The organism is Fodinibius sp. GM21, assembly GCF_058386955.1.
In genome coordinates, this window is record NZ_JBYEIQ010000004.1 from 403700 (window position 1) to 519042 (window position 115343).

General features: G+C 41.7%; 89 protein-coding genes and 6 tRNA genes (2 of these 95 running past the window's edge). 72 read left to right on the plus strand and 23 right to left on the minus strand.

The window, feature by feature from the left end:
• From ACT3IB_RS12110 to ACT3IB_RS12235, 26 genes are all read left to right on the plus strand, one after another.
• A protein-coding gene (locus ACT3IB_RS12110; protein WP_491539448.1) for a UDP-glucuronic acid decarboxylase family protein crosses the window boundary here: on the plus strand, positions 1 to 243 show its 3' portion. Its footprint begins 705 nt before the window's first position; only the last 243 of its 948 coding nucleotides appear in the window; the start codon falls outside the window, past its left edge; the stop codon is at positions 241 to 243.
• Positions 244 to 2448: 2205 nt separating this feature from the next.
• Positions 2449 to 3576, plus strand: a complete 1128-nt coding sequence (locus ACT3IB_RS12115) for a Wzz/FepE/Etk N-terminal domain-containing protein (RefSeq protein WP_491539282.1) — start codon at positions 2449 to 2451, stop codon at positions 3574 to 3576.
• Between the two features lie 18 nt (positions 3577 to 3594).
• Positions 3595 to 4623, plus strand: coding sequence for a UDP-N-acetylglucosamine 4,6-dehydratase (inverting) (gene pseB / locus ACT3IB_RS12120; protein WP_491539283.1), 1029 nt, complete (start codon positions 3595 to 3597; stop codon positions 4621 to 4623).
• A gap of 6 nt (positions 4624 to 4629) precedes the next feature.
• Complete coding sequence (pseC, locus tag ACT3IB_RS12125) at positions 4630 to 5808, plus strand: UDP-4-amino-4,6-dideoxy-N-acetyl-beta-L-altrosamine transaminase (RefSeq protein WP_491539284.1); 1179 nt, start codon at positions 4630 to 4632, stop codon at positions 5806 to 5808.
• On the plus strand, positions 5805 to 6485 hold the full coding sequence (gene pseF, locus ACT3IB_RS12130) for a pseudaminic acid cytidylyltransferase (protein WP_491539285.1): 681 nt from the start codon (positions 5805 to 5807) through the stop codon (positions 6483 to 6485). Before pseC ends, pseF begins: the two co-directional genes overlap by 4 nt.
• Positions 6482 to 7489 (plus strand): UDP-2,4-diacetamido-2,4,6-trideoxy-beta-L-altropyranose hydrolase, encoded by a 1008-nt coding sequence (gene pseG / locus ACT3IB_RS12135; RefSeq protein WP_491539286.1) that lies wholly within the window; start codon positions 6482 to 6484, stop codon positions 7487 to 7489. The genes pseF and pseG overlap by 4 nt, the downstream gene beginning before the upstream one ends.
• Complete coding sequence (locus tag ACT3IB_RS12140) at positions 7486 to 8361, plus strand: methionyl-tRNA formyltransferase (RefSeq protein WP_491539287.1); 876 nt, start codon at positions 7486 to 7488, stop codon at positions 8359 to 8361. The genes pseG and ACT3IB_RS12140 overlap by 4 nt, the downstream gene beginning before the upstream one ends.
• Positions 8358 to 9398, plus strand: coding sequence for a pseudaminic acid synthase (gene pseI, locus ACT3IB_RS12145; protein WP_491539288.1), 1041 nt, complete (start codon positions 8358 to 8360; stop codon positions 9396 to 9398). The genes ACT3IB_RS12140 and pseI overlap by 4 nt, the downstream gene beginning before the upstream one ends.
• A gap of 58 nt (positions 9399 to 9456) precedes the next feature.
• Positions 9457 to 10710 (plus strand): hypothetical protein, encoded by a 1254-nt coding sequence (locus ACT3IB_RS12150; RefSeq protein ID WP_491539289.1) that lies wholly within the window; start codon positions 9457 to 9459, stop codon positions 10708 to 10710.
• Positions 10682 to 12235, plus strand: a complete 1554-nt coding sequence (locus ACT3IB_RS12155) for an oligosaccharide flippase family protein (RefSeq protein WP_491539290.1) — start codon at positions 10682 to 10684, stop codon at positions 12233 to 12235. The genes ACT3IB_RS12150 and ACT3IB_RS12155 overlap by 29 nt, the downstream gene beginning before the upstream one ends.
• Before the next feature lie 62 nt (positions 12236 to 12297).
• A complete protein-coding gene (locus ACT3IB_RS12160) occupies positions 12298 to 13632 on the plus strand; it encodes a capsular polysaccharide export protein, LipB/KpsS family (protein WP_491539291.1) in 1335 nt (444 codons plus the stop codon).
• A 22-nt stretch (positions 13633 to 13654) separates the two neighbouring features.
• On the plus strand, positions 13655 to 14197 hold the full coding sequence (locus ACT3IB_RS12165) for a serine O-acetyltransferase (RefSeq protein WP_491539292.1): 543 nt from the start codon (positions 13655 to 13657) through the stop codon (positions 14195 to 14197).
• A gap of 70 nt (positions 14198 to 14267) precedes the next feature.
• On the plus strand, positions 14268 to 15491 hold the full coding sequence (locus tag ACT3IB_RS12170; RefSeq protein ID WP_491539293.1) for a glycosyltransferase family 4 protein: 1224 nt from the start codon (positions 14268 to 14270) through the stop codon (positions 15489 to 15491).
• Positions 15492 to 15613: 122 nt separating this feature from the next.
• Positions 15614 to 16816: a DUF6418 domain-containing protein gene (locus tag ACT3IB_RS12175; protein ID WP_491539294.1), complete on the plus strand. Its 1203-nt coding sequence runs from the start codon at positions 15614 to 15616 to the stop codon at positions 16814 to 16816.
• A complete protein-coding gene (locus tag ACT3IB_RS12180; RefSeq protein WP_491539295.1) occupies positions 16813 to 17943 on the plus strand; it encodes a glycosyltransferase in 1131 nt (376 codons plus the stop codon). The genes ACT3IB_RS12175 and ACT3IB_RS12180 overlap by 4 nt, the downstream gene beginning before the upstream one ends.
• A gap of 8 nt (positions 17944 to 17951) precedes the next feature.
• Positions 17952 to 18956 carry an NAD-dependent epimerase/dehydratase family protein gene (locus ACT3IB_RS12185; protein WP_491539296.1) on the plus strand — a complete coding sequence of 335 codons (1005 nt, stop codon included), beginning with the start codon at positions 17952 to 17954 and terminating at the stop codon, positions 18954 to 18956.
• 108 nt (positions 18957 to 19064) lie between these two features.
• Positions 19065 to 19838 (plus strand): sugar transferase, encoded by a 774-nt coding sequence (locus tag ACT3IB_RS12190; protein ID WP_491539297.1) that lies wholly within the window; start codon positions 19065 to 19067, stop codon positions 19836 to 19838.
• 1358 nt (positions 19839 to 21196) lie between these two features.
• Entirely contained in the window at positions 21197 to 23665 is a 2469-nt protein-coding gene (locus tag ACT3IB_RS12195) for an SLBB domain-containing protein (protein WP_491539298.1), read from the plus strand.
• Positions 23666 to 24037: 372 nt separating this feature from the next.
• The gene (locus tag ACT3IB_RS12200; protein ID WP_491539299.1) at positions 24038 to 26428 is read left to right on the plus strand and encodes a GumC family protein; all 2391 of its coding nucleotides are present in this window, start codon (positions 24038 to 24040) and stop codon (positions 26426 to 26428) included.
• A gap of 174 nt (positions 26429 to 26602) precedes the next feature.
• Entirely contained in the window at positions 26603 to 27409 is an 807-nt protein-coding gene (locus ACT3IB_RS12205; protein WP_491539300.1) for a glycosyltransferase family 2 protein, read from the plus strand.
• A gap of 93 nt (positions 27410 to 27502) precedes the next feature.
• Entirely contained in the window at positions 27503 to 28033 is a 531-nt protein-coding gene (xrtX, locus tag ACT3IB_RS12210) for an exosortase X (protein ID WP_491539301.1), read from the plus strand.
• 5 nt (positions 28034 to 28038) lie between these two features.
• Positions 28039 to 28554 carry a hypothetical protein gene (locus ACT3IB_RS12215; RefSeq protein WP_491539302.1) on the plus strand — a complete coding sequence of 172 codons (516 nt, stop codon included), beginning with the start codon at positions 28039 to 28041 and terminating at the stop codon, positions 28552 to 28554.
• Positions 28555 to 28623: 69 nt separating this feature from the next.
• Positions 28624 to 29964, plus strand: a complete 1341-nt coding sequence (locus tag ACT3IB_RS12220) for a glycerate kinase type-2 family protein (RefSeq protein WP_491539303.1) — start codon at positions 28624 to 28626, stop codon at positions 29962 to 29964.
• Between the two features lie 146 nt (positions 29965 to 30110).
• The gene (locus ACT3IB_RS12225) at positions 30111 to 31151 is read left to right on the plus strand and encodes a VWA domain-containing protein (RefSeq protein ID WP_491539304.1); all 1041 of its coding nucleotides are present in this window, start codon (positions 30111 to 30113) and stop codon (positions 31149 to 31151) included.
• 81 nt (positions 31152 to 31232) lie between these two features.
• Positions 31233 to 31511 carry a four helix bundle protein gene (locus ACT3IB_RS12230; protein WP_491539305.1) on the plus strand — a complete coding sequence of 93 codons (279 nt, stop codon included), beginning with the start codon at positions 31233 to 31235 and terminating at the stop codon, positions 31509 to 31511.
• A 133-nt stretch (positions 31512 to 31644) separates the two neighbouring features.
• Positions 31645 to 32403 carry an HAD hydrolase family protein gene (locus ACT3IB_RS12235; protein ID WP_491539306.1) on the plus strand — a complete coding sequence of 253 codons (759 nt, stop codon included), beginning with the start codon at positions 31645 to 31647 and terminating at the stop codon, positions 32401 to 32403.
• 192 nt (positions 32404 to 32595) lie between these two features.
• Here the strand turns inward: ACT3IB_RS12235 and ACT3IB_RS12240 are convergent, their stop codons facing one another.
• The 3 genes from ACT3IB_RS12240 to ACT3IB_RS12250 form a co-directional block, all read right to left on the minus strand.
• Positions 32596 to 35952 carry a coiled-coil domain-containing protein gene (locus tag ACT3IB_RS12240; protein ID WP_491539307.1) on the minus strand — a complete coding sequence of 1119 codons (3357 nt, stop codon included), beginning with the start codon at positions 35950 to 35952 and terminating at the stop codon, positions 32596 to 32598.
• 144 nt (positions 35953 to 36096) lie between these two features.
• Positions 36097 to 36978: an MBL fold metallo-hydrolase gene (locus tag ACT3IB_RS12245; protein ID WP_491539308.1), complete on the minus strand. Its 882-nt coding sequence runs from the start codon at positions 36976 to 36978 to the stop codon at positions 36097 to 36099.
• A 59-nt stretch (positions 36979 to 37037) separates the two neighbouring features.
• The gene (locus ACT3IB_RS12250) at positions 37038 to 37358 is read right to left on the minus strand and encodes a MerR family transcriptional regulator (protein ID WP_491539309.1); all 321 of its coding nucleotides are present in this window, start codon (positions 37356 to 37358) and stop codon (positions 37038 to 37040) included.
• Between the two features lie 88 nt (positions 37359 to 37446).
• Here ACT3IB_RS12250 and ACT3IB_RS12255 point away from each other — a divergent pair, with 88 nt between their 5' ends.
• Entirely contained in the window at positions 37447 to 38403 is a 957-nt protein-coding gene (locus ACT3IB_RS12255; protein ID WP_491539310.1) for a glycosyltransferase family 2 protein, read from the plus strand.
• 68 nt (positions 38404 to 38471) lie between these two features.
• Entirely contained in the window at positions 38472 to 39293 is an 822-nt protein-coding gene (locus ACT3IB_RS12260; protein ID WP_491539311.1) for a class I SAM-dependent methyltransferase, read from the plus strand.
• Between the two features lie 20 nt (positions 39294 to 39313).
• On the opposite strand, the gene ACT3IB_RS12265 is transcribed toward ACT3IB_RS12260, so the two are convergent.
• Positions 39314 to 40198 carry a universal stress protein gene (locus tag ACT3IB_RS12265; protein WP_491539312.1) on the minus strand — a complete coding sequence of 295 codons (885 nt, stop codon included), beginning with the start codon at positions 40196 to 40198 and terminating at the stop codon, positions 39314 to 39316.
• A 275-nt stretch (positions 40199 to 40473) separates the two neighbouring features.
• Here ACT3IB_RS12265 and ACT3IB_RS12270 point away from each other — a divergent pair, with 275 nt between their 5' ends.
• On the plus strand, positions 40474 to 41748 hold the full coding sequence (locus tag ACT3IB_RS12270) for an NAD(P)/FAD-dependent oxidoreductase (protein ID WP_491539313.1): 1275 nt from the start codon (positions 40474 to 40476) through the stop codon (positions 41746 to 41748).
• 18 nt (positions 41749 to 41766) lie between these two features.
• A complete protein-coding gene (locus ACT3IB_RS12275; RefSeq protein WP_491539314.1) occupies positions 41767 to 42219 on the plus strand; it encodes a MamS/MamX family magnetosome protein in 453 nt (150 codons plus the stop codon).
• Between the two features lie 27 nt (positions 42220 to 42246).
• On the opposite strand, the gene ACT3IB_RS12280 is transcribed toward ACT3IB_RS12275, so the two are convergent.
• From ACT3IB_RS12280 to ACT3IB_RS12315, 8 genes are all read right to left on the minus strand, one after another.
• Positions 42247 to 43518, minus strand: coding sequence for an MgtC/SapB family protein (locus ACT3IB_RS12280; RefSeq protein ID WP_491539315.1), 1272 nt, complete (start codon positions 43516 to 43518; stop codon positions 42247 to 42249).
• Positions 43519 to 43641: 123 nt separating this feature from the next.
• Positions 43642 to 43717, minus strand: a tRNA-Glu gene (locus tag ACT3IB_RS12285).
• A 109-nt stretch (positions 43718 to 43826) separates the two neighbouring features.
• Positions 43827 to 43900, minus strand: a tRNA-His gene (locus ACT3IB_RS12290).
• A 77-nt stretch (positions 43901 to 43977) separates the two neighbouring features.
• Positions 43978 to 44050 (minus strand) — tRNA-Glu (locus tag ACT3IB_RS12295).
• Positions 44051 to 44076: 26 nt separating this feature from the next.
• Positions 44077 to 44147 (minus strand) — tRNA-Cys (locus tag ACT3IB_RS12300).
• Positions 44148 to 44162: 15 nt separating this feature from the next.
• Positions 44163 to 44237, minus strand: a tRNA-Arg gene (locus ACT3IB_RS12305).
• A gap of 85 nt (positions 44238 to 44322) precedes the next feature.
• Positions 44323 to 44396, minus strand: a tRNA-Pro gene (locus ACT3IB_RS12310).
• A 63-nt stretch (positions 44397 to 44459) separates the two neighbouring features.
• A complete protein-coding gene (locus ACT3IB_RS12315; protein ID WP_491539316.1) occupies positions 44460 to 45419 on the minus strand; it encodes a glycosyltransferase family 2 protein in 960 nt (319 codons plus the stop codon).
• Between the two features lie 131 nt (positions 45420 to 45550).
• Between ACT3IB_RS12315 and ACT3IB_RS12320 the strand changes: the two genes are divergently transcribed.
• Positions 45551 to 46669 (plus strand): hypothetical protein, encoded by a 1119-nt coding sequence (locus tag ACT3IB_RS12320; protein ID WP_491539317.1) that lies wholly within the window; start codon positions 45551 to 45553, stop codon positions 46667 to 46669.
• A 103-nt stretch (positions 46670 to 46772) separates the two neighbouring features.
• Here ACT3IB_RS12320 and ACT3IB_RS12325 read toward each other — a convergent pair whose 3' ends face one another.
• The 3 genes from ACT3IB_RS12325 to rpsT all read right to left on the minus strand — a co-directional run bounded on the left by ACT3IB_RS12325 (position 46773) and on the right by rpsT (position 51546).
• Positions 46773 to 49400 (minus strand): ATP-dependent Clp protease ATP-binding subunit, encoded by a 2628-nt coding sequence (locus ACT3IB_RS12325; RefSeq protein ID WP_491539318.1) that lies wholly within the window; start codon positions 49398 to 49400, stop codon positions 46773 to 46775.
• A gap of 359 nt (positions 49401 to 49759) precedes the next feature.
• Entirely contained in the window at positions 49760 to 51280 is a 1521-nt protein-coding gene (gene gpmI, locus ACT3IB_RS12330; RefSeq protein ID WP_491539319.1) for a 2,3-bisphosphoglycerate-independent phosphoglycerate mutase, read from the minus strand.
• A gap of 14 nt (positions 51281 to 51294) precedes the next feature.
• Positions 51295 to 51546, minus strand: a complete 252-nt coding sequence (rpsT, locus tag ACT3IB_RS12335; protein WP_491539320.1) for a 30S ribosomal protein S20 — start codon at positions 51544 to 51546, stop codon at positions 51295 to 51297.
• A gap of 150 nt (positions 51547 to 51696) precedes the next feature.
• Here rpsT and cmk point away from each other — a divergent pair, with 150 nt between their 5' ends.
• Complete coding sequence (gene cmk / locus ACT3IB_RS12340) at positions 51697 to 52359, plus strand: (d)CMP kinase (RefSeq protein WP_491539321.1); 663 nt, start codon at positions 51697 to 51699, stop codon at positions 52357 to 52359.
• A 74-nt stretch (positions 52360 to 52433) separates the two neighbouring features.
• Positions 52434 to 54416 carry a 30S ribosomal protein S1 gene (rpsA, locus tag ACT3IB_RS12345; protein WP_491539322.1) on the plus strand — a complete coding sequence of 661 codons (1983 nt, stop codon included), beginning with the start codon at positions 52434 to 52436 and terminating at the stop codon, positions 54414 to 54416.
• A 108-nt stretch (positions 54417 to 54524) separates the two neighbouring features.
• Here the strand turns inward: rpsA and ACT3IB_RS12350 are convergent, their stop codons facing one another.
• Together ACT3IB_RS12350 and ACT3IB_RS12355 are read right to left on the minus strand one after the other, a co-directional pair.
• Positions 54525 to 54779, minus strand: coding sequence for a hypothetical protein (locus ACT3IB_RS12350; protein WP_491539323.1), 255 nt, complete (start codon positions 54777 to 54779; stop codon positions 54525 to 54527).
• A 73-nt stretch (positions 54780 to 54852) separates the two neighbouring features.
• On the minus strand, positions 54853 to 55869 hold the full coding sequence (locus ACT3IB_RS12355; RefSeq protein ID WP_491539324.1) for an AAA family ATPase: 1017 nt from the start codon (positions 55867 to 55869) through the stop codon (positions 54853 to 54855).
• A gap of 265 nt (positions 55870 to 56134) precedes the next feature.
• On the opposite strand from ACT3IB_RS12355, the gene ACT3IB_RS12360 reads away from it, so the two are divergent.
• The 24 genes from ACT3IB_RS12360 (at position 56135) to folE2 (ending at position 81124) form a co-directional block, all read left to right on the plus strand.
• Positions 56135 to 56656: an NADH-quinone oxidoreductase subunit J family protein gene (locus ACT3IB_RS12360; protein ID WP_491539325.1), complete on the plus strand. Its 522-nt coding sequence runs from the start codon at positions 56135 to 56137 to the stop codon at positions 56654 to 56656.
• Complete coding sequence (nuoK, locus tag ACT3IB_RS12365) at positions 56649 to 56951, plus strand: NADH-quinone oxidoreductase subunit NuoK (RefSeq protein ID WP_445666164.1); 303 nt, start codon at positions 56649 to 56651, stop codon at positions 56949 to 56951. The genes ACT3IB_RS12360 and nuoK overlap by 8 nt, the downstream gene beginning before the upstream one ends.
• A 212-nt stretch (positions 56952 to 57163) precedes the next feature.
• Positions 57164 to 59185: an NADH-quinone oxidoreductase subunit L gene (gene nuoL, locus ACT3IB_RS12370; RefSeq protein ID WP_491539326.1), complete on the plus strand. Its 2022-nt coding sequence runs from the start codon at positions 57164 to 57166 to the stop codon at positions 59183 to 59185.
• A 13-nt stretch (positions 59186 to 59198) separates the two neighbouring features.
• Entirely contained in the window at positions 59199 to 60806 is a 1608-nt protein-coding gene (locus ACT3IB_RS12375) for a complex I subunit 4 family protein (protein WP_491539327.1), read from the plus strand.
• 4 nt (positions 60807 to 60810) lie between these two features.
• Complete coding sequence (locus ACT3IB_RS12380) at positions 60811 to 61101, plus strand: 4a-hydroxytetrahydrobiopterin dehydratase (RefSeq protein ID WP_491539328.1); 291 nt, start codon at positions 60811 to 60813, stop codon at positions 61099 to 61101.
• Positions 61102 to 61106: 5 nt separating this feature from the next.
• Positions 61107 to 62558 (plus strand): NADH-quinone oxidoreductase subunit N, encoded by a 1452-nt coding sequence (locus tag ACT3IB_RS12385; RefSeq protein WP_491539329.1) that lies wholly within the window; start codon positions 61107 to 61109, stop codon positions 62556 to 62558.
• A gap of 175 nt (positions 62559 to 62733) precedes the next feature.
• The gene (gene rpsF / locus ACT3IB_RS12390; RefSeq protein WP_491539330.1) at positions 62734 to 63117 is read left to right on the plus strand and encodes a 30S ribosomal protein S6; all 384 of its coding nucleotides are present in this window, start codon (positions 62734 to 62736) and stop codon (positions 63115 to 63117) included.
• A 31-nt stretch (positions 63118 to 63148) separates the two neighbouring features.
• A complete protein-coding gene (gene rpsR / locus ACT3IB_RS12395) occupies positions 63149 to 63400 on the plus strand; it encodes a 30S ribosomal protein S18 (RefSeq protein ID WP_440999349.1) in 252 nt (83 codons plus the stop codon).
• A 17-nt stretch (positions 63401 to 63417) separates the two neighbouring features.
• Positions 63418 to 63876: a 50S ribosomal protein L9 gene (gene rplI, locus ACT3IB_RS12400; RefSeq protein ID WP_491539331.1), complete on the plus strand. Its 459-nt coding sequence runs from the start codon at positions 63418 to 63420 to the stop codon at positions 63874 to 63876.
• Positions 63877 to 63908: 32 nt separating this feature from the next.
• Positions 63909 to 65915, plus strand: a complete 2007-nt coding sequence (locus ACT3IB_RS12405; RefSeq protein ID WP_491539332.1) for a protein-disulfide reductase DsbD family protein — start codon at positions 63909 to 63911, stop codon at positions 65913 to 65915.
• A 153-nt stretch (positions 65916 to 66068) separates the two neighbouring features.
• Positions 66069 to 66782 (plus strand): MotA/TolQ/ExbB proton channel family protein, encoded by a 714-nt coding sequence (locus ACT3IB_RS12410; RefSeq protein ID WP_440999352.1) that lies wholly within the window; start codon positions 66069 to 66071, stop codon positions 66780 to 66782.
• Positions 66783 to 66833: 51 nt separating this feature from the next.
• Entirely contained in the window at positions 66834 to 67103 is a 270-nt protein-coding gene (locus tag ACT3IB_RS12415) for a hypothetical protein (RefSeq protein ID WP_491539333.1), read from the plus strand.
• 21 nt (positions 67104 to 67124) lie between these two features.
• Positions 67125 to 67667 (plus strand): biopolymer transporter ExbD, encoded by a 543-nt coding sequence (locus tag ACT3IB_RS12420; RefSeq protein ID WP_491539334.1) that lies wholly within the window; start codon positions 67125 to 67127, stop codon positions 67665 to 67667.
• 13 nt (positions 67668 to 67680) lie between these two features.
• Positions 67681 to 68127, plus strand: coding sequence for an ExbD/TolR family protein (locus ACT3IB_RS12425; protein WP_491539335.1), 447 nt, complete (start codon positions 67681 to 67683; stop codon positions 68125 to 68127).
• 74 nt (positions 68128 to 68201) lie between these two features.
• Positions 68202 to 69242, plus strand: a complete 1041-nt coding sequence (thiL, locus tag ACT3IB_RS12430; protein ID WP_491539336.1) for a thiamine-phosphate kinase — start codon at positions 68202 to 68204, stop codon at positions 69240 to 69242.
• 161 nt (positions 69243 to 69403) lie between these two features.
• Complete coding sequence (gene ftsH, locus ACT3IB_RS12435; protein WP_491539337.1) at positions 69404 to 71458, plus strand: ATP-dependent zinc metalloprotease FtsH; 2055 nt, start codon at positions 69404 to 69406, stop codon at positions 71456 to 71458.
• 405 nt (positions 71459 to 71863) lie between these two features.
• Positions 71864 to 73399 (plus strand): beta-helix domain-containing protein, encoded by a 1536-nt coding sequence (locus tag ACT3IB_RS12440; RefSeq protein WP_491539338.1) that lies wholly within the window; start codon positions 71864 to 71866, stop codon positions 73397 to 73399.
• A 102-nt stretch (positions 73400 to 73501) separates the two neighbouring features.
• Positions 73502 to 76402, plus strand: a complete 2901-nt coding sequence (locus ACT3IB_RS12445) for a TonB-dependent receptor (protein WP_491539339.1) — start codon at positions 73502 to 73504, stop codon at positions 76400 to 76402.
• Between the two features lie 163 nt (positions 76403 to 76565).
• Positions 76566 to 76901: an ArsR/SmtB family transcription factor gene (locus ACT3IB_RS12450; RefSeq protein ID WP_491539340.1), complete on the plus strand. Its 336-nt coding sequence runs from the start codon at positions 76566 to 76568 to the stop codon at positions 76899 to 76901.
• 1 nt (position 76902) lies between these two features.
• Positions 76903 to 77808: an arsenite methyltransferase gene (locus tag ACT3IB_RS12455; RefSeq protein WP_491539341.1), complete on the plus strand. Its 906-nt coding sequence runs from the start codon at positions 76903 to 76905 to the stop codon at positions 77806 to 77808.
• 54 nt (positions 77809 to 77862) lie between these two features.
• On the plus strand, positions 77863 to 78474 hold the full coding sequence (locus tag ACT3IB_RS12460; protein WP_491539342.1) for an arsenate reductase/protein-tyrosine-phosphatase family protein: 612 nt from the start codon (positions 77863 to 77865) through the stop codon (positions 78472 to 78474).
• A gap of 49 nt (positions 78475 to 78523) precedes the next feature.
• Entirely contained in the window at positions 78524 to 79597 is a 1074-nt protein-coding gene (gene arsB / locus ACT3IB_RS12465; protein ID WP_491539343.1) for an ACR3 family arsenite efflux transporter, read from the plus strand.
• Positions 79598 to 79748: 151 nt separating this feature from the next.
• Complete coding sequence (locus tag ACT3IB_RS12470) at positions 79749 to 80201, plus strand: 6-pyruvoyl trahydropterin synthase family protein (protein ID WP_491539344.1); 453 nt, start codon at positions 79749 to 79751, stop codon at positions 80199 to 80201.
• A 23-nt stretch (positions 80202 to 80224) separates the two neighbouring features.
• Positions 80225 to 81124, plus strand: a complete 900-nt coding sequence (folE2, locus tag ACT3IB_RS12475; protein ID WP_491539345.1) for a GTP cyclohydrolase FolE2 — start codon at positions 80225 to 80227, stop codon at positions 81122 to 81124.
• A gap of 89 nt (positions 81125 to 81213) precedes the next feature.
• Here folE2 and ACT3IB_RS12480 read toward each other — a convergent pair whose 3' ends face one another.
• Positions 81214 to 83571 (minus strand): glycoside hydrolase family 3 N-terminal domain-containing protein, encoded by a 2358-nt coding sequence (locus ACT3IB_RS12480; RefSeq protein WP_491539346.1) that lies wholly within the window; start codon positions 83569 to 83571, stop codon positions 81214 to 81216.
• Between the two features lie 381 nt (positions 83572 to 83952).
• Here ACT3IB_RS12480 and ACT3IB_RS12485 point away from each other — a divergent pair, with 381 nt between their 5' ends.
• The 7 genes from ACT3IB_RS12485 to ACT3IB_RS12515 all read left to right on the plus strand — a co-directional run bounded on the left by ACT3IB_RS12485 (position 83953) and on the right by ACT3IB_RS12515 (position 94496).
• Positions 83953 to 84525 carry an RNA polymerase sigma factor gene (locus ACT3IB_RS12485; protein ID WP_491539347.1) on the plus strand — a complete coding sequence of 191 codons (573 nt, stop codon included), beginning with the start codon at positions 83953 to 83955 and terminating at the stop codon, positions 84523 to 84525.
• 164 nt (positions 84526 to 84689) lie between these two features.
• Positions 84690 to 85754 carry a FecR family protein gene (locus ACT3IB_RS12490; protein WP_491539348.1) on the plus strand — a complete coding sequence of 355 codons (1065 nt, stop codon included), beginning with the start codon at positions 84690 to 84692 and terminating at the stop codon, positions 85752 to 85754.
• A 44-nt stretch (positions 85755 to 85798) separates the two neighbouring features.
• Positions 85799 to 89194 carry a SusC/RagA family TonB-linked outer membrane protein gene (locus tag ACT3IB_RS12495; protein WP_491539349.1) on the plus strand — a complete coding sequence of 1132 codons (3396 nt, stop codon included), beginning with the start codon at positions 85799 to 85801 and terminating at the stop codon, positions 89192 to 89194.
• A gap of 36 nt (positions 89195 to 89230) precedes the next feature.
• Positions 89231 to 90751 carry a RagB/SusD family nutrient uptake outer membrane protein gene (locus ACT3IB_RS12500; protein ID WP_491539350.1) on the plus strand — a complete coding sequence of 507 codons (1521 nt, stop codon included), beginning with the start codon at positions 89231 to 89233 and terminating at the stop codon, positions 90749 to 90751.
• A gap of 150 nt (positions 90752 to 90901) precedes the next feature.
• On the plus strand, positions 90902 to 91792 hold the full coding sequence (locus ACT3IB_RS12505; RefSeq protein WP_491539351.1) for a PKD domain-containing protein: 891 nt from the start codon (positions 90902 to 90904) through the stop codon (positions 91790 to 91792).
• Positions 91793 to 92155: 363 nt separating this feature from the next.
• Complete coding sequence (locus ACT3IB_RS12510) at positions 92156 to 93016, plus strand: glycoside hydrolase family 16 protein (RefSeq protein WP_491539352.1); 861 nt, start codon at positions 92156 to 92158, stop codon at positions 93014 to 93016.
• Positions 93017 to 93053: 37 nt separating this feature from the next.
• Complete coding sequence (locus tag ACT3IB_RS12515; RefSeq protein ID WP_491539353.1) at positions 93054 to 94496, plus strand: sugar porter family MFS transporter; 1443 nt, start codon at positions 93054 to 93056, stop codon at positions 94494 to 94496.
• A 265-nt stretch (positions 94497 to 94761) separates the two neighbouring features.
• On the opposite strand, the gene ACT3IB_RS12520 is transcribed toward ACT3IB_RS12515, so the two are convergent.
• A complete protein-coding gene (locus ACT3IB_RS12520) occupies positions 94762 to 98421 on the minus strand; it encodes a multifunctional oxoglutarate decarboxylase/oxoglutarate dehydrogenase thiamine pyrophosphate-binding subunit/dihydrolipoyllysine-residue succinyltransferase subunit (RefSeq protein WP_491539354.1) in 3660 nt (1219 codons plus the stop codon).
• A 220-nt stretch (positions 98422 to 98641) separates the two neighbouring features.
• Between ACT3IB_RS12520 and ACT3IB_RS12525 the strand changes: the two genes are divergently transcribed.
• The 8 genes from ACT3IB_RS12525 (at position 98642) to ACT3IB_RS12560 (ending at position 110794) form a co-directional block, all read left to right on the plus strand.
• Positions 98642 to 100438: a M3 family oligoendopeptidase gene (locus ACT3IB_RS12525; protein WP_491539355.1), complete on the plus strand. Its 1797-nt coding sequence runs from the start codon at positions 98642 to 98644 to the stop codon at positions 100436 to 100438.
• A 6-nt stretch (positions 100439 to 100444) separates the two neighbouring features.
• Positions 100445 to 101956: a GAF domain-containing protein gene (locus ACT3IB_RS12530; protein WP_491539356.1), complete on the plus strand. Its 1512-nt coding sequence runs from the start codon at positions 100445 to 100447 to the stop codon at positions 101954 to 101956.
• 5 nt (positions 101957 to 101961) lie between these two features.
• Complete coding sequence (locus ACT3IB_RS12535; RefSeq protein WP_491539357.1) at positions 101962 to 103131, plus strand: phosphopentomutase; 1170 nt, start codon at positions 101962 to 101964, stop codon at positions 103129 to 103131.
• A gap of 184 nt (positions 103132 to 103315) precedes the next feature.
• On the plus strand, positions 103316 to 104170 hold the full coding sequence (locus tag ACT3IB_RS12540; protein WP_095607284.1) for a sigma-70 family RNA polymerase sigma factor: 855 nt from the start codon (positions 103316 to 103318) through the stop codon (positions 104168 to 104170).
• A 125-nt stretch (positions 104171 to 104295) separates the two neighbouring features.
• Positions 104296 to 107157, plus strand: coding sequence for a ligand-binding sensor domain-containing protein (locus ACT3IB_RS12545; protein ID WP_491539358.1), 2862 nt, complete (start codon positions 104296 to 104298; stop codon positions 107155 to 107157).
• Positions 107158 to 107196: 39 nt separating this feature from the next.
• Entirely contained in the window at positions 107197 to 107832 is a 636-nt protein-coding gene (locus ACT3IB_RS12550) for a response regulator (protein ID WP_491539359.1), read from the plus strand.
• A gap of 119 nt (positions 107833 to 107951) precedes the next feature.
• Positions 107952 to 109256: a hypothetical protein gene (locus tag ACT3IB_RS12555; RefSeq protein ID WP_491539360.1), complete on the plus strand. Its 1305-nt coding sequence runs from the start codon at positions 107952 to 107954 to the stop codon at positions 109254 to 109256.
• A 62-nt stretch (positions 109257 to 109318) separates the two neighbouring features.
• On the plus strand, positions 109319 to 110794 hold the full coding sequence (locus ACT3IB_RS12560) for an OmpP1/FadL family transporter (protein WP_491539361.1): 1476 nt from the start codon (positions 109319 to 109321) through the stop codon (positions 110792 to 110794).
• Between the two features lie 3 nt (positions 110795 to 110797).
• On the opposite strand, the gene ACT3IB_RS12565 is transcribed toward ACT3IB_RS12560, so the two are convergent.
• The 4 genes from ACT3IB_RS12565 to ACT3IB_RS12580 form a co-directional block, all read right to left on the minus strand.
• Positions 110798 to 111823 carry an endonuclease/exonuclease/phosphatase family protein gene (locus ACT3IB_RS12565; protein ID WP_491539362.1) on the minus strand — a complete coding sequence of 342 codons (1026 nt, stop codon included), beginning with the start codon at positions 111821 to 111823 and terminating at the stop codon, positions 110798 to 110800.
• A 7-nt stretch (positions 111824 to 111830) separates the two neighbouring features.
• Entirely contained in the window at positions 111831 to 112712 is an 882-nt protein-coding gene (locus tag ACT3IB_RS12570; protein ID WP_491539363.1) for a universal stress protein, read from the minus strand.
• 54 nt (positions 112713 to 112766) lie between these two features.
• Entirely contained in the window at positions 112767 to 113888 is a 1122-nt protein-coding gene (gene corA, locus ACT3IB_RS12575; RefSeq protein WP_491539364.1) for a magnesium/cobalt transporter CorA, read from the minus strand.
• A 266-nt stretch (positions 113889 to 114154) separates the two neighbouring features.
• Positions 114155 to 115343 carry the final stretch of an ABC transporter permease gene (locus ACT3IB_RS12580; protein WP_491539365.1) on the minus strand. It continues 1358 nt past the right edge of the window, so 1189 of the gene's 2547 nt are visible here — the last part of the coding sequence; its start codon lies beyond the right edge, outside the window; its stop codon occupies positions 114155 to 114157.

The following is a 115343-nucleotide window of genomic DNA, read 5'->3' on the forward strand; positions in this document are numbered from 1 at the left end:
GATCCGGTGAATATTGGCAATCCGCAGGAAGTAAGTATCCTGGAATTTGCCAAAGAGATTATTGAGCTGACAGATTCCGATAGTGAAATTACGTTTGAAAAACTACCCAATGATGATCCCCAGGTACGACAGCCGGATATCAGCCGGGCTAAAGAAGTGCTGGATTGGGAGCCGAGGTATGATCGCAAAGAAGGACTAAAGAAGACACTGGACTATTTTGAGGAAGCAGTGAATGGGGATTAGATAATTGGGTTACAAACTAAGTCACAAAGTGACAAAGTATCAAAGTAACAAAGCAGTAACGTGTAGATAGCTATTAATAAATGTTAGAGGTTCGGTGTTGATTTGTTTTATCTGTGTTGATGAAAGACGGAAGACCGACGACTATGCTGTTATTTCGAACGCAACTATAACCGTAGTGAAAAATCTTTGTTTTCGGTTTCGGATTACGGGTTGAAAAGCGTGAAGCAGGTAGAAAAAAGTTTCCCTTAGAAGGGGTTAGGGGATGCCCAAAACAATTCAACGTTTTATACAAAAGAGTGGGATACCCTAGAAAAAGATCTCATATCGTTGTGAGGGAGTTTTGCTTATGAACAACGTTTGGGTAAAGAATCTGTTTTCTTTTTTGGTCTTAAAAAATAGGACCTAAGAATTGTGAGCGAAGGCCTGAAAATACAAATACTTATTACTACTTCACGGTTTTAGACACTGGGGGGTGGAATCGCGGGAAATTTGAACTTTGAATTGACTAATGATTTAGAGCGGTCCCCGTGATCCTGCTTAAACCAGAGCAAAATTTACGATTCCCTCCAAGACTTTTTTGAATCGTTTTTTGGTCACAAAAAATGAATATACATCACCTCATTGGATCAAGGCCTCGAATTTTCGGGGCGTAGCAACCTGAACACTACAGTGCTTCGGTTACAAAAAAGGAATTACGCATTTTGCATCGTTCCAAAATGGAACATGCCCTTGTGGTTATAAAAGTTATTTTTGTCCGCCTTTTGGCTTGCCCTTGTGGAATCCTCCGAAATTCGGAGGGCCATTTCATGGCATTCCACAGGGCTTGATCCAAAAGGCTTGTGAAAGATCTATAGAAATGTAACTCCTCGGTGCTGATATCATTCATCAACGTTGATTCCGTTTTTGGGCAGCTCCTCGTCAGACAGAATTTCCATGGTTGATCTTGTTGCTTACAAAAGTGTAGAAAAGGAAACTCTGAACTTTTTTAATTCATATTTACGGTTTTTCTACCGTGGGTTAGGGGGGGCATCGCAACGTGTGTTGTTACTGTTTTTCATCGACGAAAAAAGTAACCAAAAAAGTCGCCCTACTACGCTTAAGCTCCGAAAGGGCAGGCCGTCTGAGAATTGCGAACCGTTCCGAACCTCAGGCTGGATAATTTCGATGGTCTATCACATTTATTATTTACTTCTACGTGAAGACCCAGTACGAAATTATCTTTTACGCCCTTGGTTCTCCACCGGCAATTCGTTAGGGCGGGGATAAAAAAGCGGAAAAGTAGAAAACAAATGGTTAAATATTGGTCATTCGGCAGGTTGGATGAGAAACGATAGAAAAGGTCTTGCTGTCCCTTTTTTCTTGATAAAAAAGGGACTAAAAAATCAAGGCGAAGAATTCTGATGCAGCTCCAACCTTTGGGTAAGAGCAATTCAATGGTCCTTTAACTATCGTGCCTGTTACAACATAAGCACCGGTATGAATTGCTCACCTTGCCCGGCAGGTTACCGCTTCAGAATTCTTATGCCCAGATATCCTCCCTCCCAAATGGTGTAAACTTTACGGTTTTTAAACAACCGGCATAATGAATTTTGTGGAATCGACCAAGGCAAGTGATTGTGTTTTTTGTACCGGTTTTTTACTTATTGACTTGCAGACAAAGAACAAGGACCATCAAAAAACACGCCTGCTGCCGGGAGATGACGATTGTAAAATTCTAAGTCTTGATTTTTTGGTTCATTTTGGATCAAGCCCCGTGGAATGCCACGTAATGGCCCTCCGAATTTCGGAGGATTCCACCAGGGCAAGCCAAAATGAACACTACAAACCTTTGTTTACAAAAAATAGATCGTATATTTTCCATCATTAAAAAATCGAATATAGTCTTATGCTGATGAAATTGGAACTTTCAAATCTTGGATCATCATTCATATAACGAGTATAGCAAAAGGTAGAAAAGTACAATATCTATTTTAAAAACAATCCAAATTCTATCTTTTTACAATGTTCACAAATCCTTATACTTAGCTACCTTAAAATCGAGCAGGGATTTATAGACGATTCCACACCTATATTTTCTATAGCTATTTTTAATTTTTAATTGAAAACGCGCTGAGCAACGACGACACACATAACGATAACCCATCCGGATCGGGTAAAAAGCCCCAAAAACGATCCGAAGACTTTCCCCTCCAGGAATACCGCCTCGTGCCCGTAGAAGAATGGGACGAGCGCCAGACTGAAGAAAACAAAATTGATTATCTAGAGCTGGTTAAACAAATCTGGGATAATCGTTTTTTCGTTGCTAAGGTAACAAGTGTTTTTGTTATCATAGGGTTGATGGTAGCATTATTAGCCCCAAAAGAATACCAGACCGGTGCTACCCTATTACCTGAAACACAAAGTACGCAAAGCGGTGCGGCCGGACTGTTAGAGCAATACGGCGGAATGCTTGGAATGAGTGGAGCCGGTTTAAATATAGATCAACAGGGCATGATTCCGCCCACCTTATATCCTCAGATTGTACAGAGTCTGCCCTTTCAGCTGGAATTACTCAATAAAGAAGTGGAATTTGCTGAATTTGATACTACCGCTACGGTTTATACCTTTTTTGATGAAGTGTATACGCCGTCCGTTTTCTCTTATGCCAAAGAATATACTCTAGGATTGCCCGGTAAAATCATAGGATTATTTAAAGGGGAAGAAGAATTTAAGCGTCCGTTGCCCCGTGGCTTCGAGACTGATTCAGTAGTGTCTGTGACCAAGGGACAGATGAGCGTCATTGAAAACATGCAAAAGCGTGTAACGGTGTCACTGAACGAGGAGAACGGGGTAATTAACCTAACGGTAAAAATGCCTGATCCTAATGCCGCGGCGCAGGTGGGAAAAATGAGTATCTCTCTTCTTAGAGAATACATGACGAACTATCGCACTAGAAAGGCCCAGGAAAATCTGAAGTATGCCCGACAGCAACTTCAGGATGTTCGGCAGCGTTTTGAGGAGGCTCAAAATCAACTGGCCGAGTTTCGTGATAGTAATCAGAATTTAGCAACGGCCAAGGCCCAGACCCGCGAAGAGCGCCTGCAGTCGGAATATGACCTAGCGTTTAATGTCTATAATTCTGTGGCACAGCGGGTAGAACAGGCCAAGATGAAGGTGCAAGAGCAGACGCCTATGGTAAGTATTTTGCAGCCAATTCAAGTGCCATTGAAAGATCAGATAAGCGGCCTAAATATTTTGATAGCTTTTATTCTTCTTGGGATCGTAGGTAGTTGTGTTTATGTGCTCTTAAAAGAACCCATGCTTTTAATTTTAAAATTGATAACCGAAAATTAAAGTTTAAATAATTAGCTTATGTTAAATGGGAATGATGTTCTTATAACTGGAGGAACTGGTTCTTTCGGTAAAAAGTTTACAGAAACAATTTTAGAGCGCTATCCGGATGTAAGCCGTTTGGTGATTTATTCACGGGGGGAGATGAAGCAGTTCCGAATGAAGCAACAATTTTCTAAAGATAAGTATCCATCAATGCGATATTTTATTGGAGATGTCAGAGATGGAGAGCGGTTGAAGCGTGCCTGTGAAGGAATTGATGTCATTATTCATGCCGCAGCTATTAAACAGGTTCCTGTTGCGGAGTATAATCCCATGGAAGCGATAAAGACGAATGTTATTGGTGCAGAAAATGTCATTGATGCCGCAATGGACTGTGGTGTAAATAAAGTTGTAGCTCTATCAACAGATAAGGCAGCTGCTCCTATTAATCTTTATGGTGCAACAAAGCTTTGCTCTGATAAACTGTTTATTGCGGCCAATAATATGAAAGGCAAGCGTGATTTATCCTTTAATGTTGTACGATACGGAAATGTGATGGGGTCACGTGGATCGGTAATGCCGTTTTTTATTAAAAAGCGTGAAGAAGGAAGGTTGCCTATTACGGATAAACGAATGACTCGCTTTAATATATCTTTGCAGGACGGCGTTGATTTGGTAATGTATGCAATTAAGAACGGCTGGGGAGGAGAACTATTTGTACCAAAAATTCCCTCATACAAAATTACCGATTTAGCTGAAGCAATAGGACCAAATTGTGATCACCCGGAAGTTGGAATACGACCCGGGGAGAAGATTCATGAAGAGATGATTACGGCCTCGGACTCATTTAATACCGTTGATTTAGGCAAATACTATGCCATTCTACCGCAACAACCTGTTTGGGATAAGGAAGAATACTTGGAGCAGTTTGATGCGGAATATGTGGAGCCGGGCTTCACCTATAATTCCGGCGAAAATGATGAGTGGGAGACGGTGGAATCGCTGCGTAAGAAAATTAAACAATATGTCGACTCTTCTTTTTCTGTACAAGAACAGGTTAGCCAATAAAGCATAATGGGAGAACAAACAATGGGGCCAATACCGTATGGCACCCAACATATTACAGAAGAAGATATTGAAGCCGTTACCACAACATTGACGGCTGATTACCTGACGCAAGGTCCAAAGGTTTCCGAGTTTGAAGAAGCATTTGCTGGTTACATAGGCAGTGACCATGCCGTGGCGGTGTCCAATGGAACGGCGGCCCTGCACTTAGGGGTACTCGCACTGGGCGTCGAGCCCGGTCAGAAAGTGATTACAACTCCCATTACGTTTTCGGCCTCAGCGAACTGCGTGAAATATGCGGGTGGAGAAGTCGATTTTGTAGATATTGATCCGAATACATTTCTGATGGATCTTGATTTGGTTGAAGAAAAGTTAATTAATAGCAATCCGGATGAATATGCGGGCATCATCCCAGTTGACTTTACCGGATTGGCGGTAGATACCGAACGACTAAGAAAGATAGCTGATAAGTATAACCTGTGGATACTTGAAGATGCCTGCCACGCACCCGGCGGAAGTTTTGAAAATAGTAACGGGGAGCGAGTTTTTTGTGGGGATTGCCGCTACGCCGATGCCGCCATTTTTTCGTTCCACCCGGTCAAGCACATTGCGGCCGGTGAGGGGGGGATGATCACCACCAATGATCAAGCTCTCAAAAAAGAGTTAGATACCCTTCGGACCCACGGAATAACCAAGGACCCTGAAGACCTTCAGGAAAATCACGGCGGGTGGTACTATGAAATGCACCAGCTTGGATATAATTATAGGTTGACAGACATCCAGTCGTCGCTTGGATTGTCGCAGCTTCGAAGAGCTGATGAAGGGCTTCAGAGGCGAAGAGAAATTGCTAAGGTTTACGATGAGGCATTTGGCGACGTTACCAGCATCACCCGGCAAAAGGTTTCTCCCGAACAGCGCGACAATCACCATGGATATCATCTCTATGTGATTCAGGTCGAAAACCGAAAAGAGCTGTACGATTATCTGCGCGAACATCAAATCTATAGTCAAATTCACTATATCCCTGTACACACCCTGCCTTATTACCGGCAGTTTGGGTGGGAGAAAGGAGATTTCCCCCATGCGGAAGCGTATTACGAGCAATGCATAAGCCTGCCCATGTACCCGACTCTTACTGAGGAGCAGCAAGACTTTGTGATCACGAAAGTATTAGATGTCGTAGGATGAAGAACCTTGCCATTATACCGGCCCGGGGCGGGAGTAAGCGTATTCCCCGCAAGAATATCAAAGACTTTTTGGGTAGGCCGATTATAGCCTACTCCATTGAAATAGCTTTAGAAAGTGGGCTCTTTGACGAGGTAATGGTGTCAACGGATGATGAGGAAATTGCAGAAGTCGCCAAGAACTATGGGGCCGAAGTACCGTTTATGCGCTCAGAGGAAAACGCGGATGACTATGCGACAACCGTGGAGGTGCTGTTGGAAGTGCTGAAAGAATATGGCAAACGAAATTTGGATTTTGATCAGGTCTGTTGCTTGTACCCGACGGCTCCCTTTGTAACAAAAAAGGATTTACAAAAAGGGTTTGAACTATTGAAAGAGGCCACCTCGTCGTTACCAGTAGTAGCATTTGAATTTCCAGTGCAACGAGCCTTAAAAAAGAATAATGACCAGACCATTCAATATGTGTGGCCGGAGCATGAGCGAACCCGCTCTCAGGATTTAGAGACGTTTTACCATGATGCCGGCCAGTGGTACTGGATTAAAATGGATGAGTTAGTAAAACAGGAAACCCTTGTTACGTCGAACTGTAAAGCTATTGAAAAAAGCAGCATGGCCGTGCAAGATATTGATACGCCCGAAGATTGGCGGATGGCCGAAATGAAATACCAACTAGCTAAATGAATACCCCCGCAGCGTGCTTTCGAGTTGATGGCAGTGACCAAATTGGGCTTGGCCATATATACCGGTGCTTGGCTTTGGCGCAGATGATTGATGATCAGTTTAGAGTTAAGTTTTACGTGAAAGAAATTCCGCCGGCCCTCGGAAAACGAATAGAAACAACGTTTGGCTACGAACTGATCGAACTAGCAAGCGAGGATAACTTTTTGTCAGACATTAAAAACCAATCCGCGCCGCTTGTTGGGGTGTTAGATGGATACGATTTTGACGAGAGCTACCAGCGAACAGTAAAAGAGGCGGGCACTAAAGTGGTATCGGTAGATGATATACACCGGGGCCATTTTGCAAGCGACGCGGTCATTAATCACGCGCCGGGGATACCTCCCGATGCGTATTCGACCGAGCCGTATACGACCCTTTATCTTGGTCCGGATTATGCCCTTTTGCGGGAGGAGTATCTTAAGCTAACGACGGACTTTGAGCCTTGTGAACAATTAGAAACTGCTTTTGTATGTATGGGGGGATCAGATCCACAACATATTACTGAAGATGTGATGGAAGTGCTCGGCCTACAAAAGTCGGTGGCAAAAATTATTGTTGTGACGGGTGCAGGGTATGACAGGCCTGAAAAAATTGCTGAAAATAATGTAAACGATCAGCTTATTATTGAACACCATCATGATATAGCGGATGCGAAAATGGATAAGCTCATGAAAAGTGCGGATTTTGCTATCGTACCGTCCAGTACTATTTTGTATGAGGTTATGGCCGCACGACTGCCGGCGATTACCGGATATTACGTGGAGAACCAAACGAAAATTTATAAAGGGTTTAAGGCCACCGGGGCGGTCATGGGGGTAGGACACCTGTCTAAAGAACACATAAGTAAAGGGCTTTCCGAGCTTACGGTAAGGAAGGCGCGACATATACAGGCAAAGCAGCAAGATGTGATTGATGGGAAGTCCCCAAAACGAATTCGACGAATCTTTAATCAACTAATCGCATGAATATTGTATTGCTGGCATCGGGCGGATTAGGAAGTGATGTGGTCTCGGAGCTGATTGATGAGCTGACAGTGGTTGGTATGGCTACGGATTCGTCCTCAACACAGCTCCGGTCGATGGCTGAAAAACGAGATATCCCCGTATTTAAAGGAAATCCCCGTGGTGGGAAACTCCACGAGTTTCTTGAGGAGTTAGCCGAGCCGGTGGAGCTTATTCTGTCGATAAACTACCTGTACTTACTTGAAAAGGATGTGATTGAGTACCCGCGGCGGTGTTGCTTAAATATACATGGGAGCCTGTTACCCAAATACCGGGGGCGGACCCCGCATGTTTGGGCCATTATTAATAATGAGTCACAGGCCGGCATTACCGTGCACGTGATTGATCAAGGGTGTGACACCGGGCCTATCGTGGCTCAGGAAACAATTACAATATCACCGGAGATGACGGGCGGAGAACTGCTGGAACAATACCGCCATCACTACCCCGACCTTATTCGCGGGGCGTTCCAAAAAATGAGCCGGGGCCCCCTTACGCCCACGCCCCAGGATGAGTCGAAGGCCACGTATTTTGGCAAACGCAGGCCTGCGGATGGGGAAATTAACTGGGCGTGGCAGCGCGAGCGAATACGAAACTGGGTGCGCGCCCAAGCGGACCCATACCCCGGGGCGTTTACGTTTGTGGGCGACCAAAAAGTGATTGTTGACAAGGTCCGCTATTCGACCCAGGGATTCGATTGGGAGACCCCCAATGGCACGGTGCTGGCGGTCTCACCGGAAGTGACCGTCAAAACACCCAATGGGGCCTTGGCGCTCACGGATATTCGCACCGATATTACCGCTGATCAATTTAAAGGAAAACTGTTAGGACCATGAAGATAGCTGATTACAACATAGACGAAGATTCGGATGTATTTGTGATTGCCGAGCTGTCGGCCAATCACAACCAAGAGCTTGACATCGCCAAAGAAACCATTAAGGCTGCGAAACAGGCCGGGGCCGATGCGATTAAGCTGCAGACCTACCGGCCGGACACCATTACCATTGATTGTGAAAACGAACATTTTACCATTAACGATGGGACCCTGTGGGATGGGAAAACACTCTATGAACTGTACGAAGAAGCTTATACCCCGTGGGAATGGCATGAGGAACTATTCGACATAGCACGAGCAGAAGGACTCATATGTTTTTCCTCCCCGTTTGACCACAGTGCGGTAGACCTGCTGGAAGAACTGGATACGCCCGCTTATAAAATCGCCTCTTTTGAAATACAAGATATACCCCTTATTGAATATGCGGCATCGAAGGGGAAGCCGATAATCATGAGTACGGGTATAGCTGAAAAGGAAGATATTGAGTTGGCCGTGCAAACGTGCCGCGAGGCTGGGAATGACCAAATTATACTTCTAAAATGCACCTCCTCATATCCGGCTCCTATTGAATTGGCCAATTTACGAACGATGGTTGATATGAAACAACGATTTGATGTGCAGGTAGGCCTATCAGATCATACTATCGGTAATACGGTACCCATTGTAGCTACCAGCTTGGGAGCAAAGGTGATTGAAAAGCACTTTATTTTGGATAAATCGCTTGGCGGGCCGGACGCGGATTTCTCGTTGGATCCCGAAGAATTTAAGCAGATGGTTGATTCGGTGCGAAAAGCTGAGAAAGCCTTGGGTGAGGTAACCTACGAGATTGATGAACAGGTCAAACCTAATCGCCGATTTGCTCGTTCATTATTTACAGTAAAGGATATTGAGAAAGGAGAAAAGTTAACGAAAAATAACGTCCGATCCATTCGGCCTGGATATGGAATGCATCCTAAGTATTTAGATTCAATTTTAGGAAGAAAAGCAAAAGTTGATATTGAAATGGGTACTCCTATTCGCAATAAATTAATTCAATAAACAAAAAGTGTAAATTAAATAACTAAGTATTATTAGCTTTTATCTAAAAACAGGTAAAATGAATTTAATTGCATTAATGAAAAAATATTACCGTCGTTTTAAATCCTTCTACTACCGCAGAAGAATTCCAAAAGTTGGCGACGGTCCACAAAAGATTTTAGTCATCAATCATTTTTTTGATCAAGATATTGAAGCATTAATTAGAGCTAATGATGGTCGATTCACGTTTTATATTGTTGATCCTGAAAAGTTATTTGCTCCGATAGTTTGGTTATTTCCAGAAAAGATAAGAAAAGCTAGAATACCTTATAATTCTAGCAAAATTCATAAATATCGGAAAAGGTCACGGAAGTGGTCTGAAAAATTATTCGAGTTTTTAAGGGATCAATATGAATTTAAAGCTATTGTCACTCCATCAGATTTATTCTACTGGTTAAGGGAATTTATTAATGTAGTACAAGACAATGATATACCGACCATAGTTATTGATAAAGAAGGAACCATATCACCTTATTATTTTGATAATCATGCAGAGGATATAAAAAGATTATTTCCTTTTATATCGGATCATTTAATTGTATGGTCTAAAAGACAAAAAAAATTTTGGATCAATGCGGGGGTTGATAAATCAAAGATATCAATTCTAGGGCAAGCCAGATCAGATCTATTACACTATTTAGAACCAAAGGAACTTAATCTTTTTAAAAATAGCAGTGCCCCACTCATTTTATTTTTCACTTATGAATTGGATGCATACATACCGAACAGATTTTTTGTGGATGGTAAGTTGAGCTGGGAGGTATTAAGGGAATATTCCCATACGATAATTAAGAAAACTGCGAATAACAACAGAAATATCAATTTTATTGTAAAATGCCATCCTCAACAGTCGGATGTAGAAAATGTTAAACGAGAATTTGCGGGTTATGAAAATGTCAAGGTATTAACCGGTGCCGCATCGTCAAACCAATTACTTAAAAATGCCGATCTAGTGATTGGGTTTCAGACTACGGCATTAATAGAGGCTGTATCTATTGATAAACCAGTGGTTTATACCTTCTTCACTGAAGATGTTGAACAGTTTAAGAATGGAATTCTACCTTTTCATCGATATGATATATTTCACAAGGTTGAGAGCCCGAAAGAGCTTGAGTCTACCATTGAAAAATTTATTAAGTCAGATTTTAATCATGAAATTGATATCGACTCCAAGAATCGCCTACTGGAAGAATATTTGTTAAATCCAGATGGTTCTGTCTCGGAGCGTATTTTGAGATTTCTGGATGATTATATCTCCGGATATGATGAGTGATACTGACCATTCGAAAGAGAAAATTGCACGCAACACATTTATTAATGGTGCCGATTTATTTGTCTCCATACTGGTTAGTTTCTTGGTATTACCCATACTTGTAAGTCGCCTGGGAGACGAGGTATTCGGTATATACAGTTTGCTACTCGTGTTTTCTGTAAATGGATTTCTCTCTTTTCTTGATTTCGGCTTTGAAGGAGCTCTTGTAAAATATTTAGCAGAATGGGATACAAAGAAAAACTATTCAAAATTTGGAGAGTACTTTTGGAATGGGATACTATTTTATAGCACCATTGGATTGATTATAATGGTTTTAATTATTTTGGGTATAAATCTATTGGACCGGCTACCATTTGAAGTGTCGAAAGGACTCCAAGACCTTACTAAAGCTGTTTTCTTTGCTTACTCATTTCAAATGCCGTTACAATTTATGTCACTGGGACTTGGATCCACCTTGAAGTCAGTTCAAAGGTTCGGGGTTCTAAAAGGAATAAATGTTGGGTACCTGGTGGTTAACTTTTTCCTTATTGTTTTTTTCCTGTATGAAAAACAGGATTTATATAATTTCATTTGGTTACAAAATGTATTGTATTTATTCCGATGTGGAATTGAGTTTTACTTTTCGTCTAAGTTATTACCAAGAAATCGGAGATTCACTTTTAAAATAAATTTACAGATTGTGTATGAGATATTTGGCTATGCCAAATATCTTTTTATCAGCAAAATTATCGGTTTCGTATATAATCAAACTGACAAACTGCTTATCAGCTTTTTTCTTCCTGTTGCACAGTTGACTTATTACAGTATTGCTATAAAGGTGCCAAATCTGATGAGTGCTTTGAGTTCCGTGATCAATTCTACTATTACACCCGCAGCCTCAAGCTTCAAGGCCTCCAACAATAAATATCATTTGAAGCAACTTTTTATGAAAGGCACGAGATTTGGTTTTTTGTTGATTCTTCCCTGTGTTATTATTGGAATATTTCTAATTAAACCATTTTTAGGTTTGTGGGTGGGGGATAAATACACACATCTTTATTTTCTGAGTATTATTTTGTTTGGACAGTTTTTCTTTACTCAATTGATTTCAGTGGGTTCAACTATGATTGTGGGTTCGGGAGACGTTAAGCAGTTTATTCCATATTCACTTTTTGGGGCAGTGTCTAATCTGATTATCAGTGTAGTTCTGATGTCTAGTTATGGAATTTTGGGATTGGTTATTGGTACAACCACTTCTTATATGTTATTTTCAATCCCTTATTTGGTGAAACTTCTAAGATTATATGAAATAGATTTAACTAATTTTCTAATAAAGTTAAGAAATCCCACTTATGCTCTGATCTTGCTGGCAGTAGGTTGTTACCTAGTGACACAATTTTTTAACATCCAATCAATTATAGCCTTTGTAACTACTGGCAGTATTATACTTAGTCTGTATTTATCAGCCATCTATTTTATGGTCTTAGAGAAGAAAGAAAAAAAGCTGATTCAAAACTTAATTCTTAATTTAAACCATAAAAGATGATAAATACTCTTTTTATATCCATTTTTGATCATACCAAATTATTTTATTCTATTTTCCAGTCGATGGATAAGGAGAAATTTCGTGATTACTGGATGACTACCAATGAATATTGGAGTAAGTATTTGTTGGACTCTGGCGTTACAGGACAAGATATTTTGGAACTAGTTTATACAGAAGATGATTTCCTCGGTCAGGCAGAGAAGCAAAAAATAAAACAGGAAATTTTAGCGCTTGAGGAGCAAGTCGATCTGAATGTATTCCAAGTTCTGATGATGGATCAGTTTTTAAGACAAAACAAACGGGAAAATATTATTGAATATGTGTTCCTTTTTTATGCTAATATCAAGAAGTTCCTTGTTTCGAAGAATATTGATATAGTTATTGCCGAACCAACCAATTTCAACGAATTATTAACCGCTATGATATGTGAGCAGTTGGATATTCCATTTATTGCTCCAAGAAACATGCGCTACCCTCATAATCGGTTCATTTTTACAGAAGGTTATTTATCTGAAAAAATTGTATCTAAGGGAGGAAAAGAAACACACGATGGTGAGGCAGTACTTGAAAAATTTAAGGAAAAGCAGCAAGCTCCCACCTATTTTGATATCAACAATAAAAAAGAACTTTTAAGTTTTAAAAAGATTAGTAAACATCTTAAAAATAGACTGGAGTTAACTAGAAAGACCAGTAAAGATCATTTGACTCACCATCCGATTGGAAATCGGATCAAACACAATTTAAGAAAAATTGTCAATGTCCAAATTTTAAATAATTTTTTCAGATATGAGAACTTAGATGATGTCAACGGTCGAGTTGCTTATTATCCATTACATGTCCAACCAGAGGCTTCAATTGATGTATTAGGTTCCTATTTTAGTGATCAGCTAAAACTCATAAAGGATATACGAAGGGCACTACCGTTCGACTTTACATTAGTTGTCAAAGAGCATCCAAATGAACTTGGCGTTAAGAAACTTGACTTTTTTAAAGAAATAAAAAAGCTATATGGGGTTAAACTACTCAAGCATTCGGTTTCTTCTTTTTCAATTTTTGACCGTGTTGATTTGGTCTTAACGGTTTCTGGGACATCGGCCTATGAAGCCGGAATGATTGGTATACCTGCAATAACGTTTTCTCCGGTTTACTTTGGAGAATTATCTTCAATTAGAGTATGTAGGGATATTCGAAAATTGAAGGGAATAATCTTATCATTAACTTCCGATTTTAAACGAAATAAAAAGCAAGACGCCGCCTTCATTGAAAATATGCTGAGTAAGTCTTATCCGGCATATTGGATTGATCCCTTTACTGACCAAGGTGTATTAGATAATGCTAATGTAGCTGTGTTGGCATCCGCTTTTGAGCAAACGGTGTTTAACTTGGTTAAAAAATGAAGTGGAATAATCACAAATCATTATGAAAACGATTAAGGACTTTTGGAATACGATTAAACAGGATTATTCAAAGAATAGAGGCCATGTAAAAATAATTTTCATCCTGATTTTCTTCCGATTTGTTCATTTTTTTGCAAAAGAAAAGGGCAGTCTTAAGTGGTATTTAGGGACTCCCTTCATGGCCCTTTACAGATTTATCGTTGAATATGTTCTCTGTGTTGAGCTAAGAGCAGGAACACAAATTGGACCAGGATTAAAAATTGAGCATGGTTATGCTCTAGTCATAAATGATAATTCTGTTATTGGTAGAAATGTTCATCTAAGGCATTGCACTACAATTGGATGTAAAAAAAAGGATGATGGATCGCAAGGGCCAAGTCCTGTAATTGAAGATAATGTTGAAGTTGGAGCAAATACGGTCATATTAGGTGGAATTACAGTAGGAAAAAATTCAAAAATTGGTATAGGAAGTGTAGTTGTAGATGATGTGCCACCTAATAGTGTCGTAGTGGGGAATCCTGCAAAGGTCATTAAAAAAAATCACCTGGAAGCAACTAATACATAATTGAATTTTAAACTGCTACAATTAATGTCTATTCCCAAAAGAGTATTTTAAAATCCATATTTGATTTTTTATGAGCAAAAATAGATCAATTGTCATTATTAATGATTTTGCATACGTCAATGGCGGTGCCGGTGAAGTGGCTATATCTAGTGCTAAAGAGTTAGCATCTAGGGGGTATGATGTGATACTTTTTGCAGCAGTTGGCCCAGTAGATGAGACATTAAGGGAGAGTTCCGTTAATGTAATATGCTTAAATCAAGAAAATATTGTAGAAGATCCAAATCCTCTAAAAGCAGCATTTCGTGGAATTTGGAATAAAAAAGCATTTTTAGAGTTAAAAGACTTATTGAAGTCACTCAATAGTGAACAAACAATAGTACATCTTCACGCTTGGACTAAAGGGTTATCGGCTTCGATTGGTAAGGCTATACAACAAATGGATGTAAAAGCAGTGGTATCACTGCATGAATATTTTCTAGCTTGTCCGAACGGCAGTTTTTTTAACTATCAACAAAACAAAATTTGTAAACTTACTCCGATGTCAAAAGCGTGCGTTAGTTGTCATTGTGATAAACGGAGTTACTTTCACAAAATGTGGCGGGTAGTCAGGCATAAGGTACAATCGGAATATGGGGGGATGCCCTCATTCCTTAATCATTTCATTAAGATTTCTGATTTTAGTTATAACATATTAAAACCATATCTCCCTAATGATGCGACCATCCACAAGGTAAATAACCCCATAAATGTGCCTATGAGAAAATCAATAGATCCGGCTTTAAATGAGAAATTTACACAAGTCGGGAGAATAGATTTTCAGAAGGGGCCCCATTTGTTAGCAAAAGCCGCAGATCAATTAAATGTACCGGCCCAGTTTGTTGGTAATGGCCAGCTAAGAAATATGATTGAGAATCAATTTACAAATGTTCATACAACAGGGTGGGTATCTAAGGATAAGGTTATAGATTACCTTAAAGAGAGCAGGGCTTTGGTATTTCCGTCCCTTTGGTATGAAACACAAGGCTTAGTTGTTTTAGAAGCCGCTTCGGTTGGAGTTCCATCTATTGTACCAGATACAAGTGCGGCAAGTGATATGGTTGATGATGGTGAAACGGGACTTGTTTTTGAAAACGGTAATGTAGACGATTTAATTCGTAAGATTAATTTATTCCAGAATGATCAGTTAGTAGCAGAAATGGGTAATGTTGCATACGAAAGATATTGGAAGGATCCTTTTACTATCGACCGCCATGTTAATGAGCTCGAAGAAGTCTATAATGCTATAGTTCAGTAGTGATTACTGTTATAATAAATACCTTATTCCTTTTCGTTTTTATTGCATATTCGATCTTCTTTTTTCAAAGACTAAGATTTCAGGTTATACCAATATTTTATTTGTATGTGATTCAATTTTGGATGGTATTATCTGTTTATACTTTAGATTTTGGAGGATTTTATATTTATGAATTAAAAATCACCTCGAGTCGAACTTTAGCTACTTCATTCTTGATTGTTGGGAATATAGTTTTTTTTGAAAGTATCCGAAGAGTTCTTGAAAAAAGGGGCTACATAAAAAATATTCTGCCTAGCAGACAGGTAAAAAAGGTAAATTACCGTAAAATTCAGGTGATGAATCTTGTAATTTCAGCAGTAATTATTGCCTATTATTCAGCATTTTTAGTAAGTGGTGTGCCGCTTTTGATTGGTATGGACCGAGCAAGTTTCTCAGAAATTTTAAGTTCTATTCCCATTGTAGGTTTTTTATGGAGAAATTATCTTTTAGTATGTTTTTTTATTGGGTATTCATATTCTTTTCAAAAAATCAGAAATAGTGGGCATTTATTACCTCTTGTCCAAATTACTTTAATTGTTCTTTTTTTGATTATGGGAGGTAATCGGTTTTCAGCTATTTTTAGTGCTCTTACCGCATTCCTGATCAGTCCAGTATTATTTGGATTGTTTAAGGTTAAATCGTTTGATTTAAAGAAAACTATCCGCTGGGGGGCAATGGTTGTCATTTTCTTTTTGGGAACTACCATATTACAGAGTTCTACCTATTCCTATTCTGCTAATATTTTTGGTGACGGGAAACTTCTGGCATACCTTTTTGAAAGAATTTTTATACTACAAGGAGAGATTTGGTGGAAAACCTATCATTCTATAGTAACAGAAGGAGGATATTTAGCTTCTCACTTATGGACTGAAGTAAAAAATCTGTTTGGTTTACCTGTTGAAGGATATACAGGACTAAAATACCTTATGGTAGAAGCTGCCAACGGTAGTTTTATCTATGAAATACTTGAAGGTAATTATATGTATACAGGAGCATTTCCGGCTATTATTCTTGCTACATTTAATTGGTCTTTCTTTTTCTTTGTAATGATTGGCTTGGGAAAAATATTCGGGCATATATTAGTTAAATTTAAAAATTATCTTTTTTCAGATAATCTACTAAAAATATATTTGATATATATTCTTTACTCCACCTATAATTCAATGATCTTAGGGGGGGCATTTGATAATTTTATAATGTCTAGTAATGTCCTACGTGTACTGATGCTTATAGGAATCGCACTCTTGATTTTTCATGAAGAATATAAAAATAAAAAAGACGGATGAGCACAAAAATACTAATGGTTTCTGAGCCAGGAAGTGCTGGTGTAAAAAGGCATGTTTTAGATTTGTTATTCAACTTGGATAGGACTGTATTTGTACCACACTATGTTTATAGTATGGACCGCGCAGATGAATCCTATCAAAAGGAGATAAAAAGGTTGGAAAATGAAAAAAAAATAGATTGTACACAGGTTCCGATGGTTAGAGGTGTGAATCCAGCTTCAGATTACAAATCTATAAAACTTATAAATAATATCGTTAAGAATTTTAATCCTGATATTATTCATGCACACAGTTCAAAAGCTGGTTTTTTAATAAGAATCATGAGAATGTTGGGGCTTATTAAAAATGAAATCAAAGTAATTTTTACTCCAAATGTTTTGTCTGTTTTCAATTCAAAGTTGTTTTTTCCTATTGAAAAATTACTGGGGTATTATACTGACATATTGGTAGCCTCATCGCAAAGTGAGAAAAAACAGCTCAAAAATATGAATTTAGTAGATCAAAAATCTCTTATTTATATATATCTTGCATGTAGAAAAGAGGAAGAATATCCCACACTAAGACCTAGGACTAAGGCCTCATTTACAATATCTGCTTGTGGTCGTATCTGTAAACAAAAAAGAGCTTTACTTTTTTTTCAGGTGGCTGAAAAAGTGGCTAATAAAAGGCATGACGTGCATTTCCAGTGGATCGGAGATTATGGATCTTCTCCAGATAAAGAGGCCAAGAAAGTTCAAAACTTTATTAAAAATCACAACCTAGAAAATACTGAAATTACAGGTTGGGTAACTGACCCAGATCGTGAAATTGCAAAATCCGATTTATTTTGTATGTTTTCACGATATGAGTCTTTTGGATACGTTACAGTAGATTCTATGATGATGGAGGTACCTGTCCTCGCATTACCAGCCATGGGCACTGAAGACCATATTATTGAAGGTAGAACTGGATGGTTTTGTCAGGAGGATCCAGTTTTAATAGCAGATAAAATCATTGAGCTTATGAAAAAGCCAAAAGTTAGGTTAAAAGTAGCTAATGAAGCTAAGAAATTTGTTAAAAATAGATATAATCTCCCTAAAATTATTACAGAACATGAGAATTTGTATCATGAATTGGCAAAACAATAAATATTCCAATGACTTGTATTATGAGTGGTGGTTCTGGTTATGTGGGCTCACATCTTATCGATCATTTAGTATCAGAAGCTGCATATGATTCTATTATCATTTTAGATTTTGTAGAACCTGCCAGAGATTATTCAAATGCATCAACAAAAGTTGAATTCATAGAAAGCGACGTCCGTAACGCCATAGATCCAGAACCATTTAAAGAATTGGGATGTGGCGTAGATACGGTTATTTATAACTTGGCGGCTATTTGCCGTATCCCGGGCTTTCCTAATATCGATTATTTTAGAACAAATATTCGTGGCGCAGAAACGGTTTGTCAACTGGCCGAAGAGCTGAGGTGTAAAAAGATGGTCTTCACCAGTTCAGTATCTCCCTATGGCAAATCAGAAGAACTAAAGACCGAAGAATCGGTACCGCAACCCGAAGATCCGTATGGTAGTTCAAAACTGGTAGCCGAACATATCCACAAGGGTTGGCAGGAAAAAGATCCTGAAAATAGGATGCTTTCTATACTGCGTCCGGGGATTATTTTTGGGAAAGGGGAACAGGCCAATTTTACTCGTTTATACGAATCTCAAAAAAAAGGATTTTTTGTATATCCCGGTCGTAAAGATACGAAAAAAGCATGTGTATATGTAAAGGATGTGGCTCGTGCTTGTTATTATTTTAGTAAAAAAGAAGCAGGACTGCATCTGTACAATCTGGTCTATGAAGAAGCACCTACCATTCAGGAGATTTGTGAAACAGTAGCAGAAGAAACGGATGCCAGAAAACCGCTGCTATTGATCCCTGCTCCAATACTGGTTTTTGTTGCTTATTGTATCATGGTATTAGGGAAAATAATTGGCAAAGACTTTACGGGTATACATCCGGATAGAGTTAAAAAGGTGATGCTTTCTACAAATGTTTCAGGGGAAAAACTAGCTAGGAGCAATTTTAACCTAGCCTATTCATTAGAAGATGGAGTTATAGACTGGTATGATGACTGCAATAGTGAAGGATTAAAGTAACTCGCTCGATATATTAAAAAAAATTAATATATTAACCGAGATTAATTTCAATCGTTATTATTTCTCCCTATATTCTAACCTCAAATTAAATCAAGATAGAATCTATAGATGAAACCGTTACTAACCAAAATTGGTGTTATGGGAAAAAATGCACAGGCAGAAGTGCTGGATGAGGCACTTACTGTTCGAGACAGTATTATCTACGAGAAAGAGACCACAACTTATCAAGAGCAGACGTATACCACAACAGATCGCATCAACTTTGAGCGATTGCAACAGAAAGAATACACCGGCAAGCGGGCTATCGATCTGGTATTATCGTTTATTGGTTGTGTGATATTTGCTTTGGTCTATCCCTTATTTGCACTGGGTATCAAGCTCTCTTCCAAAGGTCCGGTTATATTTAAGCAACAACGCACCGGTCAGAATGGAGAAGAGTTTACCTGCTTTAAGTTTCGTACTATGCACCAACTTAACTTGCGTCGTATTGACGGTAAGCCGGTGGTAACAGAAGAGGGAGATAAGCGCATCTTCTGGTTTGGAAGTATGCTGCGTAAGACCAACCTGGATGAGCTGCCCCAAATTATTAATGTCTTAAAGGGAGATATGAGTCTTATTGGTCCCCGTCCGTACCCGGTGGATGAATGTAAGCACTGGAATAACACCTTTGATGATTTTTACTGCCGTTACGCGGTTAAACCGGGAATCTCTGGGTATGCCCAGGTTGAAGGATTTCGCGGTGGTACGCTGGATGAGGAGCATATGCGTAATAGGCTTGATAAAGATCTGGTGTATGTTGAGAAACAGTCGCTTTGGCTTGATATGGTGATTATTGGGCATACGGTGTTGCAAATGTTGAAACTGGAGACGAATGCGCATTGAGAAAGGCTGAGTATTAAGTAGAAAGTGTTAAGTTTTGTATTAGGCATTTTCGTGAGGCACGCTCTACGAAGCTTTATACGTAGTAGAGAGGTGCCTCTTTTTTTGTGATGAGGTGACTCAGTGTCTAAGGGACAGAGTGACAAAGTTGCAGAGTAACAGAGTTGCAAAGTCTCAAAGTGATTGGTTTGGGAAGTGTTCAATGTTGAATGAAATTCTAAATTCTTATTTCGAACGGAACATAGTGAAGTAAAAAATCTGTGTGTTTTGACGGGCGACAAAGGACTGATAACAGGGAGAGCGGTGATTCGATCCCTGTGGAATCTTCCGAGGATCGCATGATCACTACGTGGTATTCCACGGGTTTGGATCCAAAAGGGCACGAAAAGATCAAGGGCCTACTTCGCCGAAGTATCGGAACTAAGTAGTTTGTGATTAGTTATTGCCCATCGGAAATAAAGTGTCACTATCAAATCCTTTAGTGGTTCAAAAAAAAGGGGGTTTGGGGCGAATCGCGGGAAAATCGAACAAAAAAGCAGTAAATGATCTAAAGCAATTGGCGTTCTAAGAACTATAAAAAGAACAAAATCTACGATTCCCCCGGTGAGCTTTTTGGTACTTTTTTGCTCATTCAAATAAGTAAGTCCACTCTTAGCTTACAAAATAAGGACACCATTCTGCATCAAGCCCCAATTATGCGGAATCTTTTCAAAAGATATTATTAAACATTTTTTTAGTCAGGAAAAAACGTACCAAAAAAGTGACCAGCTGGAAATTCTGGAACTGCTTCGACCTTTGGGTGGGATAACTCTGATGATTCTTTGGGCATAGAATCTATTTTAAAGAATAGTATCGATATAGAATTATCCTGTTCACCCTTTGGCCACCACACAGAATTCGCTATTCCGGAAGGATTGATCAGCAAAGCGGGCATCGAGTAATTCCGGTCCTATGAGGGAAAGAGGCGGGGTGGGTTTGATTCAGTGGTGATTAGGTGATTAAGGGAGTAAGTTGCTGAGTGACAAGGTTACAAAGAAGCTGAGTGACGGAGGTCGACTGACTGATGACTGTGAATCAAGTTTGTCATTTCTGCCGGAGGGGGGCTGGAGTGGAGAAATCTTTGTTTTGTTGGAATGTCGACGGATGACGGTTTGAAATGTTAAATGTTGAATTTAGAATGATGAATCAGAAATTTCTTGCTCGGATTGTTCGGTCAAGTTGAAGGGCTGTCTAATCACCGAATCACATAATTATCTAATCACTCAGTCACTTAATTACCCGATAACCTAATCACCTAAAAAGAGGTGTATCTTTAGGCGGATATTTCTTACTTTTTGACTCATTTATTTCGGGATTATCAAATGTCAATAAACGAACAGATGGTCATTAAGAAACAGCTACAGCGTACAGCAACCGTATTATTTGTATTTTTATTTATTGTTATTGCCGGTGCAGCCGCACAAGATATTGGGTCTATTGATTTTGAAAACCTCAGATCCAGTGATCTTTCGGACCAACAGGTGCAGCGGCTGTGGGAACGCGCCCAAAGTCAGGGATATACCCTCTCACAGGTGGAACAGATGGCCATGGCCCGGGGCATGTCGCCGTCAGAGGTGAGTAAACTGGTGCGCAGGGTGCGAAATTTGCGCATGCAGAATGGTGGGCAGCAGGGGCAGCGTCAGGCCAATCAGCTACGGTCGGTAACGACTGATACCACCTTTCAGATGCGACCGGATAGCCTCCGCAAAGATACCCTGCGAAACAGAATATTTGGATCTGATCTCTTTCGCAGAGATAAAGTAACGTTCACGCCCTCATTAAATGTCCCCACGCCTGAAAATTACCAGTTGGGACCCGGAGACCAGCTTATTATTGATATCTGGGGGGCGGCTGAGCAGACCTATGAACTGACGGTATCCCCGGAGGGCACCATAACCATTGCGAATTTAGGGCCTATTTATGTAAATGGGTTATCAATTGAAAAGGCCCGGGATCGCATAAAAAGTTCCTTGTCGAAAATATACTCCGGATTAAAAGCGGCCGATGATAAACCGACGGATACGCAGGCCCGTATATCACTGGGAAATGTCCGCAGTATCAATGTGACGGTACTGGGTGAGAGTCGTTTTCCCGGAACCTATACACTGCCGTCCCTTGCTACGGTATTTAATGCACTGTACTCGGCAGGCGGACCTGATTCTACAGGTACGTTTAGGGAGATTGAAGTCATTCGCGGCGATACTATAGCGGCCACCCTTGATATTTACGATTTCCTGGTGTATGGGAACCAGAAAGATAATATCAGGTTGCGCGATCAGGATATCATCAAGATTGATCCCTATATATCACGGGTAGAACTAAACGGCAAGACAAAGCGTACGGGTATTTTTGAGCTTCAGAAAGGGGAGACCATTCAGGATCTGATTACCTATGCCGGTGGATTTGCGTCTAATGCCTATACCAAGCGGCTGAAAATTATTGGGAATACCGGCTCCCAGAAACGAATCGATGATATTAATTATCCGCAGCAAAGTGATTTTGAGCTGCAGGATGGGGACAGTGTCTATGTGGAAAAGGTGTTAGACCGCTTTGCCAACAGGGTGGAGATACAGGGGGCAGTGTTCAGAGAAGGAGATTACGAGCTCAAAGATTCTACGACGGTATATTCACTGATTCAGCGGGCCGAAGGGATTCGGGAAGATGCCTTTATGAATCGCGGTCTTATCTACCGAGAGCAGGATGATCTTTCTACGGAGGTTGTTTCTTTTAACGTCAGAGAGTTGCTGAATAATCCCGAAGAAAATGATATAAAGTTGGAGCGAAACGATATTGTACGCATTTCGTCCATTTTTGATCTTCGCGAAGATTATACCATATCGGTTGTGGGGGCTGTTCAGGAACCGGGGACTTTTCCCTTTGTGGAAAATATGACGCTCGAAGATGTTATTCTACAAGCTGATGGATTTAAGGAGTCGGCGGCCCCATACCGCATTGAGGTATCACGAAGAATCGACAGCGGTGATTCGATGTATGTGGCCAGGGAGATCGCAGAAATTCATCGGTTCAGGGTGAATGAAAATCTGCAGCTCGATGATAAAACAGCTGATTTTACGATTAAACCGTTTGACAAGATATTTGTACGTAATGCGCCCAATTACTATGAGCAGCGGCAGGTTACCATTAAGGGTGAAGTGTTATTCCCCGGCAAGTATACCCTGGACGAACAGGATATGCGCATTTCTGATCTGATTCAGAGAGCCGGCGGGTTGACCCAATATGCGTATGCCCCCGGTGGAAATCTTACCCGGGATATTGAACAGAAAGTAGATACTACTTTCCTGAATATACCCGATACGCTTGAACAGGGAGCGAGACTGCAGCAACAAAGGACAAAGGTGGGGATAGAGCTCGATAAAATAATTCAAAATCCAGGCTCAAAAGAAGATCTTATCCTGCGGGAAGGAGATGTGCTTGAGATTCCCAAGGAATTGCAAACGGTACAGATTGCCGGAGAAGTGCTTTATCCGGTCAGTGTCCGATATGAGGATAATTTGTCGCTCAAAGATTACTTGAGGGCCGCAGGCGGAGCCTCAGATCGCGGAAAGCCCAAGGATGCCTATATTGTGTATGCCAATGGAGAGGTAGACCGTGCCAGCAAGTTCCTGTTCTTCCGTAATTATCCGGATGTCCGCCCCGGGGCCACTATCTATGTACCCCGTAAAGAGCAGAAGCGCGATCTTACTACGCAGGAACGCATTGGTATTCTGTCCGCAATAGTATCGATGGCTGCCATTGTAAGTAATACGATTTTCCAGATTCGTCGCAACTAACAATGATTGTACGATTGAGTGGTTAGGATTAAACTAACTGACGTACAGAGCTGAAAAGTTATAGAGTTGCGAAGTGTTGAAGGTTTAATGTTGAAGTTAAATCTGTTGCTGGTTTTGTTTGTAATCAGCAGAACAGTACTTCAATGCCGGGAAATTTTGGGTATGTAGCAATAACGCACAGAGAGCATTGAATATAAATATTGATCTAACAGAGATTAGGTAGCGCAGCCGCTTATCCAATATTGCATCACGATTTGTTGATAAAAATATTTTAAAATCCCACGAGTGTTAAATAATTTAGTTGCTTATTAAAAAATCGGTACCTTTGCATTGAGGATTTTCTAAACAGATTTCATTTCATTAATAGTATAAATGGCTTCGAACAACGACAATTTTCCCGGATCTGATAACACCTCCAATAATGGTTCCTATCGGGGAGAGCCCCAAGGGCTAAGTTCTCCCGGAAATAAAGGTCGGGATCCGGATGAGATAGATCTTAAGCGGTTATTTTTTACGCTTTGGAATCACAAGTGGATTATTGTATCAACGGTTGCGCTATTTACCATTTTGGCGGGGATTGTCGCCTATACCTCAACACCTATCTATCAAAGTGAGGCTTCGTTGCTTATTAGCCAGCAGCAAAACCGATACTCCTATGCCGGTAGTGACTTGGCAAATTTGCTGACCAGCACATACGGCATTGGAACGGGAAGCACTATCTCCAATGAGCTTCAGGTATTGCGATCGCGAAAGCTTTCGTTAGAAATGGCGGACAGCCTGATGAAGCGAAGACTCATGGACAATGGGAAACAGTATCCGGCCCTTTTTAAAAGTTATCCCAAGGATTCATCGCTGGCTGCTCGAGATACGGTTGCTCTTCGAATCAGAAATAACATATCTTTTTCCCAGGTTGATCGGGAAGCCGATATGGTTTCGATAACGTATGAAAGTCCGGCTCCCCGGGAAGCAGCCGATATTGTAAATCTTTCAATTGAGGTATATACCAATCTTTCAACCCGACAAAACCGCCGTTCTGCGAATTCTGCGGTGGACTTTTTGGAAAATGAACGTCAGCGAATAGAGCAACGGCTGAATACCGTTGAGGATCGTCTGCGTACCTTTATGAATGAGAAGCAGCTGGTAAAGGTGGATGCCCAGACTGAGGAATTGATCACCCGTATGGCTGAACTGGAATCACGCAAACAGGAAGCTAAAGTTAAATTGGTAGCTGTTGAATCGGGAATTAGTCAGTATGAAGATCGGCTCAATAATATTAAACCCGGTCTGGCCGAGCAGTATTCCGATGCCGTAGGTCCCAATATGATGAGGTTGCAGTATCAGCTGGCAGAGCTTGAGATTGAAAAAATGCAGCTGATCGCCAATAATCCCGGTATTAAAGATAAGCCAAATCCACCAACGGAACTGAAAGAGATTAATGATAAAATTGATGTTTATAAGACTCGCATAAAAGAGTTGACCTCTGACTTGGTGCAACAGGGAGATCAGTACCTTGGATTCCTGGGTGGATCGGACGGCAATATTTCTCAGGCCGTAACCGAGCTGAATAAAAAGCTGATTGAATTGAAGGTGGAGCGCGAGCAGTATTCGGCCCAGATGGATGTTATTAATGAGCAGTTATCTGAGCAACGCACCTTTTTTGATAATCTGCCTGATAACATGATTGAGCTGGCTCGGCTTAAGCGGGATGTCAAGATAAATGAGGAGCTGTATCTTACGGTATCGCAACAATATGCAGAAATGTCGCTCTGGAAGCAGACGCAATTTGGGCTGGGGCGGCCATTGGATGACGGCTATATTCCTGAAACGCCGGTAAAACCCAATAAAAAGCTGTATCTGTTGGTAGGCTTTATACTGGGCGGAATTTTAAGTGTGGGTTATATCTTTGTGCGTCAGGCTTTTAATACCCGCATTGATGGGGTGGAAAAATTGAAGGAGTTTGGATATCCACTGCTGGCGGTAATTCCTGATATGAATGATTTTGTGCAGGATGAACATGACGGGGAAGAATTTACTACAGTGAATGGGATGGAAATTGCTACTACCACGGTATCCATGCTGGATTCGGTGTCGCCGATTTCGGAATCATTCCGACGCTTGCAGAGTAACATTGTCTACTCCAACCCGGATCATGAAATAAATTCGTTGATGATTACCAGTGCCACCAAGGGTGATGGCAAGACAACCACGGTATCCAATCTGGGTACGGTATTTGCGGAGGCCGGTTACAATACGGTTATTGTGGATACTGATCTGCGTAGACCAAACCTCCTGAAACAGTTTGGAAGCCGGCAGGCACCCGGTATTGTTGAGGTGTTGTTTGATGGAGTTGCTCTGGATGAGGCCTTGCAGCCCACACCTTTGTCCAATCTTTCGGTATTGACGGCCGGGAATCGTCCTCCCAATCCATCGTCCATTGTTCAGAGCAAATCCTTTTTGAAAACCATAAAAGATCTCGAAGAAAATTTTGATATTGTTCTGATCGATACGCCGCCATACGGTATCATCACGGATGCATCTGCACTGATACAGCAGACCGATGGAGTGGTCGTTGTTGCTCGTTTTAACGATACCGTAGAGGCAGAACTCTCCCATCTATTCAACAACTTACAGCGGGTAGAAGCGAATGTTGTGGGCACGGTCTTAACAGCATTCGAGTATAATAAATCAACCGACTATTACTACAACTCCTATTACTACCGAGAGATATACAAGGATTACGCCTCATACCATTCTGAAGAGTAGCCAGCATTTCTTATTTGTTAACGGCGTTTATTTTCTGTAAAACTGGTATTGTGGAGCTGAAATAGCTCATAGAGACGCTAATTTAGGTCTTTTACAGAAATATCACCCAAAATGTTGAGTATTAAATCCATATGTAGTACTCTTGTTATTGAAAACTATTAAAGTCAAGAGACTGTGTCGGATTCCCAACCCAAGGTTACGGTAATTATTCCGCATTACAATATGCATTCCTCTCTGCCGGAGGCGGTAAAGAGCGTAGCCGACCAGAATTACAGTAATATCGAGCTAATTGTTGTGGATGATGGATCGCGTGCCGGGATATATCGATCGCAAATATCCGGCTTGGGACTGATGTTAAAACTGCTGGAGATTGAGCATAACAAGGGAAAGCCCACCGCGGTTAATCGTGGATTTGAGGCGGCAAGCGGAGCATATTTCACCATCTTGGATGCCGATGACCAGCTGTCCCCCGGTAGCATATCGAAACGTATCTCAGCTTTGCAAGCCGATCAGGCCGATCTTTGCATTGGGAGTTTTGAGGTTTGTTATCAGGGAATCGTTCAGTCTGTACGTTCTATTCAGGGATATGCCGAACGAAATGGGCAATATCTTAAGCGTCATCTGTTATCGACCATCATTTCACCCATTCATCAAAATGCGATGCTGTTTTCAAAAAGTTTGCTGCAGCGAACAGGACCGATGAACCCACGAATGATACGCGGACAGGATAAAGATTTTGCTATTCGATTAATCCAAAAAAGCAACACGATAGCTTATGTTAAGGAGCCTGTATATCGTTATTACCGATACGATCGTCCACTCAAAAAACGAATTAAAAATCGCTTAATCGGGATGAGATACAAGCTGGAAGTCATTTATCGTTACGCTGACAGTTGGCGAAAAGGGATTTATTTGTTGTGGGGTACTGCTGTTGAGTGGGCAAAATTTATGCATGATCTGTTTGGCATTTATAAGAAATAGCATCTTTTTATGAATAAGCAGCTAAATTCATATCGTATAGAAAGCAACCCCGGAATTTAATATATTCCTCAAAAAGTAATTAAGACGGCTTATATGCAATGGTATAAATCTAAAGTGGGAATTTTTTTACTCAAAGTAGCCGGAATATACCTGCTCTGGTATTTCATCTATGAACTTTGGCTGTTGCCGAATGGCACGCTGGACCAATGGGTGACCACCAATATTGTATCAGTTTCGGCCGGAATATTAGAAATACTGGGCTACGATTTTTATGCCACCGGTCGGTTGATCGGCATCGGAGAGTCTGCCGGTATCTACTTGGTTAATGGCTGCAGCGGGATATCAGCCATCGGCTTGTTCGTTGGATTTGTGGTCGCCTATCCCAGCGCGTGGATCCCGCGCATTGCGTTTATCTTTATCGGTATCGGCGTTATTTATCTTGTAAATATTATGCGCATCATCGTACTCACTATTACCCAGGTACAGGCTCCGGAAATGTTTGCCGTAACGCACGATTATTCGACCACCGCCATTTTTTATCTTGTCATTTTTGTGCTCTGGATGGTGTGGGCTAATTTTGGGGATGATACTCGCGCTGTCGGTTCCTCCCGCGAAACAGCCTAAATACTATGGCCAGCCTAAAGAACTTTATACCGACAAAAACCTTTCGTTTTTATTGCATCAGGATGTTGTTATTGGCGGGGATACTTGTTTTCTATCTGTTCCTTTGGCGGCCTGCGCGTATTATTATAACAGAACAGTTGGTATTTCCGCAGGTTGCGTCACTGGAGACCTCAGAATCCACCTTTCAATCGTCCTTAAAAGGAGGAGCTATAGAAGTTACTTATTTCCACAGCAGAGATTCAAAAGAATTGCACTACCGGCCGCAGTTTGGCTTTTTTCTGTTGGTTGCTCTGGTACCGCTGATATTTATGACCGCTCATCCCAAACCCTATTGGCTGTTGGGAGGTATTCATCTTGCGGGCTCTGTTTTTGCTTATCTCGGTCTGATGATTGGAGTCTTGGGATTGCAATGGGGCTTTATGCTTGTTGATGTTATAAATGGATACCTTGTCCCGGGACTTTCACTGGCGATGGTTCCTTTGGCAATGAATGGGATGATTTTTAAAAAGGAGAGGGATTAATTTAGTGTTTTCAGCAAGATCCTTAGATTATTGATCTTCTATTATTTTCAAAGATCAAAATGTACGGCTGTGGATAACAAAATAGTTCTGAAGAATCTTTATCTGGAAGGGCTTGAGCAATGTGCTCCGCACTATGCAATACAAGAATCACTTTACATTAGGGATGGAAAAATTAAAATAACGGATACCCATTATCCTATCGACGGTCGACCGATTTACCTGTTTGCAGTTGGCAAAGCGGCTGTTCCCATGTATGAGAGAGCCAGTGAGATATTGGGCGATCATATCACAAAAAGTTTAGTGATAACAAACGATCCGGAAGCAGCTGTTTCTTGCAAGGCTGATGAAGTGATGGTCGGGAATCATCCACTGCCCGATGAACGAAGTGTAGAAGCGGGGAACAGGACGGTGAAATTTATGAAAAATATCCCGTCTGATGCTATGCTCATCACCCTGATTTCAGGGGGGACTTCCTCTTTGCTTGCCGCCCCTGCCGGAGGTGTTTCGGTAGATGAACTAGCTGGATTGTATAATTCGCTTAATAATTCAGGAGCTACTATTCACGAAATCAATACCGTTCGAAAGCACTGTTCAAAAGTTAAAGGGGGGCAACTGCTTCGTTACTTAAATCCGGAGGTTACGCTTATCGATCTTGTGATTTCTGATGTGCCGGATGACGAGTTATCTATGGTTGGCAGCGGTCCTACTATACCCGATTGGTCCTCGTACGAGGATGCCTATCACGTGCTATTGGAATATGATCTTTGGCAGACAATCCCAAAATCAATTCGCACACATATTGAAAAGGGAATCAGGGGAGAGGTAGAGAAAACGGTAACGCCTGGGGAATCAACTGTTAAGACACATCAATCGGAAGTTATTAGCTCGGCACGTAAACTTGCTGGAAAGGTAGGGGAGCTGGCATCACAACAAGGAATGAACGTGACCGTAGCCGATCAGCCGTTTAACAAAGATGTTGAAGGGGTGGCCACCTCCATTGCCGATATCGTTTTATCCGTTGCGGACGAGGGGGAATTGGGGAGCGCCCACCCGGTTTTATTCATTTTCTGGGGCGAGAGTACCGTAAAGGTGACGGGGAATGGAAAGGGAGGACGTAATCAGGAGTTGGCGTTGAGGGGCGCATGTAAAATAGCTGGTTACCCCAATATAACTTGGCTAAGTGCGGGCACTGACGGTATTGACGGTCCCACCGATGCGGCGGGGGCAGTCATAGACGGATCAACGATGGCAAAAGCCAAAGAAAAGAATTTGGATCCAAACTCCTATTTGTCGGATAATGATTCCTATCATTTTCATGAGCAAATGGGCACACTGTTAAAAACAGGGCCCACCGGGAATAACTTGATGGATGTGGCGATGGTTCTGTGTAGAAACAAAGTTGCAAGGTGACAGAGTAACAAAGTAAATGTTATATTAAACTTTGTTACTTTGAAACTTTGCGTCTCTGTCACTTAACCCAAACACAATTTGGTTTATTTTCATCAGTTAATTATTCTCATTCTGATTTATCCATACTGGAAACCAAACAGGTAGTTATGATCTGGCAAGACAGCATTTTTTTATGGCTATTACTTATCATTCCGTTGCTTATTGGAGCAAACTGGTGGTACAACAGGAAGCTGGATAAGAAACGGAAAAACTACTTTGGAGCTGAACTTTTTGAAAGGTTACGCAGCGGTTTTTGGCCGAGGGGTAAACGGATCCGTATGGGCAGCCTTTATCTTGGACTTGCCCTGCTTACTATTGCCGCAGCGGGCCCGAAAATTGGCACGGAGGTTCGCGAAGTTAAACGCCAGGGTGTTGACCTCTTGATTGGCTTGGATTTGTCGGACAGTATGAATACTGAGGATGTGAAACCCAGCCGCTTGGAGAAAGCGAAATATGAGGTATCGCGACTGGTTAATCGCCTCAACGGTGATCGTGTTGGGCTGGTTGTATTTACCGGAGAGGCTTATCTACAGGCTCCTATGACGTTGGACTATTCGGCTCTGCGCATGTTTTTAAATATTGCTGAGACCGATCAAATGCCATCGTCATCGACGAACTTTAGTGCGGCTATGGAAACTGCATCCGAAGCATTTAAGTCAACGGATGAGGATGGACAAAATGTACAGGCGGCCAAGGTATTTCTGATTATTTCTGATGGTGAAAATCACGGGGAAAGTTATGATGAGGAACTGAACCAGCTCTTGGAGCAAAATGTATCTGTTTATACCTTGGGGATAGGAACAGAATCGGGAGGCAATATTCCCCTGTATGATGAAGATGGGTCCCTAATGGGGTATAAAAGAGATCAGCAGGGAAAGGTTATTACCAGTACACTTCAGTCCAGCGTGTTGCGTTCGATTGCGGATCAGGCTAACGGAGAATTTTATGAGATCCGCAGTGGCAATTCTGGCATTGACAGTTTTCTGGGCCGGCTGGATGAGCTGCAACAGGGGGAGTTTTCCAGCCAGGAGTATGCCGATTTTAAAAATCAATATCAGTGGCTGGCTGCAGCAGGATTATTGTTTGTTTTTATAGGCATGGTATTTCCGGAATTCAAGATAAATGGTAGTGGCAGAGTTTCAGAGTGACTTAGAATGAAAGTTGCAAAGTAACAAAGAAATAAAGTATCAGAGGTAATAACTAAACTTTTAATCTTATCAGGAGGGAATATGAGTACATTCAGAGATTTAAAGATCTGGCAGAAAGCGATGAATTTAGTTACAGAAGTTTATAGGCAAACGGCTTATTTCCCTGATTCAGAAAAGTATGGATTGGTTTCGCAAGTAAGAAGATCTGCTGTTTCGATACCTTCAAATATAGCTGAAGGATATGGGCGAAATTCAAATGGAGAGTTTCAGAGATATCTGAATATTTCAATGGGATCTTTGTTTGAGCTTCAGACTCAAATAGAAATTGCCCAAAACCTGGATTATTTTGAGAATGATTAAGGAGCAAAAATGTATGATATGAGCCGAGAAATTGAACGAATGATGAGTAGTTTTTTAAGAAGTCTAAATAATTAAAAAAAGCAGTGGCAGCACTTTGTCTCTTTGTAGCTCTGTCACGTTATAACTCCAAAATATGATAAAACTCTTTATTACCGACCTTGATGGCTGTATCTCTGTACCTTTTGAATCTCCGGACTGGGAGCTGCTTTCCCAGATCCGTCGGCTTAATGAACAGAGCATTCATGATATGGCGGTGCCATCGTTATCTATCTGTTCGGGTCGGCCTTTTCCGTATGTCGAAGCCGTAACGCAATGGCTGGGTATCGACAGCCACGTGGTATTTGAAAGTGCAGGCGTGTACAAACTTGACACGAACGAAATTCAACTGCACCCCGCATTTGACAAAGAAGCCGAGCAGCAGGTGCGAGAACTAAAGGACTGGCTTAGGGAAGAGATTGTCCCGCAGCATCAGGGAATCATCGTTGAATTTACCAAGAAAATGGATGCCGGTATTATTCATCTCGATAGCAAAGTGATTCAGGAACTCTATCCACAGGTAGCAGAATACGTTGAAGAACATTATCCCAAGTTCGAAGTTCACGATACGGAAGTATCCATTAATATAATTCTGGCTGAAAACAACAAACGGACCGGTATACAGCAGCTTTGTGACATCATGGATATTGATCCGAGCGAAGTGGCCTATATTGGTGACAGCAGCGGTGATATTCCGGGATTGCAGCTGGTGGGAAAAGCGTTTGCCCCACAGAATGCAGCCGAAGCAGTAAAGAGAGAAGCTGAAGTACTTGATAGTGAGGTCACCGAAGCGGTCTTGGAAGCATATCGACAGGTTATCCGGGAAAACAGGAGAAAGCTTGCTGCGGCAGGGTGAGCTGGTTATTAAGGATTCAGCGATTAGGAAATTAGGTAGCTAGGTAACAAAGTTGCAGAGTGAAGAAAATTCACTTGTCATTTCGAATGAAACATAGTGGAATGAGAAATCTGTGTATTGTATAAATGAAAACAAGGATCTCTCACTAAAATTCGAGATGACAGTTTTTTTTAAAGAGGGAGGATAAGCTATCTAGTTCTCATACTTTTTCAAAAGCTCAAAATACTGCTCAATTAAACGCTGATAGTCATCCGAAAACGAAGTGTAATCGGGATCATTTATCATCTTTCGGACCTGCTTCTGCAGTTCTTCGAGGGTGATATCCGGGGATGCACGTTGTTCCTGTTCGTCTGCAGTAGTAGCTTCTCGTCGCTCTTCTTTACCGCGTTCTTGTACCGCCTTTTCGGCATTAAGCATACGCGAAAGGATATTTTGCTGACGCTGCATCAGCTGTTGGTCCAGCTGTCCACCGCGCAGATCATTAATCGCATCTTCCATCTGCTCCGACATCCGTTCCAGTTCACTCAGCACTCGGTCGCCCGATTCGAGCTCTCCACGCCGTTGTAATTCCCGGAGTTGTTTTCGGATTTTATTTTGCTGCTTCGAAAGCTGGTTGAGCCGCTCCATCTGGTCCTGCGACAGGCGATTTCCCTGAATGTCATTTATCATTTCCTGAATCTGCTTGTTGAGCTGCTGTTGTTCGCCCGACATCTTCTTCATCTCTTCCATAAGTTGTTGCATGCTCATGGCTGCACCCGAACCGCCGCCTTGCTGGTTGTTCAGCTGATCTAAAAGGGAAGTGATCATCGTAGCCAGCTCATTGATGCCGCCCAGTGATTGACGCTGCACATGGGTGGCATTAGAGCCGTCACGCTCTGCCAACAGTTCGACCGACCGTGAAAGATAATTTTCGACTTCGGTTTTCTTTTTGTTAATGCGATTGGAAAAGCTTGGAATCTCCGAAGATACCTTAAATAGAGAGTCCGAAAGCATAGTAAACTGACTGGAAATGTTTCGTTCTTTTCTGGCCTTTTCAACGAAAGCGCTGGATTGCGGCGGGATATTTTGGGTTTCTTTGGTTAATTCTTCCTGATTCACAGAAAGGTTGACAAGCGAATGTAAAATGTATTCCAGTGCGGCCATATTAATCCGACGCCGTTGCTTGTTGAGCTGCTGTTTGGCGCTGCGCATTTCTTGGGCCTGCTGTTGCAGCTGTTGCTGAATATTCTGTTGCTGTTTTTGAATGTCGGAGTCTTTTTGAGAGGATGATTGCTCTTTCAGCTTTTGGATATTTTCTTGCAGTTCTCTTTGAATATCTTTTAGTCGCTCACTGCTTTTTTTCTGCAGCTCTTCAACCTGGGATTTGGCTTTGTCAGGCGCGGTGTCGTCCATATTATCTAGTTGCTCCTGGACACCTGACACATCCTCTCGGATTGACTCCTGCTGTTGTACCTCTTCCTGTGATATCTCGTTAGATTCGCTGATCTCTTTTTCCTGCTCGGCCAACTCCTCCAGTGATTGAGCTGCCTTTTCCAGATCACTATTTAACTTGAGAGATTTAAACAGATTGAGGGTGCGATCAATACGTTGGCGGTACTGCTCTTCATTAAATTCATAATTTTCAAGTGCTTTTCGCATTTCATCAGGATTCATTTCCCCGAGTGAATTCCGAAGTTCTTCCAATGCCTTTTTAAGCTCCGGATCATTAATTTGCTTCATCAGCTTCTGGAGCTCATCATAGGCTTCCAACGTCTCCGGTGACATAGCCTGGTTTTGCTGAATCTCTTTTCTGATCTCCTCAAACTTTTGATTTAACTCATCAACCTTTTTGTCAATTTCCTGGCGCTCCTTTTCAACTTTTTCGAGCTGCTTTTTTTGTTCCCAGTCTGTTTTGGGATTTCGCTGAAGCCGTTGTTTGAACTGCTCGTATTGCTTTTCCATTTGCTCAAACGACTGGGAGACATCCTCCAGCGATTCGCTTATTTCACGTTCCTTGGAATCCAGCTCATCCATAAACTCTGTAGTAGATGGGAAGGTTACCATCATTTTTTGGGAACGCCCTTTTTTTCGTCCGTTGTATTGATCATTGTCATAGACTTCGATCCAATAGGTGATTTGGTCGCGGGCCTTGGGATTTAAATCGGGAAGATTCCACTGATACGATTCCTGTTCGTTGATGGCAGGTGTTGGCAATTCCAGAGATCCTTTTTCCGGTTTTGGAGTGAAGGCCCGTTGTAGCTCATAGTGCAGTTGGGCTTTGGTCAGTCCAAAATCATCTCCGGCCTCAAATTTTACTATTATAGGTTCGGCCGTTTTCATTGTTATGTTTTTGGATGGGGCAGTTAATTCAACATAAGGAGACTGATCTTTTCGGGGATCAACGATAAATCTGAAGTTATTTTCATTGGTTAGGCCGGCTTCATCCCGCATCCTAAAAGAAAGGGTATCCACCGCTCCAACCTTTGTTTTAATTGTAAAGAGATTTTTTTGGGTAGAGTCTCTGTTGACAGAAAGGGTATCCTTTAGGTTTGAGCTAATATATATCAGTTCCGATAGCTTCTTGTTTGCAAGCCCCTCAATTTCTATGGTAGAACCCTGATAGGCCTGGATTTTGGAAAAGGGGTAGCTGTACGAGGTAGAATCGAGTTGTGTATAATCGGGCGGAATAACATTTAAAGTCAATTTTTCAAATCTGGGACGAAGCTGCACATTAATGTCGAATTTTTTGCTCTCAAATCCATCCATAATGACATAGTAACGGCCGTCGGTGGTGAGCGAGATGGGGGCAAAAGAAGCTTTGTTTTGCTTCAGCGTTTCCGGACTTCGCTGCCGATAATTCTCCTCAATATTCGTTTTGAAAGCCAATAAAATGTCTTCCGGTACTTCATCTTGAAAACGAATGGAGGGCAAAAATGAATTTCCTTGTTCGAGCGTTAAGGACCCCGGTTCAATTACGAAATTATAGGGGTTGGGTGGAGAAAAGGATTGCTGCGGGCTGGCCAGTCGTTTTATGGCAGAGGGGTAGAAAACTGCAAACTGGGAAAGTAGAACAAATCCCCCAACCGAAGCAATGACGCTTCGTTTAAAAAGCTGATGCAGGGAATGATTCCGGGTGAACTGTCGGAGTTTTTTCTTTAAAGATTCGAAATCAAGCTTTGAAAGATTTTGCTCAATCGCCGCTTTGTGCAGAGAGTTTTCCTCTTGATGCTTATAGTGCAAATCCAAAGCATCAGCAAGTTCGGGCGTCTTTTCCTTTCGACTGAATTGGTAATAAATCGCTTTGAATGAAGGTAGTTCAAACCTTTTGTACAAATACCCAGAGGTAATTACTGCTGTTATCAGCAGTAATGATAATGTTGTAATTTTTATGGTTGATGACAGATAATACACGGCCTCGAACATTCCGATGATTGTAAATCCCACAAACAGAATGGCTACAAAGATGGCACCAAGAGCGATATAAAAATTTCTGGAAAGGGACCGATGTCGTTGCTGAATAATATCAACAAACGGGCGGATTGATTTATCTGTGGATTGTTCTTTGCTCATCACCGTTGGCTAAATCGCAGTGGAGTGGAATCGGTTTTACAGTAACGTTTAAATAAACGAAAATATTGGATACTCCAATATCCTATCTGTTAAAAATGAGTGACCAAATGTGATCCCAAATTTTAGAGAAGGATAAATTTGGGATCAGCCGGTAAGATCACCAAGTGTTAATTTCTCGTCGACTGCATATTTCCCCTTTTCCTTTTTAACGGTAACCATTTCTTGATCAGCATCGTGCTCTAAAAATAAGTGCCAATTATCCTCAACTGCCTGATCCAAATAACGCTGTTTTTCATCAAGTGTGGTTACAGGATACATGTCATAGCCCATTACCCAGGGCAGGGGCAAATGTACGTGGGTAGGGATTAAATCAGCAGCAAAAACGACAGTATGCTGTCCTCCGGTTATCTTTGGCAGTTGCTGTCCGATTGTATGTCCGTTAACCGGCAGAGCTTCCAATCCATCTTCATAGGTGTGGTGTTCATCTACTAAATTCAGTTTATCCCAGTTTTTTATGGGATTAATGTTATCGGGCAGAAAGCTGGCCTTCTCACGAGCGTTGGGATCCGTTGCGGTTTCAAGCTGTTTCTTAGTTACATGATAGGTAGCATTAGGGAAGGTGTGTTGGATATCTCCATTGTCATCATAGTAGGTGGTACCTCCGCAATGGTCAAAATGGAGGTGGGAAAAGATGATATCTGTAATATCTTCGGGGTTAAATCCATATTCGTTGAGCGAGCTCAGCAAATCGGAGTGCTCATAATCCAGCTGATAGATCTGCTCAAACTTATCATCAAACTTGGTTCCCGATCCGTTATCCACCAGGTAAAGCTTGTTCGTATTTTGAGACTCAATAAGCAGGCACCGCATCGCCATGTGGATACGGTTTTTTTCATCCACATCAATATATCGGGACCATAAGGTTTTTGGGACTACCCCAAACATTGCTCCGCCGTCGAGACGAAATCTGCCGGCTTCGATGCTGTATAAATTAAAGGGTCCAATGGATGTGTGCGACTTCTTCATTGATAAGTAATGTGATTGGATGGTTGTCGGATTAACATCAAATACAAAACGGCGAAAAGCTAAAGTTTTTCAAGAAGCTGATTAAGAAAAAGGCGAATTTCTTTTAGATCCTTTTTAACGCTGACTGGAATTTCTTCCCTTTCTTCCTCTCCATCATTCTTGAGTACCTGCTGGGCGCCCTCAGTGCTGTATTTTTTCTCCTGAATCAGCTCCTTCAGTTTTAAAATTGTCTCAATATCATTTTCTTTGTAGACGCGGTTGCCGGCTTTATTTTTTTTGGGATTTAATTCGTCAAAAACCGTTTCCCAATAGCGCAACACATGCGCCTCAACATCGGTAATATCGCTGACTTCACCTATAGAGTAATAAAGTTTTTTCATAAGAGGACTAAAAGCGTATCTTTATTGCTAATTATACATGATCTGGTGCATTATTTCTAACTCTTTGGTACAAAATATTTAAAAAACATTGCCTGAAAAAGATTTAAACAAATCCGACATAGAACTAAGCGTTATCGTTCCCCTGCTCGATGAGGCTGAGTCGATTGGTGAGTTGTCCCAAAAGGTGCATGAAGCATTATCCGGAAAGCATAATTATGAACTTATTTTTGTGGATGATGGGTCGACCGATCAATCCTGGCAGGAGATCAAGAAGGTAACAGAAGAAAAGAAGCATGTTGTGGGAATCCGGCTGCAGCGCAATTATGGTAAGAGTTCGGCCCTGCAGGCTGGTTTTGAAAATGCTGTCGGTAAATATATTGCAACGATGGATGCTGATTTACAGGACGATCCCAATGAGATTCCCTTAATGCTGCAACAGCTTAAAGAACAGGATTTGCATCTTGTGAGCGGATGGAAAAAAGAGCGTCATGATCCCATCTCGAAAACCGTGCCGTCACGCTTTTTTAACAAGGTAACATCATTGGTAACCGGTATTACGCTTAACGATTTCAATTGTGGACTAAAAGTTTATCGCGCAGATGTTATTGAAGATATTTATCTGTATGGGGAATTACATCGATACATCCCGTTTTTAGCCAAACTTGAGGGATACGATCGCATTGGAGAAAAAGTGGTCAAGCATCATCCTCGAAAATATGGGGAAACGAAATTCGGTATCTCTCGATTCATGCATGGTTTTTTAGATCTATTGACCCTGTTATTTGTCAACCGGTATCTGCAGCGGCCCATGCACTTTTTTGGTACACTTGGATTTCTCTTCTTGATTTTAGGCGGAGCCATTAATACCTATTTATCGATTGATAAAATATTTTATGGAGAGCCTATCGGTGATCGTCCGCTATTGCTGTTGGGCGTGATGTTGATGGTACTGGGGGCTCAGATTTTTTCTATTGGTTTTTTGGGAGAATTGATTCAAAAGCGAAACGAAAAGCAGCAGAAACCCAATATCAGGGAGAAAGTGTAGCAGCTTTAAGATATGGGATCGGTATACTGTAAACAGAATTTAGTAATTGCCAGTAAAAGTTTTTGTTAATGAGTCGTATTGCCTATGATCCGGTTAAGGACCGGTTTGCACAGATTATTCGCCGCTTTCGATTTTTGCGGACGCTTTTCTATAAAATATTAGATCTGTTTTTCTTAAGAAGCTGGTACATCCGAAAAATACTGCGCAAGTATGGTTCCGATCTGGATGCTCAAAAGGATTGGAAACTCTTGGATGCCGGCTCGGGATTTGGTCAGTATGATCGGTTTATTTTGCAGGAATTTGATAATGTGAATGTACATGCCGTTGATGTAAAAAAAGAGTACCTGGAAGATTCACGTCGTTATTTTGAGCGCGACATTGAAGCTGGGCGAATCACTTTTAATCGGGAAGACCTGCTTGGGATTGAATACGAAGGTGTGTTCGATTTTGTAATCTGTGTGGATGTGCTGGAACATATCGAGGAGGATGAAAAGGTTATGCAAAATATCTGTCGTTCCCTGCAGACTAATGGATATTTTCTAATGCACTCTCCCTCAATCTATTCAGAAGAAGACGCTGATGGAGATGAAAGTTTTGTGGATGAGCATGCTCGTCCGGGGTATTCAAAAAGTGATATCAGAGAAAAATTAGAGAAATCAGGTTTTACAGTTTTGGATGTGGCCTATACCTACGGGACCAAGGGCCACTTCGCTTGGGAGCTTATAATTAAATATCCCATGCTTTGGCTTAACAAAATTAAGCTGTGGGCATTGCCCATCATGGCCGTCTACTACATTCCAATATTGCCATTGAGTTTGCTGCTAATGGCGTTGGATATCCGTGATGATAACGAACGCGGTGCTGGAATCTATGCATTGGCGCAAAAGTAATAAGTCGGGAAAGCAGCTCTTTAGCTGCTTTCGTTTTCAGAGTCTTCCAGGATTGTTTCGGATGTTGAACTTTGATCACCAATCATTACCAAGAGAGGTACGTTAGAATAAAAAGACATCTCTTTGGATAAGTTGCGATTTGTCAGCTTTTCCCAGAACGATTTTTTATACCGAACCATAACTAATAATGAATTCGGACGATCTGCTAAGAACTGGCTGATCGTTGGGAAGAAATCCAGCTCATACTTGTGGTGAAAAGAGATATTATCATAATTGATGTGTTCATCTACGAGATCTCGGAATCCACGGAATTTTATCTCTGATTCCATATTTTTTTTATCGCTTACATGTAATACCTCAACAGATGAGTTGAACAGTTTGGCAAAGTCGATAGAGTTAGACAAAGCTGTCAAATCTCCTTTCTTGTAATCGCTGGTAAAAATTAGGTTTTTAAAATTATCGAGGCTGCTACCGGTAGGAACTGCAAGCACGGGTACCGGCGATTTTTGAATAACACTGGAGGCAACGCTTCCCAAAATAGCATTCCGATCACCGGTTACCCCTTTGGTTCCCATTACAATAAGATCTATGGCATGGTCCTTTGCCTGATTGAGTAGCGCCGTTACGGTCTGCCCATCCTGTACGACCGTAGAAATATCCAAATTATCGTATCGATCGCCTTCAAGGCTATTTAAGAGATTATCAAAATTACTGGAGCTCTCGTCAATAACTTGATCACGTGTTTTTTCAAAATCAGGGGCAATATCCATTGTCTCCTGGGTAGCATGGAATAGCGTTAGCTTGGAATCTGTTTGAAGTGCAATTTCTGCAGCAAATGGCAAAGCTCTCTCAGCATTCTTTGAGAAATCTGTGGGAAAGAAGATATGATTAATTGAAAAAGCCATAGCGATATTTTTTAAGTAATTTTCAGTCTTCTTAAATACAAGACCAAAAAGTTTTTGATGATGTAACACTCTGTCTTACAGACTTATAATAAATTTAAGCAATTGCTCGATAACAGCTAAATAATATTTGCAGGATTATTTTTAAAAATAAAGGGTGTAAGGTAAAACCTTATATAAACTTGGGAATCTCAACTACTTTATCTGTTGGGATATTACTTCAGAGTTCGCTTAAAAATTGGCCATTATTAATAAAAAATATAGACACACATTTTGCTATGACTGCCCAACCCCACATAGTAGTATTAGGATGTAATTTCGCAGGATTGACAACGGCACGCTACATACGGGAGTACGCCGGTGATGGAGTTAAAATTACCTGCATGGACCGCAAGCCTTACCTAACATTCATTCCTAATATTCCGATTGAGGTTTGGAATAATAATAACCCTGAGCGTTCGCTTCACCTATCCTTCATTAAGTTCCTGGATCGCGATAATATTGATTTTATTCAGGGAGAAGTACAGGGCATAGATGTTGTGAACAGATCTGTTGACTTTAAACCGGTAGAACGTTCAGGATCTGCTCTGGAAGAGATTAATTATGATTATCTTGTTATTGCATTGGGCAATAAATTAGCTTTTGATGAAATAGAAGGATTTGGAAAATATGGGCATACCTTTACCGATACTTATTACGGTGATAAAGTGCGTCGGTATCTACATGAACGACAATACAAGGGAGGACCAATTGTGATTGGATCCGATTATTTTCAACAGGGCACCAGTGATAAGTTGCCCGATATTCCCACGGCCGAGGCAGCATGTGAAGGACCGCCGGTAGAAATATCTTTTTCGATGGCCGAATGGCTTCAAAAGAGAGGGTTAGGCGGAGCCGAAAATATTACGTTGTTTACACCCGCTGAAGTTATTGCTGAGGATGCCGGAAAGCAGATATTAGATCAGCTGTTACCCATGTTTAATGAGCTGGGATATGGCTATAAAGCGAATACCCGCGGTATCAAACGTTTGTATGAAGATGGCATTGAGTTTGAAGATGGCAGTAACCTGGAAGCTGAAATGAAGATTATTTTCCCAAATTGGAAGGCACATGACTTCTTGAAGGGATTGCCTATCAGTGATGATCAAGGCTTTATTATAACTGATCTTTACATGCGAAATCCTGATTATCCGGAAGTATTTGCTGTGGGAGATGCTGCCTCGATTACGGTTCCCAAACTTGGTTCTTTGGGACACATGGAGGCAGAAGTGCTGGCCAGAGTGTTGGGACAAGAAGTTGGTGGCTATTCCCCTGATAAAAAAATTGATCCCCTGGAGTTTGAATTAATTTGTATGGGGGACATGGGAGATCATAAAGGATTTTATATGCACACTGATGAATGGTGGGGTGGGAATAAAAGTATTCTAAAAATGGGATATACTCCCCACATGTTAAAGATGGGTTTTAAATCAATGTATTATACCACGGGCGGAAAAATTCCTTCGTGGGGATTGCCAATGTCAGAATTTATAGCTGACCGTACCCTAATTTAAATTCTAAAATTTATAGTTATGAATACGCAAGATGTATTTAAAAAAGTTCAACAGGTAGGTGGAGGACTAGCACTATTGTCTGCAGCAGGAGTTGCTTATGCCGTAGCTCGTCGCCTTAATCACCGAAGAGGTTACGAACGACCCTTTGATCTTAAAAACATGGTAGAGATGAAAGGAAAGGTAGTTGAAGTATCTAATTCTCAGGAAACTAAGAATGAAAAACATGGGGCCTACCTCATATTAGCCACCAAGAAAGCAGAGATTCCGGTTCATCTTGGACCACTTTGGTATATAACTCGTCAACCATATCATTTTAAAGAGGGAGATGAGATTAAGGTAAAGGGTTCTAAAGTTACCTTTAAGGATACTGAAATTATTGTTGCATCAGAGATACAAAAAGAAAAAATGCAGATGATTCTGAGAGATGATAATGGTATTCCTACGTGGCAAAGTTGGCGTAAAGTGTCATAGAGGAATAAAAACTTATGATGTGGGAGTTTATAAAAAAGGAAGTAAACTGATTGCCCCGATAGCAGAGATGATGGCAAAAAGCCAGATTAGTTGTTTACTCTTGTTGTAACCGGCCCAGAATATAAATAGTCCGGCTTTGACAATAGTATTGGTAATGACAGCAATCACAATTCCAAGCGTTGCTACACTTGGATCGGTGCCTTCTTCTGCCATGCGAGCAAGAGAAAGTGTTATGGCGTCGACATCCATTAATCCCGAGAACAGAGCCAATAGGTAGATACCTTGATCTCCGTACCACTTTTCCATAGCTGTTGCAAGCAGTAAGATTACTCCCAGCAGTAATCCGAACTGTAAGGCCGTGAAAAATTGCAGAGGGTTTTTCAATTCAATAGGAGGCTGATCATCTTCCAATTTGAGATGTTTTTGCCAGAGCCAGAATCCACTTCCCAATGAAAGAATTAACATAGTAGTGAGAGGAATCAAGAGTGGATAAAGCAGAGCGGTATTAACAACAGCGACTTCAATACCGACCCGAACGAACATAATTGAAGAAGCTACAAGAACTCCTGCAATAAAAATCCCGCTCACTATCTTTTTTTGTTGTTTAGCAAATTGAGCAAGGCTTAGTGTAACTGCTGTGGATGAAGCCAAGCCACCTGTAATTGCTGTTAACATAGTGCCCGTATCTTCGCCCAGATATTTGATGAGAATATACCCGATAAAGGAGAGGCCCGAAATGAGAACGACCATCCACCAAATCCAATGGGGATTTATGGCTTCCCAGGGACCGTATCCCTTGTTAGGTAAAAGGGGTAAAAGTATAACGGTAATAATTAACAGCTTTATGCCGGCATAGATCTCTTTAACTTCAACTTTGTGTAGCCAATTGTGTAGTGTTGGTTTAAGACTTAATAGTGAGATAACGATAACGGTGGCACCAAGAGCATAAACATGATATCCAAAAGCAGCCCAGGAGCTTAGTGTGAAAGTGAGTAATAATGCTACTTCGGTGGTAATCCCCAGATCTTTTTCTTCTTCAACTTTTGCCTCAACTACATAAGATGTAATTACAAGAGCAGCCAAAGCAAGGAATGCAACGGCAAGAATCCATTCATTCACAAATCGGCTTACTTCTGTCCACACGCCTCCAAACAAACCAACAAGGCTAAAGGTACGAATTCCTGCCACCCGGTCACCTTCATCTTCGAGGCGTCCGCTCCATCCACGTTCAATGCCAATAAGCAGCCCAATACCGAGCGCAGAGAGCAGGTTCCAAATTACAGCTAAGTCTAGGTCCATAAACTGATTCAGTTACATTGTATTAATTAAGTAATGTATGATTGTAGAAGGACTTCTGAAACCCATAGTTGATTGTACTAAATAAAAAGCCTCTGCAAGTATACTACCTGCAGAGGCTTGGGCTGGTACCGCGTACGGGATTCGAACCCGTGCTACCGCCGTGAAAGGGCGGCGTCCTAAACCCCTAGACGAACGCGGCATATAATCAGTAAAAAAGCTTTGCCGAATGAGTGTTCAGCAAAGCTAAAACAAGGCATCAAGGATACGTTTTTGTATGATTTTTAACAACCTCAAATGCCAAAAAAATGGGAGCCCGATGGGATTTGAACCCACGGCCTCCAGGGCCACAACCTGGCGCTCTAACCAGCTGAGCTACGAGCTCCATTTAGTTTGGATGATATGGTTTATGGCAGTATATCACTACCAAATTACTATCATCGAATAAAAAAAGAACAAGAGTACCGCGTACGGGATTCGAACCCGTGCTACCGCCGTGAAAGGGCGGCGTCCTAAACCCCTAGACGAACGCGGCATGAAATCAGTAAATAAGAGCTTCAGAGGCGACGGGCGGAATCGAACCGCCGTAGGAGGTTTTGCAGACCTCTGCCTGACCACTCGGCCACGTCGCCGTAAAGTTTTTCTTGTACGCCCGACAGGACTCGAACCTGTAACCTACTCCTTAGAAGGGAGTTGCTCTAATCCAGTTGAGCTACGGGCGCGCTAACTCAAAGGCAAATTACAAAATCAGTACGTCAAACGTCCAAGTTTTTACAACTTGATGATGCAATTTGAAATTGCTGATAGTCGGGGAGACAGGATTTGAACCTGCGACCCTTCGCTCCCAAAGCGAATGCGCTACCGGACTGCGCTACTCCCCGTTTAGAAAGATGTCAAATATAAGGGACTTTACTTCTCAAATCAATTTCAAATCCAATGAATTTTTATTCTTTTTGTTCTTCCCATAACTCACCTAAAAAGCCTATTCCATAACCCGTAAGCTGGATAAACGTAGCACACACACTTAATACTCCAATGTATAAGCTGGAATATTTTGTAGATGAATGAGCAAAGATGAGCGAAACGAATAAAATGAAAGGGATCAGCAGTATTTTAAACAAGCTGAAGTACCAAAATGGAAGGGTAAGAAAGAGTAATAATCCAACCGTAAAAATAGCAGGCAGGGTGTGAATGAATTTGATTTCTCCCGGATGGTAACGATTGATATTAATCCGTGCCCGACCGAAAAAGTGAAGCTGATTAAAAAACTTTTTTAAACTGGTCCGTCTTTTGTGATATACATAAGCATCAGGGATGAGCCCGGTTTTAAATCCATTTTTAATGATGCGGATACTGAATTCAATATCTTCTCCCATACGCGTAATTCGGTAGCCTCCCGTTTGCTCATACACTTCACGAGAGATACCCATGTTAAAACTGCGCGGGTGAAAGGTACCGGCATGTTTTTTATTTCCCCTGATTCCCCCGGTTGTAAGGGGAGAGGTCATGGTATAACTGATGGCTTTTTGAATGGCAGAAAAACTTTCGTGTTCTCTATCAGGCCCCCCGTAAGCATCTAATTGATGAGTTTTTAAATAGTTTTCGACCGTTTGAAAGTAGTGGGACGGAATCAGGCAATCCGAGTCAAAAACGACAAAATAATCGCCTTCGGCACGTTTGAATCCAAAGTTTCGGCTAAATCCCTGTCCGGAGTTTTCTTTGTAATAGTAACGGATATCAAGCTGGTCCTGATATTGTTCAACGATATCATCACAACGATCTTCGGAACCATCTTCGATGATTAGCGTTTCAAAGTTTTTGGATGTCTGTTGCGTGAGAGAATGCAACAGTTCATCTACCTCGTGCGGGCGGTTATAAACCGGAATGATGACAGAGAAAAACATAAATCAGTCTTAAATTTTAAGTAGGGCAAATCTACAAATAATATTACAGAGTTTTGGGTGAATACAGATGAAACTCTGTCAAATTATTCCGTTCTTTAGCCTTTAATTTAAACTTGTGAAAACGCTCTTTTATGGTAGCTACGATGTTCAGGATTCTTGTTTTCTTTTTACTCCCTTCAATAGCTTTGGGACAATCTCTAAATGTGTCGGTTGCAGACCAAACGGCTGATAATAACAGATCTACTTTTACACTTGGAAATAGTAAGGTCACCTTTGGAACGCAATCTATTCGCTTTTTGGATAGTGATACAGAACAAAATTATGATGCTATTGGAGTATCCTCTGATAAGACCATAATCAGTATGTTAACCTGGAATGGCCAAGAGGGCGAAATTTCGCTATACAGTCCGGAGGGTGAAAAGCTAAATGCTTTTTCAACCATCTCTTTAGCAGATGAGACTTCTTTTGGATTGTATTCCTTTAATAACGGAAATACGCTGCTGCGTGATAAAATTGCCAACTTTACCTTTTATAACTCTTTCGGAGAAATTACGACGAGCATGTCGAGCAGTAGTCAAAGTACAGAGGGAGAGGCAATTTCGGAAGTAGCCAGGAGCAGAACCGGTAATACCATTGTGATTTATAATCCCAAAATAAAACGCAACGGTGAATTGGGATCCAAAGCACAAGTTCGTACAGGAGTCAAAGAGTTTGAGGATATCTTTTTTAGCAGTGATCGATATTTAAAAAATGTTACTATATCAAAGGATGGAAGCTTGATTGCAGCTATAACAGCTAAACAAGGTACGGATGATCAAGTGCTTATTATGGATAAATATGGTAACGAGCTTAATGCGATTTCGGCGGGAGAAGATCTTAAAGATGTAAGATTCACGGATGATTTAGAGCAGGTAACGATCTATTCCAAGGGGCGGGTGATGGTTCATAATACACTCAGTGGCGAGAGTTTGGGAGCATCCAGTTCCAGATCGCCTATTATAATTGCTGATTATTTTCCTGCAGATAATTTGATTTTAGCATTAACGGGTAATTACTCTGAACGTTCAGGAACACTAAATAATCTTGAATTCAGGGCCATAAATTTACAACAGCGTTCAATTGCCAGTCAGCAGTTTTCCGGCGTCTTAGGATTGAACGACGCAATAGAAATCAGGTTAGTTCGGAATGCCGGAAATAGCTACATGCTAAAAGGAGCAAATAAAAATGTCTCTGTTAGCGCAAACTTTTAGTATGCTTATCGAATAGATTGAAAGTATATCCGAGAAATAAGAAAGCCTGACAGATATTAAATCTGTCAGGCTTTTTCAATTTCGATTTTAATAGAAGTCCGCGTTAAGCTTTAGCCTCTGAGGTTGACTTCTCATCTTCCGAGTCGTCGTCAGAGTCATCATCCTTTGTCGCAGCTTTTATTTCATCGTCGCTGGTTTCCACATCAGTGGTTTCATCGGTATCGGACCAGTCGAAGAGGAGTCCGTCACGAGACTTGTTCATCTTAATCTTGATTTGTGCTCCTTCCTCATGCTCCGATTCTAATAACTCTTCCGCCAGCGGTTCCTCAACATATTTCTGGATAGCACGCTTAAGCGGTCGGGCGCCATACTTCTGATCGAACCCTTTATCACTCAAGAACTCTTTCGCCCCCTTGGTAACTTCAACTTCGTAACCCAGATCGTGGATACGCTGGAAGAGATCATCAGAAAGAATATCAATAATCTGGAAGATATCTTCTTTTTCAAGAGCGCGGAACGTAATGACATCATCAATACGGTTCAAAAACTCAGGGTTGAATACTTTTTTGAGTGCATCCTGAATGGTCGATTTCATTTTCTCATAATCGAAGCTTTTTGCTCCGCTTGAGAATCCGATACCTTCACCAAGGCTGCGAATATCACGTGCCCCGATATTAGAAGTCATGATAATGATAGTATTTCTGAAATCAACTTTGCGTCCCAGGCTGTCTGTAAGAATTCCATCATCCAGAACCTGGAGCAGAATGTTAAAGACATCGGGATGTGCTTTTTCGATCTCATCCAATAGAATAACACTGTAAGGCTTTCGGCGTACTTTCTCCGTGAGCTGTCCGCCTTCTTCGTATCCGACATATCCCGGAGGCGCACCAACAAGTCTGGAGACTGAAAACTTTTCCATGTACTCACTCATATCGATGCGAATAAGTGCATCTTCTTTATCGAAAAGATATTGAGAAAGCACTTTGGCCATTTCGGTTTTACCCACGCCGGTCGGACCAAGAAAGATGAATGATCCGATTGGGCGATTAGGATCTTTAAGACCGGCTCGCGTGCGTTTGATTGCCTTAGTGAGTTTAACAATAGCTTCGTTTTGACCAATGATCTGCTTTGAAAGCTCTTCCTTCATCTTAACCAGTTTCTTGCTTTCGCTCTGGTTAATCTTGCTCACAGGCACGCCACTCATCATTCCAACAACATGGGCTACGTCTTCTTCTTCAACATCGTAAACGATTTCTTCGGATTCTTTTTCCCATTCCTTCTGTGCTTGCTCGAGTTCTTCGGTGAGTCGCTTCTCTTTATCGCGCAACCGGGCAGCCTCCTCAAAGCGCTGCTTTTTGACCATTCCGTTTTTCTCATTGCTGGTTTTCTCAATTTCTTCCTCCAGATCAATAATATGCTGCGGCACGTGAATGTTAGATAAGTGCACGCGAGCTCCGGCTTCGTCAAGGGCATCAATAGCCTTATCCGGTAAAAAGTGATCGGTCACATACCGGTCGGTAAGTTTCACGCAGGCTTCGATTGCTTCTTCAGAATAGCTTACGCTGTGGTGATCCTCGTACTTATCTTTAATTTGAGATAGAATCTCAATGGTTTCCTCAGGTGTAGTGGGATCAACCATTATCTTTTGGAAGCGACGTTCAAGAGCGCCGTCCTTTTCAATATGTTGTCGATATTCATTAAGGGTAGTTGCTCCAATCGCCTGGACTTCGCCACGTGCTAGTGCGGGCTTCAGCATATTTGAAGCATCGAGTGAGCCACTTGCACCACCGGCCCCAACAATAGTGTGGAGTTCATCAATAAAGAGGATAACGTTCTGGGTTTTCTCGAGCTCACCCATTACGGCTTTGATACGTTCTTCAAATTGGCCTCTATATTTAGTGCCGGCAACCAATGCGGCGAGGTCTAGTGCGACCACCCGTTTGTCGTAGAGCACGCGTGATACCTTGCGTTCAACAATACGGGTAGCTAGTCCCTCGGCAATAGCTGTTTTACCTACACCGGGTTCGCCAATAAGTACGGGGTTGTTTTTCTTGCGACGACTTAAAACCTGAGCAACGCGCTCAATTTCTTTTTCTCGACCGATAATAGGATCGAGTTTGCCATCTTCAGCCAGCTGCGTTAAATCACGACCAAAATTGTCAAGTACAGGTGTTTTTGATTTTTCCATTTTCTTTTCTCTAGAGCTTCCGGAGGATTTTGAACCACCTCCTCCTTTTGAGGATGATAAACTTGCTGATACAGAACCAGAATCTTTGCGATCCTCATCAGAGGATTTTCCTGAAATAATAAGATCTAGCTCTTCGCGTACTGCGTCATACGAAACGTTAAATTGTTGAAGAATTTGTGCAGCAATATTCTCGTCATCACGTAAAAGTGATAGTAAAAGGTGTTCTGTTCCTATGGTATCACTTTTGTACAACTTAGCTTCAAGATAGGTAATGCGCAGTACTTTTTCTGCTTGTTTTGTAAGGGGGATATTACCCACTTTTACCGAGCCGCCCGTACCACGCACGGTATCTTCAACAGTCTTTTTTAATTTGAAAAGATCACAATTCAGATTTTTCAAGATTTTAACAGCTACACCTTCGCCGAGGCGAACGATACCGAGAATTAAATGCTCTGTTCCGATATAGTCATGCCCTAAGCGAAGTGCTTCTTCGCGGCTAAACTGTATTACATCTCGAACTTTGCTAGAGAAATTGCCCTCCATAAAATCGAACCTTCAAGTAGTTTTAAAGTTATTTGTCATTCGTAGTAACGAGTGACCAGAATATTTAGTTCATATTCTTTAACGAAAGTAGTGCTGGCATAGTGCAAAAGCAAACAAAATCGCCTATCAGAAAATTTAAAATTTGTAAGAAATACATGAGGTTAAATATCTATTAATGATTTTGTTATAGCTTCCTGAAAGCCAAACAAGTAGCACAAGGAGTCATTATCAATGCACACTTAAAATTGCTTTACTACTACCCAATAAAATATTTCCGATGGATAAGCTAAAAAACATTTACCTCAATCAGTTGTTCCTAAAATATGAAGAAGGGGACTTGATTTCTAATTATTTCAAAATTAGAAAAGTGGGGTTCCGGTCATTTCTTCCGGTTGTTCAATTCCGATAAGTTTTAACAAGGTAGGCGCAACATCAGCCAGAATGCCATCTTTCATTTTAGCATTCGGTTCGTTTAAAATAAGTGCGGGAACCGGTGCAGAGGTATGGGCGGTATGCGGACTTCCATCCTCATTGACTAAACAATCTGCATTACCATGGTCGGCAATAATAAGAATTTTAAAATTGTGCTCGGTTGCAGTCTCAATCACTTTTTTCAGCTGCTGATCAATCGTTTCAACAGCTTTGATGGTGGCATCCATATCACCGGTATGTCCAACCATGTCGGGATTAGCATAGTTTAGTATCCCAAGGTTATGTTTCTCGGTTATTAGCTGAGCACATAATGCATCTGTTACTTCGACTGCGCTCATTTCTGGTTGAAGATCGTAGGTGGCAACTTTTGGGCTCGGTATTAAGATACGTTCTTCCCCTTTGAAAGGTTCCTCGTCACCACCATTAAAAAAGTAGGTGACGTGGGGATATTTTTCCGTTTCAGCAATGCGAAGCTGTTTTAAGTTGTGCTTGCTAACAACCTCTCCGATAGTGTTGTGCAATTCCAGTGGGGGATAGGCTACTTCAACATGTTCGAAGGTATCATCATAGGAAGTAAACGTGACATAATGTAAATTCAGATTCTTTTCTACATCAAACTTGTCAAAGTCATCCTCTGTTAATGCTCGTGTAATTTGCCGTGCGCGGTCACCCCGAATATTATAAAATATAATTACATCGTCCTTCTGGATACGAGAATTTGGAGAGGTATGTATGAGTTTTGGTTTGACAAACTCGTCAGTCACATCCGCATCATACGAAGCTTGAAGGGCTTCTACAGGGTTTTCAAACTCTTCCCCTTTTCCACGAACTAAAAGATCATAAGCAAGTTTCGTTCGTTCCCATCGGTTATCTCGATCCATCGCATAATATCTGCCGACGATAGAGGCAATTTCTCCGGATCCGATAGCTTCGGCTTGCTGCTGAAATTCTCTTACGTAGTCAATGCCGCCATGCGGAGAGGTATCTCGTCCATCTGTAAAAGCATGTACAAAGGTATCCTCAATTCCGACAGAATGAGCAAATTTCAGCAACGCAAAAAGATGTTGATTATGGCTATGTACTCCACCCTCAGAAAAAAGGCCCATGATATGGACACGGCCATGTTTTTTTGCTTTTTGGAAGGCCTCTGTTAGAACGCTGTTTTCAAAAAAGCTACCATCCTCAATTGCCGTATTTACGCGAGTTAATTCTTGGGGGACAATACGTCCCGCACCAATATTCAGGTGTCCAACCTCTGAATTACCAAACTGCCCATTCGGCAGGCCCACATCTTTTCCGCTGGCCGATAGTTTGGAATGGGAATTGTTGGCAAAAAGAGAATCAATATACGGCTTTTGCGCTTTGTCAATGGCGCTTACTTCGGGATTTTCGGCTAACCCGAAGCCGTCTAAAATTATAAGAAGTGCTTTGGAATATGGGTCAGCCAATAGATTTATATCTTTTATAGACTGTTAACGTGATCAGCTATTTTTGACTTTTTGCGAGCCGCAAAATTCTGGTGGATTAAATCTTTGGCAGCCATTTTGTCGAGAAATGAACTGGCTTCCTTGAAAGCCTTTTCTGCTTCTTCCTTGTCGGTAGTTTCAAGCGCTTTCTTAATTAGTGTTTTCATTTTAGAGCGCTTAGCTTGATTTCGAACACGACGCTTTTCGTTTTGTCGTACTCTTTTTTTCGCTGATTGATGTTGTGGCATGATTTCTAAGAGTTTCTTATCAGTTCTGGAAATTAATTTGTATTTTCTGCGCCAATTCAGAAAGATGTCAAAGTTAAAATTTCTGGAAGTGTTAAACAAGAAATCATTGAAAAATTAGTAAAATAAAGGTAAGTTAGGAGACTTTCGTTTATGATCATAGTAATCGATGGTCCGGCTGGATCGGGCAAAAGTTCAACCGCCCGTGCAATCGCCGACAGATTAGATATTGAATATCTCGATTCAGGAGCATTATACCGAACGGTTACGTTAATCTATTTGGAAGCGGATCGGGATAAAGAAACGTTCTTTCGTTTATTGAATCAGAAAAAAATCTCGTTTTATTACGAAGACCAAAAATTTCATGTAGCGGTAAACGAACAACCGGTTACGGATAAAATCCGAACTACAGAAGTTACCGGCGCCGTGAGTGAGGTTGCAGCACTACCACGTGTTCGGTCTTTTGTGAATAACTTGATGCGTGACGTCGTTTTGGATGGTATTTATATTGCCGAAGGACGTGATCTGGGGACGGCGGTTTTTCCCGATGCAGAGCTGAAGTTTTATATGTCTGCAGATTTAGAAGAGCGGGCCAAACGCCGCCTAAAAGACCAAAAGAATGAAAATCCCGGATTAACTTTGAAAGAGGTGAAACAAAATATCGCAGAACGAGATCTAAAAGATTCTAAGCGTCAAGCTGACCCCTTGAAAAAAGCAGATGATGCTATTGTAATTGATACAACAACTTTGACGTTCGAACAACAGGTTGATAAAATTTGTTCGGAAATAAGCGGAGTTTTAAAAGAAACTGAATAAAGATTTTAACTATAACCCTAAATTAATCCCATTCCGAATATTTTGGAATGCGGTAATTTTAACTAAAACTAATAATGACCGAAGAAGTTAAACAAGAACAAACCAACGAAGAAAAAGAGCAGGACACAGCTACCGAAGAGGTAACTGAAGAAACTGCAGTCGAAACTACTACTGAAGAAGAAGTGCGAGTTGAACCGGAAGAAGAGGATGTAGCAGTATTTACCGGTGATTTGGACGAAGAGGAGACATACACTTATGATCAGCTGCAAGCTGCATCGGAAGATTATACCGATGAAGAGTTTCATGAGCTTGCAGATATGTACGAAGATACGCTCAATGAAATTGAAGAAAAAGAGATTGTAACCGGGCGTGTTGTTTCTGTTGATGAAGATTATGTTGTCGTCGATATCGGATTTAAATCTGAGGGAATGGTTCAAACCAATGAATTTCCTGATGATGTAGTTGAGAATCTCCAGCCAGGTGATGAAGTTGATGTATTCTTAGATCAAGTTGAAGATCAGGAAGGACAGTTAATTCTTTCCCGTCGCAAGGCTGATATTCTGCATGCCTGGGAGACTATTGAACGTGCTGCAGAAACCGGCGAAATTGTTGAAGGATATATTAAACGTCGTATAAAAGGTGGTATGGTTGCCGATATCATGGGCATCGATGCATTTCTGCCCGGATCGCAAATTGATGTTCGTCCGGTTCGTGACTTTGATGCCTATGTAGGCAAGACGATGGAGTTTCAGGTTGTAAAGCTAAATATGTCGGCCGAAAACGTCGTTGTTTCTCACCGTGCACTTATCGAGTCTGATCTCGAAGAGCAGCGCGAAGAAATTCTTGAAACGATTGAAGAAGGTCAGGTGCTTGAAGGTATCGTCAAAAACATTACTGACTTCGGTGTATTTATTGATCTTGGTGGTGTTGACGGTCTGCTTCACATCACTGATCTGTCTTGGGGACGTGTTGAACATCCTGAGGAAATTGTTTCGCTTGACCAGCAGCTCAATGTTGCGGTTATCGACTTTGATGAAGAAACGAAACGTGTTTCTCTTGGACTTAAACAACTGCAGCCGCATCCTTGGGAGGAAATCGATCTTAAGTATCCTGAAAATATTCAAGTTCAGGGTCGGGTTGTTTCTATCGCTGATTACGGTGCCTTTATTGAGCTTGAAAAAGGTGTTGAAGGACTTATCCACATTAGTGAAATGTCCTGGACACAGCACATAAAGCACCCATCACAACTGGTCAGCAAGGATGACATCATTGACTGTGTTGTGCTGAATGTTAACGAGCCTGAGAAGAAAATTTCACTCGGCGTCAAGCAGCTCGAGAAAGATCCTTGGGAAGATATCGACGAGCGTTATCCTGTCGGATCCAAGCACAAGGGAACGGTTCGCAATCTCACCAACTTCGGTGTATTTGTTGAGCTCGAGCCCGGCATTGACGGACTCATCCATATATCTGACTTGAGCTGGACCGAGAAGATCAACCATCCGAACGAGGTTATCGATAAGGATGAAGAAATCGAAGTTGTTATTCTGGCGATTGACTTTGAAAACCGTCGAATCACGCTTGGTCACAAGCAGATTGAAGAGAATCCATGGGAGAAATTTGCTGAAGAATACAGCGGCACAAACCAAGTTGAAGGTGAAGTCTTTAAGACTACCGACAAAGGAGTGTTTGTGAAACTTCCACATGATCTCGAAGGATTTATTCCGGCAAGTAAAACAGAAGCCGAAGGAGAGCCCGAAGAACATTTTGAAGAGGGCGATACTGTTGAAGCTTTTGTAATTGAGCTGGATGAAACCAACAAAAATATTACGCTAAGTCAGCGTGAGAAAGATGTTAAGGAAGCTAAATCAGCTAAGAAAACGAGAGGCAAGCAAGAACAGGAGCCGGCTCCACAAACCGGTACGCCTACATTAGGTGAAATGTCCGGCCTTGCTGATCTCAAGAAAGAGATGGCTGATAAAGAAAAAGCAGCTCGCAATCTCCAGAAGAAAGCTGAAGAGGTTGAAGAGGAAGAAGACAAAACTGATGAAGAAGAGTAATTTCTAATACTTTTCTTTCTGAATTGAAAAAGGCTCGGAGTGAATAACTCTGAGCCTTTTCTTTTTTGGATAATCGAGGATTTAGGAGAGAAGAGCGTTAGTGTTTCTTTATTCCTCTTCTTTGTAAAAGAAAACTACATTTCTTTCCGGATGTTTGCTGCTCTTTATTTGATCTCCCGTATCTCGATTATACCCGTAAACTACGTTGCGCATAGAATTAAGTTCTGTTTCATCTTCAAATGAAACCTCGAGGGCTTTCCCACCGGGTTCCAGCAACTTTACGGCATCAAGTAATGGTTTGTATTTAGAAGAACTTTTTTTTGAAATGTCTATATCTGTTCTGGAGACAAAATTAATGTCCATAAAAGAGTGGTTGGTGATGTGTTACTACTAAGAAATAAAGCCCCTGAAAGAGTTTCAAGTTTTGGAAAGTTGATTAAGGCACTTGAATTGTCGAGAGTATATTGTCAATCAGGTCTTCGGAGGTAATATTTTCAGCCTCTGCTTCGAAGGTTGGGATAATTCGATGGCGAAGCACATCCATAGCTATAGTTCGAACGTCCTCGGGCGTAACATAGGCGCGATGTTGCATAAAGGCATGGGCTCTTGCAGCCAGGTTCAAGTTAATAGAAGCACGAGGAGAGGCCCCGAAATTGATAAGCTCCGAAAGATCTTCAAGATTATATTTTTTCGGGTCTCTTGTGGCGAAAACGAGATCTATAATGTATTTCTCTACCTTTTCGTCAACATAAATATCATTAATAACGTCCCGTGCTTCTAGAACCTTTTCTGTGTTGATAACTGGCTTTAGCTCCTCGGCAGCACCCGTCTTGGCCATACGGCGCATAATTTCTAATTCTTCTTTTTCGGTAGGATAATCAATCTTGATTTTCATCATGAAACGATCCACTTGTGCCTCCGGCAGGGGATAGGTGCCTTCCTGCTCTACGGGGTTTTGTGTGGCTAATGCCAGAAAAGGGTCATCAAGCGGATAGGTTTCTTCACCGATCGTAACTTGTTGCTCCTGCATAGCTTCGAGAAGAGCACTCTGTACTTTGGCAGGCGAACGGTTTATTTCATCAGCCAAAATTATGTTAGCAAAAATGGGCCCCTTCTTTACCGTAAACTCTGCTTCTTTTTGGTTATATATTAATGTACCAATTAAGTCGGCCGGCAACAGATCAGGAGTGAATTGCAGGCGCTGAAATTTTGTATCAATTACTTTAGCAAGAGAAGAAACCGTCAGCGTTTTGGCAAGTCCGGGCACACCTTCTAATAATACGTGTCCGTCAGCTAAAAGTCCGATAAGCAGTCGATCGATCATGTAACGCTGACCAACTATAACTTTGTTTAACTCGGAATAAATATCATCTATAAAAGCGCTGGATTGTTCAATTTTAGCACCCAGCTTTTCCATATCCACTGAATCTACTGACGTTGACGTGTTACCCATGGTTGAAAAATTGTTATTTATTGAGGTTTAATCGATGTATGCCTTCAATAGGCACCGGTTCAAAAAGAACAACGTTAATAAATGGAAATTATCAATTCTTTTCTATCTCGCAATGCGATTATTTGGTGACTTCCAATAACAGCATCAAGTCCGTTTTATTTTGATCGAATATAAAAGATTAATGGAGAGGTGAATTTCTACAATTTTAGTTGATGAGGTTTTTAAATTTATCTACCTTTGAAGCCACAAAAATAAACAGATTGATATGATAACTTATTTCTTCGTTTTCTTAGCTGTATTAGCTGTTGCATCAGCCTTGGCAATGGTGATCAGTAAAAATACGGTAAACAGTGCATTATTCCTTGTATTGAATATGCTGGCACTGGCTGGATTGTTTCTGCTTTTAAAAGCGCAATTTTTAGCTGTGATTCAGATTTTAGTGTATGCCGGGGCCATTATGGTGTTGTTTTTATTTGTCATAATGTTGCTGAATGTACAGAATGAAGAAAGTTTGTTTAATAAGTTTCGCTTCAAATATTTTGTAGCCTTTTTGCTGGGTGTTGGAGTCTTCTCTCAAATTATTTATAGCCTTGGTAGTTTTACAGATACCCTGCCGACTGTTTCTTCTGATATGGCGTATGTTGGAACTGTGGAAGCAGTGGGGGATGTGATGTTTACTGAATATCTGCTACCGTTTGAACTTACCGCAATTTTATTAACGGCTGCCGTTGTAGGAGCACTAATCGTAGCGCAGCACAAAATTAAATCAGGAGCAACGAATGATTAGTATTGATTGGTTTTTAGCACTTAGCGCTCTTCTTTTTTGTATTGGGATTATTGGCGTCTTAATTCGTAAAAATGCCATTGTCATTTTTATGTGCGTTGAGCTTATGCTGAATGCCGTAAATCTATCTCTTATCTCTTTTAGCAGCCATTATGGCAATATTGATGGACAGATACTGGTATTTTTTGCTTTGGCCGTAGCAGCAGCAGAGGCAGTGGTTGGACTAGCCATCATTATCGCCATTTTCCGAAATAACCTATCTGTAGACATCAATAAAGTGAATCTGATGCGCTGGTAATTTCTTACTGTAGATTTTAAATTAAAAAAAGGCTCCTATTTCAGGAGCCTTTTTTATTTCTATAATGGGTCTAAACAGCAATTCTATCCTTTACCTTCACTTAGTTTTTTGTATCTTTGCCACTTGAGAATTTACCCTTGTTAATGCATGGGGTGTTGGCTACATTTGGGCCGAAAAATGTATATGGATACAAATTTGAAAGATCATCTTTAATGGATTCTGCTACTACGCTTACAAGTCTGATTATTGCATTGCCTCTGTTGGGTTTTCTCGTCAACGGGCTTCTTGGATTAAGCTCAAAATCATTTCGCCAGAGGAAAGCTCTCATTGGTACGATTGCCAACCTCACAGTTTTTATCCCATTCGCAATAGCTGTTTACTTCTTTCTCAATATGGGGCAAGATTCAGCCCCCATTTTTGCAGAGCTTTTCACCTGGATTGAGGTTGGAAATTTTAGCGTAGATATTGCCTATCAGCTTGATCAGCTTTCCATACTGATGACCCTCGTTGTAACCGGTGTTGGTTTTTTGATCCATCTATACTCTGTAGGATATATGTGGGAGGATGAAGGTTACTGGAAGTTTTTCGCCTATCTAAACCTCTTTATTTTTGCGATGTTGAACTTAGTAATGGCAGATAACCTGTTGCTTCTTTTTCTCGGATGGGAGGGGGTTGGACTTTGTTCTTATCTGCTGATCGGTTTTTGGTACACCGATATGGCTAACTCTGCTGCGGGAAGTAAAGCCTTTTGGTACAACCGCGTTGGTGATTTTGCATTTCTGGTAGCCATGTTTTTGACTTTTCAACACGTGGGTAGTTTAGATTTTGATGTGATACTGTCAAGCCTTGAGGCGATTCCCGCGGAGGATAAATTTTGGATAGCATTGTTGATGTTTATTGGCGCAACGGGTAAAAGCGCTCAGATTCCACTTTTCGTCTGGTTGCCTGATGCGATGGCCGGTCCCACTTCAGTATCAGCACTGATTCACGCGGCGACGATGGTTACTTCTGGTATATACTTGATTTCACGGATGTCCGAAATGTTTGTGATGTCGCCGGAAGTGATGATGATTATCGCTGTGATTGGAGCTCTTACAGCACTTGTGGCAGCCACAATCGCGCTTACACAGAATGATATTAAACGTGTATTGGCTTACTCGACGGTTTCGCAGCTTGGGTATATGTTTTTAGCGTTGGGGTCGGGAGCATTTACGGCGGCCATGTTCCATGTAGTAACTCACGCCTTTTTCAAAGCGTTGCTTTTTCTTGGCTCAGGGTCGGTTATCCATGCGATGGAACATGTCGAACACGGGCTGCACGAAGAAGGTAAGGATGTCCACTTCGATCCTCAGGACATGCGTTTTATGGGTGGACTCAAAGAATATATGCCTTCAACTTACAAGACATTTTTGATCGCGACCATTGCTATTGCCGGAATACCGCCACTGGCCGGATTTTTCTCCAAGGATGAGATCTTAGCGTTTACTTTTAATGCCGGATTCGCCGGATTTGCAGAGCCGTTGTATATGGCACTTTGGGGCGTGGGAATTATAACTGCCTTCTTAACGGCATTTTATATGTTCCGACTCACATTCGGAACGTTTAACGGTGAGTTTAAGCTTCCCGAGAAAATAAGTGAAGCGACAGGAGCTGAAAAGCATCTGCATGAAAGTCCGAAAACGATGACAATTCCACTTTGGACACTCGGTGGACTCTCTGTAGTTGGTGGCTTTTTGGGTGTACCGAATTTCTTGTTATCAACTTTTACGCACCAGGAAGAGCATATTAATCTACTTCACAACTGGCTCTACAATGTTACCGCAGATTATGAGCTTGGATTATCCCACTCTGTAGAATGGATTCTGATGACGGTATCAATCCTCGTTGCGGTTGGAGGTGTTTACACTGCATATAAAATGTATGGAAGTGGGGCCACCGAAGAATCCGATGCCACCCTTGCCGACCGCTTTGGAGCGCTATACGAAACCTGGAAAGAAAAGTACAGCCTTGATGAATTGTACGAAGGTATTGTCGTCCATCCCACCGTTAAGTGGTCAGATAAAGGCTTGGCCAAATTTGATATGAAAATCGTGGATGGAATTGTTAATACTGTCGGCGGTGTCGTCCGGCTATTTGGCAGTGTTTTCCGATATATCCAGACGGGTGTAACCAGTAGCTATGCATTAGCGCTGGTGTTAGGTGTAATTCTTGTATTAAGTATGTTGATCCTGTAAAAAAGAACTGATAATGGAGTTACTTTTAAATTTAGTTATTTATTTACCCCTTTTAGGAATTGCCGGGATTCTTGCTCTCCGGAATGACAAAGCTACAAAGTGGATAAGTCTTATCGCCACTTCAGCAACATTTTTATTGTCGCTGCCACTGCTTTTTAGTTTTGATATAACCAATTCTGGTACGGTTCAATACCTGACGGAAGGCAGTAATATTATGTCCGGTCTTGATATTAAGTATCTCATAGGTCTTGACGGTCTCAGCTTACTGCTTTTTATGCTGACGACGCTCATGGGACCTATTGTAATACTTTCTTCATGGGATTCCATCAAAAAGCACTTGGCGGGGTATTATTCAATGCTTTTGCTGTTGCAAACAGCATCAATGGGGGTGTTTGCGTCCTTAGATTTAATCGTTTTTTACGTCTTCTTTGAGCTCTCACTAATTCCCATGTATTTCCTTATCGGCATCTGGGGCGGGAAGAACCGGATTCACGCAACGGTCAAGTTTTTTGTTTATACCTTGGTAGGATCGCTCATTATGCTTGTTGGTCTAATTTATACAGGCTACGATGCAGGAGCCGCAATCGAAGGATATAAGTTTACGACCGACTGGCGATTTTTGTCCGGTGATGCCTACCAGATTGGACTAGTTGAACAAACCTACCTGTTTTTGTCATTTGCCTTGGCATTCTGTATCAAGGTACCGCTGTTTCCGTTCCATACTTGGTTGCCGTATGCGCACACAGAAGCGCCAACAGCAGGTTCGGTGGTACTTGCAGCCATTATGCTGAAGATGGGAACGTACGGACTGCTCCGGATTTGTTTGCCACTTTTCCCCAATGCCTTTGTCGAATTTGCGCCTTACCTGGCTACATTAGCAGTTGTAGGGATAATCTACGGCGCGCTTGTGGCAATGGTTCAGAAAGATGTTAAGAAGTTGGTGGCCTACTCATCGGTTAGCCACTTGGGTTTTGTGGTGTTGGGATTGTTTGCCTTTAACACTATCGCGGTACAAGGCGCACTTATTCAGATGATTAATCACGGCCTTTCAACAGGAGCGCTCTTCTTAATTGTAGGAATGATTTATGACCGTACGCATACTCGAGAGATCAAAGATTATGGCGGGATTGCGAAAGTAGTTCCTGTTTTTGCGGTAATGTTTATGATTGCTACGTTGGCTTCAATTGGTCTTCCGGGATTAAATGGATTTATTGGTGAGTTTCTGATTCTAAACGGGACATTTAGCTCTGAAGTGCTTCCGGAGAATGCTTTCGTAGTATTTGCAGCACTGGGTGTTATTTTAGCTGCAGTTTACATGCTTTGGATGTACCAGCGTGTAATGTTTGGTCCTATCAAGCATGAGGAAAATAAGAAGCTGGTTGACTTGAATGCACGTGAAATTGGGCTCTTGGTTCCATTGGTTATCTTTATGGTTTGGATTGGAATCAGACCCACAGATTTTACCCAGTACTCTGAAGTTCAAGTACAAGAGTTGTTAGAATCATCGAATGAAAAACGGATGGCTATTCAGCGGTCAGCTGATAGTGAGAATCTCCCTCAATGGGCTTCTAATTTATATGATGTTACGGATGAATTAGCATCAAAAATAGAAAACCAATAGGATTATGGCTGAACCACTTTCTGATCATAAAATAGCTGAAGAACTTTCTGAACTATCTGGTTGGAATTACGAAAACAATAAATTAACCAAAGAGTTTGGTTTTGATAATTTTCGGGATGCGATGGCTTTTATCAATCGCATAGCATTTGAAGCCGAGGAGCAGGTTCATCATCCTGAAATATTCAATGTATACAACACGGTTAACATTTCACTGAGCACCCATGATGCCGGAGGAAAGGTAACCGAGAAAGATATCAAGCTCGCAAAAACTATTGAGTCACTGTTTAACAAATAAGTTGCATGGATTACTTACACGATCTTAACGTTTTTTTGCCCGGAGTCATAGTCGCACTTGCCGGACTTATTGCGATCATCATTGATGCTTATAAGAACGACCACGGAGCTATATATGGCCTTACTGTTTTTTCGCTGTTGGCCGGACTTGTTCTGTCGGTCATAGATATGTTTGGTCCCGTTGGAGAAGCATTTTCGGGCATGATAACATATGGAGGTGTAGCGGCTTTTGGGAATAGCGTCATATTATTTGGCGCGCTTTTTTGCGTGTTGATATCCCGGGAATACTTAAATGCCATTGATCATGAGTACGGCGAAGTATATGCGCTAATACTTTTTGCTACGGCAGGAATGCTGGGTTTAGCCAGTGCCAACAATTTAATCATGATATTTATCGGCATTGAAACGATGTCTATCTGCTTATATGTGCTGGCAGGATTGATTAAGGAGCGAAAAACCGGGGCAGAGGCATCGCTCAAATATTTTCTTCTTGGAGCTTTCTCTACGGGATTTTTGTTGTATGGGATGGCACTCTTGTACGGAGCTACAGGCTCATTATATCTGACCGAAATTGCAGAAGCGGCCAGCTCAGATCTTATTTTTATAGCAGGAGCAGCACTACTGTTAATTGGCTTCTTCTTTAAGGTTTCGGCTGTACCCTTTCATATGTGGACGCCGGATGTTTATCAGGGGACACCTACAACAATTACTGCATATATGGCCACGGCATCTAAATCTGCAGCCTTTGTGGCGTTATTGGTCGTATTATCCAAGATGATTCCGGCCGAAACTGCCGATTGGGCAGGAGTAATTGAGGTTATTGCCATTCTTACGATGGTTCTGGGTAACCTGATAGCTATCGTTCAGGATAACATTAAACGAATGCTTGCCTATTCGAGTATAGCTCATGCAGGATATCTTTTAGTTGGATTAACCGCCGGAACCCCGGAAGGTTATAGTGCAGTACTATTTTATCTCTTTGCTTATACTATCATGAATATTGGTGCTTTTGGAGTGGTTGCATATTACGAACGCCAGCAAGGGCTGGATTTTACAGATGTAAACAATTATGTGGGACTCGGATTCAAAAAGCCCCTGATGGGTGTCCTGCTTTCATTCTTCTTGTTCTCGTTGGTTGGCATACCGCCCTTTGTGGGATTCGTTGGTAAGTACTTAATCTTTGCTGCGGCCATTGATGCCGGATATGTAGCTTTGGCTGTTATTCTTGCACTGGCAAGTGCAGCAAGTGTGTATTATTATTTGCGTCCAATGGTGTATATGTATTTCAGAGATCCTCGTAAAGATGTTCCACTGGTTCGTTCTGGCATTGTTTTCCGTTCTACACTCGTGGTTCTTGCCGCATTAACGCTTTATTTCGGTATCGCTTTTGGTGACTTGCACAATTTGCTTTCCTCTTATTATAGCGCTGATTGGGTCACTCATTTAATGGGTCATTAGATAATACTCTTATCTGTAATTGGTGGCTTGTTATCTTGCATTGGGGTTGTGGAAATATTATCCAATCATGGATTGGAATTAAATTCAAAAAAGCCTATTTTTGCGTGCCTGCTGACGAGTGAAAGTCACCACGTCGGCTGTTTCAATTAAGGAACAACCAAAGGAAACATATCACATGAGTAGAAATTATTACGAGTTAACATATATACTAAATCCTGTCTTAGAAGACGATCAATACGAAGAGATCGTCGACAAATTCACTGAACTTATTCGAAATAACGACGGTGAAATTGATGAAGTAGATGAGTGGGGAATCCGTAAGTTCGAATATGAAATGGATAGTAAATCAAGCGGATATTATATAAACGCTTATTTTACTGCCCCCGGAGAATTGATCGAAAAGCTGGAGCGCGCCCTTCGCATTGACGACCAAGTAATGCGTTATTTAACGCTCAAGTACGATGCAAAGATGAAGCGTCATCGTGAGTTGCAGCGTAAAAATGCCGTTCCCCAGGTCTTTGTCGATGAGCAAGAGGAAGAAGCAGAAGACGAAGATTAATTCATCTCCATAAACAAAATTTTTTAAGATTATGATTAAGAATCCATCACACCCAAAGAAGGGACATATTAAAACCCGTGAATGCAAGTTTACCAAAGCGGGCATTGAGTATATTGATTACAAAGATACGGATCTATTAGAACGATTTATGAACGACCAGGGAAAAATTCTTCCTCGTCGTGTAACCGGAACGAGTGCAAAATATCAGCGCCAACTGTCTCGTGCTATTAAGCGCGCTCGTTTTCTTGGATTACTTCCGTATGTAGCAGATAACCTTCGATAACAAAAGATTTTATTCCAATGGCTAATAAGTACATGAAATTAATTTTGCGAGAAGATGTCGATAAGCTCGGAGAATCCGGCGACATTGTTGAAGTACGGGCTGGCTATGGCCGCAATTACCTGATTCCTCAAGGTAAAGCCATGATGGCTACCGACGGGGCATTGAAGCAGGTTGAGCGCATGAAAGAGCAAGCAGAGCACCGTGCAGAGTTAACTGTAGAGCGTGCTCAGGATATGGCCGAGCGACTTGAAACGACGTCGGTCACTATTCCTGTTGAGGTAGGTGAAGACGAACGTATTCATGGTTCAATTACTACCCAGGATATTGCTGATGCATTAGCCGAACGTGATATCGATATTGATAAACGTAAGATTACAATAGATCAAGATATCAAAACGTTAGGTGAATACACGGCAACCATCAGCCTGATTAGTGAAATAAAAGCACAAATTAAGGTTTGGGTGGTTAAAGAATAAAACAATTTACCGCTTAGTAGAATCGATTGGTAATGAAAAATTCTTTACCTATTAAGAAAGTAGTGGGGATCATCGTCATGATGTTATCCCCATTTTTTGTTCAGGGTCAAATGTTAGATCCTGTATCATATTCTGTTGTTGAGGCTCCCGAACAGGTGAAAGCAGGGGAAGTATTTGAAATTACGGTTAAAGCTTCTATTGAAGGCGAGTGGCATCTGTATTCAGTTGCAAACGACCCTGATGCTGGACCGTATCCTACCCAGTTTTCTTCCGCTTCTTCGGATGTAGCCATTGCAGGAGAAGTCCAGGAAAGTGAACCCTCTATTGAAATGGATCCCAATTTTAATGCTGAGCTGGGGTGGCACACCAAAGAAGCAACCTTTACTATTCCAGTAGCATTACAAAGTGGTCTTTCGGGGTCTTCAGAGATTGCATTAGAGGTATTGTATCAAGTTTGCGATGATAAATCCTGTTTGCCCCCGAAGACAAAATCTATTGTACATTCCGTTTCTGTCGAAGGAGTGGCTGACAATCCCTACAGTGATTTTAAGGAAAGTAATGCCGGAGATACTGAATCCTCACAAGTCAAGACTATAGATGAGGGGGCAGAAGCAGCACCAGAAGAGGAAAAAAATACAGGTCAAATTGATACGAGTGGATATGGTTCGAACGGGATTTTCTCATTTCTTTGGATTGCATTGGCTGCTGGCTTTGCAGCTCTATTAACGCCCTGTGTTTTTCCGATGATACCCTTGACGGTGTCATTCTTTTCTAAACAACAGGAAGGCAAGGGAACAGCGGCAATCGGACACGCCTTTGGGTTCGGTCTGGCCATTGTTATTACCTTTACCATTTTAGGGGCATTGTTGGCGGTTTTTATAGGAGCATCCGGTGCCAATAAATTTGCAGCTAATCCCTGGGTCAACCTCTTTATAGCACTTGTTCTTGTGGTATTTGCCATAAGTTTATTGGGGGCATTTGAACTGCGACTTCCCCATCAACTTACGAACTGGCTAAATCAAAAAAGTAATGAAAGTTCAGGTTTGATTGGGATCCTCTTTATGGCACTGACGATAAGTGCTGTATCTTTTTCCTGTACAGCACCATTTGTAGGAGGTGTATTGGCCGCTACTGCTGGAGGGCAGTGGTTCTATCCAATAATAGGCATGGCCGGCTTCTCTGCAGCTTTTGCCAGTCCTTTCGTTTTGTTTGCCCTGTTTCCGCGCTGGCTTGAGAGTCTACCCCAGAGCGGTTCCTGGATGAATATTGTTAAAGTATTGTTAGGTTTTATAGAGTTAGCTGCAGCTGTTAAATTTTTATCTAATGCTGATCTTGTTTGGGAGTGGGGGCTTATATCGCGTCCGTTTGCGATTGCCACATGGATTGCCATTTTCCTGATGGCCGGTTTGTATTTATTGGGTGTGTACTCCATAAACCATGACACTAAACCTAATCAAATTGGTACAGGCCGTTTAATGCTGGCCATGCCTTTTATCTTATTTAGTTTTTATTTAATTCCTGGATTAATGGGAGCATCGCTTGGAATTTGGGATTCTTGGCTTCCTCCAAAACAAGCTACAGATGTAAGTGTAGTTCGTTCACTCGCACAGCAAGGGATCGGATCAACTAATTCTGGAGAAGGAGAAAACTGGACCAGCAATTATGATGAAGCCCGTGAAGTAGCCCAAAAGAAAAACAAACCTTTGTTTATAGACTTCACAGGGTATACTTGCACAAATTGTCGGGCTATGGAGACAAATGTTTTTCCATTGGAGGAAATTCAAAAACGATTTGCAAAAATGCAGCAAGTGCGTTTATATACTGATGACGGTTCTGACGGACCAGCAAATCAAAAGTTTCAATTTGAATTGACGGGAACAGTAGCGTTACCTACTTATGTAATTGTTGATCCTGATAACGAAAAAATTATGGATCAGCTTGTAGGATATGCCAACAAAGACAAATTTCGTCAATTTTTAGATACAGGAATTCAACGGTTTGAACAATTCAATGATAATTTTAGGGCAGGAAACCTATAATTGAAGCTTTATTTCGTTAAATAGATTTAAAAATACTATTTAATTAAAAATTGTAGCTTACTGTCTTTGACATTTTAGTCAAAATGATCTATCATTTTGCATCTTTATAAGCCCTTATTAACAGATAATAAATAATCTAATCGGAGTAATCGTATGACATCGTCTATAGCTCTCTTTTTCCTTCAAGCAGGAGTAGACCAAGGATTTTTTAATGTTCTCGTAGAAAAATTTAACGAAGGTAATGAGGGTGGGTTCATGTGGCCGGTCCTTGTCGCCTTAATACTTGGATTGGCTATCTTCTTGGAGCGAATTATCACCTTGAACTTAGCTGATATTGATACACGTAAATTTATTGTTGACGTACAAGAAGCCCTTCAAGAAGGGGGCGTACCAGCAGCTAAAGAACTATGTGCAGAAACACGAGGCCCTGTGGCTTCCGTATTCCAGGCTGGATTAATGCGCGTCGACGAAGGTGTCGAAGCAGCAGAAAAAGCCATATCTTCATATGGTTCCATTGAGATGAGTTTCCTTGAGCGGGGACTTGTGTGGCTCTCTTTGTTTATTGCCATTGCCCCAATGCTTGGCTTCCTTGGAACGGTTGTAGGTATGATTCAGGCGTTTGATGCTATTGAGCAAGCGGGTGACATTTCCCCTACTCTTGTAGCTGGCGGTATTAAGGTAGCGCTTCTAACAACGGCTGCAGGTCTGCTTGCCGGTATTATCCTTCAGGTAGGATACAACTATTGTGTATCTAAAATTGATCGACTTATTTCAGAAATGGAAGAAAGCTCAATTACCCTGATCGATTCTATTGTAATGCTTAAAGAAGGTGAACAGATAGTTGACACTTCTGGAGACTCAGAATAAGTATCCGGAAATTCTATACTTTCACCCATATTTAATTAGAGTATAAATATTATGATTGTAAATATAGCATTAGGACTAGGATTAGGATTAATCGGACTTGGAGTACTGGGCATGATCGTTTCCGGTATCAGAAGTGTAATGAAGGGTAAGCAGGATATTAAAAAAATCATTACGATGATTGTGCCTTTCGTTGTCTTCGGTATCGCATATGGTATTGCTGGTACAGTGACAGAGGCTGCTATTGGAACCATGTTGTTTATGATGGGAGCTATGGTTCTGCTCATAGCGCTTACCGGTATGCGAACCACATTAAATATATAATTCTTTCAAAACAGCGAAGCGATGTTTGATAATAAAAGAGATCGAGAAGATCCGGAAATAGGTGGTGCTGGAATGGCCGATATTGCCTTCTTGCTGCTTATCTTCTTTTTACTTGTTACAACAATTGATGTTGATACCGGGATAGGGCTTCAACTTCCACCTGCTCCTGAAGAAAATCAGGAGCCCCCACCCATTAAAGAGCGAAACCTTTTGAATATTTTGGTGAACTCTCAGGGTATGGTATTGATGGATGAAGAACCAACTCCGGTAAACCAAGTAAAACAGAAGGTTAAAGCCTTTATCACGAATCGAGGAAAAAATCCTGAATTATCCGACTCTCCGGATAAAGCTATTGTGTCTATTAAAACGGATAGAGAAACTCCGTATAACGTCTATATTGATATGCTTGATGAGGTAATGGGTGCTTATGCCGAATTACGTAATCAAGCAGCCCAAGCACAATTTGGGAGAAACTATGGACAGTTAGAGGATGATAGCGAGCAGCAACAAGCTATTAAGGATACCTATCCCAAGAAAATTTCAATCGCAGAGCCCAACCAATAAAAGAGCTTAACTTATGGGACATTTTGAAAAAAAGTCTGCAAAGTCGGATCCTACAATTTCGCTTACGGCTATGCCAGACATTATTTTTATGTTGCTCATCTTTTTTATGGTGACAACAGTATTGCGCGAAGTTACCTTGCAGGTTCAAGTAGATTATACTCGTGCAGAGAATATTGAGAAGATAGAACAAAAACGACTTGTCAGCTACATCTATGTTGGTCCCGAAAAACTTCAGGGTAACCGAGTAGGTAATACCAAAATTCAAATCGATGATTCAATCATCGATGATGTTGGTGCAGTTCAACAGCTTATGTATGACAAGTTGAAAGAAGAACCTCGTCTTATCGTATCACTCCGTGTTCATGATGAAACTGAGTTCGGAATTGTAACAGATATTCAGGAAGAACTCAGAGACGCAGGCACCCTTCGCATTAATTATTCTACGAAAAAGGAACAGTAATTATTACGATTAATTTTTTCTAGAAAGGCAAGTACACTTATGTGTACCTGCCTTTTTTTATTTACTTACATATTATGGACAAAGAATCTTTCCGTTCAATTCAATCCATTGGCCGTACCCAACTTATCGATGAGCTAATGGAACATGCCACTTTTGAAAAACCATCAGTTCTTCAAAGTTCCGGTGATGATGCTGCAGTACTGGAAGATGGAGATAGCTATCAGTTATTGACTTCCGAAACATTTATGGAAGGAGTTGATTTTGATCTCACCTATTTTCCACTGCACCATTTGGGTTATAAAATTGCAGCTGCAGCTGTGAGCGATGTTTATGCGATGAACGGTACCCCGGAGGTTGTTTTGGTAAATTTAGCTGTTCCGAATAAACTTTCAGTGGATATGCTGAAGGAAATATATAAAGGGATTGAAGCAGCTTCTAAGGATTTTGAATTTCAAATTGTTGGTGGTGATTTAACAGCCTCTCATCAAATTTTGAGCGCAAGTATTAGCTGTTATGGCAAAGTTCCGAAAGATGTGATTACCTATCGTAAGGGAGCGCAAAAGAATGATGCAATTTGTGTGACCGGTGACTTAGGTGGTGCAATTGCAGGCCTTAGGATTTTAATGAGAGAAAAGGAATACTGGGAAGAGCAGGAGCAGCAACAATCTTTTCAGCCTAATCTGGATGAATACGAATATGTGGTCAAGCGTCAGCTGGTACCCATTGCCCGTAAAGATGTTGTGGATAAGCTTGATGAACTGAACATTATTCCGACTTCAATGATAGATATCACGCAGGGATTAGTTAGTGAATTAAAGCATTTAGCGAATGCCTCCGGAGTTGGTGCCCATATTTATGGAGCAACCATCCCGATCTCCTTAAAAACAAGGCATGTCGCTGATGAGATGAAAGAAGATGTAGATAAGTATGCTCTCTATGGAGGAGAAGATTTTGAGTTGATGTTTACCTTGCCAGAGGATGATGTAGAGAAATTAACCGATGAATTTTCTGATTTTGCAGTAATTGGTAAAGTTATTGATCGAGAAGAGGGAGTTAAAATGCAGCAGGCAGAAGGGGATATGATTCTTTTTGACGAACCCAATGACGGCGAATAACTAAATATTCATCCAATAACTAGCAGAGCCGACCGTTCTTTATGGTCGGCTTTGTTATTTTAAGCAAATTAAGTAATCGAGAAATATCTAAGCAAGTACGCAGAACATTAATATTTGCCGTATATTGCTCTATTGTTTGAACAAATAATAGCTATTACAACATGTCTGATAATGAAAAACAACCTAAAGGGAAAAAGGGAGACTCTAAAACTCCATTAAAAGGAACTGAAAGTGCTCCAAAGTTCCCTATATGGATATATGTAATTTTATTACTCGTGCTGTTGGGGATTCAGTTTTATTTTATGAATCCTGATGCAGGGAATAAAATAAAGTATAGCACTTTTTTGGAGTATGTTGAAAAGGGGTATGTAGAAGAAATTACCATCAAAAACGGTGCTTATATTAATGGTGAATACACAGAAAAGGCTGTAGAAGATGGAATTATAAAACCGCCATCAGAGGATGAAAATGAATGGGCGCTTTCATCTGAACCCCAAAGCAACCGATTTACAAGCACAATGCTTGAGGGTGATGATATTCGGCCTATATTAGACGAACATGATGTAGCTTATGATGTTCAAATTGAAGAGGATTGGTTCAGTGGAATTCTTATCTGGCTCATACCAATTGGTCTGGCTATTATTTTTTGGATTTACATTTTCCGGAGAATGAATCCGGGACAACAGGTTCTGAGTATTGGAAAAAACAAGGCATCGCTCTACGATAAGCAGGCCGAAAACCAAGTCTCTTTTAAAGATGTTGCAGGCCTCGAAGAGGCTAAAGGAGAAGTGGAAGAAGTTGTTGAGTTTCTCAGAAACCCTCAAAAATTTACTAAACTTGGTGGAACCTTACCCAAAGGTGTATTGCTGGTGGGCCCACCTGGAACCGGTAAGACCCTATTAGCTAAGGCAACGGCAGGTGAAGCGGATGTGCCTTTTTTTAGTTTAAGTGGCTCGGATTTTGTTGAAATGTTTGTAGGGGTTGGGGCGGCTCGTGTCCGAGACCTCTTTAAACAGGCCAAGGAAAAAGCACCCTGTATCATATTTATTGATGAGATTGATGCTATTGGTCGAAGTCGTGGTAAGGGGATGCAGATGGGATCAAATGACGAGCGTGAGAATACATTGAACCAACTGCTTAGTGAAATGGATGGGTTCAATACTGACAAAGGAGTTATTATATTAGCTGCCACGAATCGTCCGGATGTACTGGATTCGGCACTACTTAGGCCAGGCCGGTTTGATCGGCAAATAGTTATTGATAAACCAGACCTTCGCGGACGTGTTGAGGTGCTTAAAGTACATACGCGAAATCTTAAACTTTCTGATGACATTGATTTAAAACTTCTTGCTTCTCAAACACCTGGATTTGCAGGTGCAGAGCTAGCTAACCTCTGTAATGAAGCAGCCTTGATGGCAGCGCGACGCGGTAAGGATGCAGTTGAGATGGAAGATTTTCAGGATTCTATTGAACGGGTTATTGCCGGACTGGAGAAGAAGAATAAGCTTATTAGTCCCAAGGAGCGAGAGATTGTGGCTTGTCACGAATCCGGTCATGCTATCGTGGGTTGGTATCTTGAGCATACCGATCCTGTTTTGAAAGTTAGTATTGTTCCGCGTGGATTAGCTGCATTGGGATATACCCTGCAAACACCGCTTGAAGATCGCTTTTTGATGACAACTGAAGAGTTAAACGATAAGATTTGTGCACTCCTCGGTGGACGTGTAGCTGAGGAGATTATATTTGGGAGGATTTCCACCGGTGCACAGAATGATCTTGAACGGATTACAAATATGGCATTTGCCATGGTAGCTGAATATGGCATGAGTGAGGAGTTAGGGTATTTATCTCTTAAAGATTCCCAAAATCCTGAAAATAGCTATGGCTTTAACAAAAAATATTCTGAGCACACAGCTGAGCGAATTGATGAGGCCGTTAAATCAATTATAAAACAGAATTATGAACGAACAAAAAAGCTTATTAACGAACATAAAGATAAGCTCGAAAATATGGCTCAGACACTGCTTGATAAAGAAGTGCTGGATCACAATGATCTAAAAGAATTACTCGGTGATCATCCCGAAGGAAAATACCCGGAAGGTATCTTTAGAAACGAGGAGACATCCAAAAACGAAAACGGTTCAGATGAGAAAAGCTTAGAGCAAGATGAAGAGCAATCCGTTGAAGAAGACAGTTCCTCGTCGGTCTCAAACTAAGCACTGCAGTTGCCTTCTTAGATGAACAATAAATTAACTGGTACGGTGAGTAAAACCTATCTTCATTTACTCAAAACCTACTTGTTAATATTCTCTTAAAACTAGAATAACAGAGGCATAACGGTGTCATAACAGTTATGCAATCTAAGTATGCTATCCTTGATTAAACGAGTTGAGGATATTACTCAAATTAAAATCAGCATACTTGGAATGGATTTATCCAATCTTGCAACTAAGAAATTCTTGAATACCTGTTTGATAGGTAAGATAAACTCTCTCCTAAAATTCATAACTGCCGAAGATAATACTTTGGTAATACTGATTTTAATCAAAGCTAATCTCAGCATTATAAGTTCTCCATCTCAAAGTAATCCGTAATCAAACCTAATCTTATAGATAATAATTATGAAGATACTAAAACATGCAGCTGGCCTATTCTTAGTGTTGGCCTTATTTGTTTCATGCGATGACGACGACAACGGAAATGATCCGGGACCCGTCTCAGTTGAAGCCCCTTCAGAACAAACTGTAGTTGTAGGAAGCACAGTTGAACTTACATTTTCATTTTCCGGCGGGGCTGGTTATGAATCCGCTACCGTTTCAACCAATAATGGTAATGCTACCATTACTTCTGAGCCTAATACAGGAGCAACAAGCGGGGATGTAATGGTTGAATATACGCCAAGTAATTCTGGTGCTGGATCGGTTGTAGTAACAATCAACGACTCTGGTGGACAATCCAATGATGCTACGGCGGTTGTCAATGTTAATGAAGAGCAAACTGAGTTTACTATAACTGAAAACATTACGGAAGATACGACTTGGGAAGATGGTAAAACATATATTCTCGGAGGGCGAATTATTGTTGAGCCTAATGTTACTCTTACTATTGAAGGCGGAGCCGTAGTAAAAGGTGAAGCTGGAAGTGGCTCAAATGCTACTACGCTTCTTGTTGCTCGAGATGCTACATTGAATGCCAATGGTACTGCCCAGGCCCCCATTATCTTTACGTCTATTGCAGACGAGATCACTCCTCAAGACATCGATGACGGCAATTTCGGAAGCCCGAATTTAGATGAAACTCAAAACGGTCTGTGGGGCGGTGTGATCGTGCTTGGAAATGCTCCCATTTCGTACAGCGATGATGATGGTAACGACCAAACAGAAGCTCAGATTGAAGGTATTCCAACCTCCGAGACTCTTGCTTTGTACGGTGGTAACGACCCCAGTGATAGCTCTGGTTCGTTAACATATGTAACTATTCGTCACGGTGGAGCTAATATTGGACAAGGAAACGAAATAAACGGCCTATCTCTCGGAGGTGTAGGTAATGGTACTACGATCGAGAATATCGAAATTGTTGCCAACCAGGATGACGGCGTTGAATGGTTCGGTGGTACAGTAAATGTTACCAATGTATTGGTTTGGAATAACGGAGATGACGCTCTGGATACCGACCAAGACTGGCAGGGAACAGTAGACAATGTTGTTACGATGAGTCCGGCGGGTTCTTCTATGGAGCTTGACGGTCCAGAAGGGTCATCTGCTACGGTAAGTGGTAATGCACATACGATCATGAATGTCTCAGCATATGTCGAGACTAACGGCTCAGAGCTAATAGATGTTGATGATAACACAAATGTTAACATCAGCAATGTGGTCTTCTTTGGCTTAGCTACTGATGACAATGGAAACGCTGACAATATGTTCTCAAGCGATTATTCAGAATATGCTAACAATACTAATGGCTACGCAATAACATCAATTGATGCTGTTCTGCCATCCGGTACGGCACTTGCTGACTACTTCCCTCAATCTTTAGTTGACGACGGTGAAGTCGAAGAAGTCGCTGATGCTCAAAGCGGTACAGGAGCTGATACGTCTGTGTTCGGTTGGACATGGGCCAGCCAAGCAGGGGCTCTGTCAAATGTTGGACTTTAATTAACAGCAATACATTTCGATATGGCTTGCCCTTAATTCGGAGGGCAAGTCATTCTTTTGAAAGCATTTCTTAGTAATATATAACTTGTGATCAGTCATATTATGAAATTCGCTAAATACATCTTCTTAGTTTTGATCTTTGCTTTTGCCCATACGGTTTATGGTCAAAGTCAGCAAGGAACCATTCGAGGTAAGGTCATTGATGCCTCAAGCGGAGAACCACTTATTGGAGTTAACGTTTTAATTGTGGGTACATCAGACGGTGCTAGTACCGATGTTGATGGAGCATTCAGCCTGAAAGTATCCGAAGGTACATACAATCTTCGTCTCTCATACATCTCATATCAAAACAAAACAATTGAAGGTATAGAGGTAAAAGCCGGAGAGATTAAGGTATTGAATGACATCGGACTTTCCACAGCTACGACTGAAATGGAAGAAGTAGTAGTTACGGCAGGAGCGGTAAGAAACTCTGAGGCGGCAATGCTGACTATGAAGAGAACATCACCCCAGATGCTAGATGGAATTTCGTCCGAAAAATTTGATAAAATAGGGGTGTCGGATGCAGCTCAAGCGCTAAAGAAAGTGACCGGGGTATCGGTAGAAGGCGGCAAATATGTATACGTGCGCGGCCTTGGAGATCGATATACCAACACGATGTTGAATTCAGTTGAGATTCCAAGTTTGGATCCCAACCGTAATAGTTTGCAGGTTGATATTTTCCCTTCCAATCTGATTGAAAATATGGTGATAAACAAAACAGCTTCTGCAGAATTACCCGCAGATTTTACTGGAGGTATTGTCAATATTGAAACGATTGATTTCCCTGAGCGTCCGATATTTGATATTTCTACAAGCTTTACCTATAACCCCGATATGCATTTCAACAGTAACTATTTGACATATGAGGGAAGTGATACTGATTTTCTGGGTTTTGATAACGGGACTCGAGAATTACCGAATGAAGCAAGAGGAGAGAGCATCCCATCACCTCTGAGTGGTACATCAGATAATAACGTATATAATTTTGTGAACAGCTTCAATCCAACACTTGGTCCAAAACAGAAAAAAAATAACATGGATTACAGCCTCGGACTTGCCCTGGGAGATCAATACAAGGTAGGGGATGATAAAACCCTCGGATATATTTTATCCGGTAAATATAGTAACAAAACAAAGTACTATAACAATTACGCATACGGGGAGTGGCAAAATGCCCTAAATGCAGAGGACTTTGATTTAATCCGCTCTACAACCCAAAATGGTACAGTAGCAGAAAACAATGTGTTTTTAGGTGGAATAGCCGGAATAGCCTATAAAGCCGGGCAATCAAAATTAAAGCTTACCGGCATGCGTTTACAAAACGGAGAAAGCAGGACTGCCAATTTCTTAGTTGACAACAGTGAAAGTGCTCCGGGGCAGTCCGGTTATATTGGTGAATCTTATAATTTGGAATACAGTGAACGCAGTATTACAAACTTTTTGCTGAATGGTACGCACTATGTTGATAATGCGAATTGGGAAATAGATTGGAGACTTTCTCCCACTTTTTCAACTATGAATGATCCCGATTTGAGAAAAACAACGTATACAATTAGACCCAATGGCGACCATACATTTAATGCAGGAGCCGGAGGATTTCCAAGCAGAACCTGGCGCTACATGGATGAGGTAAACTTAGTAGGTCGGGTTAATATTTCCGGTGATTATGAACTGTTTGGCAATCCCGCTACAGTTAAATTCGGAGGAAGTCATGTGTATAAAGAGCGTGATTATGAGATTTTATCATATACGGCTTCTTTCTTTGGCAATCAGTTTGACTGGCAGGGCGATCCTTCCGAGATTCTGATAGATGATCACATATATGGTAATGGAAATGGTGGCACGATCTATTATCAATCGGGGAATCCGGATCCCAACCCGAATGCCTACAATTCCAATTCCTCAAATACGGCCTTTTATGTATCTAATCAGTTTAGTGTGATTCCAAATGTAAAAACAAATATTGGTCTGAGAGTCGAAAATTATGTATTGCGTCACACGGGCCGGGATATTTCATACGCACAGGGAGCTACAGAAGCAGGAATTAATTTTGACGATGAAAAAGTGCTTGATGCTCTTGACTTCTTCCCTTCTGCAAATGTGATTTATAATGTTACAGACCGTATGAATGTGAGGTTCTCGTACTCAAAAACCATTGCACGCCCTTCATTTAAAGAGATGTCATTTGCTCAGATATTGGATCCGATATCAAACCGGATTTTTAATGGTGGCTTATATCCGATAGGCAGCTGGGACGGTAATTTGCATGAGACCCGAATAAATAATTTCGATCTTCGCTTTGAATCATTTTTAAGCGGCAATCAGTTAATATCAGTTAGTGGGTTTTATAAAACATTTGACGATCCCATTGAACTTGTCAGACTTCGAGCTTCTGCTACTTCCAGTGAGTTTCAGCCACGGAATGTTGGAAATGGGGAAGTATACGGGGCTGAATTCGAGTTCCGGAAGTCATTTAACTTCCTATCAGAATCGTTAACCAATTTTGGGTTTAGCACGAATGTTACGGTTGTGAAATCCTTAATTGATATGACTGATGAGGAATACAATGCCCGCAAGAACAGGGAAAAAGAAGGGCAAAATATTGATGACCAGCGACAAATGGCGGGTCAGGCTCCCTACATTATAAATGCGGGTCTTACCTATGATAATGCTGATCTAAATATGGATGCCGGACTATTCTATAATCTAAAAGGAAAAACACTGGTATTGGTAGGAGGGGGGACATATCCGGATGTTTATTCCGAACCCTTCCATAACCTCAAGTTCAATTTGAATAAAGCTTTTGGTCCTAGAAACCAGTATTCACTGAGTGTAAATGTTTCTAATATCCTGAATGATCGAAGAGAAGAATTTTATGACGGATATAACACGGCTGACAAAATATATGAGGCCTATAGTCCTGCAAGAACTTATAGTATAGGTTTCAAATATTCTTTCTGATACTTTTTGAATATCTCACATGCTAAATGTGAGGTGTGCTGATCACAGGGAGGTGCCGTTGATTCGGGGCCTCCTTTTTTATTTTTAAAGCATAATTGCCTTTGACAAACTAGAGCAATAAACGTACATTTAATCGTATAATTACGATAACCGATAAAGGGATATGGCCATTACCAAAGCAAAGTTATTTAACGCATCTCAAAAGCGATCAGCCGAGCTTATGAAAGCTCTCGGTCATCCAGCGCGAATAGCAATTGTTGAACTGCTGGCAGAGCGTGACACCTGTATTTGTGGGGATATTACTGAGGAACTGCCTCTGGCTCAGTCAACCGTTTCGCAACATTTAAAAGCCCTTAAGAAAGCGGGTATCATTAAAGGAGAAATAGATGGCGTGCGGACTTGCTACTGTCTCGATGAAAAAGGAATAGGAGAAATGGAGAAACTGTTGACATCACTTTTAACCAATCTTACAACTGAAACTAAAGACAATTGTTGCTGATATGACTAACAATGAGAAAACTGCGGAAGAACTGAAGCAAACGGTAAAAGAAAAATATAGCCAAATTGGTGATCAGCCCATGGATTTTAATGCCAGCTCGTGCTGCGGAGCGGGTGAGAATTCAGAAGAGGTATATAATATCATGACTGATGATTACAGTGAGGTTGAAGGCTATAATCCCGATGCCGATCTGGGTCTTGGATGCGGTTTACCCACGCAATTTGCTAGAATAAAAGAAGGAGATACCATAGTTGATCTGGGATCAGGAGCCGGTAATGATTGCTTTGTAGCCCGACATGAAACGGGAGAGCAGGGTAAGGTAATAGGTATCGACTTTGCCGAGCCGATGATTGCCAAAGCCCGGAAAAATGCCGATAAGCTGGAATATAATAATGTTGAGTTTCGCTATGGAGATATTGAAGACATGCCCATTTCGGATAATGTGGCCGACGTAATTGTGAGCAATTGTGTTTTGAATCTTGTGCCCGATAAACCCAAAGTCTTTTCCGAAATTTTTCGCACTCTTAAGCCGAGGGGACATTTTAGCATTTCGGATATCGTGCTCGTGGGAGATTTGCCTAGTGCATTGCGAGAAGATGCAGAGATGTACGCGGGATGTGTGGCCGGAGCCATCCCAAAAGAGAAATATATGGGTTACATCAAAGATTTAGGGTTTGAGAATATTACTATTCAAAAAGAAAAGACGATTACCATTCCCGACGACATTTTGAGTAAATACTTATCTGAAGATGAGATTAAAGAATTCAAAAATGGTGATACCGGTATTTATAGCATTACGGTATTTGCCCGAAAACCGGGAGCAGATCAAAGTTCACCTGAGAAAATAGAAATGGTCGACAAGCAATCCACTACTCAGGCTTGTACGCCGGGTTCAGGCTGTTGCTAACTATCTAAAAGTTTCTGGACTCTTCCTAACATTTCTAAATATACATTCGCACTAATGAATTCTACTTTACAGGGGTACATCAACAGGCTGAAAAATAGGGTTGACGAAATTCCCAAAGATCGCAAGGAGAAACTCAGGGACATCTCAGATTCCATTTGGACGAAGTTAAGAAACGGAGATCCCGCTAAATTGACTTTTATTTGTACGCACAACAGCAGGCGAAGTCACCTGTGTCAAATATGGGCTGCTACTTTGGCTACCCATTTTGGCTTGGATGGCATTGAAACCTACTCGGGCGGAACCGAAGTGACGGCTTTTAATCCCCGAGCAGTTGAGGCAATCAGACGTGCCGGCTTTACTGTAGAAGAGCAGAATGGAGAGAATCCCCGTTATAAGGTTTTTTATGACGAGCAAGAAGAGCCTTTGGTTTGTTATTCAAAAACGTTTGATGATGAGGCTAATCCCACCCAGGATTTTGTAGCGATCATGACCTGCACGGATGCCGACAAAAATTGTCCGGTTGTACCCGGGACCGAGTTTCGAATTACGATACCGTACGAAGATCCCAAACAAGCCGATGGGAGCCCCCATGAGGCACAAACGTACGACGAGCGATGTCGACAAATCGCTACTGAAATGTATTATATGCTTTCCCAATTGAACTGATCAAATCAATAATCAAAATTTAAATTCATCTAAAATCTCTACTATACCTATGTCTGCACCGCGAAAGAAAATGAACCTGCTGGACCGATTTTTAACGCTGTGGATTTTTGTAGCCATGGGGTTAGGAGTGGCGATCGGTTACTTTTTTCCAGCGACACCTGATTTTATTAATTCATTTAGCAGTGGATCTACCAACATCCCAATAGCTATTGGGCTTATTTTGATGATGTATCCACCCCTGGCCAAAGTGGATTATAAACTGCTTCCAAAGGTTTTTAAGGATGTTAAAGTGCTCAGTATCTCGCTGGTACTTAACTGGATTATTGGGCCGGTGCTCATGTTTGCCCTGGCTTTGATCTTTTTGCAGGATTATCCGGAGTATATGGTTGGTTTGATCCTCATTGGTCTGGCTCGTTGTATTGCCATGGTCTTGGTATGGAATGATCTGGCTGATGGAAGCAGTGAGTATGGGGCCGGACTGGTGGCGCTTAATAGTGTTTTTCAGGTGTTTGCTTACAGTTTTTATGCTTGGATTTTTATTACCAAACTCCCCCCATTGCTGGGTTTTGAGGGAGCCATCGTTGATATCTCTATTTATACCGTAGCTGAGAGCGTAGCTATATACCTTGGAATTCCATTTCTGGCCGGGATGCTTAGCCGCTTTGGGTTGGTCCGCCTAAAAAGCAAGGAGTGGTACGAGAACACCTTTTTACCGGCAGTTTCACCAATGACACTCATTGCATTACTTTTCACTATAGTCGTCATGTTCAGCCTTAAGGGAGAACTCATCGTTCAAATTCCGCTGGACGTAGCCCGCATTGCTGTACCACTGTTGATCTATTTTGTAGTGATGTTTTTTATCGGTTTTGCCGTGAGCAAAATGATGGGAGCTGAATACGACAAGAATGCCTCCATCTCATTTACGGCCGCCGGGAATAATTTTGAACTGGCTATCGCTGTTGCTATTGCAGTATTTGGGTTAAATAGTGGACAGGCATTCGCCGGAGTCGTGGGGCCGCTTATTGAGGTGCCGGCACTGATCGGGCTTGTAAACGTAGCATTCTGGCTCAAAGATAAATATTATAAAAAATCGCTCGAACCTAATTTGCATCAAGGGAAGTAATTAAGAAATCGTTCATAATATGGCGGTTTCAACTAATATTTGATATAAATCACCATAGCTGATAACTTTGTTTGATATTTTTAAAGTGGGAACCCTGTAAATTTCAGAATCGTTAATAAGGGTCAATATGAAACAATAAAAACAGTGAATTTTGGTTTTTGTAACCCGACGATCACATTTTAATGCAGCCCATCGGTTGCATAACCCCGAAAAATCAAACGGATGGAACAAAGAAACATTCGGCAAATGTAATCATGAAAACTGGCACGGGCACAATTATGTGCTGAATGTAACCGTTGCCGGTAAGCAGGACGAAGATACCGGATACGTTATAGATTTATCTGACTTAAAGGAGATTGTTGAAAATCGTATTGTAGATAAATGTGATCACAAAAATCTGAATCTTGATGTTTCTTTTCTGGACGGGATTATGCCATCAACAGAAAATTTAGTTGAGGCTTTTTTTTACGAACTGGAAGATCCCATTCGTGAGGCAACACAACATCGAGGGTTCTTGTATGAGGTTGAGTTGCATGAAACCGAACGAAATTCTGCTAAATATTGTCCGTATCTCTTAGAAAAAGATATTCCCGCTATCAAGTAATTTAACAACTGTAGCTTAAACGAATGATTTCTACAAAATTGAATAGACACTACGATCCTACATTTACTGTATCTGACGACTATAAGGCAAGTCTGCCTGATCTACAAAATGGGCCGGCTTCGTTGATTGAAGGAGCAGATGTACCTATTCAGCAAGTTGGTATATCAGATTTTAAGTTGCCTTTGAAATACCCCCGACCCGATGGCGAGTTGCTTACGCTGGAAACATCAGTGGACGGCTATGTCGGACTTGAAGCGGGGAAGAAGGGCATCAATATGAGTCGCATTATGCGATCGTTTTATGATTTTGAAGATGATGTATTTCATCCGGATAAATTGGAAGAAGTACTGGAAACGTATCGCCAGGAACTAGATTCGAAATCGGCGTATTTGCGACTCACATTTAACTACCCGATTAAGCAGGAAAGCCTGCGATCAGGGTTAGAAGGTCATCAATACTATTCCGTAGCTATTGAAGGTACAATGGATGCCGACGGACATTTTCGGAAGTTTATGCATCTGGATTTTGAATATAGCAGTGCTTGTCCCTGCTCATATGAATTATCTGAGCATGCTCGCGAAACACGGGAAGTCGCCAGTATCCCACACAGTCAGCGCAGTATTGCGAATCTTACGGTGGAACTGAACGAGGAAATTTTTATTGAGGAATTAGTAAGCCATTGCCAAGAAGCACTCATGACGGAAACGCAGGTTATGGTTAAAAGAGAAGATGAGCAGGCGTTTGCAGAGATGAATGGTGCTTATCAAAAGTTCGTAGAAGATGCTGCCCGGTTGCTTTATGAGCAGTTAAATGATGAGGAACGTATTCACGATTTTGTGATTCGATGTGTACATATGGAAAGTTTACACAGTCATGATGCAGTAAGCCGGATTTGCAAAGGTATTAAAAACGGCCTGCGATAGAGGAGTTAAAGTTATTATAAGATAAAAGCCCTGATCGTTGGAGAACGTTCAGGGCTTTTTTTATGAATTACATTACCAATGGAAGTGAATTATTTTGGCTGCAACTGAATTGAGGATGAGTCGGTTTTCAGGTAAAAACGCATATTTTGTGATCCGAAGTGAATCGTAAAATACCCTTCCTCCAGAATATTTGTACCGCTGAAATCGGGATATCCCAAATGCTTTTTGGGATCAATTTCAAATGTTACTTTTTGTTGCTCTCCGGGATCCAATTGCAAACGCTCAAAGTGCTTTAATTCTTTAACCGGCCTGGTAATTCGTCCCACCTCATCTGTGATGTACCAAAGCACTGTTTCTGTGCCAACACGATCCCCGGTATTCGTTATTGTTGCTGTAGCCGTTATCTTTTGATCCTCGGTTAGTGTGGTATCGCTGAGCGATAAGTTATCATATGAGTAGTCAGTGTAGCTCAGGCCGTGACCAAAGTTCCATAGAGCAGTTGTCTTATCGGCTTGTTCGATATTATTAGCTATATCAGCATCAAAATAATATACGGCGCTTGATTTGTGATTATATGGTGCAAAGTGACCTACAAATTGTGGGTATGAGAAGGGAAGTTTACCACTTGGATTATAATCACCGCTCAATACATCAGCAATAGCTTCGGCTCCTTCAAAACCGGGCAGTCCGGCCCAAACGATTGCATTGGTTTCATCCACAATATCGGTAATAACACGGGGACGTCCTTCAACTAATACAAGGGCAGAGGGTTTGTCGGACTGATTGACAATTTGAATGAGATCCAGCTGATCTTCGGGAAGTTTGAGGCTGGTAATATTACCGACAAACTCCGTGTAAGGCTCTTCCCCGGCTGCAATGATAACCGCATCGGAATTATTTAAGGCTTCATTAAAGTGAGATCGTTGGTCTGAATTCCTTGGACCAATTGAATCGATGCTTACCACCTTGGTATCAGAGAACTTATCTGCAATAGCCTCACTTATCGTTTTCATTGATTCGGGATAACGTTCTTCTTCTGCGCCCTGCCATGCTAATGTCCATCCACCGGAAAGATTCTTTTTACTATTAGCAGTTGGACCGACAACCAGAATTTGATTTAAATCTTTTGAAAAGGGGAGGGTATTGTTATCATTTTTGAGTAGTACCATTGACTCGCGGGCGGCCTGAAGCGCTTTTTTCTTGTGAGATTCACTTCCGATGTTATCCAATCCTTTGCCGGACGGATAGGGGTGTTCAAATAATCCTAACTCAAATTTGAGCTTGAGAATACGTCGTACGGATTTATTAATGCGTTCCTCACTGATGCGCCCTTCTTCAACCAACCTTAACAGGCTTTCATTAAATTCCAATGACTGCGGAGTCATACTCATATCAATTCCTGCCTCAACAGCTTGATAGGTAGCCTCATCATAATTTTCAGCTGTTTTATGATAGTCAACGAGTTTGCCGATATCTGCCCAGTCAGTTACTGCAACACCTTCAAATCCCATTTCATCTCGAAGTAAATCAGTAACCAGTTGTTTGGAACTGTGAACCGGTATCCCATTAATTTCAGCACTATTAATCATCACCGTTTTAACTCCTGCATCAAAGGCAGCTTGAAAAGACGGACGATGGAATTCGTAGATTGTTTGCATTGACAAATCTACGGGGGTACGATCCCAGCCAGATCGTGGAACTGAGTATCCCAGGAAATGTTTTGCTGTTGCAGCCAGGCGGTAGGGTACTATATCGTGTTTTTGTTGATATCCATTTACGTAAGCCGTTCCAAGTTTGGAAGCAAGGTAAGGATCCTCACCAAAGGTTTCATATTGTCTGGCCCAATATGGATTTTGCCCGAGGTCTAATACCGGCGCGAAATTCCAGGTATGTCCCAGTGGAGCAGATTCAAGAGCCGTAATGCGACCGTTTTGATACGAATTTTCAGGATTAAAAGTGGCTCCAATATTTATGTTATGTGGAAAAATGGTGCTGTTTTGCACATAACTGGCTCCGTGAATATGGTCAATACCATAAATGATTGGGATACCCAATCTTGTTTCTTCTACCGCAATTTCTTGAAGTTTGCGAGTATACTCAATCCATTGTTCCGGTGGCACAGCCTCACCATTCAGAAATGAACCAATATGATGATTAGTCAATAACTTTTTGGCTTTTTGAGGATCCAAACTAACATTGCGCTGAACGCCGGTCTCGTTTATAAGCGTGATGTTAAGCTGAGTCATTTGCCCAACTTTCTCTTCAATGGTCATGCGGCTGAGCAGATCATCTACGCGTTCATCGATAGGACTTTCGGGATCTAAATACGTTTGTCCTGAGGCGATACTTACACTTCCCAAAACTATTAAGAAGCTAAAAAAAGAGGCAATTAGAAGAGAAATTCCCCTTTGTAGTCGGAGTGAAAAAAGAAATGATTGAGAATCCATAGTCGTCGTATTCTGAAATTTAAATTTAAATATAAGATACTTCTGCCTTATTGTTTGTAGCAGAAGTAATTGAAATTTCAGAACGACGGAACGCCTTGAAGCTACTGCAAGATTTTACAACTATCAAGAGAAAGTATAAAACTTGCATAATTCTACAACTCTTATATGTTTTTATATTCTTTTCTGAGACAAATCGAGCGACTTTTTGTTCAGATTACAACTAATAAGATCTATATTGGTTGAGCCTTAGCCGTGTTGTATTGTTCAAATATTATTGGTTGCGGTTTAGATGAAATAAGCAATCAGCATATTCAGAGTTTTTTGTCTTAAACTTTGTATTTTATCCAATCATGAAATGACGAATGTTATTTGCGGAGATTAATGAGTGCTAATCAGCTTGAATACGATAATTTTGACCCCCAAGAGCTTTGGACAAAGCTTTGTGAGGGAGATATTGAAGCACTGACAGCGCTATTCAACAATAATTTCGATTCTCTGTATAACTATGGTTATCGCGTAGTTCCCAACACTGATTTGGTTCGGGATTCAATTCAGGAGGTTTTTTATAATCTGTGGAAGTACCGAAATAATCTGAACCAACCCGATTCTGTTGAAGCCTATCTGTTCATATCGCTCCGTCGTCAACTTCTTCGGAAAAAGAAAAATATAAAACGGAGAGAGGATGTGGATAAAAAATATTTTTCAGAAGAGTTTGACCCACTCCTGGATTATCAGGTTTGGCAAGAAGCTTTGGTCCTGCAAGAGGAAAAAAAAGGAGACTTAAAAGAGGCGATTGCCGATCTTACCCCACGTCAGCGAGAAGTGATCTATTTAAAATATTTTGAAGGCCTTTCTACACAAGAGCTTGCCGAGATTCTACAGATTCGCGCACAAAGTGTCTATAATTTGGTACATGATGCTTTGGAAAACTTGCGAATTTACCTGGATGAATAACTTTTATGGCTTTTTGTAATGCAGTAAGTCATTGCCTGCCAGTGGTTTATGCTATTACTATTTTATCAGAGAGAAAAAGTGAAAAATATTGAGTAGAAATAGGGTTGGGGCCTCTCTATTACAGTGAAATCGAGGTTAATCTAATAGAAAAAGTAAATAAATCAATGCCTGACACACTCTCCGAATTATTAAAGGATGACTCTTTTGTCCGCTTTCTGAAAGGAAGTGCATCGGAGGAGGAAATGGAGCAATGGACTGCTTGGATGCAGGAAAGTGCTAAAAATGAGCAGCTGACAAAAAAAGCCAAAATATTGCTTGATAAAGGCACGCAGACCGTCCCAAAGCCAGATACGGATCTGGAATTAGAACGGCTGATGGAGCGTATCGACTCGGAACATCGATATAAGCCCCTTCAGGAAATAAAGAGAAAGCACAATAAGATGGTTTGGGCCACTATGGCTGCAGCTGCTGGTATTTTGCTTTTGGTTGGATTTTTGGCCCGGCACACACTTTTACAACAGAACGACGGAACAGAAAGTAGCCGGGCCACCTCGATTAATTATCAACTCATAGAAACCACTCCGGGACAAAAAACAACGGTCCATTATTCTGATGGGTCCGATATTGTAATGAATGCCAATTCTCAAATGCGGGTCCCTGAAAGATTAACCAGCGTTGATACTATGCGTGTTTGGTTAGAAGGAGAAGCCCTTTTTAGCATAACTCGAAAGCCAAAAGATGAGTCCAGAACATTTATCGTACATACCCCTGATGGGGAGGTATCGGTTCTTGGAACAGAATTTTCGGTGAATACTGTCAATGGGCACAGCAGGGTTGTATTGAAAGAGGGAAGAGTGAGGATCGATGTCCAGGACACGCTTGGAAAGAAAGGTTTGCATTATAACATGGAGCCAAATCAAATGGCGTTATTTTCTCACAGCCTAGATGAAATTGAAGTGGCGAAAGTGAATCCCGAAGTGTATACCTCTTGGGCCAGTGATAGTTTGGTTTTGGATAATACGCCGCTTTCAGACTTAATAAAGAGAATTGAGTTTACCTACAATGTGGAGGTTACAGTAAATAACAAAGCGCTTTTGGATAAAAAACTCACAGGCAGATTTAAGAACTTAAACTTGAGTTTCATTCTGGAGGGTATTGCTAAGACATTGGATGTTAATATCGAACAGCGGGAACAGAGAGTGTATATCAACGAAAAAACCGATTCATAGGATACTGGATCATGATTAATCATATAATTAAAAATCTAAATGATATGAAAACTAAAAGCTACACCTTCTTGGTTTTGTTCATCTTTTTATTTGGCGTTAATGCCGTGTGGGCAGATCAGTCAACACAGTATGTGCTAAATCAAAATTTTGCGGAGACCCAAGAGGTAGATAAGACGGTAAGTTTAGAGAAAAAATTGGAACGTATTGAAACCGGTTACAATGTGGTGTTTCTGTACGAATCCAGCGTTGTGGAAGGAAAACTTAGTTCTGCAAAACAGCTTGACGGAACGCTTAGAGAAAAAATTAAAAAACTTTTAGAGCCTCATGGTCTAGATTACAACTATATCGATAATCGGACCTTTGTAATATCAAAGCTATCTAAGGAAGAATTAGAACTTGTAGCTGATACAGTATCCGGTGTTGTAACCGATAGTGAAACAAACGAAACACTTCCCGGAGTGAATATTCTTGTCAAGGGAACGAGTCGTGGTACTTCTACGAACATGGATGGAGAATATTCTCTTCCATCCGTAGAGCCTCAAGATACATTGCGTTTCTCTTATATTGGTTATCAGACGCAAGAAATTGTATATGATGGACAAAACGTATTAAATGTAGCTCTACAGCCGCGCACATATGCTGCGGGAGAAGAAATTGTGGTTGTTGGTTATGGAACTCAACAGCGAAGAAATGTAAGTGGTTCGATATCTTCTGTAAGTTCAGAGGATTTGGATGAGGCCCCGGTGCAACGCTTGGATGATGCCTTGCAGGGTCGTCTTTCCGGAGTTCGTGTAACTTCAAGTTCAGGTGCTCCTGGTTCCTCTTCATCAGTTCGAATTCGTGGAACGACTTCTATCAACAATAGTGATCCCCTCTATATTGTGGATGGTGTACCTATTGAAAATGGCGGTATCGGTTATTTGAATCCAAGTGATATCGAATCGATACAGGTATTGAAGGATGCGGCTTCTGCAGCAATTTACGGTACACGAGCCGCCAGTGGCGTTGTTCTTGTGTCTACGAAAGGTGGGTCGCGCAGTAATTTTGAAGCGAGCTACAGTAGCTATTATGGTATACAGGGGCCTGAAAAAAAATTAGACCTGTTGAATGCCAGAGAATATGCTGTGTTGCGAAATGAGTCGTCCGTAGCAGCAGGTAATGGGATGGTTTTTCCTAATCCACAGCAGTACGGCGAAGGGACCGACTGGCAGGAAACGATTTTCAATAACTCTGCAGCGGTGATTAATCAGAACCTTAGTTTTAGCGGTGGAAATGAATCTTCCTCGTACTATGCCTCAATTGGGTATTATGATGAGCAGGGTATTGTGGCATCACCAATTTCTCATAATAAAAAGGTATCATTCCGAATAAACTCAACCATTGATGTTACGGACTGGTTAACCTTTAGTGAAAATATTAGTTATACCTACGAGAAGAATCGTGGAAGTTTAGGAACCAATACGGAGTATGGCGGTCCCCTCAGTTCCGCAATTAATCTGGATCCTATTACTCCAGTACTTATTACCAATGAATCTACTATTAACAGCCCTCCCTACAGCAATAATCCTGTAATACGGAACGATCAAGGATATCCCTACGCTATATCGCAATATGTAGGACAGGAAATGTCAAATCCGCTGGCATATATGGAGACACAGCGTGGAAATTATGGGTATTCACATAATATTGTTGGTAATCTGAGCCTCCAAGTTGAACCAATAGAAAATCTACTGGTTAAGACTGACATTGGAGTTAAGCCGGCGTTCTATGGCTTCGAGTCTTTCACCCCTATATATTACCTGAGTTCGGTTGCTCAGAATACAGGTACCAATAGTTTTGCTCGCGAGAATAGTCGTAACTTAATATGGAGTTGGGAAAATACTGTTAACTATACCACCAGCTTCGACTATCACAATTTTGACTTCCTTGTAGGAACCAGTACTCGTGAACAAAGTTCTACAACTGTTGGTGGAACGTATCAGGCTATCCCGGCACAGAACTTTGATAATGCCTCAATGAACTTTTCGGTGCCAAACGACCAGCGAATTGCTTTTGGAGGAGAGGCACAGCCATATGCCCTTAATTCGTACTTCGGGCGAATCAATTACGATTATGATAGCCGATATCTGTTAACGGTCGTACTCCGAGTTGATGGTTCTTCCCGATTCGGTAGTGAAAATCAGTATGGAACGTTTCCTGCTGTTTCAGTTGGTTGGGTTCCGACCTCGGAACAATTCTTCCCGGACACTTTCATTGATTATTTGAAAGTTCGTGCATCATACGGGGTTAACGGTAATGATCGATCGCTGGGTGATTTCCAGTACCAGTCAACGGTTTCTGGAGGTCGAAACTATGTGTTTGGGAACAGTATTTATACTGGTGCAAGTCCGAACGCGCCGGCTAATCCCAGCCTGGAGTGGGAAGAGACCACCCAAATAAATGCTGGTTTTGATGCCACTTTCCTGAATGATTTCTCTTTGACTTTTGATTACTACCATAAAGAGACTAATGGAATGTTACTTCAAGTTGAAATTCCCTCATACGTAGGAGCCAGTGGTAATCCGTTTGGTAATGTAGCCAGTTTGACCAATGATGGTGTTGAACTTGAATTGGGATACAACAAGCAGTTTGAGGACTACGGCTTTAGTGTTACCGCGAATGGTTCTTACAACAAGAACGAGGTTACCGATATTGGTGAAAATGATTTCTTAGTCGGATCGATTCCCCTTCAGGCTAGTGCTTACGAGCTAACCCGAACCACAGTCGGACAACCAATCGGATCATTTTACGGTTTTGAGACGCAGGGTATTTTCCAAACACAGCAAGAAGTAAATAGTTATACAAACTCTGACGGAGATCTCATACAGCCAAATGCCCAACCTGGTGATTTTCGCTGGAAGGATTTAAATGGTGACGGCCGAATTACGAGTGAAGATCGTACTTTTATCGGGAATCCAACGGCTCCCTGGACATTTGGTATAAACCTTTCTGCAAACTGGAAGCAGTTTGATTTCAAGATGTTTGGGCAAGGGGTATACGGAAATGAAATTTTCCAGGGCTTGCGACGCCTCGATATTGCCTCTGCCAACTACACAACAAGGGCATTGAATCGTTGGACAGGACCGGGTACTTCAAATTCTTATCCGCGTCTTTCCGATAATGATCCCAACAATAACTTTACAAATCCATCTGATTTTTATTTGTCTGATGGAAGCTATTTCAGGATCAAAACTCTGCAGCTTGGGTACACTTTGCCGGTTGGTCTTTCAAATGATCTCGGTATTCAAAAAGCGCGTGTGTACGTTCGTGCCGAAAACCTGGCAACAATAACCGGATATTCCGGTTATGATCCTGAGGTTGGCGGAGACAGCTTTGGAATTGACCGCGGTATTTATCCGCAAGCCCGATCGTTCCAAGTTGGGGTTAATATCAATTTTTAACACAGACAAATTTAAACAACACAATAATTGGTGAAAATGATGAAAAGTTTACTTACATATCTTATGTGTTTGGCTGTAATCGTTTCCTTTGCCTCCTGTGATAACGTCTTGGACGTGGAGCCTAAGGGACAGCAGTTAGAGTCGAATTATTATCAGACTCCTGACGAGGCATTTGCAGCATTAGTGGCTGCATACAATCCTATTGGGTGGCAAACGGGCGGACCTGATGGCACCTATATAAATATTCTCGGACCGCTTAACAGTGCTTCGGACGGTATGAATGCCGGTGGTGGGGGACCCAATGATGTAACACCATGGCAAGCTTGGAACAACTACGATCTAAGTGGTGCTGTGGGACCACAAGCAGGCTATTGGAGCAGAAGTTACACCGGTATTAATCGTGCAAACTTATTGCTGCAAAGAATAGACGGTGTTCAAGGGATGGATGAAGCAACGAAAGCCCGATACGTTGCAGAAGCCCGGTTTTTGCGTGGCTACTACTACTTATGGTTAGTTCGCCTTTTCCGCAATGTTCCGTTGATTACAGAACCACTTGAGACCAGCGAGATTTATCAACAAGAGCAGGCGCCGCCTGAAGATGTATATGCTCAGATTGATGCAGATTTATCTGCTGCGATTGGTGACTTGCCTACAGCCCCACTTCCGTCAAACGAAGCTGGACGTGCTACAAAGGGTGCAGCACGGGCATTTTTGGCAAAATCGCTGATGTGGGAAGTAGGAGATGGTGAAGATCAGGCGAAGATGCAGCGAGCTGCAGATCTGCTCAACCAAGTGAATACCTCTACGTCATACGACTTACTCGATAATTATCCTGATATATTCAGTCCGGATAATAAATTCCATTCGGAGTCCATTTTTGAAATTACCCATACGGAGGAAGGACAAGTTGATTGGGGATTTTTTGGCAGTGGAAATATTCATGGTAATGTGTATGTGCAGTTTGTTGGTGCCCGTGGTTATAGCGGACCCACGTACAATAGTGGGTATGGTTTTAATCCTATCACAACTAAATTAGTGGATGCACTCCAGGGCGACCCACGTTTGGACTATACTGTTGCTGATATTGGAAGCATGGCAGACCAAGGAACAGCCAGTTACGAGCCAGGCTATGAAGATACGGGGTACTTTGTTGAGAAGTTTGCCCCTTTGCAAGAATACACAGCACAAAGCGGGGTCATTGAACTTAATTATCCCAATAATTACATAGAAGTTCGTCTTGCAGGCACCTATCTGCTTGAGGCCGAAGCGCTCGTTCGGCTGAATGGTGCTGGTGATGCTCGAGCTCAATCGTTGCTCAATGATGTTCGTGACCGAGTGGGCTTGGGAACGGTACCTGCCACCCTTGATAACATTTATCGAGAAATGTGGTTGGAGCTGGCTACCGAAGGGCACCGCTGGTTTAATCTGGTGCGTACCGGCCGGGCGGCAGACGTATTGGCTGATGAAGGGTTTGTGGAAGGTGTTCACGAAGTATTGCCTATTCCATTGGAGTCACTCAATAACTCAGCTCTTGAACAAAACGATGGTTATGAATAACAGAGATAACCTTATTCGTTTAGCCGGTAGTTGTTTATGCATATTACCCTTGGAATGTACCATAGGATTTTGTGGAAACAGCTATCGGTATACAAAACATTAATCTGAAAGATATATACCATTATGTTTAAGTTTAAAAATTTAAGAATCATGAAACAGCCATTGACGTTCGTTTTGGTACTCATAGGAGGTTTGCTCATCTCGTCTTGCAATGATAGTGCTACAAACGGTGGTGAGCTTGGATCTACGCCTCCCGATGCTTCATTTACAGTTACGGAGGTACCTGATCAAGAAAATACCTATGTGTTGGAGAGCACAACCGAAGGTGCTTTTATGTGGGAATGGGATATTGATGATGGAAATGGTTGGCAAAAAGGTAATGAAATTGATACTGCCTTCTACTCCCAGGCAGGTGACTACAATATAAAGCTGAGAGCTTTTGGAGAAGCTGGCTCTGATACTGCAAGCAGTATCCTTAATGTAGCTCAAAATGCCTGTGTGGGTGATTTAGAACTCCTAACGGGCTGTGATGGCAAAACATGGGCGCTAAGTCCTGAAGCCGGAGCTGTATGGATTGGAACAGCGGACTTTGGCACCCAGTATTTCGCTTATTCAGAAGCTGATATCACCGGACGTAGTTGCCAGTTCAATGATGAATATACCTTTAATCTTGATCTTACCATGAACAGAGATCTTTTGGGAGATATCTGGGTTGATGCGGAAGGAAGTGCTAATCCGTTTCCAGGTGATATTATATCCAGTGGCGAAACCGGTTGCTACGATTGGAGTGTTATAAATACTAATTATTCTGCTTGGGGATCGGGAACGTTTAACTACTCACTTTCCGGAAATCAATTGAATATTAATGGCGACGGCGCTTATATGGGGCTTTATAAAGTAGGAGACAGTGGTATTACTGCTACTCCTGAAAGTTCAATATCATATGAAATATTGGAACTCACGCAAGACCGTTTAGTCGTTGCTGCAATTTACAATGACATTAATCTCGCTTTTAGATATATCTTTGCACCTACGCAGTAAAGTTTAATTTGGTACTCCCAATAGCCGAAGAAAGGTTTTTCGGTTATTGGGTTTATTTATGAAAGACAGCATAGCATACCCTGTAACACCGTTGTTGATCGAATGTTCATTTCTGTTTTAATGAGCTGCCAAAAGGTTGATTCTGATTAGTTATTTATCCTGCGGGTTACAATTTTTTGGGTGGATAAATAGCAACTTTGAACGGGTAGTACTCTTGTGATACTCCTGGTCGATAGAAGAAATTGTTTCCCAATTGTTTGGTATTGGTACTGTAGCATTATTGTGACTAAAAATGAGCTGGTCATTAATTGTTTTTGAATGGTCAGATCACAAACAACAGGTTTTAACTAAATTTTTTGAATCATGGCTTTTTATTTAAACAGAAAAATTCTCTTTTGTATTGTCAGTATCATGTCTGTGCTAACGATAGCAGCTTGTGGAGATGATAAAGGAATCACGACATCGGGTCCAGGAGAGCCAAATCCCCCAGATACCAGTACCAGCAATAATGAATATGAGCTTGTATGGAGCGAGGAGTTTAATTATGAGGGCGCCCCTGATCCCGATAAATGGAATTTTGAAATTGGAGCTAACGGCTGGGGCAATAATGAGCTGCAGTATTACACCGACCGATTAGAAAATGCCCGGGTTGGTGACGGCGTATTAACGATTACTGCTCGAGAAGAGAATTATCAAGGTGCAAACTATACCTCTGCCCGAATGATTACGTATGAAAATGACCATTATTGGCAATATGGGCGTGTGGAAGCACGCATTAAATTGCCGGAAGGGCAAGGTATATGGCCTGCTTTTTGGATGCTAGGCAAAAACATTTTTGAGGGTACAACGTGGCCTGCTACCGGTGAAATTGATATTCTGGAGATGGTGGGCGGTGGTGAAGATGACAGCATTTTACATGGAACGGCACACTGGGATGATAATGGGCATACTTATCAAGGCGGCTCAGTAACGCACTCCGAAAAGCTCTCGCAGGATTTTCATACTTATGCAATAGAATGGGACGAGCAGCAGATTAGGTGGTATTTTGATGGCGTGCAATATTATTCGCTCAGCATCCAATCTACGGCGATGAGTGAATTCGATGCCCCATTTTTTATCCTGCTTAATATTGCCGTGGGTGGAGACTGGCCCGGAAATCCGGATGAGACAACCCAATTTCCCCAAACGATGGAAGTAGACTACGTACATGTATATCAAAAATGATGGTCTTCAAATCTCAATAAAGTAAAATAGAATTCAAATGAGTAAAAGTTATAATGTAAGCCGCGTAATTCTATTATCATCAGCAGCGGCACTTGGTGGGTTTTTATTCGGTTTCGACAGCGGGGTCATCAATGGTACGGTAGACGCCCTTCAATTGGCTTTTGACTCTGATTCGGCCGGAACAGGTTTTAATGTGGCATCCGTGCTGCTGGGTAGCATGGTCGGCGCTTTCTTTGCCGGAACACTCGCAGATAAATTTGGTCGTAAACCGGTGATGATTGCCACGGCACTTGCATTTATTTGTAGTGCCTGGGGATCAGGGATATCAAATGGATCATTGGAATTTATTATTTATCGGATTATCGGAGGGATGGCTATGGGAGCGGCCAGTATTCTTGCTCCCGCTTATATAAGTGAAATTGCTCCTTCTAAGGTGCGTGGACGTCTGGCTACGCTGCAACAATTGATGATTGTGGTAGGATTATTCATGGCGTTCATGAGTAATTACTGGCTGGCCGGATTATCCGGTGGGGCAACGGAAGTTCTTTGGGGGGGATTTCAAACCTGGAGATGGATGTTCTGGGCTGAGATAATTCCTGCTTCTATATTCTTTCTTTCATTGTTGGCTATCCCTGAATCTCCACGGTATTTAGTGGCGGCTGGAAAAGTTGAGGAGGCGGGTAAAGTACTTAAAGGAATCCTGCCAAAAATAAACATCAGAAAAAAAGTCGCGGATATAGAGTCTACCCTGCAAGAAGGGATAAAGCCCAAACTCCGGAATATTTTTGACAGTTACAGCGGCAAGGTACATCCATTGGTTTGGGTGGGTTTGGGATTAGCTGTACTACAACAGTTTACGGGCATCAATGTCATTTTTTATTACGGTGCAACCCTTTGGAAGTCAGCAGGATTTACGGAGGGTGACGCTCTGTTACAAAACGTAATCAGCGGTAGTGTGAACATTTTCTTTACTTTTGTCGCTATCATGCTGATTGATAAAGTAGGACGAAAACCACTTTTATTAATTGGATCATTGGGACAGGCCGTAATGCTCGGCGTTATGGCATATGTCTTTAGTATTGCACCGAGTGGTGGAGCAGATTCCGTGACATTAGGTCCAACGCAAGGTATTATTGCGTTATTGGCTGCCAATACGTATATCGCCTTCTTTGCTTTTTCATGGGGCCCGGTTATGTGGGTTATGCTTGGTGAAATGTTCCCAAATCACTACCGCGGTGCTGCACTTGCCGTATGTGGAATGGCTCAGTGGGGAGCAAACTTTATTATTACAATAAGCTTCCCAGTATTGTTAGCAAATCTTGGACTTGGTATTTCGTACGGTATCTATGCGTTCTTTGGCGTTGTTGCATACTTCTTTGTGAAGAAGTTTGTAGACGAAACCAAAGGATTAAGTTTGGAAGATATTTCACGAGGTGGAGCCCAGAAGGCAAAACCAGCTAAGGCAGATATTGCTGATTAAGCATCATTTGGGATTATATGACATTAACCCAGTAAAATACGATAACATTCAGAATTAGATAGCCTTGATCCTTTAGCACCTTTTGGTTTAAGCCAAAAGGTGCACGCGTTGCCAAAACCTATACTGTAGCAAAGCCTGCCTACACCGAAGCTTTTCAACAAAAAAACTATTACAAGATAGATTCTGCAATGAGGGTATGGAAATTAAAAAGGCATCGCAGCTAATGAGCTGCGATGCCTAAAATTTTCGAAGCCGTTTTAAGAGCTTAGTTCAAAGCCTCATTGACAAGTTTTTCCTGTTCGGCTTTGTGAACTTTCTTTTGTCCGGCTGCCGGAGAAGCAGAAGCTTGACGACCTACATAACGCAGGTTCTGGCCGTCTTTAAGTTGCTGCATGATGCGTGTTGAGACAAATGTCCAAGCCCCCATGTTTTTAGGTTCTTCCTGGCACCAAACGATATCATCAACATGGCTGTACTCATCCAGAATATTGCTTACGTCCGAGTCAGGGAAAGGATAAAACTGCTCTAACCGAGCGATAGCTACATTATCGATTTCTTCTTCCTGGCGCTGCTTATACAGATCATAATAGACCTTACCGGAACAGATTACCAATCGATCAATATTGCTTTCGTCTTCTACTTCCTGATCAGGGATAAACGGCTGATATTCTCCCTTGGCTAAGTCATCAGTTTTGGATGTTGCCAGCGGGTGACGCAATAAACTCTTAGGCGACATGATCATCAACGGCTTTTTGTTATCCTGCTTTGCTTGTTTACGCAAGATGTGGAAATACTGAGCTGGAGTAGTCAGGTTTACAACCTGCATGTTATCTTCGGCACAAAGCTGTAGATAACGCTCCAATCGTGCTGATGAGTGCTCAGGTCCCTGTCCCTCATAACCGTGGGGCAGGGTCATTACAAGGGATGAATTTTGTCCCCACTTGGCTTCACTTGCAGATACATATTGATCCATCATTACTTGTGCCCCATTTGCGAAATCACCAAACTGAGCTTCCCAAATAACGAGTGCATCGAGCTTGGCTGCACTGTATCCGAATTCAAAACCTACTGCAGCAAATTCACTGAGCAAACTGTTATATGGATAGAAGGGCGCCTGATCGTCCTCAAGATTGTTGAGTGGAATAAATTGTTGATCTGTTTCTGTGCCATGCAGAATGGCGTGGCGGTGCGAAAAGGTTCCGCGTTCTGCATCCTGACCGGTAAGTCGTACTGTCGTGCCATCTTTCAATAGAGAACCGAATGCCAATGCTTCTGCAAAGCCCCAGTCGATTTTCTTCTCATTTTTTTCAACTGTTTCGGCGCGCTTGGCAAGCTGTTTTAACAACTTAGGGTTTGCGTCGAAATCTTTGGGAACCGTATTCAATTTTACGGCAATATCTTTAAGTTCTTTTTCAGGATAGGTGGTATCCGGGAATTCCGGCCATTCGTCTTGGGTCATCTCATGACGGTCAATCATATCTTCTGTAACCTCAAGGGGAGAGGCATTTTTCGCATCCTCGAAAGCCTCACGAAGAAGTTCGTCAAATTCATCAAAGATTTCCTGCATTTCTTCTTCCGTAAATTCACCGCGTCCCAAGAGTGTTTCTGTATAGATATCGCGAACTGTAGGATGATTTTCGATTTCTTTGTACATGCCCGGCTGCGTGAAAGCAGGTTCGTCTCCTTCGTTATGTCCGTGTTTACGGAAGCCGATCAAATCGATAACCACATCCTTGCCAAATTTCTGGCGATATTCGAAGGCCATCTGCATAGCATGTACGGCTTCTTCGGGATTGTCACCATTAACGTGGAAAATCGGAGCTAAAATAGCCTTGGCAAGATCAGAAGCATATTCTGTCGAACGTCCATCTTCGGGGAGGGTCGTAAATCCAATTTGGTTATTTAAGATAATGTGGATAGTACCGCCGGTTTTATAGGCATCCAGCTGAGACATATTTAGTGTTTCAGCAACAACCCCTTGACCGGAAAACGCAGCATCACCGTGTATAAGAACGGGTAGATTTTTCTTTTCGGCGTTTTCACCGTCGTGATCCTGAGTAGCGCGAGTGGCTCCTTCAACAACGGGGTTAACCGATTCGAGATGACTTGGATTTGGCATCAACTCAATTTCAACTTCTTCACCGGCCGTTGTTTCATAAGTTCCTTTCGACCCCAGGTGATATTTGACATCACCGGATCCTTGAATGCTGTCAGGGTCGAGGTTCCCTTCAAAGTCAGCAAAGACTTTTCGATAGGGCTTATTCATAATATTTACGAGGATATTTAAGCGTCCCCGATGGGCCATACCCATAAATATTTTTTCAACTTGGTCTTCGCCCGCTTTTTCAAGCATGTGATCCATCATTGGAATAAGCGTATCTTCACCTTCCAGAGAAAAACGCTTGTGACCGATATACTTCTTATGCAAGAACTGCTCAAAAGCCATCGCCTGATTTAATTTATGCAAGATCTGCTTTTTCTGATCTTTAGTAAGTTCAGGCGTATTTGTTGTGGATTCCATGCGTTCACGCAGCCACTTGCGCTCTTCCAAATCAAGGATATGCATGAACTCGGCACCCATCTTGCCACAATAAGTCTCACGCAGCAAGGTAATAATTTCGCGAAGTGTCGCTTTCTCATTGCCTCCAAGACCACCGCAGTAAAATTCTCGATCAAGATCCCAAAGCGTGAGATCGTAATAGCTGAGATCGAGTTCCGGACTCTGTCCGGGTTCATCGCTTAATGGATCAAGATCGGCAAGAACGTGCCCGCGCGTGCGGTACATATTAATGAGTCGCATCACGTTAATGGCACGCTTATTTTGTTCCAACGTAGCACCGCTACCATCAAGCTGACCGACATAGGTATCGGCCCCAAAGGGCAGAGGATCATAGGGGATTTCAAGATCCTCAAATATTTCGTTGTAAAAACTCTCTTCCCCGTTGAGTAAGCTGTGTACTTTCTTTAGAAATGCTCCCGACTCGGCTCCTTGTATTACGCGGTGATCGTATGTCGAAGTCACATTCATAACTTTGCTAATGCCCAGCTTATTGAGTACCTCTTGCGACATCGACTGGTATTCCGCCGGATAGTCGATAGCCCCGGTAGCAATAATTGCACCCTGGGTTTTCATCAGACGCGGTACCGACTGTACGGTTCCAATCATTCCCGGGTTCGTGAGCGTAAGGGTTGTACCCTGGAAATCAGAAATTTCAAGATTGCTGTTTCGGGCTTTATCAATAAGATCCGAATAGGCATAAAGAAATTCTTTAAAGTTCATCTTATCTACGCCCTTAATGTTGGGCACCAACAGATTCCGAGAGCCATCCTTGTTTTGAACATCAATAGCTAATCCCAGATTAACCTGGTCTGGAATAACTTTGTGAGGCTCGCCATCTTTGTAGATGAACGAGTTATTCATGTTGGGATATTCTTCCAGCGCTTTGATAATTGCCCAAGCGATATAGTGCGTGAATGAAGACTTGGGTTCGTTGCGCTGCTTCAGGTGCCGGTTGATAATAGCCCGATCCTCAATGAGCATCTTCATAGGCAGTGACCGAACCGAAGTAGCTGTAGGTACTTCCAGACTTTCATCCATATTTTCGACAATCTTGCTGGATACCCCTTTGATTTTTTCAAGGGTTGCTCCGGAAGGAATATCAGCGTCGCCATCTTCTTTTGGCTGGGACGCTTTTTGGGTTGTTTTTTGTTCCTTGGGTTTTGATGGAGCAGTTTGGGCAGGGGCCGGACCGTTGCCGGCTTTTTGTGCCTCCGATTTAAGGTCTTCCGCCCGTTCTACGCCTTCAATTTCATCAAAATACTGGCGCCAGTGATTAGGAACAGAAGAAGGGTCTTCTTTATATTGATTAAACAGTTCTTCAACGAGTGCGGAATTAGGTCCGAAAACAGCTTCGAGCGACTTCAAAATATGGTCTTATTGGGTTGTTTTAATTATTAGGAAATAAACGTCTGCAAGAGTTAATATTGAGTGTTATTTTTGGTTTCTTTAAACCATAAACAATCAAGCGTAAAGTTAATCATTGTAATATTAAATTACGATTCTTGAGCAGAGATAATTTTTGATTTTATTCTGTTTATGATAGTTATCCCAACAATGATTAGATAAAGTAGGTTTCAGTAAATTTATGAACGACAAAGTGAAAGAAAAAACAGGGGCAGAAGATGTGCAATGGGATCTTTCTGATCTCTACAGTTCTATTGATGACTCCGCTCTTGAAAACGATAAGAAAAAAATCGTTGAGCAGGCCAAAGAGTTTGCGTCAACTTACAAGGGAAACGTAGCTGATCTTGATGAAAAAGGTATGAAACAGGCTCTGCAAGATTATGAAGAGCTTATTGAGATGGCCGGAAAGATCGGTTCATACGCCCATCTCATGTGGTCCACAAACACCAATAAGGCCGAATTCGGTAAGCTGAAACAGGAAGCAAGCGAGCTTACGTCCGAAGTTCATCAGATGCTAGTGTTTTTTGATGTGGAATGGTTGGCTGTGGATGATGAACAAGCTCGCAAGTTGATAGAAAGTGATGAGTTGCAAGAGTACAAGCACTATCTCGAAACATCCCGTAGATACAAAGATCATGTGCTGAGTGAAAAGGAAGAGCAGGTATTATCTGCAAAGAAAGTAACCGGGCGCAGTGCGTGGAATCGTTATTTTGATGAAACCATGGGGGCGGCCCGTTTTGAGTTGGATGGCGAAGAGTTAACCCAGCAGGAGGTGTTGGGCAAGCTCCATGAGCCTGATCGTGATCTTCGGAAACGAGCACACGCATCACTAACGGAGACGTTCGAGGATCACAGTCGTACGTTGACGTTTATTTTTAATACGCTGCTGGCTGATAAACATACCGATGACAAATTACGCAACTACGATAGCTGGATCTCATCACGAAATCTGGCTAATGAAATTGACGATGAAACCGTTGAGGTGTTGATTGAATCGGTTACGAATAACTATGATCTTGTTCATCGGTTTTATGATTTAAAGCGTAATCTTTTGGGATATGAAAAGCTCTATGACTACGATCGGTATGCGCCCATCCTTGAGAGCGAGAAGAAAATCCAGTGGGATGAAGCCCAGGAAATGGTGTTGGATTCGTATACCGACTTTCATTCAGAGATGGGTTCCGTAACCCAAAAGTTTTTTGACAACAGTTGGATCGATGCTGCGATGAAGCCCGGCAAGCGTGGCGGGGCGTATTCGGCCAGTACTGTACCGTCGGTGCATCCGTATGTATTTATGAATTTTGATGGTAAGATTCGTGATGTGCAAACGCTGGCACACGAACTGGGGCACGGAGTTCACCAGTATTTATCTCGGGAGCAAGGAGCTCTGCAAGCTGATACTCCTTTGACTACAGCTGAAACAGCCTCTGTATTTGGAGAAATGCTGGTCTTTCAAAAATTGATGCGAAAGCTCGACGATCCCAAAGAAAAACTCGCACTGCTTATCGGTAAAATTGATGATACTATTGCCACGGTGTTTCGTCAGGTTTCGATGAACCGGTTTGAACACGCTATGCATACCCATCGGCGTGAAAAAGGAGAACTTACCACCGGGGATTTCTCAACACTATGGCGTGAGACTCAGGAAGCAGTTTATGGTGATTCAGTAACATTAACTGAGGAGTATAATCTTTGGTGGAGTTATATTCCACATTTTTTACATACGCCGGGATATGTATATGCTTATGCTTTCGGCGAACTGCTGGTATTGGCACTGTATCAAGAATATACGCGTTCAGAAAATGGGTTTTCGGATAAATATATTGAGATGTTGCGCGCGGGTGGATCAGACTGGCCGGAAAATATTGTCGGCAAGTTAGGATTAGATATTACACAGCCGGACTTTTGGGATAATGGTCTATCGGCTATTGAGGAGATGATCAAACAGGCAGAAGAACTGGCAAAAAAGATAAATTAACAGGGGATGGATAATTACGAAACGGCACGGGATAAGGAGCGATCGAATGCCGAATTAATGGGGCAGAAACGTCAGGAAAAAGCGCTTCGTGAATTCAAACAGGTGCTTAATGATCTGATTTTTCTGCTACAGAGTGCTTCCGAAATGGAAACGGTATATATGTATTGGGTTAACCGTTCGAGGGAGCAGTTTGTGATGGAGACAAAATCAACGGCTTTCGAGAATGTGATGTTTAAAGATCGGATCAGTTTCGACAAACACTTCCTCAACGAGTTCAAGGATCTGGATGAACCTGCGGCGATAGAGATTGGTGAGGATATACCTGCTTCAGCACTAAATCATTACTACAGTGAAGTGCCTGTCAAATATATTACGTTGCTTCCGTTTGTAAATAATGGAGAAACGGTAGCCCTAACGGTGTTGGAATCCAAAGATCATATCTTTACAGAGAATAAGAGCGATGTTATTTATTCGTATATCAATGCGTTGCGCAATGTATTGAATACCTACTTAGAGATCAGTGATCTTTATGAGCAGCAGGACGAATGGATTAATTACGAGAATTGTATTTCGGAATTAGAGGTTCGGTGTCACCGAACAGAGTTGATAAAGAAGCTCTTGAATACTATTCAATCATTTTTGTATGACGGAGGGGTTTCATTTATCACCAGGGGGATGGACAATTGGTATAATGTGCTGAACGCTGATGAGGCCAAATATGCACCGCCTGTTGGTATGAAGATGGAAGAGCGTTCGCTGGCCTATGAGGCTGCTGAGCAAGGAAGCGCAGAGTTTGCGATCCATTTTAACAACAATCCCAAACGGCTTTCACCGCGGGAACTGCATTCGGAGGGAGCAACGCTTGCGATTCCATTGAAGATGAAGGATCGGCGACAGGGAGTGGTGCTGGTATACGATAAAAATCCCCTCATATTTAAAGAATCTACAAAGCATAAATTAGTAAATCTGGTTCGTATTGCGGGATTACAGATGCTCTCAAATAACCCCAAGTTGGATGTTGACGGTTCTGTATTTGCCAATCAATATGGGGCCTATTTACCGGAGCTGTGGGAGCAAACTATAAATTCAGAATTATATCGTCTCAATTCTGATTCAGGAATGCAAAAAACTTGGTTTGGATTGGTAACGCTTTCGAATTTACCTGAATTACGGACCAAGCTGCGGATGGATCAATTGGATCAGATGCAGAAGGATTTGGTTGCATCCTTTAATCCAAGTCAGTTCGGTTATAATGGCATTTTAGGATATAACTCTGATTATGTGTATTCCTTTTTGATCCAGAGCAAAGATGAGGATGCGGTAAAGAACTGGAGTAAATCTATCAAAAAGAAGTTTGACAGTTCGTTTGAACTTTCCAACGGCATTCATATTGAAACAGGTATAAAAGTGGGATTTGTACGATTGGACAGTGACTACACTGATAGCTATCAAGTGGTAAAAAATGCCAAATCGGCTTTATCACAGGCACTCAAATCCAATAAAAACGAAGCAGTATAATATTTATGGGGAATTGCTATGTAGTTGTTATCGATGGTTTGGGCGTTGGAGCACAAGAAGATGCGTCTGAATATGGAGACGAAGAAGAAAATACGCTGGGCCATCTTTGTGAAGAAACGGAAGTCAAACTGCCAAATTCACAGCGAATGGGCCTTGGCAATATTATTTCACTCAGATCAGTAGCCATAGAATCGGACCCTATTTGTGCCTATGGGAAAATGCGGGAACAGTCGGCCGGAAAGGATTCGACAACGGGCCATTGGGAAATTGCAGGTATACAGCTAAACCGACCATTTCCAACGTATCCCGATGGTTTTCCTCAAGAGGTTATTGACCAGTTTTGTGAGGGAATCGGGGTTGAAAAGGCGTTGGTAAATAAACCGTATTCGGGTACAGAGGTCATCACTGATTATGGCGAGGAGCATATGCAAACCGGATATCCTATCGTGTATACATCGGCAGACAGTGTATTCCAGGTTGCCGCCCATGTGGATATTACTCCGACAGATACGTTATATAAGTGGTGTGAATTTGCACGCAAAGAAGTGCTGCAAGACGAACACGGAGTGGGGCGAGTTATTGCGCGTCCCTTTACAGGGGAGCCTGGGAGTTTTGATCGTATTTCTGATAAGCGTCATGATTTCTCTCTGGAACCACCTGAGCATAATATACTTAGTGTATTGCAGCAGCAGGGCATTAAAACGTATTCTATTGGTAAGGTAGTTGACCTTTTTAACGAAGATCATTTTACTCAGTTTCGTCGTACCAAAAGCAATGCGGAGGGTATTTCTCAGCTGCTAAGCCTGATGTCAGCAGTTAAAGATAGTTTTGTATTTGTGAACTTAATTGACACCGACCAAAAGTACGGTCACCGCCTTGACCCGCAAGGATTTGCAGAATGCCTACAGGAGTTTGATCGGGCGATACCTGCGATTGTAAGTAAGCTTGATGAGGATGATATATTGATTATAACGGGTGACCATGGTAACGATCCTACATCCGAAAGCACTGATCACAGCCGAGAGTTTGTACCCATACTATTATGTCCTTCTGAAAAGGCGGAACGCGTTAATTTGGGAACTCGTAATACGTTTAGTGATATAGCAAGCACTGCTGCTGATTTTTTTGAGATTTCGGAAACATTTCCTGGTACATCAATGTTAAACAGGCTGTAGAATGTGCTTAAAATTGGTTCGAAATTAATATTTAAAAGTCCTATATTATAGAGATCGATAGTAGGCAACATACATCCAATTTAGTCGTTGTATTATCCCATTAAACTTGATTGTCATATCGAAGCGATCTTTAGCAGCAGATCAAATCAATGCAAATAAATCCTAATTTAACCCATCACATCCCGTGGCTAGAAGTTCAGGTATTTCTACTCGAGAATCAGAATCTCTCGACCGCTATTTACAGGAGATAGGAAAAGAAAAACTTATCACTCCCGAAGACGAGGTTAGGCTTGCCAAAGAGATTCAAAAAGGCAGCCAAAAAGCCCTTGAAGATTTAACAAAAGCAAACCTTCGTTTTGTGGTTTCTGTTGCAAAACAGTATCAAAATCAAGGACTTTCGCTGGGTGACCTTATTAATGAAGGGAATCTAGGTTTGATTAAAGCCGCCAAGCGCTTTGATGAAACACGTGGTTTTAAATTTATTTCATACGCTGTTTGGTGGATTCGGCAGTCTATTCTACAGGCACTTGCAGAGCAGAGCCGAATTGTACGCTTGCCGCTTAACCGAGTGGGTGCCCTAAACAAGATTGGAAAAGAGCTTTCTAAGTTGGAGCAGGAGTATGAACGTGTGCCTTCTGCTGCTGAGCTGGCTGAAAGCTTGGACATGACGGTTTCGGAAGTAGCTGATACGCTTAAGATTTCCGGCCGACACCTTTCTGTAGATGCTCCTTTTGCACAGGGTGAAGATAACCGGCTGCTCGATGTGCTTGAAAATGAAGAAACGCCCGATCCCGATACCGATCTGATGGGTGAATCCCTCAAAGTTGAAATTGAGCGTGCACTCTCAAAGCTTACCAATCGTGAGGCAGAAGTTATTCGCCTATATTTTGGAATTGGTCGCGAACACTCGCTAACGCTTGAAGAAATTGGTGAGCGTTTTGATTTGACTCGTGAACGTGTTCGTCAGATTAAAGAGAAAGCACTTCGTAAGTTGCGACACCATAACAGAAGTGCTGCGCTTCGTGCTTATTTAGGATAACAAAATCCATAAGCCTTATTTAATGATTAAAAGCCCCGAATTTCGGGGCTTTTTTATTTGTCTAAACTTTTGATAGAATAGGGATAACTAATAAATATTATTCCAGCCGTTTCCATTTTACAATTATGAAGAAAGGAATCAGTTTATTGTTACTACTGCTTATTACAGCTGCTACTCTGGAGGCGCAGACATACCCCTTCCGAACGTACTCTATTGAAAACGGTTTAAGTGAAGCGGTTGTTAATACGATCACCCAAGATAAAGACGGGTATCTTTGGATCGGTACCGGTTATGGATTAAACCGTTTTGACGGCGTTAGATTTAAGAACTATTACGTTGAGGATGGCTTGCTCAATAACGGAATACAGTCGCTTTATGCTGATAGAAATAATCAGCTGTGGATTGGAACCGAAGGTGGCGTTAACGTCATGAGGAAAGATAGCATTCATACGATAGCGGAGCTGGAGCCACTGGATTCGAGTTCGATTTTATCGATTTACAAGGACAGCAGAAATGAGTTTTGGTTTACAACGGATGGTGAGGGGGTTTGGCATTGGGATTCCAGCCAGCAGTTGACTCAGTATAGAGAAGTGCATGGTATGGGCAGTAATCGGGTGCGGGATGTTCTGGAGGATAAAAATGGGGTTATTTGGTTTGCTACCCGTGACGGCCTGACGAAACTGGAAGATGGTAATTTTAGGACGTTCAGGATGCAACATGGATTGCCCGACAATCGACTTCGGGATCTTGCATTAACTGAGAGTGGACAACTTTGGGTTGCCAGCCGCGGTGGCCTCTGTTCGATATCCGATGATGAAATTAGTTGCTTTACCAGTGAAGACGGCTTAATTAATAACCGCATTCAATCCATATCTACAGACGGGAAAAATAATTTATGGCTGGGTACGGAAGAAGGTGCCAGCTACTTTTCGGCCGGGGAATTTGAAAACTATTCCGTGGATGAAGGATTAGCGAATAATATTATCCATTCAACCTATTATGACACCGAGGGTAATATTTGGTTTGGTACTTTTGGTGGGGGGATTAGTCTTTTCCTGGGCGATCAATTTGAAAACTATACTATCGAGGATGGGTTGCCTAATAATGTTATTACTTCAATTACTGAAGATCATACGGGACATCATTGGATCTCTACCTACGGTGGAGGCATAACCAAAATTGACGAACAATCGCTTGAGACTATCAATGCCTCGGATGGTTTGGTAGATAACAAAGTATATACGTTGCACACTGACGATCAGAATCAGTTGCTTGTTGGCACGCGTTGGGGATTTAGTATCTATAATTATGAGACATTCAATAATTTTAACGAGCATGAACTTCCCCATCGTAAAATTCGTGCAATCTTACCATCTCAGAATAGTTCAGATATCTTGCTGGGGACCTATGGTGAGGGAATTATTCGGTATCGAGATAAAGAATTTGATCAGTTTACCGAAGATGACGGATTAGCTAATAATACGGTAATGGCACTGGAAAGGGGCACTGATGGATCCGTTTGGGCGGCCACGTATGGGGGAGTGAGTCGTATTAAGAACAATACGTTTACAAATTATACGCTGCAGGATGGATTGCCCAATAATGGTATTCTGGATGTATTAATTGCAAATAACGGGGAATTATGGGTGGCTACATTTGGAGGCATTGCGCGCTTTACCGGGGATGGCTTTCAATCAATAACCCCCGAAGATGGTTTGCCTGATGAGATCTGTTACTTTATAGAACAGGATGACCGTGGAATTTTCTGGATTGGTACCAATAAGGGCGTTGTAAGATTTGATTACCAGGCCTATCAGTCAGAAACGGAAGACACAAATAGGCAGATATTCCGACTGTTAACCACTGATCAGGGACTTACCTCTAACGAAATGAATGCCGGAGCTTCCTATAAGGACAGCCGCGGACGACTTTGGTTTGGATCAGTAGGAGGGGTATCCGTTTTTGATCCCACTAAAGAAAAAATTAGCAATGCCGTTCCCAAAGTACATATAGAAAACATAAGCGTATCCGGGGAACTTATATCAATCAAAGAGCCGGTGAATATTGGAAGTAATAATCGTAATATCACTTTTGAATTTATAGGTATTAGCTTTACGGCCCCCCATCAGATGCAATATCGTTACCGATTAAAAAATTCGAATGAAGGATGGCAGGAAACCACTCAGCCTTCGGTTCGGTATTCAGCACTTATGCCCGGAGACTATACCTTTGAAGTAAAGGCACGAAATTTTAATGGGCATTGGAGTCCTCAGACTGCCAGTATCAGTTTTACGGTGCAGGCTCCCTTTTGGCTGCAATGGTGGTTTATTGCGTTGCTTATTATCGCTTTGACAGGTATCATTTTGTTTATTTATAACTATTACCGCGTTAAAAAAATGGTGGAAATGGAGCGAATGCGCGTTCGGATTGCCAGTGATCTTCATGATGATGTGGGATCAGCCCTAACAGAAATTGCGCTTCAATCCGATTTTTTACAAACAATGGAGGTTCCGGATAAGCTGGAGCAATCCCTAAAGCAAATTGGTGCACAAAGCAGGAGAATAGTTTCCAGCCTGGATGACATTGTGTGGTCTATTGATGCCCGTAACGATACCGTTGGAGATTTGACGGATCGCATGCAGGATCACATGAATAATGTATTACCGGATCGAAAGGTGTACTATGATTTTGACTGTGATATGCAGCAACAGCTGGATGTATCGTTAAAAGAAAACCTGTATCTGATATATAAAGAAGCGGTGAATAATATTGCCAAACATTCTAATGCCGACCGCGTGGAAGTAAAATTATGTGCGGATGCAAGTGGATTTACTATGGGGATAAAAGATAATGGAAGTGAAGTTTCGGGGTCACGAAAAAGTGGACAGGGGCTTCGGAACATGGAAATGCGAGCGAAACGAATTGATGCAGAAATTTCATTTAATGAAAAGAATGGTTTTGAAGTGATCGTAGAGAATCGTAACTAAATAGTATAGCTTAAGTCTAAAATGTAAAAATCCGGCACTATGGCACCATTAGTAGGAATTGTTGAAGACAACAAGAAAATTCGGGATTTGATACAGCGCTACTTGGATATGCAGGAGGAGCTGTCATGTCCCGTTGCGGTGGATTCAGTAGAGGAGATGTTGGAGTATCTTGAAGAGCATCCCCCACCAGATGTTATTTTGATGGATATCCAGCTTCCGGGCATGTCAGGAATAAAAGGTATCGGCCTTATTAAAGAGAAGTACGAAGATGTAGATATCATCATGCTAACGGTATATCACGATTCCCACAAAATATTCAATGCGCTGCGGGCCGGGGCATCGGGATATTTGCTAAAACATACCTCTCTGCCGGAGATTAAAGAATCGATCCTAAAATTGGTTGGTGGCGGCGCGCCCATGTCCCCACAGATTGCCCGTAAGGTAATTAATCACTTTCAGGAAAATGCACCGAAAAAGAACACCGATTCAGATTTGACGCCCCGTGAGCATGATATCGTGAATGGACTTGTGGATGGTCTTAGCTACAAGATGATTGCTGACCGCTACGATATTTCAATTGATACCGTTCGTGCTCACATTCGTAATATTTACAAGAAGCTGCACGTTAATTCTAAAGCAGAAGTTATTGCCAAGTCACTGAAAGGAGAAATATAAAAAATCCTTTCGCATGAATATGTGATTGAATGCAACGATGCTGCTTGATACTATTGTTATAGACAATAACAGAAGCAGCTAATTTCTTCTGCCAATTTGGGTAAAATACGGAGTCTATTATGAAATTATTTAAAGTGTTTATAATCACCTTGTTAGCACTTTTTCTTACCGGTTGCTACACGCAGCTTCAGTACAGCCAAACCATGAAAAAGGTTACGGATAAGAAATCCACAAACGATACGCCCGTTTATTCTTGGAGTGGGGAAGAGAAAGCCGAATCTTCTCAAAATGATAGTGATGAGAATCTAGCAAAGGCAGAAAATAAGCAAGAAGTAACCGATGAATATATCCCTATTTATTATAAAGATTATGAGTATGCCACTAAATATGGGGATGTTTACAACTTCTATGGTAACGACTGGTATGGATATAATGCATATCCGTATGTACGAGGCAGCACTTTTTATTCGTGGTATCCCTTTAGTTACGATCGGTGGGCTTTTCATAGTTTGTATGGACGCTGGTATGATCGACCCCATTATGGAATTTCGATTACTTTAAGTTGGGGATGGCCAAACTATCGTTACGGTTATTATGATCCATTCTACAATCCCTATTACTATGACTATTACTGGCATCGATATTATAGTCGATATGCTTATGGGTATGGATATTGGAATTATTATGGAAAGTCTGGATTTGGCCACGGATATTATTCTGATGATAGAGTTAGAGAGAATAATAATGTTCGTTATGGCCCACGCTCAATTGGTACAAACCGAGTTGATACGGATAGAAATAGAACCAGAACGGTTAATAGCGATCGATCAGCTGCGGTAACCAATCGCACTTCATCAACTGTTCGCACCCGATCGGTAGGCACAACCCGCACCCGAGGCACTTCCGCTCGCTCATCGGTGAACCGTACAAAAAGCAGTGACAGCAGTTCTGCAGGTCGAAGTCGAACGAGGGGGCAGGATCAAATCAATAATAACAGTCAGACAAGTCGGTTCGACTATGGCTATCGTAACAGAGGTGATGAGATACCGCTTGTAATTGATGAAAAACAGCTAGAACAGATTCGAGCTCGAATCAGAGATAATAATAGAAATAATAGTAGTTACCGCTCTCGCATTAATAACAACAGTGAGAGAACAACATTCTTCAATAGAATGAAGAACTTTTTCGAACAAAACAGCAGTCGCTTTACAAATGGAAATAATGGGCAAACTTTGCGTAGCAGAAGCAGCTCCCCATCTACTAGAAGATCAAATATAAATCGAAGCTCAAGTAGTACTAATCGAAGTTCGGTGACAAAAAGTAAATCGTCGTCCGGTAATTCACGTTCACGGGGCAGTAGTTCTTCTCGAAGCCGAAGCGACAATAGCGGTTCATCAGGTTCCGACAGAAGTCGCGGCAACTGATAATATTACACTAAGCGACGATAATCAAAGAATATCATTTTCAACTCATGAACGATAGAAGTATGTCAAAAAAAAGTATTATTCTACTGATAGGTTTGTTCATCTTCTCCACTACTCAGATTAAAGCTCAGAGTGCGGACGATGTTTTGCGGTACACCTTGGAATATCCTTCGTATGATCCTGTTAGTTTGGTGATACCGGGGGTTAGCAATGCTACCGGTTTCGGAACCTACCAGGAAAACCCGGCATCGATGGCGCTGTTTGATGAGAGCTTTCTCTCGATGGGCTTAAGTAGTCGATTCCTTGATGAAACGGGCACTTATTTGGGCAATAGCACCAACTATTCTGATAACCAAACGGGGATAGGCGATTTGGGACTGGTTTATAAAGTGCCGACCACGCGGGGCAGTTTGGTTGTGGGAGGTGGTTATAGTCAAACAACAGATTTTAATCGTGCACTATCCGCTACCGGTAGAAATGAACGTTCTACCATCACTGATTTTTATAACACCACCAGTGATGATAGCCTCTTTTTCGCGGCCTTTGATGCCTATGCGGTCGATTTTGCTACTACCGATAGCTCCTTTGCCGAAACTTCTTCCATTTTCCGAATCGGATTCCAGCAGTATCCCGGCATCAATCAGGATATGGAACTGACTGAACGTGGGAAGACAGGGGAATACTCGCTTTTTTTGGCAACTGAACTTTTGGAGAATTTCTACGTCGGAGGTTCTATAGGCTATTACAGCGGCACATATACCTATCGAAGAGAGTTCTTAGAGTCAGATCGACAAGATGACTACAATGCCACTTTTATTGACTCTGATGGCGACGGTAACCCCGATACGGATATCGATAATATTTTAAGTGAAGATCGCATAGATGCTGAAATTCAGGCGTTTAGTGCTAGGCTGGGAGTTATTTATGAACCTGCGCCCGAGTTTCGACTGGCTGCCAGTTACGAGTTTCCTTCCAAACTCTTTATCGATGAAGAATTCAACACGATAATAACCACTACATTTGATAATACGATTCAATTTTCTGATGAGGCACCCGGCGCGTTTTCATATACTATTACGCGTCCGCAGAGAATTAAAGCAGGTGTGACATTCAAGGGAATCCCAAAGCTTACACTGTCAGGATCGGCCGAGGCGATATCCTATTCAAATGCTGAGATCAATTTTGATGAGCTGGATCTGAATCCGCTTGAAGATGATATCAATAGCAACGTACGATCTGCATTTAACGATGTCGTTAATTTACGAGGGGGGCTGGAATATAAGACCAATGATACCTTTACCGCTCGGTTTGGATACGCTTATTTTCCCAGCCCGCAGGATGGGCCCGGCAGTGATCGCCAGTTCATCAGCGGAGGATTTAGTGCCGTATTAACCAAAGGCCTTATGTTCGATTTTGGCATCCAGTACAGCTTCTGGGATGATCAAAATGCGCTTTATTCTACGCCTGATGTCAGCGAAGTTGTGCAAGAAGAGGTTACCCGCCTCAATGTAATGGCCGGCCTTAGAATGACATTATAAAGGTTATTTGTTTGAAACGGTTTTCTGAGTGGATATTTCAAACTTAGCCCAAACAGGCAGATGATCTGAAGTCGTATTGCCGTAGTTTTCGATATAAGATTGGGGATTGTAATATACTTCAGTGCTGCTTTGTATATGCTCATCAAACAGCTCATTGCTGATTGTGATGTGATCAATAAGATCTTCATATCCTATAGACGCAGATTCGTCGGCTTCAGATAGTGGTTTGGTAATCACATCAAAGTTTTCGGTGTCCTCAACAAATTCGTCATACGGTGTTTGCTGATAGACATTTTCTCCACCTTCATCAGCATAATAAATCGACTGATCAACATCATCGTTGTAGTCCCCCAGTAAAATAATATTGGCATCCGGTTTATTATTCTTTAAATAGTAATAAAGTCCTTCAGCGGCTTTTTGACGGCGTTCATAAGATTCGGCATAATTGCTAGTGTTAGCTTTACCATGAATGACTATAGCATAGAATTCCCGGGTCGTATTTTGGTAGGTATAATTAAATCGGAAAAACAGGGGAGTACGTCCACTGGCCCAATAGTAAGACCAATCGTTTTGATATTCTTGCCTTACATCACTTATTTCTCCCACTTCTAATGAGTCAATGGTATTAGTATTGTAAACAAAGGCCATATCCTGATTTCTGGGCACATGACTGGCCGTAAAGCCACGGTACCCCTCCATATATTGTGTAATATTGTTGAGGGCGTGTTGATCTGATACCTCTTGAAAGGCATAGAGATCCGCATCTAAAGAGTCTACGACCTCAACAATATTTTTTGTCTGAAGCATTTCGTTTGAAGGGCCATTGGATTCCGCCCCATACCATTCAATATTCCATGTCACGGTTTCCAGAATACCATCCGGTGATACAGGATCATTCTGTTCAATTTGTTCTTCTTCCTGCTCCTCCTCAGGGTCTTCTTCAGCCTGATGTGGGGTGCCGCACGAAGCTATTAACACAACCAGTACTGCAGTGAGAAAGAAGGAGAGTTTTTGAAACGAAAACTTCATTAACAGTTTACTTATTGGCTTTGGGGTTAACGCTAAGGACCGGACTTTTTACATGTCGGGCCACATTTGCAGTAGTACTGCCCATCATGAGGTAGTCGATGCCGGTTCGGCCCACCGTGGACATAACGATGAGATCGTGTGGATTATCAAGGTTGTAATTGAGGATGGCCTCGTGTGGGGTTTCTTCTGATATAATTACTTTTGTTTCTAAAAGATCACCCATTTTGTGCATCTCTTCTTTGGCTAACACCTTCAGTCGTTGTTGGCGAAGTTGCTTTTTTGACTCGTCAGGCTCTTCCTCGTGCTGTGGATCATACGGCATTACGTTAACCAGCTCAAGTTTGGCATTGGCTTTTTTGGCAATTTCCATGGCCACGGAAAAGGCCTCTTTAGAGTGATCAGAGAAATCCGTAGTCACCATTATGCGCTCTAAATTTGTAAGCTCACGTTCTTCATTTACAATCAAAACGGGTACATGGGCCATTCGAAGTACTTTCTCGGAAACGGATCCCAGGAAAAATCGAGAAAATCCAGTGCGACCATGAGTAGTCATCACAATCATATCGAAATCTTCGGATTCTTCTACTATAGATTGAGCCGGGTTACCAATAGATACCAATGGTTCTGTAACCATTGCGGGATCAATTTCTTCATTGGCCAGCTCAGCAAGCCGATCGTGAAGGGCATCTTCTATTTCATCAAAATCTTCCATCGTAGAAGTCCCCATTCCAAACATATAGGGCCCACCATCAACTTCATTAAGCGGTAAGTAAGAATGAAAAGGAGTAATGCTTCCATTAAATAATTTAGCCATTTTTTCAGCAGATTGAAGGGCTTTTGATCCGAGCTCAGAGAAGTCGAGGGGCACAAGTATTTTGATATTTTCCATGATGGTAGTATTTGATTAACGACTTTATTTAAAATACAAAAATATCTTTTTATCTCAGAACCAGCCCTTACGTTTAAAGTAGAAAATCATAATAACAGCAATGACTCCCATGACGCCCATTGCTGCTGGGTATCCCCAATACCAGCTTAGTTCCGGCATATTATAGGGACTCGTTTCGGGATCAAAGTTCATTCCATAGATACCTGCGACAAAGGTAAGCGGAATGAAAATAGTGGCAATGATAGTGAGGACTTTCATTACCTCGTTCATTCTGTTACTTACGTAGGACATATACATATCATGAAGCCCTAAAACCATATCGCGATAATTCTCGATATTATCGATCACCTGAATAATATGATCGTAAACATCGCGCAAGAAAATTTTAGTGCTGTTATCAATGAAGTGAGATTCATCCCTGATGGCCGTGTTCAAGGCGTCGCGAAGCGGCCAAACAGACTTGCGAAAGAAAATAATTTCGCGCCGGATTTTATGTGCCTGTTCTAACAGGTGGTCTTCGGGATCTTTTAAAAGTTCATCCTCCAAGGCTTCTATATCATCACCGATATGTTCAATCACATTAAAATAATAGTCAACAATAGTATCTATTAGAGCATAGGTTAGGTAGTCCGCTCCTTTTTGTCGGACGCGGGAGGCTTGTATAGATAATCGATCAAGTACAGGTTTGAAGTGATCGTTATCTGTTTCCTGGAACGAAAGTACATAATTTTTGCCCAGCACAATGCTTATTTGCTCGCTGTTTATTTTTTGTCCTCCGTTGGAATAAGACAGCAAACGAAGTACAAAGAAGATGCAATTGTCGTATACCTCAACCTTGGGACGTTGGGCAGTGTGAACAATATCTTCCTGTATTAGAGGGTGTAGTTCAAAGAAATCCCAAATTGATTTTAACTTCTCGGTGTCGTGCAGACCTCGGACCTGCACCCAGGTTTTCGAAGGGGCATCGAGATAAGGCTGGACCTTTTGGATTTTACTAATTGAAATGTCTTCAATGTGTTCTTCATCATAGTCATGAACGGTAATTTTGACCTCATCCATGTGACGTTCTCCCGTATGTTCCACGGTACCAGGGGGAGAACCGGGTTTTTTTCGATCCCCTGATCGGCGAAAATGGATGCTTGGAAGTAAGTTTTTGAGCTTATTTCTGGGAGCCATACCTATGCTTTTTTAAAATTAAGCTTAAGGCCAGTAATATGGCTAAGCTTTAATCCTAAAACAAGCATATAAATAGCTGTTAGCAAGGAGGTTACATATAATCCGAACCTTGGCGCTTCTTGATAATCCAGTGGATTATCGGCGGAGCAATAAAGAGAACGAGCACAACATTTCCTGTATACATATAGATTAAAACAGCTGCTAAAATGCATGCCAACAACACGATTATGGAGATTAGGTTTGTTTTTTGTTCGATATCCATAATGTTATGTGGCTTCTATGCGTAAGACTTCGAGTGGCGTCTTTTTATAGACACTTCTGCTGTTAAACATACCAATTAGAATGGTAAGTACGGTAACGATCAACGTGCCCAAAATTATTACCCACAGATTGGGTGTAAAGGTAATATCAAAATAAAAGTAGCCCAGCAGCCAGGTAGCACCTACCGACAAAATAAGTCCTGTAAGGGCAGACAGAATCCCGAGAAACAGGTACTCCACCGAAAGTATTTGAATAATCTGTTTTTTGCTGGCCCCGATTGTTCGTAGCAATACGCTCTCTTTGATGCGTTGGAACCGGCTGGTAGCCACCGAGCTGGCAAGAACAATAAGTCCCGTAAGAATACTAAACAGCGCCATAAACTGTACGGCAAACGATATTTTATCGATAAACTTATTAATGGTCTCCAGGATACGTCTGACATCAATAGCCGATACATTGGGATATTCTTGTACGACCGACTGTTGTATAGAGGCTGAAGCTTCTTGGCTGGAAGCCCGCGAAATGGTAACATAAATTTGCGGAGCAGGTTCCAATACCCCGGCTGGAAACAGCATGAAAAAGTTAGGCTGCACCCGCTGGAAGTCGACTTCCCGAATACTTCCCACATAAGCTTCAACCGGAACCCCTTGGACGTCAAAAGTAAGGGAATCGCCAATTTCCAAGTTGAGATCTTCAGAAATTTCTTTGGCCGCTGATACGGGGACTCGTCCGGTATCGGGGGCTTGTCCAATCCACTCTCCTTTGAGCAACGTTTCGGAATCAATAAGCGAATCTCGGTAGGTAGAACGGTATTCACGGCGCAGTGCCCAGTTGCGGATATCATTGGTACTGTCGTCGACGATAGCTTGGGTACTTCGTCCTCGGAGTGAGTCCAATCGCATGGTGACCATGGGTACGTTTTGAAGAATCGGCATGTCCTTTTCTTTTAAAAGCTGATTGAGTCCTTCATTTTGATCGGGTTGGATGTCAAAGAAGATAAGGTTGGGCGCATCATCTCGCGTGGCAAAATCGAGTTCTTCCATCAGCATATCTTGGCTAAAGTACAGTGTGCTGACCAACAGCATGCCCAAACCCAAAGAAAGCATCAGGGTTGTTGTTTGATTATTCGGACGGTATAAATTTGCCAATCCCTGTCGCCATACATAAGGCCAGTGGGAAGGGAAGTATCGTCGG

Excerpts from the sequence above, each read along its gene's own strand:
- pseB (WP_491539283.1), top strand. The coding sequence starts at position 3,595 with ATGTTAAATGGGAATGATGTTCTTATAACTGGAGGAACTGGTTCTTTC.
- pseC (WP_491539284.1), top strand. The coding sequence starts at position 4,630 with ATGGGAGAACAAACAATGGGGCCAATACCGTATGGCACCCAACATATT.
- pseF (WP_491539285.1), top strand. The coding sequence starts at position 5,805 with ATGAAGAACCTTGCCATTATACCGGCCCGGGGCGGGAGTAAGCGTATT.
- pseG (WP_491539286.1), top strand. The coding sequence starts at position 6,482 with ATGAATACCCCCGCAGCGTGCTTTCGAGTTGATGGCAGTGACCAAATT.
- ACT3IB_RS12140 (WP_491539287.1), top strand. The coding sequence starts at position 7,486 with ATGAATATTGTATTGCTGGCATCGGGCGGATTAGGAAGTGATGTGGTC.
- pseI (WP_491539288.1), top strand. The coding sequence starts at position 8,358 with ATGAAGATAGCTGATTACAACATAGACGAAGATTCGGATGTATTTGTG.
- ACT3IB_RS12150 (WP_491539289.1), top strand. The coding sequence starts at position 9,457 with ATGAATTTAATTGCATTAATGAAAAAATATTACCGTCGTTTTAAATCC.
- ACT3IB_RS12155 (WP_491539290.1), top strand. The coding sequence starts at position 10,682 with ATGATTATATCTCCGGATATGATGAGTGATACTGACCATTCGAAAGAG.
- ACT3IB_RS12160 (WP_491539291.1), top strand. The coding sequence starts at position 12,298 with ATGGATAAGGAGAAATTTCGTGATTACTGGATGACTACCAATGAATAT.
- ACT3IB_RS12165 (WP_491539292.1), top strand. The coding sequence starts at position 13,655 with ATGAAAACGATTAAGGACTTTTGGAATACGATTAAACAGGATTATTCA.
- ACT3IB_RS12170 (WP_491539293.1), top strand. The coding sequence starts at position 14,268 with ATGAGCAAAAATAGATCAATTGTCATTATTAATGATTTTGCATACGTC.
- ACT3IB_RS12175 (WP_491539294.1), top strand. The coding sequence starts at position 15,614 with ATGGTATTATCTGTTTATACTTTAGATTTTGGAGGATTTTATATTTAT.
- ACT3IB_RS12180 (WP_491539295.1), top strand. The coding sequence starts at position 16,813 with ATGAGCACAAAAATACTAATGGTTTCTGAGCCAGGAAGTGCTGGTGTA.
- ACT3IB_RS12185 (WP_491539296.1), top strand. The coding sequence starts at position 17,952 with ATGACTTGTATTATGAGTGGTGGTTCTGGTTATGTGGGCTCACATCTT.
- ACT3IB_RS12190 (WP_491539297.1), top strand. The coding sequence starts at position 19,065 with ATGAAACCGTTACTAACCAAAATTGGTGTTATGGGAAAAAATGCACAG.
- ACT3IB_RS12195 (WP_491539298.1), top strand. The coding sequence starts at position 21,197 with ATGTCAATAAACGAACAGATGGTCATTAAGAAACAGCTACAGCGTACA.
- ACT3IB_RS12200 (WP_491539299.1), top strand. The coding sequence starts at position 24,038 with ATGGCTTCGAACAACGACAATTTTCCCGGATCTGATAACACCTCCAAT.
- xrtX (WP_491539301.1), top strand. The coding sequence starts at position 27,503 with ATGCAATGGTATAAATCTAAAGTGGGAATTTTTTTACTCAAAGTAGCC.
- ACT3IB_RS12215 (WP_491539302.1), top strand. The coding sequence starts at position 28,039 with ATGGCCAGCCTAAAGAACTTTATACCGACAAAAACCTTTCGTTTTTAT.
- ACT3IB_RS12225 (WP_491539304.1), top strand. The coding sequence starts at position 30,111 with ATGATCTGGCAAGACAGCATTTTTTTATGGCTATTACTTATCATTCCG.
- ACT3IB_RS12230 (WP_491539305.1), top strand. The coding sequence starts at position 31,233 with ATGAGTACATTCAGAGATTTAAAGATCTGGCAGAAAGCGATGAATTTA.
- ACT3IB_RS12235 (WP_491539306.1), top strand. The coding sequence starts at position 31,645 with ATGATAAAACTCTTTATTACCGACCTTGATGGCTGTATCTCTGTACCT.
- ACT3IB_RS12240 (WP_491539307.1), bottom strand. The coding sequence starts at position 35,952 with ATGAGCAAAGAACAATCCACAGATAAATCAATCCGCCCGTTTGTTGAT.
- ACT3IB_RS12245 (WP_491539308.1), bottom strand. The coding sequence starts at position 36,978 with ATGAAGAAGTCGCACACATCCATTGGACCCTTTAATTTATACAGCATC.
- ACT3IB_RS12250 (WP_491539309.1), bottom strand. The coding sequence starts at position 37,358 with ATGAAAAAACTTTATTACTCTATAGGTGAAGTCAGCGATATTACCGAT.
- ACT3IB_RS12260 (WP_491539311.1), top strand. The coding sequence starts at position 38,472 with ATGAGTCGTATTGCCTATGATCCGGTTAAGGACCGGTTTGCACAGATT.
- ACT3IB_RS12265 (WP_491539312.1), bottom strand. The coding sequence starts at position 40,198 with ATGGCTTTTTCAATTAATCATATCTTCTTTCCCACAGATTTCTCAAAG.
- ACT3IB_RS12270 (WP_491539313.1), top strand. The coding sequence starts at position 40,474 with ATGACTGCCCAACCCCACATAGTAGTATTAGGATGTAATTTCGCAGGA.
- ACT3IB_RS12275 (WP_491539314.1), top strand. The coding sequence starts at position 41,767 with ATGAATACGCAAGATGTATTTAAAAAAGTTCAACAGGTAGGTGGAGGA.
- ACT3IB_RS12280 (WP_491539315.1), bottom strand. The coding sequence starts at position 43,518 with ATGGACCTAGACTTAGCTGTAATTTGGAACCTGCTCTCTGCGCTCGGT.
- ACT3IB_RS12315 (WP_491539316.1), bottom strand. The coding sequence starts at position 45,419 with ATGTTTTTCTCTGTCATCATTCCGGTTTATAACCGCCCGCACGAGGTA.
- ACT3IB_RS12320 (WP_491539317.1), top strand. The coding sequence starts at position 45,551 with ATGGTAGCTACGATGTTCAGGATTCTTGTTTTCTTTTTACTCCCTTCA.
- ACT3IB_RS12325 (WP_491539318.1), bottom strand. The coding sequence starts at position 49,400 with ATGGAGGGCAATTTCTCTAGCAAAGTTCGAGATGTAATACAGTTTAGC.
- rpsT (WP_491539320.1), bottom strand. The coding sequence starts at position 51,546 with ATGCCACAACATCAATCAGCGAAAAAAAGAGTACGACAAAACGAAAAG.
- cmk (WP_491539321.1), top strand. The coding sequence starts at position 51,697 with ATGATCATAGTAATCGATGGTCCGGCTGGATCGGGCAAAAGTTCAACC.
- rpsA (WP_491539322.1), top strand. The coding sequence starts at position 52,434 with ATGACCGAAGAAGTTAAACAAGAACAAACCAACGAAGAAAAAGAGCAG.
- ACT3IB_RS12350 (WP_491539323.1), bottom strand. The coding sequence starts at position 54,779 with ATGGACATTAATTTTGTCTCCAGAACAGATATAGACATTTCAAAAAAA.
- ACT3IB_RS12355 (WP_491539324.1), bottom strand. The coding sequence starts at position 55,869 with ATGGGTAACACGTCAACGTCAGTAGATTCAGTGGATATGGAAAAGCTG.
- ACT3IB_RS12360 (WP_491539325.1), top strand. The coding sequence starts at position 56,135 with ATGATAACTTATTTCTTCGTTTTCTTAGCTGTATTAGCTGTTGCATCA.
- nuoK (WP_445666164.1), top strand. The coding sequence starts at position 56,649 with ATGATTAGTATTGATTGGTTTTTAGCACTTAGCGCTCTTCTTTTTTGT.
- nuoL (WP_491539326.1), top strand. The coding sequence starts at position 57,164 with ATGGATTCTGCTACTACGCTTACAAGTCTGATTATTGCATTGCCTCTG.
- ACT3IB_RS12375 (WP_491539327.1), top strand. The coding sequence starts at position 59,199 with ATGGAGTTACTTTTAAATTTAGTTATTTATTTACCCCTTTTAGGAATT.
- ACT3IB_RS12380 (WP_491539328.1), top strand. The coding sequence starts at position 60,811 with ATGGCTGAACCACTTTCTGATCATAAAATAGCTGAAGAACTTTCTGAA.
- ACT3IB_RS12385 (WP_491539329.1), top strand. The coding sequence starts at position 61,107 with ATGGATTACTTACACGATCTTAACGTTTTTTTGCCCGGAGTCATAGTC.
- rpsF (WP_491539330.1), top strand. The coding sequence starts at position 62,734 with ATGAGTAGAAATTATTACGAGTTAACATATATACTAAATCCTGTCTTA.
- rpsR (WP_440999349.1), top strand. The coding sequence starts at position 63,149 with ATGATTAAGAATCCATCACACCCAAAGAAGGGACATATTAAAACCCGT.
- rplI (WP_491539331.1), top strand. The coding sequence starts at position 63,418 with ATGGCTAATAAGTACATGAAATTAATTTTGCGAGAAGATGTCGATAAG.
- ACT3IB_RS12405 (WP_491539332.1), top strand. The coding sequence starts at position 63,909 with ATGAAAAATTCTTTACCTATTAAGAAAGTAGTGGGGATCATCGTCATG.
- ACT3IB_RS12410 (WP_440999352.1), top strand. The coding sequence starts at position 66,069 with ATGACATCGTCTATAGCTCTCTTTTTCCTTCAAGCAGGAGTAGACCAA.
- ACT3IB_RS12415 (WP_491539333.1), top strand. The coding sequence starts at position 66,834 with ATGATTGTAAATATAGCATTAGGACTAGGATTAGGATTAATCGGACTT.
- ACT3IB_RS12420 (WP_491539334.1), top strand. The coding sequence starts at position 67,125 with ATGTTTGATAATAAAAGAGATCGAGAAGATCCGGAAATAGGTGGTGCT.
- ACT3IB_RS12425 (WP_491539335.1), top strand. The coding sequence starts at position 67,681 with ATGGGACATTTTGAAAAAAAGTCTGCAAAGTCGGATCCTACAATTTCG.
- thiL (WP_491539336.1), top strand. The coding sequence starts at position 68,202 with ATGGACAAAGAATCTTTCCGTTCAATTCAATCCATTGGCCGTACCCAA.
- ftsH (WP_491539337.1), top strand. The coding sequence starts at position 69,404 with ATGTCTGATAATGAAAAACAACCTAAAGGGAAAAAGGGAGACTCTAAA.
- ACT3IB_RS12440 (WP_491539338.1), top strand. The coding sequence starts at position 71,864 with ATGAAGATACTAAAACATGCAGCTGGCCTATTCTTAGTGTTGGCCTTA.
- ACT3IB_RS12445 (WP_491539339.1), top strand. The coding sequence starts at position 73,502 with ATGAAATTCGCTAAATACATCTTCTTAGTTTTGATCTTTGCTTTTGCC.
- ACT3IB_RS12450 (WP_491539340.1), top strand. The coding sequence starts at position 76,566 with ATGGCCATTACCAAAGCAAAGTTATTTAACGCATCTCAAAAGCGATCA.
- ACT3IB_RS12455 (WP_491539341.1), top strand. The coding sequence starts at position 76,903 with ATGACTAACAATGAGAAAACTGCGGAAGAACTGAAGCAAACGGTAAAA.
- ACT3IB_RS12460 (WP_491539342.1), top strand. The coding sequence starts at position 77,863 with ATGAATTCTACTTTACAGGGGTACATCAACAGGCTGAAAAATAGGGTT.
- arsB (WP_491539343.1), top strand. The coding sequence starts at position 78,524 with ATGTCTGCACCGCGAAAGAAAATGAACCTGCTGGACCGATTTTTAACG.
- folE2 (WP_491539345.1), top strand. The coding sequence starts at position 80,225 with ATGATTTCTACAAAATTGAATAGACACTACGATCCTACATTTACTGTA.
- ACT3IB_RS12480 (WP_491539346.1), bottom strand. The coding sequence starts at position 83,571 with ATGGATTCTCAATCATTTCTTTTTTCACTCCGACTACAAAGGGGAATT.
- ACT3IB_RS12485 (WP_491539347.1), top strand. The coding sequence starts at position 83,953 with ATGAGTGCTAATCAGCTTGAATACGATAATTTTGACCCCCAAGAGCTT.
- ACT3IB_RS12490 (WP_491539348.1), top strand. The coding sequence starts at position 84,690 with ATGCCTGACACACTCTCCGAATTATTAAAGGATGACTCTTTTGTCCGC.
- ACT3IB_RS12495 (WP_491539349.1), top strand. The coding sequence starts at position 85,799 with ATGAAAACTAAAAGCTACACCTTCTTGGTTTTGTTCATCTTTTTATTT.
- ACT3IB_RS12500 (WP_491539350.1), top strand. The coding sequence starts at position 89,231 with ATGATGAAAAGTTTACTTACATATCTTATGTGTTTGGCTGTAATCGTT.
- ACT3IB_RS12505 (WP_491539351.1), top strand. The coding sequence starts at position 90,902 with ATGAAACAGCCATTGACGTTCGTTTTGGTACTCATAGGAGGTTTGCTC.
- ACT3IB_RS12510 (WP_491539352.1), top strand. The coding sequence starts at position 92,156 with ATGGCTTTTTATTTAAACAGAAAAATTCTCTTTTGTATTGTCAGTATC.
- ACT3IB_RS12515 (WP_491539353.1), top strand. The coding sequence starts at position 93,054 with ATGAGTAAAAGTTATAATGTAAGCCGCGTAATTCTATTATCATCAGCA.
- ACT3IB_RS12525 (WP_491539355.1), top strand. The coding sequence starts at position 98,642 with ATGAACGACAAAGTGAAAGAAAAAACAGGGGCAGAAGATGTGCAATGG.
- ACT3IB_RS12530 (WP_491539356.1), top strand. The coding sequence starts at position 100,445 with ATGGATAATTACGAAACGGCACGGGATAAGGAGCGATCGAATGCCGAA.
- ACT3IB_RS12535 (WP_491539357.1), top strand. The coding sequence starts at position 101,962 with ATGGGGAATTGCTATGTAGTTGTTATCGATGGTTTGGGCGTTGGAGCA.
- ACT3IB_RS12545 (WP_491539358.1), top strand. The coding sequence starts at position 104,296 with ATGAAGAAAGGAATCAGTTTATTGTTACTACTGCTTATTACAGCTGCT.
- ACT3IB_RS12550 (WP_491539359.1), top strand. The coding sequence starts at position 107,197 with ATGGCACCATTAGTAGGAATTGTTGAAGACAACAAGAAAATTCGGGAT.
- ACT3IB_RS12555 (WP_491539360.1), top strand. The coding sequence starts at position 107,952 with ATGAAATTATTTAAAGTGTTTATAATCACCTTGTTAGCACTTTTTCTT.
- ACT3IB_RS12560 (WP_491539361.1), top strand. The coding sequence starts at position 109,319 with ATGTCAAAAAAAAGTATTATTCTACTGATAGGTTTGTTCATCTTCTCC.
- ACT3IB_RS12565 (WP_491539362.1), bottom strand. The coding sequence starts at position 111,823 with ATGAAGTTTTCGTTTCAAAAACTCTCCTTCTTTCTCACTGCAGTACTG.
- ACT3IB_RS12570 (WP_491539363.1), bottom strand. The coding sequence starts at position 112,712 with ATGGAAAATATCAAAATACTTGTGCCCCTCGACTTCTCTGAGCTCGGA.
- corA (WP_491539364.1), bottom strand. The coding sequence starts at position 113,888 with ATGGCTCCCAGAAATAAGCTCAAAAACTTACTTCCAAGCATCCATTTT.